Origin of the sequence: Citrobacter sp. Cpo061 (genome assembly GCF_030332845.1) — a bacterium.
In the GTDB taxonomy this organism is placed as follows: domain Bacteria; phylum Pseudomonadota; class Gammaproteobacteria; order Enterobacterales; family Enterobacteriaceae; genus Citrobacter; species Citrobacter portucalensis.
The window spans coordinates 1-115,343 of record NZ_JAOWHB010000043.1 but is presented as its reverse complement, the minus strand read 5'-3'; the positions used below and the strand labels follow the sequence as shown (position 1 = coordinate 115,343).

General features: G+C 53.2%; 100 protein-coding genes and 3 pseudogenes (1 of these 103 running past the window's edge). 62 read left to right on the top strand and 41 right to left on the bottom strand.

All coding sequences use genetic code 11. From position 1 onward, the window contains the following. Positions 1-223, bottom strand: the beginning of a protein-coding gene (gene yhhY, locus OGX97_RS13180) for an N-acetyltransferase (protein ID WP_008786353.1). Its footprint begins 266 nt before the window's first position; only the first 223 of its 489 coding nucleotides appear in the window; the start codon lies at positions 221-223; its stop codon lies beyond the left edge, outside the window. A 470-nt stretch (positions 224-693) separates the two neighbouring features. Between yhhY and OGX97_RS13175 the strand changes: the two genes are divergently transcribed. The 5 genes from OGX97_RS13175 to gntU all read left to right on the top strand — a co-directional run bounded on the left by OGX97_RS13175 (position 694) and on the right by gntU (position 5,855). Beyond that, a complete protein-coding gene (locus OGX97_RS13175) occupies positions 694-1,731 on the top strand; it encodes an oxidoreductase (protein WP_071446689.1) in 1,038 nt (345 codons plus the stop codon). 123 nt (positions 1,732-1,854) lie between these two features. Then, positions 1,855-2,550 (top strand): quercetin 2,3-dioxygenase, encoded by a 696-nt coding sequence (yhhW, locus tag OGX97_RS13170; RefSeq protein WP_003023472.1) that lies wholly within the window; start codon positions 1,855-1,857, stop codon positions 2,548-2,550. Positions 2,551-2,847: 297 nt separating this feature from the next. Continuing rightward, the gene (gntR, locus tag OGX97_RS13165) at positions 2,848-3,843 is read left to right on the top strand and encodes a gluconate operon transcriptional repressor GntR (protein ID WP_008786351.1); all 996 of its coding nucleotides are present in this window, start codon (positions 2,848-2,850) and stop codon (positions 3,841-3,843) included. 141 nt (positions 3,844-3,984) lie between these two features. Beyond that, positions 3,985-4,515 (top strand): gluconokinase, encoded by a 531-nt coding sequence (gene gntK / locus OGX97_RS13160; protein ID WP_003023475.1) that lies wholly within the window; start codon positions 3,985-3,987, stop codon positions 4,513-4,515. Then, positions 4,515-5,855: a gluconate transporter gene (gene gntU / locus OGX97_RS13155; RefSeq protein ID WP_003827609.1), complete on the top strand. Its 1,341-nt coding sequence runs from the start codon at positions 4,515-4,517 to the stop codon at positions 5,853-5,855. The genes gntK and gntU overlap by 1 nt, the downstream gene beginning before the upstream one ends. Here the strand turns inward: gntU and OGX97_RS13150 are convergent. From OGX97_RS13150 to yhgN, 3 genes and pseudogenes are all read right to left on the bottom strand, one after another. Next, positions 5,778-5,957 (bottom strand): annotated as a pseudogene (locus OGX97_RS13150) (MarC family protein); the annotation flags it as partial. The gene gntU and the pseudogene OGX97_RS13150 overlap by 78 nt on opposite strands. Further along, a complete protein-coding gene (locus OGX97_RS13145; RefSeq protein WP_111464609.1) occupies positions 5,951-6,397 on the bottom strand; it encodes a hypothetical protein in 447 nt (148 codons plus the stop codon). The gene OGX97_RS13145 and the pseudogene OGX97_RS13150, both read right to left, overlap by 7 nt. Positions 6,398-7,429: 1,032 nt before the next feature. Further along, positions 7,430-8,023: an NAAT family transporter YhgN gene (gene yhgN / locus OGX97_RS13140; RefSeq protein WP_003023480.1), complete on the bottom strand. Its 594-nt coding sequence runs from the start codon at positions 8,021-8,023 to the stop codon at positions 7,430-7,432. 190 nt (positions 8,024-8,213) lie between these two features. Between yhgN and asd the strand changes: the two genes are divergently transcribed. The 6 genes from asd to glgP all read left to right on the top strand — a co-directional run bounded on the left by asd (position 8,214) and on the right by glgP (position 18,963). Beyond that, positions 8,214-9,320 (top strand): aspartate-semialdehyde dehydrogenase, encoded by a 1,107-nt coding sequence (asd, locus tag OGX97_RS13135; RefSeq protein WP_279850871.1) that lies wholly within the window; start codon positions 8,214-8,216, stop codon positions 9,318-9,320. 273 nt (positions 9,321-9,593) lie between these two features. Further along, entirely contained in the window at positions 9,594-11,777 is a 2,184-nt protein-coding gene (gene glgB / locus OGX97_RS13130) for a 1,4-alpha-glucan branching enzyme (RefSeq protein ID WP_279850872.1), read from the top strand. Next, complete coding sequence (glgX, locus tag OGX97_RS13125) at positions 11,777-13,753, top strand: glycogen debranching protein GlgX (RefSeq protein ID WP_279850873.1); 1,977 nt, start codon at positions 11,777-11,779, stop codon at positions 13,751-13,753. The genes glgB and glgX overlap by 1 nt, the downstream gene beginning before the upstream one ends. Positions 13,754-13,767: 14 nt before the next feature. Further along, positions 13,768-15,063: a glucose-1-phosphate adenylyltransferase gene (glgC, locus tag OGX97_RS13120; RefSeq protein ID WP_003827621.1), complete on the top strand. Its 1,296-nt coding sequence runs from the start codon at positions 13,768-13,770 to the stop codon at positions 15,061-15,063. Continuing rightward, positions 15,063-16,496, top strand: coding sequence for a glycogen synthase GlgA (glgA, locus tag OGX97_RS13115; RefSeq protein ID WP_003827622.1), 1,434 nt, complete (start codon positions 15,063-15,065; stop codon positions 16,494-16,496). The genes glgC and glgA overlap by 1 nt, the downstream gene beginning before the upstream one ends. A gap of 19 nt (positions 16,497-16,515) precedes the next feature. Next, positions 16,516-18,963: a glycogen phosphorylase gene (gene glgP / locus OGX97_RS13110; RefSeq protein WP_003827624.1), complete on the top strand. Its 2,448-nt coding sequence runs from the start codon at positions 16,516-16,518 to the stop codon at positions 18,961-18,963. 90 nt (positions 18,964-19,053) lie between these two features. Here glgP and glpD read toward each other — a convergent pair whose 3' ends face one another. After that, on the bottom strand, positions 19,054-20,562 hold the full coding sequence (glpD, locus tag OGX97_RS13105; RefSeq protein WP_235126323.1) for a glycerol-3-phosphate dehydrogenase: 1,509 nt from the start codon (positions 20,560-20,562) through the stop codon (positions 19,054-19,056). Positions 20,563-20,760: 198 nt separating this feature from the next. On the opposite strand from glpD, the gene glpE reads away from it, so the two are divergent. From glpE to OGX97_RS13090, 3 genes are all read left to right on the top strand, one after another. Next, entirely contained in the window at positions 20,761-21,087 is a 327-nt protein-coding gene (glpE, locus tag OGX97_RS13100; protein WP_003827629.1) for a thiosulfate sulfurtransferase GlpE, read from the top strand. A 75-nt stretch (positions 21,088-21,162) separates the two neighbouring features. Continuing rightward, positions 21,163-21,996, top strand: coding sequence for a rhomboid family intramembrane serine protease GlpG (glpG, locus tag OGX97_RS13095; RefSeq protein ID WP_032945236.1), 834 nt, complete (start codon positions 21,163-21,165; stop codon positions 21,994-21,996). A gap of 45 nt (positions 21,997-22,041) precedes the next feature. Then, positions 22,042-22,800, top strand: a complete 759-nt coding sequence (locus tag OGX97_RS13090; RefSeq protein WP_003023499.1) for a DeoR/GlpR family transcriptional regulator — start codon at positions 22,042-22,044, stop codon at positions 22,798-22,800. Positions 22,801-22,836: 36 nt separating this feature from the next. Here the strand turns inward: OGX97_RS13090 and malT are convergent, their stop codons facing one another. The 4 genes from malT to OGX97_RS13075 all read right to left on the bottom strand — a co-directional run bounded on the left by malT (position 22,837) and on the right by OGX97_RS13075 (position 27,753). Next, positions 22,837-25,542 carry an HTH-type transcriptional regulator MalT gene (malT, locus tag OGX97_RS13085; RefSeq protein ID WP_003827634.1) on the bottom strand — a complete coding sequence of 902 codons (2,706 nt, stop codon included), beginning with the start codon at positions 25,540-25,542 and terminating at the stop codon, positions 22,837-22,839. Positions 25,543-25,936: 394 nt separating this feature from the next. After that, positions 25,937-26,257 carry a DUF1240 domain-containing protein gene (locus OGX97_RS23220; protein WP_353622202.1) on the bottom strand — a complete coding sequence of 107 codons (321 nt, stop codon included), beginning with the start codon at positions 26,255-26,257 and terminating at the stop codon, positions 25,937-25,939. 123 nt (positions 26,258-26,380) lie between these two features. Continuing rightward, a complete protein-coding gene (locus tag OGX97_RS13080; RefSeq protein ID WP_286592477.1) occupies positions 26,381-27,244 on the bottom strand; it encodes a hypothetical protein in 864 nt (287 codons plus the stop codon). Between the two features lie 29 nt (positions 27,245-27,273). Next, positions 27,274-27,753, bottom strand: a complete 480-nt coding sequence (locus OGX97_RS13075; RefSeq protein ID WP_213752615.1) for an Hcp family type VI secretion system effector — start codon at positions 27,751-27,753, stop codon at positions 27,274-27,276. 393 nt (positions 27,754-28,146) lie between these two features. Between OGX97_RS13075 and malP the strand changes: the two genes are divergently transcribed. Then, positions 28,147-30,540, top strand: coding sequence for a maltodextrin phosphorylase (malP, locus tag OGX97_RS13070; RefSeq protein ID WP_136391405.1), 2,394 nt, complete (start codon positions 28,147-28,149; stop codon positions 30,538-30,540). A gap of 9 nt (positions 30,541-30,549) precedes the next feature. Next, complete coding sequence (gene malQ / locus OGX97_RS13065) at positions 30,550-32,637, top strand: 4-alpha-glucanotransferase (protein ID WP_235126336.1); 2,088 nt, start codon at positions 30,550-30,552, stop codon at positions 32,635-32,637. Between the two features lie 87 nt (positions 32,638-32,724). On the opposite strand, the gene gntT is transcribed toward malQ, so the two are convergent. The 3 genes from gntT to gntX all read right to left on the bottom strand — a co-directional run bounded on the left by gntT (position 32,725) and on the right by gntX (position 35,738). Continuing rightward, positions 32,725-34,041 carry a gluconate transporter gene (gene gntT, locus OGX97_RS13060; protein WP_003023507.1) on the bottom strand — a complete coding sequence of 439 codons (1,317 nt, stop codon included), beginning with the start codon at positions 34,039-34,041 and terminating at the stop codon, positions 32,725-32,727. Between the two features lie 379 nt (positions 34,042-34,420). Further along, on the bottom strand, positions 34,421-34,996 hold the full coding sequence (gene nfuA / locus OGX97_RS13055; RefSeq protein ID WP_003023509.1) for a Fe-S biogenesis protein NfuA: 576 nt from the start codon (positions 34,994-34,996) through the stop codon (positions 34,421-34,423). Between the two features lie 58 nt (positions 34,997-35,054). Next, on the bottom strand, positions 35,055-35,738 hold the full coding sequence (gntX, locus tag OGX97_RS13050) for a DNA utilization protein GntX (RefSeq protein ID WP_235126339.1): 684 nt from the start codon (positions 35,736-35,738) through the stop codon (positions 35,055-35,057). 37 nt (positions 35,739-35,775) lie between these two features. On the opposite strand from gntX, the gene bioH reads away from it, so the two are divergent. Further along, on the top strand, positions 35,776-36,546 hold the full coding sequence (gene bioH / locus OGX97_RS13045; RefSeq protein ID WP_279850874.1) for a pimeloyl-ACP methyl ester esterase BioH: 771 nt from the start codon (positions 35,776-35,778) through the stop codon (positions 36,544-36,546). A gap of 44 nt (positions 36,547-36,590) precedes the next feature. On the opposite strand, the pseudogene OGX97_RS13040 reads toward bioH, so the two are convergent. The 6 genes and pseudogenes from OGX97_RS13040 to greB form a co-directional block, all read right to left on the bottom strand. Next, positions 36,591-37,106: pseudogene (locus OGX97_RS13040) on the bottom strand (Rpn family recombination-promoting nuclease/putative transposase); the annotation flags it as partial. A gap of 233 nt (positions 37,107-37,339) precedes the next feature. After that, complete coding sequence (gene feoC / locus OGX97_RS13035; RefSeq protein WP_003023516.1) at positions 37,340-37,576, bottom strand: [Fe-S]-dependent transcriptional repressor FeoC; 237 nt, start codon at positions 37,574-37,576, stop codon at positions 37,340-37,342. A gap of 11 nt (positions 37,577-37,587) precedes the next feature. Then, positions 37,588-39,906, bottom strand: a complete 2,319-nt coding sequence (feoB, locus tag OGX97_RS13030) for a Fe(2+) transporter permease subunit FeoB (RefSeq protein WP_003827652.1) — start codon at positions 39,904-39,906, stop codon at positions 37,588-37,590. A gap of 18 nt (positions 39,907-39,924) precedes the next feature. Further along, the gene (gene feoA / locus OGX97_RS13025; protein ID WP_003023519.1) at positions 39,925-40,152 is read right to left on the bottom strand and encodes a ferrous iron transporter A; all 228 of its coding nucleotides are present in this window, start codon (positions 40,150-40,152) and stop codon (positions 39,925-39,927) included. A gap of 432 nt (positions 40,153-40,584) precedes the next feature. Next, a complete protein-coding gene (locus OGX97_RS13020) occupies positions 40,585-42,918 on the bottom strand; it encodes a Tex family protein (protein WP_060682877.1) in 2,334 nt (777 codons plus the stop codon). 99 nt (positions 42,919-43,017) lie between these two features. Next, on the bottom strand, positions 43,018-43,491 hold the full coding sequence (greB, locus tag OGX97_RS13015; protein WP_003023524.1) for a transcription elongation factor GreB: 474 nt from the start codon (positions 43,489-43,491) through the stop codon (positions 43,018-43,020). A 225-nt stretch (positions 43,492-43,716) separates the two neighbouring features. Here greB and ompR point away from each other — a divergent pair, with 225 nt between their 5' ends. Beyond that, on the top strand, positions 43,717-44,436 hold the full coding sequence (ompR, locus tag OGX97_RS13010) for an osmolarity response regulator transcription factor OmpR (protein ID WP_001157751.1): 720 nt from the start codon (positions 43,717-43,719) through the stop codon (positions 44,434-44,436). Further along, positions 44,433-45,785 (top strand): two-component system sensor histidine kinase EnvZ, encoded by a 1,353-nt coding sequence (gene envZ, locus OGX97_RS13005; protein WP_003827658.1) that lies wholly within the window; start codon positions 44,433-44,435, stop codon positions 45,783-45,785. Before ompR ends, envZ begins: the two co-directional genes overlap by 4 nt. A gap of 58 nt (positions 45,786-45,843) precedes the next feature. Here envZ and nadS read toward each other — a convergent pair whose 3' ends face one another. The 3 genes from nadS to pckA all read right to left on the bottom strand — a co-directional run bounded on the left by nadS (position 45,844) and on the right by pckA (position 48,255). Continuing rightward, the gene (gene nadS / locus OGX97_RS13000; protein ID WP_048236945.1) at positions 45,844-46,140 is read right to left on the bottom strand and encodes a NadS family protein; all 297 of its coding nucleotides are present in this window, start codon (positions 46,138-46,140) and stop codon (positions 45,844-45,846) included. Between the two features lie 52 nt (positions 46,141-46,192). Next, a complete protein-coding gene (locus OGX97_RS12995) occupies positions 46,193-46,510 on the bottom strand; it encodes a type II toxin-antitoxin system RelE/ParE family toxin (protein WP_279850875.1) in 318 nt (105 codons plus the stop codon). A 122-nt stretch (positions 46,511-46,632) separates the two neighbouring features. After that, a complete protein-coding gene (gene pckA, locus OGX97_RS12990) occupies positions 46,633-48,255 on the bottom strand; it encodes a phosphoenolpyruvate carboxykinase (ATP) (protein WP_003023529.1) in 1,623 nt (540 codons plus the stop codon). 378 nt (positions 48,256-48,633) lie between these two features. On the opposite strand from pckA, the gene OGX97_RS12985 reads away from it, so the two are divergent. After that, a complete protein-coding gene (locus OGX97_RS12985) occupies positions 48,634-50,352 on the top strand; it encodes a DUF4153 domain-containing protein (RefSeq protein WP_100271828.1) in 1,719 nt (572 codons plus the stop codon). 109 nt (positions 50,353-50,461) lie between these two features. Here OGX97_RS12985 and hslO read toward each other — a convergent pair whose 3' ends face one another. The 4 genes from hslO to igaA form a co-directional block, all read right to left on the bottom strand. Then, a complete protein-coding gene (gene hslO / locus OGX97_RS12980; protein ID WP_100271829.1) occupies positions 50,462-51,340 on the bottom strand; it encodes an Hsp33 family molecular chaperone HslO in 879 nt (292 codons plus the stop codon). A 24-nt stretch (positions 51,341-51,364) separates the two neighbouring features. Then, positions 51,365-51,766: a ribosome-associated heat shock protein Hsp15 gene (gene hslR, locus OGX97_RS12975; protein ID WP_003837900.1), complete on the bottom strand. Its 402-nt coding sequence runs from the start codon at positions 51,764-51,766 to the stop codon at positions 51,365-51,367. A gap of 10 nt (positions 51,767-51,776) precedes the next feature. Next, complete coding sequence (gene yrfG / locus OGX97_RS12970) at positions 51,777-52,445, bottom strand: GMP/IMP nucleotidase (protein ID WP_016157638.1); 669 nt, start codon at positions 52,443-52,445, stop codon at positions 51,777-51,779. Positions 52,446-52,507: 62 nt separating this feature from the next. Further along, entirely contained in the window at positions 52,508-54,643 is a 2,136-nt protein-coding gene (gene igaA, locus OGX97_RS12965) for an intracellular growth attenuator protein IgaA (protein WP_125362813.1), read from the bottom strand. Positions 54,644-54,965: 322 nt separating this feature from the next. Here igaA and nudE point away from each other — a divergent pair, with 322 nt between their 5' ends. Continuing rightward, positions 54,966-55,526, top strand: coding sequence for an ADP compounds hydrolase NudE (gene nudE / locus OGX97_RS12960; RefSeq protein ID WP_048236942.1), 561 nt, complete (start codon positions 54,966-54,968; stop codon positions 55,524-55,526). Between the two features lie 105 nt (positions 55,527-55,631). On the opposite strand, the gene mrcA is transcribed toward nudE, so the two are convergent. After that, positions 55,632-58,184, bottom strand: coding sequence for a peptidoglycan glycosyltransferase/peptidoglycan DD-transpeptidase MrcA (mrcA, locus tag OGX97_RS12955; protein WP_162623412.1), 2,553 nt, complete (start codon positions 58,182-58,184; stop codon positions 55,632-55,634). A 120-nt stretch (positions 58,185-58,304) separates the two neighbouring features. Between mrcA and OGX97_RS12950 the strand changes: the two genes are divergently transcribed. The 20 genes from OGX97_RS12950 to OGX97_RS12855 all read left to right on the top strand — a co-directional run bounded on the left by OGX97_RS12950 (position 58,305) and on the right by OGX97_RS12855 (position 76,070). After that, complete coding sequence (locus OGX97_RS12950) at positions 58,305-59,087, top strand: DNA utilization protein HofM (RefSeq protein ID WP_100271832.1); 783 nt, start codon at positions 58,305-58,307, stop codon at positions 59,085-59,087. Next, on the top strand, positions 59,084-59,623 hold the full coding sequence (locus OGX97_RS12945) for a PilN domain-containing protein (RefSeq protein ID WP_279850877.1): 540 nt from the start codon (positions 59,084-59,086) through the stop codon (positions 59,621-59,623). Before OGX97_RS12950 ends, OGX97_RS12945 begins: the two co-directional genes overlap by 4 nt. After that, positions 59,607-60,062, top strand: coding sequence for a HofO family protein (locus OGX97_RS12940; protein ID WP_279850878.1), 456 nt, complete (start codon positions 59,607-59,609; stop codon positions 60,060-60,062). Before OGX97_RS12945 ends, OGX97_RS12940 begins: the two co-directional genes overlap by 17 nt. Continuing rightward, positions 60,052-60,465, top strand: a complete 414-nt coding sequence (locus OGX97_RS12935) for a HofP DNA utilization family protein (RefSeq protein ID WP_279850879.1) — start codon at positions 60,052-60,054, stop codon at positions 60,463-60,465. Before OGX97_RS12940 ends, OGX97_RS12935 begins: the two co-directional genes overlap by 11 nt. After that, a complete protein-coding gene (gene hofQ, locus OGX97_RS12930) occupies positions 60,368-61,615 on the top strand; it encodes a DNA uptake porin HofQ (protein ID WP_071845227.1) in 1,248 nt (415 codons plus the stop codon). The genes OGX97_RS12935 and hofQ overlap by 98 nt, the downstream gene beginning before the upstream one ends. Positions 61,616-62,019: 404 nt before the next feature. After that, complete coding sequence (gene aroK, locus OGX97_RS12925; protein WP_003023552.1) at positions 62,020-62,541, top strand: shikimate kinase AroK; 522 nt, start codon at positions 62,020-62,022, stop codon at positions 62,539-62,541. 57 nt (positions 62,542-62,598) lie between these two features. Beyond that, entirely contained in the window at positions 62,599-63,687 is a 1,089-nt protein-coding gene (gene aroB / locus OGX97_RS12920; RefSeq protein ID WP_003827681.1) for a 3-dehydroquinate synthase, read from the top strand. Between the two features lie 96 nt (positions 63,688-63,783). After that, positions 63,784-65,088, top strand: a complete 1,305-nt coding sequence (gene damX / locus OGX97_RS12915; protein ID WP_071446675.1) for a cell division protein DamX — start codon at positions 63,784-63,786, stop codon at positions 65,086-65,088. Positions 65,089-65,205: 117 nt separating this feature from the next. Continuing rightward, complete coding sequence (dam, locus tag OGX97_RS12910) at positions 65,206-66,042, top strand: adenine-specific DNA-methyltransferase (RefSeq protein ID WP_003827684.1); 837 nt, start codon at positions 65,206-65,208, stop codon at positions 66,040-66,042. A 17-nt stretch (positions 66,043-66,059) separates the two neighbouring features. Beyond that, the gene (gene rpe, locus OGX97_RS12905; protein WP_003023561.1) at positions 66,060-66,737 is read left to right on the top strand and encodes a ribulose-phosphate 3-epimerase; all 678 of its coding nucleotides are present in this window, start codon (positions 66,060-66,062) and stop codon (positions 66,735-66,737) included. Beyond that, positions 66,730-67,488: a phosphoglycolate phosphatase gene (gph, locus tag OGX97_RS12900; protein WP_003837920.1), complete on the top strand. Its 759-nt coding sequence runs from the start codon at positions 66,730-66,732 to the stop codon at positions 67,486-67,488. The genes rpe and gph overlap by 8 nt, the downstream gene beginning before the upstream one ends. Further along, positions 67,481-68,485, top strand: coding sequence for a tryptophan--tRNA ligase (gene trpS, locus OGX97_RS12895; protein ID WP_003827687.1), 1,005 nt, complete (start codon positions 67,481-67,483; stop codon positions 68,483-68,485). The genes gph and trpS overlap by 8 nt, the downstream gene beginning before the upstream one ends. A gap of 165 nt (positions 68,486-68,650) precedes the next feature. After that, positions 68,651-69,556, top strand: a complete 906-nt coding sequence (yhfZ, locus tag OGX97_RS12890; RefSeq protein ID WP_008786319.1) for a GntR family transcriptional regulator YhfZ — start codon at positions 68,651-68,653, stop codon at positions 69,554-69,556. A 15-nt stretch (positions 69,557-69,571) separates the two neighbouring features. Beyond that, on the top strand, positions 69,572-69,934 hold the full coding sequence (locus tag OGX97_RS12885) for a hypothetical protein (protein ID WP_020996077.1): 363 nt from the start codon (positions 69,572-69,574) through the stop codon (positions 69,932-69,934). Positions 69,935-70,017: 83 nt separating this feature from the next. Beyond that, positions 70,018-71,181: a YhfX family PLP-dependent enzyme gene (locus OGX97_RS12880; protein ID WP_235126370.1), complete on the top strand. Its 1,164-nt coding sequence runs from the start codon at positions 70,018-70,020 to the stop codon at positions 71,179-71,181. Further along, positions 71,181-72,407, top strand: a complete 1,227-nt coding sequence (locus OGX97_RS12875; RefSeq protein WP_235126373.1) for a phosphopentomutase — start codon at positions 71,181-71,183, stop codon at positions 72,405-72,407. The genes OGX97_RS12880 and OGX97_RS12875 overlap by 1 nt, the downstream gene beginning before the upstream one ends. Next, positions 72,404-73,279 (top strand): phosphotriesterase-related protein, encoded by an 876-nt coding sequence (locus OGX97_RS12870; protein WP_235126375.1) that lies wholly within the window; start codon positions 72,404-72,406, stop codon positions 73,277-73,279. The genes OGX97_RS12875 and OGX97_RS12870 overlap by 4 nt, the downstream gene beginning before the upstream one ends. A 13-nt stretch (positions 73,280-73,292) precedes the next feature. Beyond that, complete coding sequence (locus OGX97_RS12865) at positions 73,293-73,646, top strand: DUF2620 domain-containing protein (protein ID WP_003023576.1); 354 nt, start codon at positions 73,293-73,295, stop codon at positions 73,644-73,646. A gap of 11 nt (positions 73,647-73,657) precedes the next feature. After that, positions 73,658-74,962, top strand: a complete 1,305-nt coding sequence (locus OGX97_RS12860) for a YhfT family protein (RefSeq protein ID WP_235126376.1) — start codon at positions 73,658-73,660, stop codon at positions 74,960-74,962. A gap of 13 nt (positions 74,963-74,975) precedes the next feature. Then, positions 74,976-76,070 carry an aminotransferase class I/II-fold pyridoxal phosphate-dependent enzyme gene (locus tag OGX97_RS12855; RefSeq protein WP_235126378.1) on the top strand — a complete coding sequence of 365 codons (1,095 nt, stop codon included), beginning with the start codon at positions 74,976-74,978 and terminating at the stop codon, positions 76,068-76,070. Positions 76,071-76,137: 67 nt separating this feature from the next. Here the strand turns inward: OGX97_RS12855 and OGX97_RS12850 are convergent, their stop codons facing one another. From OGX97_RS12850 to tsgA, 7 genes are all read right to left on the bottom strand, one after another. Further along, positions 76,138-76,308 (bottom strand): YhfL family protein, encoded by a 171-nt coding sequence (locus tag OGX97_RS12850; RefSeq protein WP_048236937.1) that lies wholly within the window; start codon positions 76,306-76,308, stop codon positions 76,138-76,140. Between the two features lie 196 nt (positions 76,309-76,504). After that, a complete protein-coding gene (locus OGX97_RS12845; protein ID WP_235126388.1) occupies positions 76,505-82,417 on the bottom strand; it encodes an autotransporter adhesin BigA in 5,913 nt (1,970 codons plus the stop codon). A 319-nt stretch (positions 82,418-82,736) separates the two neighbouring features. Further along, positions 82,737-84,110, bottom strand: a complete 1,374-nt coding sequence (gene cysG / locus OGX97_RS12840; RefSeq protein WP_235126396.1) for a siroheme synthase CysG — start codon at positions 84,108-84,110, stop codon at positions 82,737-82,739. A gap of 11 nt (positions 84,111-84,121) precedes the next feature. Continuing rightward, positions 84,122-84,931, bottom strand: coding sequence for a nitrite transporter NirC (nirC, locus tag OGX97_RS12835; RefSeq protein WP_008786308.1), 810 nt, complete (start codon positions 84,929-84,931; stop codon positions 84,122-84,124). Positions 84,932-85,117: 186 nt separating this feature from the next. Continuing rightward, positions 85,118-85,444 (bottom strand): nitrite reductase small subunit NirD, encoded by a 327-nt coding sequence (gene nirD / locus OGX97_RS12830; RefSeq protein ID WP_003023590.1) that lies wholly within the window; start codon positions 85,442-85,444, stop codon positions 85,118-85,120. Then, positions 85,441-87,984 carry an NADPH-nitrite reductase large subunit gene (gene nirB / locus OGX97_RS12825; RefSeq protein ID WP_008786307.1) on the bottom strand — a complete coding sequence of 848 codons (2,544 nt, stop codon included), beginning with the start codon at positions 87,982-87,984 and terminating at the stop codon, positions 85,441-85,443. Before nirB ends, nirD begins: the two co-directional genes overlap by 4 nt. A gap of 271 nt (positions 87,985-88,255) precedes the next feature. Continuing rightward, complete coding sequence (tsgA, locus tag OGX97_RS12820) at positions 88,256-89,437, bottom strand: MFS transporter TsgA (RefSeq protein WP_032945197.1); 1,182 nt, start codon at positions 89,435-89,437, stop codon at positions 88,256-88,258. A gap of 264 nt (positions 89,438-89,701) precedes the next feature. Between tsgA and ppiA the strand changes: the two genes are divergently transcribed. From ppiA to argD, 5 genes are all read left to right on the top strand, one after another. Next, entirely contained in the window at positions 89,702-90,274 is a 573-nt protein-coding gene (ppiA, locus tag OGX97_RS12815) for a peptidylprolyl isomerase A (RefSeq protein WP_003023595.1), read from the top strand. Positions 90,275-90,380: 106 nt separating this feature from the next. Further along, a complete protein-coding gene (locus OGX97_RS12810) occupies positions 90,381-90,548 on the top strand; it encodes a YhfG family protein (RefSeq protein ID WP_008786305.1) in 168 nt (55 codons plus the stop codon). Continuing rightward, the gene (locus OGX97_RS12805) at positions 90,538-91,140 is read left to right on the top strand and encodes a putative adenosine monophosphate-protein transferase Fic (protein ID WP_005121664.1); all 603 of its coding nucleotides are present in this window, start codon (positions 90,538-90,540) and stop codon (positions 91,138-91,140) included. Before OGX97_RS12810 ends, OGX97_RS12805 begins: the two co-directional genes overlap by 11 nt. Positions 91,141-91,171: 31 nt before the next feature. Further along, positions 91,172-91,735: an aminodeoxychorismate synthase component 2 gene (gene pabA, locus OGX97_RS12800; RefSeq protein ID WP_048236932.1), complete on the top strand. Its 564-nt coding sequence runs from the start codon at positions 91,172-91,174 to the stop codon at positions 91,733-91,735. 85 nt (positions 91,736-91,820) lie between these two features. After that, positions 91,821-93,038: a bifunctional acetylornithine/succinyldiaminopimelate transaminase gene (gene argD, locus OGX97_RS12795; RefSeq protein WP_032945195.1), complete on the top strand. Its 1,218-nt coding sequence runs from the start codon at positions 91,821-91,823 to the stop codon at positions 93,036-93,038. Positions 93,039-93,128: 90 nt separating this feature from the next. Here the strand turns inward: argD and OGX97_RS12790 are convergent, their stop codons facing one another. After that, positions 93,129-95,216 (bottom strand): YccS/YhfK family putative transporter, encoded by a 2,088-nt coding sequence (locus tag OGX97_RS12790; protein WP_008786302.1) that lies wholly within the window; start codon positions 95,214-95,216, stop codon positions 93,129-93,131. A 51-nt stretch (positions 95,217-95,267) separates the two neighbouring features. Continuing rightward, on the bottom strand, positions 95,268-95,900 hold the full coding sequence (gene crp / locus OGX97_RS12785; protein ID WP_000242758.1) for a cAMP-activated global transcriptional regulator CRP: 633 nt from the start codon (positions 95,898-95,900) through the stop codon (positions 95,268-95,270). 308 nt (positions 95,901-96,208) lie between these two features. On the opposite strand from crp, the gene OGX97_RS12780 reads away from it, so the two are divergent. Continuing rightward, positions 96,209-96,616, top strand: a complete 408-nt coding sequence (locus OGX97_RS12780; RefSeq protein ID WP_003827750.1) for an OsmC family protein — start codon at positions 96,209-96,211, stop codon at positions 96,614-96,616. 93 nt (positions 96,617-96,709) lie between these two features. Here OGX97_RS12780 and OGX97_RS12775 read toward each other — a convergent pair whose 3' ends face one another. The 4 genes and pseudogenes from OGX97_RS12775 to OGX97_RS12760 form a co-directional block, all read right to left on the bottom strand. After that, positions 96,710-97,579 (bottom strand): phosphoribulokinase, encoded by an 870-nt coding sequence (locus OGX97_RS12775; protein ID WP_008786301.1) that lies wholly within the window; start codon positions 97,577-97,579, stop codon positions 96,710-96,712. A gap of 53 nt (positions 97,580-97,632) precedes the next feature. Then, positions 97,633-97,851: a YheU family protein gene (locus tag OGX97_RS12770; protein ID WP_003023615.1), complete on the bottom strand. Its 219-nt coding sequence runs from the start codon at positions 97,849-97,851 to the stop codon at positions 97,633-97,635. Then, positions 97,848-98,916 (bottom strand): annotated as a pseudogene (locus tag OGX97_RS12765) (hydrolase). Before OGX97_RS12765 ends, OGX97_RS12770 begins: the two are co-directional and overlap by 4 nt. Before the next feature lie 35 nt (positions 98,917-98,951). After that, complete coding sequence (locus OGX97_RS12760) at positions 98,952-99,671, bottom strand: NUDIX domain-containing protein (RefSeq protein ID WP_279850882.1); 720 nt, start codon at positions 99,669-99,671, stop codon at positions 98,952-98,954. Positions 99,672-99,862: 191 nt separating this feature from the next. Here OGX97_RS12760 and prs point away from each other — a divergent pair, with 191 nt between their 5' ends. Together prs and OGX97_RS12750 are read left to right on the top strand one after the other, a co-directional pair. Beyond that, positions 99,863-100,723 carry a ribose-phosphate diphosphokinase gene (gene prs, locus OGX97_RS12755; protein ID WP_279850883.1) on the top strand — a complete coding sequence of 287 codons (861 nt, stop codon included), beginning with the start codon at positions 99,863-99,865 and terminating at the stop codon, positions 100,721-100,723. Positions 100,724-100,737: 14 nt separating this feature from the next. Then, positions 100,738-102,228 carry a nicotinate phosphoribosyltransferase gene (locus tag OGX97_RS12750; protein WP_286592461.1) on the top strand — a complete coding sequence of 497 codons (1,491 nt, stop codon included), beginning with the start codon at positions 100,738-100,740 and terminating at the stop codon, positions 102,226-102,228. Between the two features lie 52 nt (positions 102,229-102,280). Here OGX97_RS12750 and OGX97_RS12745 read toward each other — a convergent pair whose 3' ends face one another. Continuing rightward, the gene (locus tag OGX97_RS12745; protein ID WP_003827754.1) at positions 102,281-104,182 is read right to left on the bottom strand and encodes an ABC transporter ATP-binding protein; all 1,902 of its coding nucleotides are present in this window, start codon (positions 104,180-104,182) and stop codon (positions 102,281-102,283) included. Positions 104,183-104,314: 132 nt separating this feature from the next. Here OGX97_RS12745 and kefG point away from each other — a divergent pair, with 132 nt between their 5' ends. The 4 genes from kefG to slyD all read left to right on the top strand — a co-directional run bounded on the left by kefG (position 104,315) and on the right by slyD (position 107,587). Beyond that, complete coding sequence (gene kefG / locus OGX97_RS12740; protein WP_003023629.1) at positions 104,315-104,866, top strand: glutathione-regulated potassium-efflux system ancillary protein KefG; 552 nt, start codon at positions 104,315-104,317, stop codon at positions 104,864-104,866. Then, a complete protein-coding gene (kefB, locus tag OGX97_RS12735) occupies positions 104,866-106,671 on the top strand; it encodes a glutathione-regulated potassium-efflux system protein KefB (protein WP_003827759.1) in 1,806 nt (601 codons plus the stop codon). Before kefG ends, kefB begins: the two co-directional genes overlap by 1 nt. Before the next feature lie 9 nt (positions 106,672-106,680). After that, positions 106,681-106,881, top strand: a complete 201-nt coding sequence (locus OGX97_RS12730) for a YheV family putative zinc ribbon protein (RefSeq protein WP_003023632.1) — start codon at positions 106,681-106,683, stop codon at positions 106,879-106,881. Between the two features lie 94 nt (positions 106,882-106,975). Continuing rightward, a complete protein-coding gene (slyD, locus tag OGX97_RS12725; protein ID WP_008786294.1) occupies positions 106,976-107,587 on the top strand; it encodes a peptidylprolyl isomerase in 612 nt (203 codons plus the stop codon). Positions 107,588-107,700: 113 nt separating this feature from the next. On the opposite strand, the gene OGX97_RS12720 is transcribed toward slyD, so the two are convergent. Further along, complete coding sequence (locus OGX97_RS12720; protein WP_003023639.1) at positions 107,701-107,919, bottom strand: protein SlyX; 219 nt, start codon at positions 107,917-107,919, stop codon at positions 107,701-107,703. A 232-nt stretch (positions 107,920-108,151) separates the two neighbouring features. On the opposite strand from OGX97_RS12720, the gene fkpA reads away from it, so the two are divergent. From fkpA to tuf, 9 genes are all read left to right on the top strand, one after another. After that, positions 108,152-108,970 carry an FKBP-type peptidyl-prolyl cis-trans isomerase gene (gene fkpA / locus OGX97_RS12715; RefSeq protein WP_003827768.1) on the top strand — a complete coding sequence of 273 codons (819 nt, stop codon included), beginning with the start codon at positions 108,152-108,154 and terminating at the stop codon, positions 108,968-108,970. A gap of 167 nt (positions 108,971-109,137) precedes the next feature. Beyond that, positions 109,138-109,860: a helix-turn-helix transcriptional regulator gene (locus OGX97_RS12710; protein ID WP_003023643.1), complete on the top strand. Its 723-nt coding sequence runs from the start codon at positions 109,138-109,140 to the stop codon at positions 109,858-109,860. Beyond that, complete coding sequence (gene tusD / locus OGX97_RS12705; protein ID WP_057067137.1) at positions 109,860-110,246, top strand: sulfurtransferase complex subunit TusD; 387 nt, start codon at positions 109,860-109,862, stop codon at positions 110,244-110,246. The genes OGX97_RS12710 and tusD overlap by 1 nt, the downstream gene beginning before the upstream one ends. Beyond that, the gene (tusC, locus tag OGX97_RS12700; protein ID WP_003827771.1) at positions 110,246-110,605 is read left to right on the top strand and encodes a sulfurtransferase complex subunit TusC; all 360 of its coding nucleotides are present in this window, start codon (positions 110,246-110,248) and stop codon (positions 110,603-110,605) included. Before tusD ends, tusC begins: the two co-directional genes overlap by 1 nt. A 7-nt stretch (positions 110,606-110,612) precedes the next feature. After that, complete coding sequence (tusB, locus tag OGX97_RS12695; RefSeq protein ID WP_008786292.1) at positions 110,613-110,900, top strand: sulfurtransferase complex subunit TusB; 288 nt, start codon at positions 110,613-110,615, stop codon at positions 110,898-110,900. A 125-nt stretch (positions 110,901-111,025) separates the two neighbouring features. Further along, positions 111,026-111,400 carry a 30S ribosomal protein S12 gene (gene rpsL / locus OGX97_RS12690; protein ID WP_003023654.1) on the top strand — a complete coding sequence of 125 codons (375 nt, stop codon included), beginning with the start codon at positions 111,026-111,028 and terminating at the stop codon, positions 111,398-111,400. Positions 111,401-111,495: 95 nt separating this feature from the next. Beyond that, positions 111,496-111,966 (top strand): 30S ribosomal protein S7, encoded by a 471-nt coding sequence (gene rpsG, locus OGX97_RS12685; protein WP_003023657.1) that lies wholly within the window; start codon positions 111,496-111,498, stop codon positions 111,964-111,966. A 96-nt stretch (positions 111,967-112,062) separates the two neighbouring features. Further along, entirely contained in the window at positions 112,063-114,177 is a 2,115-nt protein-coding gene (gene fusA / locus OGX97_RS12680; protein WP_003023659.1) for an elongation factor G, read from the top strand. 69 nt (positions 114,178-114,246) lie between these two features. Then, positions 114,247-115,343 (top strand): elongation factor Tu (gene tuf / locus OGX97_RS12675; RefSeq protein ID WP_118262821.1); only part of this gene is annotated, 1,097 nt, incomplete at its 3' end.

The following is a 115,343-nucleotide window of genomic DNA, read 5'->3' as shown; positions in this document are numbered from 1 at the left end:
GCGGGCGCTGCGCGACCTCAATACAGAGATGCCCCACGACGATATCGTCAATGCAGGCAACCAGCTGTTTGACACCGGCTTGCTCGGTTAGCCGCGCTTGCCACATTTCGAGAGAAGGATGAGGAACCTGTAGCGTGTTGTGGTACACCTCCGGCTGGGCGTGGATCTGACGAATTGCGTCGTAATCTTTCGGTTCAGCGTGGCGTATCACTATCTCACTCATTCCTTATCTCCTGCAGGGTTAATTGTGCATTTACACTCGCTGAGAAAGAAAAATCCGTCAACTGCATTTTTTTGCAAAAAGAAGTAGACAAGTGCGAATGAGAATGATTATTATTGCTCTGCGTTCAGGGGAACCCCTACGGAGAACCTGAAAGCACGACATTGCTCACATTGCTTCCAGTATTACTTTAGCCAGCTTTTGCTGGCTTTTTTTTTGGCTGGGTTTCGGGCTAGTTTGCTTGCCAGCTTAATCCCGGGCTGTGCTCGCAATCCTCACGTACTCTGTGTACGCTCCGGTTGCTGCGCGCAGGCCGTGAATAATCTGCCTACGCCACTTACGCCCGATCTTTTGGCTGTATAATGCGGTAGGCCGGATAAGGCAACGCCGCATCCGGCACGATGACAGGATGGATTCAGTCTCCAGCCGCTTTGCGCTATGGTGTAGACAATCACCTTCAAAAGGATCGTCTCATGACCTTACACTGCGCATTTATTGGTTTTGGTAAAAGCACCACCCGCTACCATTTGCCGTACGTCCTCAACCGCAAAAATAGCTGGCACGTCGCGCACATTTTCCGCCGCAACGCCAGGCCGGAAGAGCAGGCGCCGCAGTATTCGCATATTCACTTCACCAGCGACCTCGACGAGATCTTAAACGATCCGCAGGTGAAACTGGTGATCGTCTGTACCCATGCTGACAGCCATTTTGAATATGCTAAACGCGCGCTGGAAGCGGGTAAAAATGTGCTGGTTGAGAAACCCTTCACGCCGACGCTTGCGCAAGCAAAAGAGCTGTTCGAACTGGCGCGAAGCAAAGGACTGACCGTTACGCCGTATCAGAATCGCCGTTTTGACTCCTGCTTCCTCACCGCGAAAAAAGCCATTGAGAGCGGCAAGCTCGGCAAGATTGTTGAGGTTGAAAGCCATTTCGATTACTACCGTCCTGAAGCGGAAACCAAGCCGGGACTGCCGCAGGACGGCGCGTTTTATGGTCTGGGCGTACACACCATGGATCAGATTATCTCGCTGTTCGGACGTCCCGATCATGTGGCCTATGACATCCGCAGCCTGCGCAACAAAGCGAACCCGGACGATACCTTTGAAGCGCAGCTGTTTTACGGCGACCTGAAAGCCATTGTTAAAACCAGTCATCTGGTGAAAATCGACTATCCGAAGTTTATCGTCCATGGCACCAAAGGCTCGTTTGTGAAGTACGGCATCGACCAGCAGGAAACCAGCCTGAAGGCTAATATCATGCCGGGTGAGCCAGGTTTCGCTGCTGATGATTCCATTGGGATGCTGGAGTACGTCAACGATGACGGCATCACGGTAAAAGAAGAGGTAAAGCCGGAAGTGGGGGATTACGGTCGCGTGTATGACGCGCTGTACCAGACGCTGACCACCGGTACGCCTAATTACGTCAAGGAATCTGAAGTTCTTACCAACCTGGAGATCCTCGAACGCGCCTTTGAACAGGCAACGCCTGCCACGATAACCCTCGCCAAATAGCCTGCACAGACTCCTCTGGGCTTGTTCATATTTTTTGAACAGAGGAGTCAATTTTCACCCTCTATGATCCCAGGCAGATTGAGTCCACACTTACTCCATCGAAAACATCTGGGGGTGAACACAATGATCTACTTACGCAAAGCTAACGACCGTGGCCACGCTAATCATGGCTGGCTTGATTCCTGGCATACCTTCTCTTTTGCCAACTACTATGACCCGAACTTTATGGGGTTCTCGGCACTGCGCGTGATTAACGATGACGTGATCGATGCAGGTCAGGGATTTGGTACTCATCCCCATAAAGACATGGAAATCCTGACCTACGTGCTGGAAGGCGCGGTAGAGCATCAGGACAGCATGGGCAACAAAGAGCAGGTTCCGGCCGGTGAGTTTCAGATTATGAGCGCCGGGACGGGGATCCGTCACTCGGAGTACAACCCGAGCAATACTGAGAAGCTGCATCTGTATCAGATCTGGATCATGCCGCAGGAGAACGGTATTACTCCGCGCTATGAACAGCGTCGTTTCGATGCCGCTCAGGGTAAACAACTGGTGCTGTCGCCGGATGCCCGTGATGGTTCACTGAAAGTGTACCAGGATATGGAGCTGTACCGTTGGGCGCTGGTCAAAGATGAGCAGTCGGTGCATCAGATTGCCGCGGAACGCCGCGTCTGGATCCAGGTGGTAAAAGGCAACGTGACGATTAACGGCACCAAAGCGACCACCAGCGACGGTCTGGCAATCTGGGATGAACAGGCAATTTCTATTCATGCCGACAGCGACAGTGAAGTGTTACTGTTTGACCTGCCGCCAGTCTAAAAATACACGTCATCCTTCAAGCCGCATCTGTGTTGGCTTTATTACTCGGCCCATCCATAGGCCTCGCCCCTTCGGGGCCGCTGTATGCAGCGTTCAAATCTGCTCCCGGCAGATTTGTCGCTCACCCCGGTCGCGTACTTAATGTACGCTCCCGGGGATTCACTGCGTCGCCGCCTTGATGCAACTCGAATGATTTTGTGTATTTATCACAATAAAAACTCCTTTTTTTCTCTGCAAAGGTTCACGCACGTCCGTGGTAAACTGGGAGAATCTATCCCTTTTTAACGCTTCAGGACGATGAAAAAGAAAAGACCCGTACTTCAGGATGTAGCCGACCGCGTGGGCGTGACCAAAATGACGGTCAGTCGCTTTTTGCGTAACCCGGAGCAGGTCTCCGTGGCGCTGCGGGGCAAAATTGCCGCTGCACTTGATGAGCTGGGTTATATTCCCAATCGCGCTCCTGATATCCTTTCTAACGCTACCAGCCGCGCTATCGGCGTGCTGTTACCGTCTCTCACTAACCAGGTTTTTGCTGAAGTGCTACGCGGCATTGAGGCTGTCACCGACGCCCATGGTTATCAAACGATGCTCGCGCACTACGGCTATAAGCCTGAGATGGAACAAGAGCGCCTGGAATCGATGCTGTCGTGGAATATCGATGGCCTGATCCTCACCGAACGTAGCCACACGCCCCGTACGCTGAAAATGATTGAAGTTGCCGGTATCCCGGTGGTTGAGCTGATGGATAGCCAGTCTCCGTGTCTGGATATCGCCGTCGGTTTCGACAACTTCGAAGCCGCGCGTCAGATGACTGCCGCTATTATCGCCCGCGGGCACCGTCATGTAGCCTATCTTGGCGCTCGTCTTGATGAACGTACTATCATCAAACAGAGAGGCTACGAGCAGGCAATGCGCGATGCCAACCTGGTGCCGTACAGCGTGATGGTGGAACAGTCTTCTTCCTACTCCTCCGGTATTGAACTCATCCGTCAGGCGCGGCGTGAATACCCGCAGCTCGACGGCGTTTTCTGTACCAACGATGACCTGGCGGTAGGGGCGGCCTTCGAATGCCAGCGTTTAGGGCTGAAAATCCCGGATGACATGGCGATTGCCGGATTCCACGGTCACGACATCGGGCAGGTGATGGAGCCGCGTCTGGCGAGTGTGCTCACGCCACGTGAACGGATGGGCAGCATTGGCGCAGAACGCCTGCTGGCGCGCATTCGTGGTGAAGCAGTCACGCCTAAAATGTTAGATTTAGGTTTCACCTTGTCACCGGGCGGATCTATTTAAGCCAACAAGTTTGAAGTAGCTCACACTTATACACTTCGAGCACGAATGGATATTGCTTCTCTATTTATCCGGCTGGACAATGTTACCGATAACAGTTACCCGTAACAATTTCCTGATTCTTGTACCAGTGGGGGCAACGCTTTGAGCACGACTAATCATGATCACCACGTTTACGTTCTGATGGGCGTATCGGGCAGCGGTAAATCTGCTGTCGCCAGCGAAGTGGCGCATCAACTGCAGGCCGCGTTTCTTGATGGCGATTTTCTCCATCCGCGCAGCAACATCATGAAAATGGCTTCCGGTGAGCCACTCAACGATGACGACCGTAAACCGTGGCTACAGGCGCTGAATGACGCCGCTTTTGCGATGCAGCGTACCAACAAGGTTTCGCTGATCGTCTGTTCTGCCTTGAAAAAAGTCTACCGCGACCAGTTGCGCGACGGTAACCCGAACCTCTCTTTCATTTATCTGAAAGGGGATTTTGACGTTATCGAAAGCCGTCTGAAGGCGCGTAAAGGCCACTTCTTCAAAACGCAGATGCTGGTTACCCAGTTTGAAGCGCTGGAAGAACCGGGTGCGAATGAAAACGATGTACTGGTGGTCGATATCGATCAACCACTGGACGGTGTGGTCGCCAGCACCATTGAGGTTATTAACCAAGGCAGTAAGTAGTGAGCACATTAACGCTTGTTTTAACAGCAGTAGGGTCCGTTTTATTACTGCTGTTTTTAGTGATGAAGGCGCGTATGCACGCCTTCGTTGCTTTGATGGTGGTATCCATTGGTGCAGGTCTCTTTTCCGGTATGCCGCTCGATAAAATCGCGGCGACCATGGAAAAAGGGATGGGAGGCACGCTCGGTTTCCTGGCGATTGTGGTGGCGCTGGGGGCGATGTTCGGCAAGATTTTGCATGAGACCGGCGCGGTCGATCAGATTGCCGTCAAAATGCTGAAATCCTTCGGTCATAGCCGCGCACATTACGCGATTGGCCTGGCCGGTCTGATTTGCGCGCTGCCGCTGTTCTTTGAGGTGGCGATTGTGCTGCTGATTAGCGTAGCGTTCTCAATGGCGCGCCATACCGGTACTAACCTGGTTAAGTTGGTCATTCCGCTGTTTGCGGGCGTGGCGGCTGCCGCAGCGTTCCTGCTGCCGGGGCCTGCGCCGATGCTGCTGGCCTCTCAGATGCACGCCGACTTTGGCTGGATGATCCTGATTGGCCTGTGCGCCGCGATCCCGGGCATGATTATCGCCGGGCCGCTGTGGGGTAACTTCATCAGCCGTTACGTTGAGCTGCACGTACCGGAAGACATTACCGAGCCGCATCTGGGCGAAGGCAAAATGCCCTCCTTTGGCTTCAGCTTATCGCTGATCCTGCTGCCGCTGGTGCTGGTTGGTCTGAAAACCATCGCCGCACGCTTTGTTCCGGTCGGTTCTTCAACCTACGAATGGTTCGAGTTTATCGGTCATCCGTTTACCGCGATTCTGGTTGCCTGTCTGGTGGCGATTTACGGTCTGGCGGTGCGCCAGGGCATGCCAAAAGACCGCGTGATGGAAATCTGCGGCCATGCACTGCAGCCAGCGGGGATTATTCTGCTGGTGATTGGTGCTGGCGGCGTGTTCAAACAGGTACTGGTAGATTCCGGCGTTGGTCCTGCACTGGGCGAAGCGTTAACCGGTATGGGCTTGCCGATCGCTATCACCTGCTTCGTGCTGGCGGCGGCGGTGCGTATCATTCAGGGGTCCGCGACAGTGGCCTGCTTAACGGCGGTCGGTCTGGTGATGCCGGTGATTGAGCAACTGAACTACTCCGGTGCCCAGATGGCGGCGCTGTCTATCTGTATCGCGGGCGGCTCTATCGTGGTCAGCCACGTTAACGACGCTGGTTTTTGGTTGTTCGGTAAATTTACCGGCGCGACTGAAGCGCAAACGCTGAAGACCTGGACGATGATGGAAACCATCCTCGGTACGGTCGGCGCGATTGTCGGTATGATTGCTTTTCAGCTGTTGAGCTGATGGCATTGCCCGGTGGCGCTAGCGCTTACCGGGCCTGGAAACGAGCACATATCGACACCGTAGGCCGGGTAAGGCGAAGCCGCCACCCGGCTTTTTTACAGCACCATCACCCCATCCTCGGTTTTCAACCATCGCGGCGCTTTTAGCGTATCGGCGAAATAATCCACCAAATCCTGCAGCAAATCACCCGCCACCCGCTCCATATCATCAGAAAGCGTTTTGCTCATCAGCAAATGCGTTAAAAGCTGGCAGTAACGCCCCATCTGATCTGGTTCGGGTTCAAAGAGGGGAGAGCGGGTCGGTAAGGTTTCTACCGTCAGGCTGGCCTGCAGATGCTGCGGTACAGGTTCCGTTAAGGTTGGTTGCAGTAGTGCCAGACAGGCCGACAGGCGCGCACAAATCGCCAGTTTTTCAACAGGGTCATGACATTCAACAAGCCCTTCGACAAAACGCTCACAGTTATCCGCCAGTTCGGTGAAGTCCGTGGCATGGCTAAAGGGAAGGGTAAATAAAGAGTATGAAAAGAGAGGGGTAGTAGCCATAGGGCAGCCTCCAATGAGTGAAATTTACCGCCACCGAAGGGACCAACCTTTGGGTGGCGGGCTGAACGGAGTTGGTCCTACCGGCCTCATTGGATACCGGTGCGTCTTGTGACGCCACCGTCCAGCCCACCATTGAGGTGTAGCTGGTCGCACGACAAAAGTGAATTTAATCGCGAATGAGGTAATCAGGGGACCAATCCTGGCACCTGATTTTGCAGGTGCAGCGAGAAGATAATGCTAATCTGCGATGCTGACAAGAGGGTATTCCGGAAGGCGCTTCGCAGAAATGAAAATACGTTTTCTCAGCGGTTTAAAAGCATAAGGAATACCTGGTATTACAGTGCAATGCCGTTCAGTTAAGCATGTAGGGTGAACATGTGATTATTGCTCAGGGTTCCGTTCACCTCAGTGGTGTCATTTCTCTGAAGCGCTGATGCCCGTGAACGTGCAAGGGAGGCTCACCGCCGCCTCCCTTGCAACCCAGGCTCCCGGCGGGAAAATCGTCGCTGCGCGAGTTATTCGTCTTATTCCGTCTGCCTGTCGGGCCGGGGCCGAGCCTGCATCCATGCAGGCCGTCCCCTCTGCCCGCATCCCTGCGGGCAGACCCGGTCAGCCGTCAACACCTCATCGATTTTCAGCCGGACCAGGGTGTCGCTTCAGCGCTCTGGCTTTCAGCTATATCCGTTTTGCTGTTCACAGGTATTCAAGTAAAAGCTCAGGTGGTCAGGTGGTCAGGTGTGGGCTGGTCCGGCTGAAAATTGCCGACGCCTTTCCGTAAGGCCGGGAGAACCCGCAGGGATGCGGGTTCAGGGCGCGTTTTGCATGGACGCTGCCTCGCGCCCGGCCCGGAAGCCTGGAGGAATAAGTGGAGGGAACCACGAAGTGGCAATTTTCCTGCCGGGAGCCGGGATTGTTAAGGGGGCTGCGTAGCCCCCTTAACACGTTCACTGGTGACGAGATCTCAGAGAAGCAATGAACATAACGTGAACGGAATCGTTCTCTGAAATGCCATGCTCTCCAGCTTCAAAACGGTTACCCCTTCATCCACATCCGCACGCCGTCGAGGAACATCTGGGTTGCCATCATCACCAGAATCAGCCCCATCAGGCGCTCCAGCGCGTTAACCCCTTTCTCTCCCAGCAGACGTAAAAACAGCGAAGACTGCAGCAAAATCACGAATGTACCGCCCCAGGCGATCAGCAGCGCAATCACCAGATGCCCCATCTGGTTTGGATACTGATGCGACAACAGCATTAATGAGGCCAGGATTGTCGGACCGGCGACCAGCGGAATCGCCAGCGGTACGATAAATGGCTCTTCACCAGCCGGAAGCCCGGTGCTATTCCCGGTGGCGCTGGGGAAAATCATCTTAATGGCGATCAGGAACAGAATGATGCCCCCGGAGATCGATACGGTTTCTGCACGCAGGTTAAGAAATGCCAGAATTTTCTCGCCCGCAAACAGGAATATCAGCATCACCAACAGCGCAATAAACAGCTCGCGAATCATAATCGCGCGGCGACGTTTTGGTTCGGTATGTTTCAATACGGACATGAAAATGGGCAGGTTTCCGAGTGGATCCATAATCAGGATCAATAAAACTGCCGCTGAAATGATTTCATTCATAACTCAAATTCCCTGATAATTACCGCGGACTTTCTGCTTGCTTGCGCAGCGGGATAAGTCGCATTACTGATGGCTTCGCTATCATTGATTAATTTCACTTGCGACTTTGGCTGCTTTTTGTATGGTGAAGGATAGGCCAGTAGGATACTGGTTAGCATACACAGCACACATCTCTGCAGGAAAAAACGCTATGAAAAATGTTGGTTTTATCGGCTGGCGCGGTATGGTCGGCTCTGTTCTCATGCAACGCATGGTTGAGGAGCGTGACTTCGACGCCATTCGCCCTGTTTTCTTTTCTACTTCCCAGCTTGGGCAGGCGGCACCGACGTTCGGTGGCACCGCGACCGGCACACTTCAGGACGCTTTTGATCTGGATGCGCTGAAGGCGCTCGATATCATCGTGACCTGTCAGGGCGGCGATTATACCAACGAAATCTATCCAAAGCTTCGTGAAAGCGGTTGGCAGGGTTACTGGATTGACGCAGCCTCTTCGCTGCGTATGAAAGACGATGCCATCATTATTCTCGATCCGGTTAACCAGGATGTCATCACCGACGGCCTGAACAAAGGCATTAAGACCTTTGTCGGCGGCAACTGTACCGTTAGCCTGATGCTGATGTCCCTCGGTGGCCTGTTTGCCAATGACCTGATTGACTGGGTTTCCGTAGCGACCTATCAGGCGGCTTCCGGCGGCGGCGCGCGCCATATGCGTGAACTGCTGTCTCAGATGGGTCATCTGTATGGCCATGTGGCCGAGGAACTGGCGACCCCTTCCTCTGCTATTCTCGACATCGAACGTAAAGTAACGACCCTGTCCCGCAGCGGCGAACTGCCGGTTGATAACTTTGGCGTACCGCTGGCCGGTAGCCTGATTCCGTGGATCGACAAACAGCTCGATAACGGTCAGAGCCGCGAAGAGTGGAAGGGACAGGCGGAAACCAACAAAATTCTCAACACGTCTTCCGTGATCCCGGTTGATGGTCTGTGCGTGCGCGTCGGCGCGCTGCGCTGCCACAGCCAGGCGTTCACCATTAAACTGAAAAAAGATGTGTCTATTCCGACCGTGGAAGAACTGCTGGCGGCGCACAATCCGTGGGCCAAAGTTGTACCAAACGATCGGGATATCACCATGCGTGAGTTAACCCCGGCGGCCGTTACCGGCACGCTGACCACGCCAGTAGGCCGTCTGCGTAAGCTGAACATGGGACCGGAGTTCCTGTCAGCCTTTACTGTGGGCGACCAGTTGCTGTGGGGGGCTGCGGAGCCATTGCGCCGTATGCTGCGCCAATTGGCGTAATAGTTTGTTAACGATCAAGGGGTGAGGAATCACCCCTTTTTTTGCGTAATACAGGAGTAAGCGCAGATGTTTCATTTTTTACCAGGAGTAAGATAAAGCATTGGCTATTCTTTAAGGGTGACTTAGTACCGGAGGTATTAAGTTGTTGCCTGAAGGTGGGACGACGCAGAGAGGATGCACAATTGTGCTGCGCCGTTCAGGTCAAAAAAAGTGTCACTACCTGATGTCGAAAATCAGTTGGAAGGGGTGACGCCATAAAACAGGATGACAACCATGTCCGTTCGTATCGATAGAGACGTGATTAATGCGCTAATTGCAGGCCATTTTGCGGATCCTTTTTCCGTACTCGGTATGCACCAAACTGATGCTGGACTTGAAGTCCGCGCCCTATTACCTGACGCCACCGAAGTGTGGGTAATCGAACCCAAAACCGGACGCAAAGTCGGCAAGCTGGATTGCCTCGACTCTCGCGGTTTTTTCTGTGCAGTACTTCCCCGCCGTAAAAATTTCTTTCGCTATCAGTTGGCCGTTGTCTGGCATGGACAGCAGAATCTGATTGATGACCCTTATCGTTTTGGCCCGCTGATCCAGGATATGGATGCCTGGCTGTTATCTGAAGGTACGCATCTGCGACCTTACGAAACGCTGGGTGCGCATGCGGATACCATGGATGGCGTAACCGGTACGCGCTTCTCAGTCTGGGCGCCTAACGCTCAACGCGTGTCAGTGGTTGGGCAGTTCAACTACTGGGATGGTCGTCGCCACCCAATGCGCCTGCGCAAAGAAAGCGGTATCTGGGAGCTGTTTATCCCCGGCGCGCAGCATGGTCAGCTGTATAAATACGAGATGATCGATGCCAACGGTAAGCTGCGAATCAAAGCGGACCCTTACGCCTTCGAAGCGCAAATGCGTCCGGAAACCGCGTCGCTTATCTGTGGTCTGCCGGAAAAAGTAGTGCAAAGCGAGGCGCGCAAAAAAGCCAACCAGTTTGATGCACCGATCTCTATCTATGAAGTGCACCTGGGCTCATGGCGTCGTCATACCGATAACAACTTCTGGCTGAGCTACCGCGAACTGGCGGATCAGTTAGTGCCGTACGCTAAGTGGATGGGCTTTACTCATCTCGAACTGTTGCCGATTAACGAGCATCCGTTCGACGGTAGCTGGGGCTACCAGCCTACCGGTATGTATGCGCCGACCCGTCGCTTCGGGACGCGCGATGATTTCCGCTATTTCGTGAATGCCGCGCATCAGGCGGGGCTGAACGTCATTCTCGACTGGGTGCCGGGTCATTTCCCGTCGGACGACTTTGGTTTGGCAGAGTTTGATGGCACCAACCTGTATGAGCACAGCGACCCGCGCGAAGGGTATCACCAGGACTGGAACACGCTGATCTACAACTATGGTCGCCGTGAAGTCAGCAACTACCTGGTGGGCAACGCCCTGTACTGGATTGAACGCTTTGGTATTGACGCGTTGCGCGTGGATGCCGTGGCGTCGATGATTTATCGCGACTACAGCCGCAAAGAAGGGGAATGGATCCCAAACGAATTTGGTGGTCGTGAAAACCTCGAAGCCATTGAATTTTTGCGCAATACCAACCGCATTCTTGGCGAGCAGGTGCCTGGTGCGGTGAGTATGGCGGAAGAGTCCACCGACTTTGCCGGCGTTTCAAGACCACAGGATATGGGCGGTTTAGGGTTCTGGTATAAGTGGAACCTCGGCTGGATGCACGACACGCTGGACTACATGAAGCTGGACCCGATTCATCGTCAGTACCATCACGACAAGCTGACCTTCGGCATGCTGTACAACTACACCGAAAACTTTGTCCTGCCGCTGTCGCATGATGAAGTGGTACACGGTAAAAAATCCATTCTCGACCGCATGCCGGGAGACACATGGCAGAAGTTTGCCAACCTGCGCGCCTATTACGGCTGGATGTGGGCCTTCCCGGGCAAAAAGCTGCTGTTTATGGGCAACGAGTTTGCGCAGGGACGTGAATGGAACCATGACGCCAGCCTCGACTGGCACCTGCTGGAAGGTGGCGATAACTGGCACCACGGCGTACAGCGTCTGGTGCGCGATCTGAACCACACCTACCGTCATCACAAAGCGCTGCACGAGCTCGACTTTGACGCCTATGGCTTTGAGTGGCTGGTGGTAGATGACAACGAACGTTCGGTGCTGGCTTTCGTGCGTCGTGACAAGGTCGGCAATGAAATCATCGTGGTCAGTAACTTTACGCCTGTGCCCCGCCACGGCTATCGCTTCGGTATCAATCAGCCAGGCAAATGGCGTGAGATCCTCAATACCGACTCGATGCATTACCACGGTAGCAATACCGGCAACGGCGGTGCGGTGCACAGCGATGAAATCGCCAGCCATGGTCGTCAGCACTCACTGAGCCTCACGTTACCGCCGTTGGCAACGATTTGGCTGGTCCGGGAGGGGTAATGACGCAACTGGCAACCGGCAACGCCACCCCCCATGGTGCAACGTATGACGGCCATGGTGTCAATTTCACACTCTTCTCTGCCCACGCTGAACGCGTTGAATTATGCGTATTCGATGAGCAAGGGTGCGAACTTCGCTATGACCTGCCGGGGCGTAGCGGTGATGTCTGGCACGGCTATCTGGCCAACGCCCGGCCCGGTCTGCGCTATGGCTATCGTGTTCATGGCCCATGGCAACCGCAGCAGGGCCACCGGTTTAATGCGGCCAAGCTGCTGCTTGACCCTTGCGCCCGTCGGGTGGATGGCGAGTTAAAAGATAACCCGCTGCTGCACGGTGGGCTAAATGAACCGGATCATCATGATAATGCCACCATCGCGCTGAAGGGCGTGGTGGTGTCCGATCAATATGACTGGGAGGATGATACCCCGCCGCGCACGCCGTGGGGCAATACCGTGATTTACGAAGCGCATGTCAAAGGGTTGACGTTTTTGCATCCAGACCTGCCGGAAGAGATTCGCGGAACCTACAAAGCGCTGGGCCATCCGGTGATGATCGATTACTTCAAGCGCCTCGGCATTACCGCGCTGGAGCTGCTGCCGGTGGCGCATTTTGCCAGCGAACCACGGCTTCAGCGGCTGGGGCTGTCGAACTATTGGGGCTACAACCCGGTAGCGATGTTTGCACTGCATTCGGCTTACGCCTGCTCGCCGGAGAGCGCGTTGGATGAGTTTCGCGACGCGGTAAAAACGCTGCACAAAGCGGGGATTGAGGTCATTCTCGATATCGTTTTGAACCACAGCGCCGAGCTGGATCTCGAAGGCCCCGTCTTCTCGCTGCGCGGAATTGATAACCGTAGCTATTATTGGATCAGGGACGATGGTGATTACTACAACTGGACCGGTTGTGGGAACACCCTCAATCTGAGCCATCCGGGCGTTGTGGAATACGCATGTGAATGCCTGCGCTACTGGGTTGAAACCTGCCATGTGGATGGTTTTCGTTTTGATTTGGCTTCCGTCATGGGGCGTACACCTGCGTTTCGTCAGGATGCGCCACTGTTTACCGCGATCCAAAACTGTCCGCTGCTCTCACGCGTTAAGCTGATTGCGGAACCGTGGGATATTGGTGAAGGCGGGTATCAGGTGGGGAATTTCCCCCCGCCGTTTGCCGAGTGGAATGACCATTTCCGCGATGCGACCCGACGCTTCTGGCTCAAGCGTAATCTCTCGTTGGGTGAGTTTGCCGGGCGTTTTGCCGCATCAAGCGACGTGTTTAAACGCGATGGTCGCAAACCCAGCGCGACGGTCAATCTGGTGACTGCGCACGACGGTTTTACGCTACGCGACTGTGTGTGCTTCACAAATAAGCACAATGAAGCGAATGGTGAGGAAAATCGCGACGGCACTAGCAATAACTACAGCGACAATCATGGTAAAGAAGGATTAGGCGGCACGCTGGACCTGATTGAGCGGCGGCGCGACAGCATTCATGCGCTGTTATCCACGCTGTTGCTCTCCCAGGGGACGCCGATGTTGCTGGCGGGCGATGAGCATGGTCATAGCCAGCACGGCAACAATAACGCTTACTGCCAGGATAACGCCCTGACCTGGCTGGACTGGCAGCAGGCAAACAGCGGACTAACCACATTTACCGCTGCCCTGATCCATCTTCGCCAGCAAATTCCTGCACTAACGGGTGATCGCTGGTGGGAAGAGGGCGATGGCAATGTTCGTTGGCTGAATAAGTACGCACAACCCTTAAGTGCGGATGAGTGGCAAAACGGCCCGAGGCAGATGCAAATCCTGCTTTCAGACCGTTTTTTGATTGCAATAAATGCCACGCTTGAGGTGACAGATATCGTTTTACCTGAAGGGGAATGGTGCGCCGTTCCCCCATTTGCCGGAGAGGATAATCCGGTGCTTACGGCTGTCTGGCAGGGACCTGCGCACGGACTGTGTGTGTTCCAGAGAAGATAAAAAAGGAGTTAGTCATGGTGAGTTTAGAGAAGAACGATCGTGTAATGTTGGCGCGCCAGCTGCCATTAAAATCTGTTGCCCTGATCCTGGCCGGTGGCCGCGGTACCCGCTTAAAAGATTTAACCAACAAACGTGCCAAACCTGCTGTGCACTTTGGCGGTAAGTTCCGCATTATCGATTTTGCCTTATCCAACTGTATTAACTCCGGGATCCGCCGTATTGGCGTGATCACCCAGTACCAGTCCCACACGCTGGTGCAGCATATTCAGCGCGGCTGGTCGTTCTTTAGCGAAGAGATGAACGAGTTTGTCGATCTGCTGCCTGCCCAGCAGAGAATGCAGGGTGAAAACTGGTATCGCGGTACGGCGGATGCGGTGACCCAAAACCTGGACATCATTCGACGCTATAAAGCGGAATATGTGGTGATCCTCGCGGGCGATCATATCTACAAGCAGGACTACTCACGCATGCTGATCGACCACGTCGAGAAAGGCGCGCGTTGCACCGTGGCCTGTATGCCAGTGCCTATTGAAGAGGCCAGCGCGTTTGGCGTAATGGACGTGGACGACACCGATAAAATTATCGAGTTCGTTGAAAAACCCGCCAACCCGCCAGCCATGCCAGGTGACCCGACCAAATCTCTTGCCAGTATGGGGATCTACGTTTTCAACGCCGATTACCTGTATGAATTGCTGGCGGAAGATGACCTCGATGAAAACTCCAGTCACGATTTCGGTAAAGACATTATCCCGAAAATCACCGAAGCTGGCATGGCGTATGCACACCCATTCCCGTTGTCCTGCGTGCAGTCTGACCCGGAATCCGAGCCGTACTGGCGTGACGTGGGTACGCTGGAAGCCTACTGGAAGGCGAACCTCGATCTGGCTTCGGTGACGCCTGAACTGGACATGTACGACCAGGATTGGCCAATCCGTACGCACATGGAATCGCTGCCACCGGCGAAATTTGTTCAGGACCGTTCCGGCAGCCACGGAATGACGCTGAACTCGCTGGTTTCTGGCGGATGCATAATTTCAGGTTCGGTGGTGGTGCAGTCCGTTCTGTTCCCGCGAGTGCGGGTGAATTCATTCTGTAACATTGATTCGGCAGTGTTGTTACCTGAAGTGTGGGTGGGACGTTCGTGCCGCTTACGTCGTTGCATTATCGACCGCGCCTGCGTTATTCCCGAAGGCATGGTGATTGGTGAAAACGCGGAAGAAGATGCGCGTCGTTTCTACCGTTCAGAGGAAGGTATTGTGCTGGTCACGCGTGAAATGCTACGCAAACTGCAGATCAAACAGGAGCGATAATGCAGGTTTTACACGTTTGTTCAGAGATGTTCCCCCTGTTAAAAACCGGGGGACTGGCGGATGTTATTGGGGCGTTACCCGCAGCGCAAATAGCGGACGGCGTGGATGCCCGCGTGCTGCTCCCGGCGTTTCCTGATATTCGTCGCGGCATTCCCGATGCGCAGGTTGTAACGCGTCGGGATACCTTCGCCGGACGTATCACGCTGCTGTTCGGGCATTTCAACGGCGTGGGTATTTACCTGATTGACGCGCCGCATCTCTATGACCGCCCCGGTAGCCCGTATCACGACACTAACCTGTTTGCGTATACCGATAACGTGCAGCGTTTTGCATTGCTGGGCTGGGTTGGCTGTGAAATGGCCTGTGGCCTTGACCCATTCTGGCGCCCGGATGTGGTGCATGCGCACGACTGGCATGCGGGTCTGGCCCCGGCGTATCTGGCGGCGCGCGGCCATCCGGCGAAATCGGTGTTCACCGTCCACAACCTGGCGTATCAAGGCATGTTTTATGCAAAGCATATGGATGACATCCAATTGCCATGGTCGTTCTTTAATGTGCACGGACTGGAGTTTAACGGGCAGATTTCGTTTTTGAAGGCAGGATTGTACTACGCCGACCACATTACGGCGGTCAGTCCGACCTACGCGCGGGAAATTACCGAGCCGCAGTTTGCCTACGGCATGGAAGGTCTGTTGCAGCAGCGTCATCGTGAAGGCCGTCTTTCCGGCGTGCTGAACGGCGTTGATGAAAAAATCTGGAGCCCGGAAACCGATCTCCTGCTGGCATCGCGATATACGCGCGACACGCTGGAGGAGAAGGCAGAAAACAAACGTCAGCTTCAGATAGCGATGGGACTTAAGGTCAACGATAAAGTACCGTTGTTTGCCGTGGTGAGCCGTCTGACCAGTCAAAAAGGGCTGGATCTGGTGCTGGAAGCGCTGCCGGGGTTGTTAGAGCAGGGTGGACAGCTGGCATTGCTAGGCGCGGGCGATCCGGTATTACAGGAAGGATTCCTCGCCGCAGCGGCGGAACATCCAGGGCAGGTGGGTGTGCAGATCGGCTATCACGAAGCCTTCTCGCACCGCATCATGGGTGGGGCCGATGTGATATTGGTCCCCAGCCGTTTTGAGCCGTGTGGCTTAACGCAGTTGTATGGACTGAAGTACGGCACGCTGCCGCTGGTGCGGCGCACCGGTGGGCTGGCTGATACAGTCTCTGACAGTTCGCTGGAAAACCTGGCGGACGGTATCGCCAGTGGGTTTGTATTTGAAGATAGTAATGCCTGGTCGCTGTTACGCGCGATCCGGCGTGCTTTCGTATTGTGGTCCCGGCCTTCGCTTTGGCGGTTTGTACAACGTCAGGCCATGACCATGGATTTTAGCTGGCAAGTCGCGGCGAAGTCATACCGTGAGCTTTACTATCGCTTGAAATAGATATCCAGGAATCACCTATATGAATGCTCCATTTACTTATGCATCGCCCACACTCAGCGTAGAGGCACTTAAGCATTCTATTGCCTATAAGCTGATGTTCACGATTGGTAAGGACCCGGTCATTGCCAATAAACATGAGTGGCTGAACGCCACGTTGTTCGCGGTGCGCGACCGTCTCGTGGAGCGCTGGCTGCGTTCTAACCGTGCGCAATTATCTCAGGAAACTCGTCAGGTCTATTACTTGTCTATGGAGTTTCTGATTGGCCGCACGCTTTCCAATGCACTGTTATCGCTGGGCATTTATGACGATGTCAAAAATGCGCTGGAAGGTATGGGGTTGGATCTTGAAGATCTGATCGACGAAGAAAACGACCCGGGTCTTGGCAATGGCGGTCTCGGGCGTCTGGCGGCCTGCTTCCTGGACTCTCTGGCAACGCTGGGATTGCCGGGACGCGGTTACGGTATTCGTTATGACTACGGCATGTTCAAGCAGAACATTGTTGATGGCCGCCAGAAAGAGTCGCCTGACTACTGGCTGGAATACGGTAACCCGTGGGAATTCAAACGCCACAACACGCGCTACAAAGTGCGTTTTGGCGGGCGCATTCAGCAGGAAGGTAAGAAAACGCGCTGGATAGAAACCGAAGAGATCCTCGCAGTCGCCTACGACCAGATTATCCCCGGCTACGACACCGACGCCACCAACACGCTGCGCCTGTGGAATGCCCAGGCCAGTAGCGAGATTAATCTCGGTAAATTTAACCAGGGCGACTACTTTGCGGCGGTGGAAGATAAAAACCACTCCGAGAACGTCTCCCGCGTACTGTACCCGGACGACTCCACCTATTCAGGACGCGAACTGCGGTTGCGCCAGGAGTATTTCCTGGTCTCCTCCACGGTGCAGGACATTCTGAGTCGTCATTACCAGCTGCACAAAACCTACGACAACCTGGCGGATAAAATCGCCATTCACCTCAACGACACCCATCCGGTGCTGTCGATCCCTGAGCTGATGCGACTGCTGATCGATGAGCATAAGTTCAGCTGGGATGATGCGTTTGAGGTCTGCTGTCAGGTCTTCTCGTATACCAACCACACTTTGATGAGCGAAGCGCTGGAGACTTGGCCCGTCGATATGCTGGGCAAAATTTTGCCGCGCCATCTGCAAATCATCTTTGAGATCAACGACTACTTCCTGAAGACGTTGCAGGAACAGTATCCGAACGATACCGCTCTGCTGGGGCGGACGTCGATTATCGATGAGTCTAACGGCCGTCGCGTGCGTATGGCATGGCTGGCGGTGGTGGTGAGCCACAAGGTAAACGGCGTTTCTGAATTGCACTCCAACCTGATGGTGCAGTCGCTGTTTGCTGATTTTGCGAAGATTTTCCCGACTCGCTTCTGCAACGTCACCAACGGCGTGACGCCGCGTCGCTGGCTGGCGCTGGCCAACCCGTCGCTCTCTGAAGTGCTGGATGAGAACATTGGCCGCACCTGGCGAACCGATCTCAGCCAGCTCAGTGAGCTTGAACAGCACTGCGATTACCCACTGGTAAATCAGGCGGTGCGCCGCGCGAAGCTGGAGAACAAAAAGCGTCTGGCCACGCTCATTGCCCAGCAGCTGAACGTGGTGGTGAACCCGAAATCGCTGTTTGATGTGCAGATCAAGCGTATTCACGAATACAAACGCCAGTTGATGAACGTGCTGCATGTGATCACCCGCTACAATCGCATTAAGGCCGATCCTGATGCTGAGTGGGTACCGCGTGTGAATATCTTCGCCGGTAAAGCGGCTTCGGCTTATTACATGGCGAAACACATCATTCACCTGATCAACGACGTCGCCAAAGTGATCAACAACGATCCGCAAATTGGCGACAAGCTGAAAGTGGTGTTTATCCCCAACTACAGCGTCAGCCTGGCGCAGGTGATTATTCCTGCCGCCGACCTTTCTGAACAGATTTCTCTGGCCGGGACCGAAGCCTCCGGTACCAGTAATATGAAATTTGCTCTTAACGGTGCGCTGACCATCGGGACGCTGGACGGTGCCAACGTTGAGATGCTGGAGCATGTGGGCGCAGAAAATATCTTTATCTTTGGTAATACGGCGGAAGAGGTCGAGGCTTTACGCAGCCAGGGCTACAAGCCGCGTGAGTATTACGAGAAAGACGAAGAGCTGCACCAGGTGCTGACGCAGATCGGCAGCGGCGTATTCAGCCCTGAGGAGCCGGGACGCTATCGCGACCTGGTGGATTCGCTGATTAACTTTGGCGACCACTATCAGGTTCTGGCGGATTATCGCAGCTACGTTGATTGCCAGGATAAGGTTGATGAACTGTATCGTCACCCGGAAGAGTGGACCACCAAGTCGATGATTAATATCGCCAACATGGGGTACTTCTCGTCGGACAGGACGATCAAAGAGTACGCCGAAAACATCTGGCATATCGATTCGGTGCGGTTGTAACACACGATGCCGGGGGCGCTTCGCTTGCCCGGCCTACGTTTATGCACTCTTGTAGGCCGGATAAGGCGCTAGCCGCATCCGGCATTTTTATCAGGACGCCAGCGACAGCTGGTGTTTTTCAATGTACTCCGCCAGCCACTGGGTCATACGCGACTGCTGCTCAGCATTCAGCCACATACCTTCTTTCGTGCGACGCCACAACGCATCTTCCGCACGACGAACCCATTCATGATCGACCAGATATTTCAGCTCGGCCTCATAAAACTCATGGCCAAAGTCTTCACCTAACTCGGCAAGCGAGGTGGCTTCGCCGATAACCCATTCGGTGTTGCTGCCGTATGTGCGAGAATAATGGCGTGCCAGCGACTCGGTCAGAAACGGGTAGCGACGGCGCAGTTTGGCCGCGTAATCTTCGCGATCGCCGCCAATGTCACCGCCTGGCAGAATGCACTCTTTCGTCCATGCCGGACCAATTCCCTGGTAGTACGATGCCAGTTTTTCCATCGCGTGCTCAGCCAGCTTACGATAGGTGGTCAGCTTACCGCCAAAGACCGACAGCAACGGCGCTTTGCCGTTTTCGTCGTGGATATCCAGCGTGTAATCACGGGTGATCGCCTGCGGTGAGTCAGACTCGTCATCGCACAGCGGACGCACGCCTGAGTAAGTCCAGACGATATCATCACGGCCCAGCGGCTTCTTAAAGTGCGCGTTGTAGACCTTCAGCAGATAATTGATCTCGCTTTCATCAATTTTCACTGCTTTCGGATCGCCTTTGTATTCAACGTCTGTCGTCCCGATGATCGAGAATTCGTCCATCCATGGGATAACAAACACAATACGCTTATCTTCGTTTTGCAGAATATAAGCTTGCTTCTGGGTATGTACGCGCGGCACTACGATGTGGCTGCCTTTAATCAGGCGAATGCCGTACGGTGATGGCAGGTGCATACCGTCGTCGAAGAACTCTTTTACCCACGGACCGGTGGCGTTGACCAGGCCACGCGCCTGCCAGGTGTATTTTTTGCCGGTATCGATATCTTCAGCTTCAACAATCCACAAACCGTTTTCACGGCGAGCAGAAGTGGCGCGAGTGCGGGTTAATACTTCTCCGCCTTTACGTACAACCATTTGGGCGTTTGCCAAAACCAGTCGCGCATCGTCTACCCAGCAGTCAGAATATTCGAAACCGCGCACAATCTCAGGTTTCATTACGGAATCCGCGCCAAAACGCAAACCGGTAGAGCTTGGCAAACTGGTGCGTTTGCCCAGATGATCGTACATAAACAAACCAATGCGGATCATCCACGCCGGACGCAGGTGCGGGCGATGGGGCAGGCGAAAGCGCATCGGGAAGGCGATATGCGGTGCCATTTTCAACAGCACTTCACGTTCGGCCAGCGCTTCGCTTACCAGACGAAATTCGTAGTGTTCCAGGTAGCGCAGGCCACCGTGGATGAGTTTGGAGCTAGCGGAAGAGGTGGCGCAGGCTAAATCCTGCGCTTCCAGCATCAGCACGGATAAACCGCGTCCAGCGGCATCTGCCGCGATACCGGCACCGTTGATGCCTCCACCTATCACAATCAGATCTTTGGTTTCCATGCTGGCCTCTCGCACTTTCGTTATAGCTCATTAATGTTCGTTATCGAGCATAATAGCAAAGAATCGCGCCATTGGTAACATCGGATAAACAATTTACAGTGATACATATAACATTATGGCGTTTAACTGCCGTCGGGACGTACACTAAGCAGTAACATGTCTGAAAAGCGTCACCTGCCATATAAAGAAGAGAGAGCAATGGATCAGTTTGAATGTATTAATGTCGAAGAAGCGCATCAGAAGCTGCATCAGGGGAGCGCGGTGTTAGTGGATATCCGTGATCCGCAAAGCTATGCCATGGGTCATGCCCCGCAGGCGTTTCATCTGACGAACGACACGCTGGGGTCATTTATGCGCGAGCATGATTTCGACACCGCCGTGTTGGTGATGTGTTATCACGGCAACAGCAGTAAAGGTGCGGCGCAATATCTTCTTCAGCAGGGTTATGACGCGGTTTACAGCGTTGACGGCGGCTTCGACGCCTGGCATCGACATTTTCCGGCAGAAGTGGCATACGGTTCGTAAGCTAACAAAGATGCAGCCTGAAACGGGTAGGATATATATACTGTCCTCTTTTGTGTGGATGAAGCGACAGCAACCATGTTGATGATTACCTCTTTTGCTAACCCCCGCGTGGCGCAGGCATTTGTTGATTATATGGCGACACAGGGCGTTATCCTGACGATTCAACAACATCAGCAAACGGATGTCTGGCTGGCGGATGAGTCCCAGGCCGAGCGCGTGCATGCTGAACTGGCGAGATTTCTGGAGAATCCGGGCGATCCGCGCTACCTCGCGGCAAGCTGGCAGTCGGGTCAGACCGACAGCGGTCTGCACTACCAGCGTTATCCGTTCCTGGCCACATTGCGCGAACGCGCAGGCCCGGTAACCTGGTTGGTGATGGCCGCGTGTGTGCTGGTGTTTATCGCGATGAACGTGCTGGGCGACCAGGCGGTGATGCTCTGGCTGGCATGGCCGTTTGACCCTTCGCTGAAATTTGAATTCTGGCGTTATTTCACCCACGCTTTTATGCACTTCTCGCTGATGCATATTCTGTTCAACCTGTTGTGGTGGTGGTATCTCGGCGGTGCGGTTGAAAAGCGTCTGGGCAGTGGAAAACTGATTGTTATTACCGTGATCAGCGCCCTGTTGAGCGGCTATGTTCAGCAGAAATTTAGCGGCCCGTGGTTTGGTGGACTGTCTGGCGTGGTATATGCGCTGATGGGCTACGTGTGGTTGCGTGGCGAGCGCGATCCGCAAAGCGGTATTTTCCTGCAGCGTGGTTTGATTATCTTTGCTTTGATCTGGATTGTTGCCGGCTGGTTTGATCTATTCGGCATGTCGATGGCGAATGGTGCTCATATCGCCGGATTGGCCGTGGGTCTGGCAATGGCGTTTGCCGATACGATGAATGTGCGGAAACGAACTTTGTAGGCCGGATAAGCGTTAGCGCATCCGGCAAAATTTCAGGGAACACTAATGAAGCAAACACAACGACATGACGCGATCATCGAGCTGGTAAAAAAACAGGGATACGTCAGTACTGAAGAGCTGGTGGAGCATTTCTCCGTCAGCCCGCAGACGATTCGCCGCGATCTTAACGATCTGGCCGATCAGAACATGATTTTGCGCCATCACGGCGGCGCGGCGCTGCCATCCAGCTCGGTCAACACCCCGTGGCATGACCGTAAAGCGACGCAGACGGCGGAAAAAGAGCGCATTGCCCGCAAAGTTGCCACGCAAATCCCGAACGGCTCTACGCTGTTTATTGATATCGGAACCACGCCGGAAGCGGTGGCTCACGCGCTGCTTAATCACAGCAATTTACGCATTGTGACCAACAACCTCAATGTGGCGAACACGCTGATGGCGAAAGAGGATTTCCGCATAATCCTCGCCGGTGGTGAACTGCGTAGCCGCGACGGCGGTATTATGGGCGAAGCGACCCTCGACTTTATTTCTCAGTTCCGTCTGGACTTCGGCATCTTAGGGATCAGCGGCATCGACAGCGATGGTTCTCTGCTGGAGTTTGATTATCACGAAGTTCGTACCAAGCGCGCGATCATTGAGAATTCACGGCATGTGATGCTGGTGGTGGACCACTCGAAGTTTGGGCGTAACGCGATGGTGAATATGGGCAGCATCAGTATGGTGGATGCGGTGTATACCGACACGCTGCCGCCTGCTGGTGTGATGCAGGTTATCGCGGACCATCATATTCAGTTAGAGCTGTGCTAAGTTAATGCCTGATAAGCGTTGCGTATCAGGCATTAACTAAACGCCATACCCCATCATCTTCAGCAGCTTCTGCGCATGTTGTACCGCATCCTGGCGATGTGCGACGCCGAGCTTTTGGTACAAATTGCGGATGTGCGTCTTGATGGTCGTTGCCGCGACGGCCAGCTCTCCGGCGATCTGCTCGTTGCTGTAGCCCGAATAAATCAGTCCCAGAACCTGCCATTCGCGCTGGGTCAGCGGGCTGGTGCGGATAAGCTCTGGCACTTCCGGGTGAGTAAGTAGACGCTCAACGAACCCTTCATCGAAGTGGGCAAATTTATGGCGGTGGTGCTGGTTAATCTCACGCAAAATGCGCTGGGCGCGGTGCTGATCGAGTTCCGGTAAGGTATTGAGCTGAATCAGCTGACGCAGTTGTTGCGCCATGGCCTCGCCTTCGATAACAAAGTGGCTGATAAACCCGGTACGGTTCGCCAGCTGTAGGGCGTCGAGTAACACACGCTGGGCGTCATTTTTGCGCCCTGCCTGCCAGTAGAGCTGATTAAGCAGCAACAGGTTGCGGTTCAGATCGCTCATCAGGCGCAGGTTGCGCGCATTTTCATTCAACTCTTCCAGCACAATCTCAGCCGGTTCAAACTCGCCGAGCAGGATTTGTGCACGAGCGATGTTGCGCCACTGGCTTTGCAGGAAGTGGTTATTGGCGAATTCTGGTTTCGGCGTGTGGCGCAGCCAGTTGGCGGCCGAGTTTTTGTCGCCCACCATTTGCCAGTAAATCACCCGCACCTTATCGGCGTTGGAGATCCAGTCGCTGTGATAGTGACCGTTACCCAGCAGGTTTTCCAGGCGGTTGAGCAGGCTGCGAGCGTTATCGAGATCGCCCCGTGCCAGTGAACACTGAACCAGCAGCGCCAGACACTGTAGCTGTTGCTGCGGCTGGAAGGTGGAAAGCAGTTCAATACCGCTACGGGCAGAGGCTTCTGATTCGTCCAGACGCGCCCATGCCCACAGTAGCTGCGCGCGAATACGTACCAGGAATTCGTGCATCGGCAGCTGTTCCAGGTGCTGTTCTTTGATCAGCTGGAACGCTTTTTCCTGAGTTTCCCAGGCGGCCTGTAAAAAGCCCTGGGCAAACAAAATTTCGCTTTGCTGGATAAGACTCCACAGTGCGTAATGCCAGACGTCATGATGGCGGGCCATTTGCTCGGTTTGCTGCATCAACGCCAGAGAGCGCGTGAGATCGCCCTTACAGTGCAGGACTTCGCCGTGCACCGAGGTGGCGACGATCCGGCTATAGAACCAGGCGATGGGTAACTCATCCAGCGCCAGTTTCGCCAGACGCTCGGCTTCGTCAGGGTTGCCGTCGTTAATCGCTACCTGCGCCCGTAAAGCGTTGAATTCGGCGTGCAGTGTTGGCTCCATGTCGCCTTTCATTTCCTGCTCTGCGCGCGCCAGCAAGGTGTTAACCTCTCCGTAGCGGTGCTGGCTTTGCATCAGCCAGGCTTGCAACAGAACCAGACGCGGATTTTCCAGCAGGCTTTCCCACGGCAGGGCTTTCAGCGACTCTTCCAGTAACGTCAGCTCGCTATGGTTAAACAGTCCCCACGCATGATTAAGCAGGATATCACGTAGCATATGGGCGTCGCCGGCCGCCAGCGCGTGGTGGATAGCTTCGCTGGGGAAGCCTTGCGCCATCCAGCTTTCAGCTGCGGCGCGGTGTATTTCGGGCAGTTCGTTCGCCAGCTCCCATTGGCAGCGCTGGCGTAAAAAGCTGCCAAACAGCGGGTGATAGCTGAACCACTCGCCAACGTCATCCATTCGCTGCAGGAATAACCCCTGGCGCTCAATTTCTTCCAGCCGCATCTGGCCGTTTTCTTCCCCGGTAACGCGGACGATTAGCGCATCGTTCATGGAACGCAGAATGGCGCTTTTCAGCAGGAAGTGACGGGTGCCGAGGTCGACGCTGTCCAGCACTTCATCAACCAGATAATCGGACAAATGGCTGGCGTTGATCCCCGCGAGGCGTCGTGCTGACTGGTGCGCGGAATGATTGTTCTGGCGGGCGGAAAGAGCGATCAGTTGTAACGCCGTGGCCCAGCCAGCAACGTCATCGCACATCCGGCTGCTTTCTGCCGCTTCAATGGGAGAGGACAAACGTCGGTCGAAAAATTGTTTGGCTTCCTGATGGTTAAAGGCCAGCTGTTGGCTGCCTATCTCCAGCAGTTGATCGCGTACCCGCAGGTTGGCAATACCCAGTTGCGGCAGATTGCGCGACAGCACGACCAGCGTGAGGTTCTCAGGCTGGTGACGCAGGAAGAAACGCATCGCTTCGTGAATGGCCGGGTTAGAGATCAGATGATAATCATCCACCACCAGGTAGAGCGGGCGGTGCCACTCGGCCAGTTCGATAAATAGCTGGGCAAACAGTGACGTCAGGCTGGCGTACTGACGTTTTTGCACCATTGCTTCACTGGTGGTGCAGTGTCCACCTGTTGCCTGTTGGATAGCGGCGATCAGATAACTGGCAAAGCGCTCTTGCTGATTATCGCCCTCATCCAGAGAATACCAGCCTAAATCATTTTTCCCTGCCGCCCATTGTGAAACCAGCGTCGTTTTTCCATAACCAGCAGGACTTGTTATCAGGGCAAGCCTGAAATTGTTCGCGCCGGAAAGTTTAGCCAACAGGCGCTCACGAACCACCGTATGGTCGAGTCGAACCGGACGACTTAATTTAGACGGAATCAACATAAGTTAGTCACTTCACTGTGTGAAAATAGGGAAGAATGATTTTTTTTGCGCTTCGTAATTAATAGATATAAGGTCGGCCAGATTAAGATTTATTGCAAGTTATGTCCGGGATTGGACTGTCTTATTTTGCGCTATGTCACAAATTCTTAAGATGATAGACACCTACTGAAACCGGTGTCAGGATGCGCGGCTGTTGAAGTGTTTGACCAAGGGCGGCGATTGAACCCCTTCTGACGAAGCATGATTTGCTGTTATAGAATTATCTTAATTGTTACTGTTGGTGATAATTTCCAATGTAAATCATTGGTGACTATAGATTTTGCAGAGTTCTATACTCATTTTCTTTGAAAATAACGATTCAATTCCTTAAATTAATAAAAGTATGATGAATCCGTTACCACAAGCCACGTTTATCTACGATAGTTTTACACAGTTCGATATCTGTAACGTAGAAATCATGAAGCTTCTTCTGGGGGCAGGATGTGTATGATAATCCAAGCAATAAAAAGGGAATAAGACAGTTAGCAATAATGCCTATGAGAAAGGAAATTACTACAATCATTGTCATCCATAACTCTATAGTAGTGGGCAGTTTTTTCAAACGGCCTTCCTTACTAAATAAGACGAAAACAGAAAGCATTGAAAATATAAGTATTGTTGGTATTCCTCCTACTATTGCGCATGTATTTTTGTTATAGGAAATTACATCACCCATTCTAATTAGTGAAAGAAAATTTTCCATTATGCTCCCAGTGAATATCATATAAAGGAGACTACAGAAAAAAATAGTAAGAGAGAAAGATATCAGGCGCAAATGGAGCTTAGTCATTCGCTTTCCTTAAAAAGAGTAAAAATAAGGGCTATTAAAACCATAATTTTCATGTTTACTATGGTGAAGATAGTCGCGAAGTTTGTTCTTTAATGAAACTGATAGCCCTATTTTATCGTCCAGGTCATTTAATTCATAGTTGAAAAATAACCCTACGATAATAATACCAAGAGTCGTGATTACTACAGGAACACTAAATATTGCCAATACTCCAGTAACCATCACTCCAATCACTACTCCCGATACCACCGCTTTTGCTGCATCCATTGAGATATCTACCAAAAAATCTACCATGTCATAATCGGACTTAAAGATCAGTTCGATTGCCCGCCAGGCAAGTGAGAAGTAAATGCAATATTTGACGCCATTTCTAAGGCTGTTATAAAGCCCACGTTTACCCAATGCCATTTCCAGCATCTGTGGATGGCTTGCTTCGTAGCGGGTTCCGTTAAGAATCCGGCGCAGGGCGGGATACCCGGTAATTTTGATATAGGTTTTCCCACCGACTTTGTATTCAATGGCTTTAATGCGGATTGCCCTGAAATTAAAGACCAGCTCCTGTGCGGAATTGTAATAGGTAGTAAGCTTAGAGAGACTGCGGAAGCCATCCAGGCCATCTTTGAAGTTGCCGGGTGCAGCGCGGTAAGAAAAAAATTTATCTACTCCGCCCATTAAATCGTCCGCCACCTGCTGTGTTTCTTCGAGAGTGAGCAGAAGGATGTGATGACTTTGCGTGATAAATGAGCCATCCATAAAGGCCATATCGCGCTGCACAGGGTTCATGGTATGCCAGCTATTAAAATCTCTTGCCTGCGGTCGTTCGTCCTGAAACCTGAGTGAGTTGCCATTTAATGCGTTGTTGCGTTTACGCATGATTTTTCCTTATCAAGAGATGTTTGGCGTCAGAAAATTCGTTCACTCCACAAACTATAAGCGCTGGTACTAGCCATGCAGTGTTCCCAACTAATCGATTCAAAAATAAAGGAAACGCGTTCTTGTGCTTCGTTTCCGTTTTCAATGATATTGTGAGGGACTATTAATTTAATGTTTGATATATGTGCTTTGAATAATTTAATTTTATAATAGACTTCTTGCATTCCTGTAGGTGTGGTTCGATAGAGGGATATTTCGCATTCCAGCGTTTCGTTATCGTTGATCGCTTTGTTCAACAAAGGGGACGAACGATCAACAGGTTTGATAATCTGGAGTTCGTGGTGATTAACGTTCTGCTGACGCGTTGTTTCATGCTCAAGTCCATAAATCATAATTTGGTTGAGATGATTTGTCTGAGACTTATTTCCTATAGAGTACCTGGAGCCGCAGTTTTCGGAAATATTACCCTGTAATTCACCTTTCAGAGTAATCCAAGATAAGTTTGCCATATATATCCTTGGATAGTATTTGTTTGTTTTATTTTTATGTCGAAGATTTATCTCAGTGTGCTCTTGAATTATTTTGATTTCAACCGTCTTGTTATTTTTAAAATAGCGGCTGTAGTAATTGTTGTAAAAGTTATAATTATTAATTTGTCATCTCGTCTTGCAAGGTATTATGCTGATTCTTGTCAAATCAGGCGAGGCGTCTCTGGTACAGTGCACTGCGAAGTCAGTCGATTTATTGGCGTAGTTGGTAATAATAAAGTGGCAGCGATCACACTTTTATGCTCATCCCCGCTCCTCCTCCCTCCCTAATCCGTGCCAGGATGAGGAATGTCAACAACGAGCCAGGCAAACTAGCGATAACGTTGTTTTATTACCTAAGGATCTGGAACCCCTATGTCACAGCCTACTTTCAACAAAGATCAATTTCAGGCTGCCCTGACGCGTCAGTGGCAGCGCTTCGGTTTACTGTCGGCTCAAGAAATGACGTCGCGCCAGTGGTGGCAGGCAGTGAGTGGGGCGTTGGCTGAGTTACTCAGCGCCCAGCCTGCGGCGAAACCGGCAAAAAATCAGCGTCACGTTAACTACATCTCAATGGAGTTTTTGATTGGTCGCCTGACCGGCAACAATTTACTCAACCTCGGCTGGTATCAGGCGGTGAGCGATGAGCTGAAAGCGCATGACGTCAACCTGACTGATCTGCTGGAAGAAGAGATCGATCCGGCGTTGGGTAACGGTGGATTGGGACGCCTGGCGGCCTGCTTCCTTGATTCGATGGCGACAGTCGGCCAGTCGGCGACGGGCTACGGTCTCAACTACCAGTACGGCCTGTTCCGTCAGTCATTTGCCGATGGCCAACAGATGGAAGCCCCGGATGACTGGCATCGTGGCAGCTACCCGTGGTTCCGTCACAACGAGGCGCTGGATGTGCAGGTTGGGATTGGCGGCAAGGTCACCAAAGAAGGGCACTGGGAGCCTGCGTTTACTATCACCGGCCAGGCCTGGGATCTGCCGGTTCTCGGTTACCGTAACGGCGTAGCGCAACCGCTGCGTCTGTGGCAGGCCAGCCATGCGCACCCGTTTAACCTGACCAAATTTAATGACGGCGATTTCCTGCGCGCAGAGCAGCAGGGCATCGACGCTGAAAAACTGACGAAAGTGCTGTACCCGAACGATAACCACACCGCGGGTAAAAAGCTGCGCCTTATGCAGCAGTACTTCCAGTGCGCCTGCTCCGTAGCCGACATTCTGCGCCGCCATCATCTGGCAGGGCGTAAGCTGCACGAACTGGCTGATTACGAAGTCATTCAACTTAACGATACTCACCCGACTATCGCGATCCCTGAACTGCTGCGCGTGCTGATTGATGAGCACCAGATGAGCTGGGACGATGCGTGGGCGATTACCAGCAAGACCTTCGCTTACACCAACCACACCCTGATGCCGGAAGCGTTAGAGTGCTGGGATGAGAAACTGGTGAAAGCACTCCTGCCGCGCCACATGCAAATCATCAAAGAGATTAACGACCGCTTTAAGACGTTGGTTGATAAAACCTGGCCGGGTGATGCTGAAGTCTGGGCGAAGCTGGCAGTGGTGCACAATAAACAGGTGCGTATGGCCAACATGTGCGTGGTCAGCGGTTTTGCGGTCAACGGTGTGGCGGCGCTGCACTCCGATCTGGTGGTGAAAGATCTGTTCCCGGAATATCACCAGCTCTGGCCGAACAAATTCCATAACGTCACTAACGGGATTACTCCGCGTCGCTGGATTAAGCAATGCAACCCGGCGCTTGCCGCACTGCTGGATAAATCGCTGAAAAAAGAGTGGGCTAACGACCTCGACCAGCTGATTAACCTGGAAAAATACGCGGACGATGCGAAATTCCGTCAGCAGTATCGTGACATCAAGCTGGCGAACAAAGAGCGTCTGGTGAAGTTTATTAAAGCGCGTACCGGTATTGAAATAACGACTAACGCTATCTTTGATATTCAGATTAAACGTCTTCATGAGTACAAGCGCCAGCACCTGAATCTGCTGCATATTCTGGCGTTGTACAAAGAAATCCGTGAGAACCCGCAGGCAGATCGCGTGCCGCGCGTATTCTTGTTTGGCGCAAAAGCTGCTCCGGGTTACTACCTGGCGAAAAATATCATCTTCGCCATCAACCAGGTTGCACAAACCATCAATAACGACCCGAAAGTCGGTGACAAGCTGAAGGTTGTCTTCCTGCCGGATTATTGTGTTTCAGCGGCGGAAATGCTGATCCCGGCGGCGGATATCTCTGAGCAGATTTCAACCGCAGGGAAAGAGGCTTCCGGCACCGGTAACATGAAGCTGGCGCTGAACGGTGCGTTAACCGTAGGTACGCTGGATGGCGCAAACGTCGAAATCGCCGAGAAGGTGGGTGACGAGAATATCTTTATCTTTGGTCATACCGTGGAAGAGGTGAAGGCGCTCAAAGCCAAAGGCTACGACCCGGTGAAATGGCGTAAAAAAGACAAAGTGCTGGATGCTGTCCTGAAAGAGCTGGAAAGCGGGAAATACAGTGATGGCGACAAGCATGCCTTTGACCAGATGCTGCACAGTATCGGCAAGCAGGGCGGCGATCCGTATCTGGTGATGGCGGACTTCGCGGCCTACGTTGAAGCTCAGAAGCAGGTTGACGTGTTGTATCGTGACCAGGACGCCTGGACCCGGGCGGCGATTCTGAATACCGCGCGTTGCGGCATGTTCAGCTCGGATCGCTCCATCCGCGATTATCAGGCTCGTATCTGGCAGGCGAAACGTTAAGGAATCGCGATGGAAAGCAAACGTCTGGATAATGCCGCGCTGGCGGCGGGGATCAGCCCCAATTACATTAATGCCCACGGTAAACCGCAGTCTATTGGCGCCGAAACCAAACGGCGTTTGCTTGACGCCATGCATCGCACCACCGCTGCCACTCAGGTGGCGGTAACCCCGGTGCCGAATGTCATGGTCTATACCGCTGGCAAGAAAATGCCGCTGGTGGTTGAGGGAAGTGGAGAGTTTAACTGGCTGCTGACCACCGAAGAGGGCGTGCAGCACAAAGGGCATGCCGTCGGCGGTAAATCTTTTAACCTTCCGGCGAAGCTGCCGGAGGGGTATCACACGTTGACCCTGACCCAGGGCGAGCTGCGTTCCCATTGTCGTATCATCGTGGCACCAAAGCGCTGCTATGAACCGCAGGCGTTGTTAGCCGGGCAGAAGCTGTGGGGCGCATGTGTTCAGCTCTACACCTTGCGATCGGAAAAGAACTGGGGGATTGGCGACTTCGGCGATCTCCGCACCATGCTGGTGGATGTGGCGCAACGCGGCGGCGCGTTTATCGGGCTTAATCCGATTCACGCGCTGTATCCGGCGAATCCGGAGAGTGCCAGCCCGTACAGCCCGTCGTCACGCCGCTGGTTGAACGTTATTTATATTGATGTAAACGCCGTAGATGATTTCCGTCTGAGTAAAGAGGCGCAGGCGTGGTGGAAGAAACCCGCGACTCAGCAAGCTCTGCAACGCGCGCGCGATACCGAGTGGGTTGATTATTCTGCCGTTACCGCACTGAAGATGACGGCGCTACGTATGGCGTGGAAAAGCTTCTCTGTGCGTGATGATGAGCAGATGGCGGCATTTCGCCAGTTTGTGGCTCAGGAAGGGGATAGCCTCTACTGGCAGGCGGCCTTTGATGCGCTGCATGCGCATCAGGTGAAAGAGGACGCATTGCGCTGGGGCTGGCCGGTGTGGCCAGAAGTTTTCCAGTCAGTGGACTCGCCAGAGGTAAAACGCTTCTGCGAAGAACATCGTGATGACGTAGATTTCTACCTGTGGTTACAGTGGCTGGCGTATACCCAGTTTGCTGACTGCTGGAAAACCAGCCAGGGCTTTGCAATGCCAATAGGGCTGTATCGCGACCTGGCCGTTGGCGTGGCCGAAGGCGGGGCGGAAACCTGGTGCGACCGCGAGTTGTATTGCCTGAAAGCTTCAGTTGGCGCACCGCCGGATATTCTCGGTCCGCTTGGGCAAAACTGGGGACTGCCGCCGATGGATCCGCACATCATCACGGCACGTGCTTACGAACCGTTTATTGAACTGCTGCGCGCCAATATGCAGAATTGCGGCGCGTTGCGTATCGACCATGTCATGTCGATGCTGCGTCTGTGGTGGATCCCTTACGGTGAAACTGCCGATCACGGTGCCTACGTGCATTATCCGGTCGATGATTTGCTTTCAATTCTGGCGCTGGAAAGTAAACGTCACCACTGCATGGTGATTGGTGAAGATCTGGGTACCGTGCCGGTGGAGATCGTCAGCAAGCTGCGTGACAGTGGCGTCTACTCCTACAAAGTGCTTTATTTTGAGAATGACCATGAGAAAAACTTCCGTGCGCCGAAAGCGTTCCCGGAACAATCAATGGCAGTCGCGGCGACGCATGACCTTCCTACGCTTAAAGGTTATTGGGATAGCGGCGATCTGACGCTGGGTAAAGCACTGGGCCTGTATCCGGATGAAGTCGTGCTGCGCGGGTTGTATCAGGACCGGGAACTGGCGAAACAGGGGCTGCTGGACGCGCTGCACAAATACGGCTGCCTGCCAAAACGTGCCGGTCACAAGGCGTCCCTAATGTCGATGACGCCGATTCTGAATCGCGGCATGCAACGCTACATCGCTGACAGCAACAGTGCGCTACTGGGCCTGCAACCGGAAGACTGGCTGGATATGGCTGAGCCGGTCAACATTCCGGGGACCAGCGACCAGTACAAAAACTGGCGGCGTAAGCTCACCGCCACGCTGGAGCAGATGTTTGCCGATGAGGGCGTGAATAAGCTGATTAAGGATTTGGATAAGCGGCGAAAAGCGGCCGCGAAGAAGAAGTAAGAAAGCCGGGGATTTCCCCGGCTTTTTTATGGTGATGGCTCGTAGCACATAGGCCTGATAAGCGTAGCGCCATCAGGCTCAGTTTTATCAGACCACCATACCCAGCAGCAGACACCCTACCAGACCGCAGACGGAGATAATGGTTTCCAACATTGACCATGACTTGATGGTTTCACCGATGGTCAGGTTGAAGTACTCCTTGAACAGCCAGAACCCAGGATCGTTCACGTGGGAGAAGATGACGGAACCGGAACCAACCGCAATAACCATCAGCTCAGGGCTTACGCCGGTCGTTGCAATCAGCGGTGCCACAATCCCACCTGCAGTAATCGCTGCAACGGTTGCGGAACCCAGTGCGATACGCAGTACTGCAGCGATAGACCATGCCATCAGCAGCGGAGAAACGTTAGAGCCGTGCATCATTGAAGCGATGTATTTGTCTACGCCGCTATCAACCAGAACCTGTTTGAAGGCACCGCCACCACCGATGATCAACAGCATCATCGCGATGATTTTGATTGAGGACACCAGCGTGTCGTTAATCTGATCCATCGAACGTCCGCGGTTCAGACCAAAAGTGAACATCGCAATCAGCACCGCAATCAGCGTTGCCATGACCGGGTCACCGAGGAATTCTGCAACCGTCAGGAAAGCATGGCCTTTCGGCAGAATCATCTCCGCCACGGCGCGCATTGCCATCAGGATAACCGGGACCAGAGAGGTCCAGACGCTGACGCCAAAGCCTGGCATCTCTTCTTCAGTGAAGGTTTTTGCGCTGTACAGACCTTCCGGGATTGGCTTATCGATGCCTTTCAGGAAACGCGCGTATACCGGACCGGCGAGAATAACGGTCGGGATTGCCAGAATCGTACCAAACAGCAGAGTTTTACCCATATCTGCGTGGAAAATGGTGGCAATAGCGGTTGGACCCGGGTGCGGCGGCAGGAAGCCGTGAGTAACGGACAGCGCAGCCGCCATCGGCACACCAACGTACAGCAGCGGGATGTTAGCAGCGGCAGCAATGGTGAATACCAGCGGCAGCATCAGCACGAAGCCGACTTCGTAGAACAGGGCAAAACCGACGGTGAAGCCGGTTAATACCACCGCCCACTGAATGTGTTTTTTGCCGAATTTAGCAATCAGCGTGGTTGCGATGCGCTGTGCGCCGCCGCAGTCCGCCAGCATTTTGCCCAGCATGGCGCCAAAACCCATAATCAGGGCGAGGCTGCCAAGGGTTCCGCCGACGCCGGCTTTAATCGAACCGATGACTTTATCCAGTGGCATCCCTTGCATCAATCCGACAGCAAGCGCCACCAGGACGAGAGCGATGAAGCCGTTCATTTTGAAACGGATCATCAGGAGGAGTAACAAGATTACACCGATAGCAACGATGACTAATGGCATGATTTACCTGGCCTTTACTTTGTTATGGGTAACGTCAGTGTTTAGATGACAAATTCCGATTGTCCCGACCGGGAACAGAGTATTCTCAGCACCAATGCTGGTTGCCTTCAAAACTAATCAGTTTAACTGGCTATTATGTGTGTGTTAGGTGCTGACACGAATGATACGGGTAACATGCTACGCTTGAAAATCACCTGGACAGGCAAAATTTAAAATATGAGAAGCTGGTCAAATTATGCGGGGGATTGTTGCAGGATAAATGCGAAGAAATGTTGGGGTGTAAGCCGGAGACCGCGATTACGCTACCACCCAGCATTAATGCCCGATAGCGACGCGGGTGCGTCTTATCGGGCCTACGGATACTCTACAGGTTCGGGCGTTAGTAGTAAGAGTGCTCGCCGCGCTGGTGTTCGGTTAAATCGCGAACGCCTTTCAGTTCAGGGAATTCAGCCAGCAGCTGTTTCTCGATACCTTCTTTCAGCGTTACATCTACCATTGAACAGCCGTTACAGCCGCCGCCAAACTGCAGAATGGCGTAGCCTTCATCGGTGATTTCCATCAGAGAGACACGACCACCGTGGCCAGCCAGCTGTGGGTTGATCTGCGATTGCAGCATGTACTCCACGCGTTCCATCAGCGGCGCATCATCGGCAACTTTACGCATTTTGGCGTTTGGTGCTTTCAGGGTCAGCTGGGAGCCTAACTGGTCGGTAACGAAATCGATTTCTGCATCTTCCAGATACGGTGCGCTCAGTTCATCAACATATGCGGTCAGCAGGTCAAATTTAATGGCGGTGTCGGTTGCTTCCACGGCGTCCGGCGGACAATAAGAAACGCCGCATTCAGCGTTAGGCGTGCCGGGATTAATCACAAATACGCGGATTTGTGTCCCTTCTTCCTGATTTGCCAGCAGTTTGGCAAAGTGCGCTTGTGCAGCATCGGAAATATGGATCATAGTAATGGCCTAATAGTTGACTATTTTACTTGGTTATAATACGCCCATCATCGAGGCTCTACAAGGTTCGACACAGGCACCATACCTGGACAGTCGCCGCGCCATTGCGTAAAAGCAGCTGCGCGATTTCCGCGACGGTACTTCCGGTAGTGACGACATCATCCACAATAACCATATGGAGTCCCTGCACCGGCAATTCAAGGCGAAAGGCATTTTTCAGGTTACGTTTACGTAATCGGGCGCTGAGATGGTGCTGTGTGGCGGTTGCCCGAACCCGCGAGATGGTCCGGCTGTCCCAGTCGCAACCCAGCCAGCGCGCCAGCGGACGGCACAGTAAATCGCTCTGATTAAACCCCCTGCGCCAGTGTCGGCGTTGCCAGAGCGGGACGCTGACCAGCCTGTCCGGTAGAAGAAGGCCGCTGGCGCGCCGGGTCTGTAGTACCTCCAGTAATAGCAAACGTGAAAGAGCTGAGGCTGTTTCGCTGCGTCGTGAAAACTTGAGCTGGTGGATAAGCCCGCTCAACGGCGGAACATAGTCGCTGACGGTAACCAGTCTCTGCCACGGCGGCGGTTTTTGCAGGCAGCGCCCACAGGGAATGACGGTATGAGCGGCAGGGAGTCCACATTGAGGGCACAGGCTGGCGTGTTGACGCGTTGCCCGCGTACAGACTGAGCAGATCCCCCAATGCCCTAACGTCAGGGGCATTTGGCATAGCCAGCACAATCCCGGTACTGTTAGCATAGATGCATCCTTTCAGGCTAAAAGAGAACAATAACTGATGAATGACATCTGGTGGCAGACCCAGGGTTCGGGAAATTGCCATCTTGTGCTGCTGCACGGATGGGGACTGAATGCGCAAGTGTGGCATTGCATAAGCGAGGAACTGAGCTCGCATTTTACGCTGCATCTTGTCGACTTACCGGGATTTGGTCGTAGCCAGGGTTTCGGTGCAATGTCGCTGGAAGAGATGGCTGAGCGGGTATTGAAACAGGCACCGGAGAAAGCTATCTGGCTCGGCTGGAGTCTGGGCGGGCTGGTCGCGAGTCAGGTGGCGTTAACGCATCCTGAGCGTGTTCAGGCGCTGGTGACCGTCGCGTCTTCTCCTTGCTTTAGCGCGCGGGATGAGTGGCCGGGAATCAAGCCAGAGGTGTTGGCAGGCTTCCAGCAGCAGCTGAGCGAAGATTTCCAGCGTACGGTGGAGCGTTTTCTGGCATTGCAAACGATGGGCACAGAAACTGCGCGTCAGGATGCGCGAGCGCTGAAGAAAACGGTACTGGCTTTACCCATGCCGGACGTCGAGGTGCTCAATGGTGGACTTGATATCCTGAAAACGGTCAATCTGCGCGAACCGCTGTGCGCGGTGGAAATGCCTTTCCTGCGGTTGTACGGCTATCTTGACGGGCTGGTGCCGCGCAAAGTCGTCCCAATGCTGGATGCACTGTGGCCGCAGAGCGAGTCTTTGGTGTTTGCCAAAGCGGCGCATGCGCCGTTTATCTCGCATCCCGCCGAATTCTGTGCAGCGCTTGTGGCGTTAAAACAGAAACTATAAATTTGATGTGTTGCCCGGTGGTGCCATGCTCGCCGGGCCTAAGATTAATGGCTGCGCGTAGCCAGATCCTCAGCGGTCAGGCCAGTAATTCTGAAGATGGTTAGTGGGTCTATACCATCAGCCTGCATAGTTGATGCAATACGTAATGCTTCCTCTCGTTTGCCTTGTTGCAGACCCGTTTGTAACCCCTCCTGTAGCCCTTCTTGCAACCCTTTCCTATGGCCTTCCTGAAGACCATTAAGGTGCCCTTCCTGTCGTAATCTTTCGGCGATAGTCATCAACTTGTCCTTATGTTGGGGTAAACGTTCGGCGACTTCATGAAGAAACTCGCCAAAGTGTGTGGTGTTACCAGCCTGCATTAAATAATTAAACAAGGCTTTCAACTGGTTGTCATTAGCGTGTCCTTTAACAAGCAGGATGGCCAGTTTTTCTACCAGCCCCATCAAATCGCGTTTACGAATATGCTTTTGGATGAGCTCCAACAGCGCCATCCGGCGATGCTGCATAATCTTGTCATCGGGCACAACAGTGATATCGATCAGTGGAAACGCGGTGCTATACCTGAGAAAAAAGATGACGAGACTCTACTTCCCAGGTTACCAGTAATCATCCACGGATTAATAATGATGCGTGGCTGGCTGGAAGATAGATCTTTTTTGCTGAAATAATGAAATCTGTGTGGAATCCATTACGCAAAAAAGCCGGATATCAGCGTAAACGCGCTATCCGGCCGGGACGTTTGCATCATTTGTAGGCCGGATAAGCGTAGCGCCATCCGGCAAAGAGCATCTGATTAGCGTAAAGCCCACCACTCGCGCAGGCAGGCTTTACCTTCCGGGCAACTTTTGCAGCTTCCGGAAAGACACCCGTCGGCATCTTCCTGAATCCGCACCGCTTTGCCCATCTTTTCTAACTGATTCAGCATGGCGTCAATCATGGGCTGCGGGGTATGCAGCGTGTGGCTAATTTGTGTCGCCTCCATGCGCCCCCGCAAAGCCAGTAAATCACGAACCTGAATAAGCGATGCCATTGTCGATAACCTTAGTGGCAATCGCCAGTCGTGCTGGAACAGCAGGAACTCGCCGTTCTGTTGGTTGCCAGCAGTGCGAGGTCCACGCGGCTGCGAGCTCGACGCAGCAGGCCCAGCAACACGATGTTAAACAGGATGACCGCTAAAATGCACACCAGGCTGTAGGTCGGGTGCTCTTTGTAGCTGACCGTCTGATAAAACAGCGTCGACAGAGAGTAGGCGATATTCAGGCCCCACAGAATCGAGAAGCTCATCCAGCCACGGCTGGATTCACGTGCGATAGCGCCCATCACTGAAATGCACGGTACATACAGCAGAACAAAGATCAGGTAGCTGTACGCGGCGGCGGCGCTGCCAAATTTCTCGCCCATCACGCCCATTGCACCGGTAGCCATTTCACCGTCGCCCTTGCTGGCTTCGATAGGGTTAGCCAGCACGCTCAGGCTGAAAGTGTCTTTCAGGCTTTGCCAGGTTTCATCTACCGCGCCGAGCAGCTCATCACCGAGATGGAAATCTGCCGGGTTGAACTCTTCTTCCTGAATGTTTTCTGCGGTATAGAGCGTGTTCAGCGTACCGACAACCACTTCTTTCGCCATCGCGCCGGTGAACAGACCTACGGTTGCCTGCCAGTTATCTTCGTGAACACCAATCGGTTTGAAGACTGGGGTAATGACGCGGCTAACGGAAGCCAGAGCAGAGTCGTTGATGTTGTCGACGATTTTCCCGCTCAGTGAGAAGCTGTTAAACGCGCTGAGGAAAATGCTGACGATGATGATGACTTTACCTGCACGCAGAACGAAGCCTTTCAGACGTTGCCAGGTTTGAATGATCAGACTCTTAATGTGCGGTACGTGATATACCGGCAGCTCCATCACGAACGGCGTTGCTTCGCCACGCATGATGGTGTGTTTGAGCATCAGGCCGGTCAACACCGCCATGACGATACCCAGTACGTACAGCGAGAAGACCGCCAGCGCGCCGTTCTGACCAAAGAACGCGGCGGCAAAGACGGCGAAAATCGCCAGACGTGCACCACAGGACATAAACGGCGCCATCATGATGGTCATCAGACGCTCACGCGGGGCATCCAGCGTACGTGCGCCCATCACTGACGGTACGTTACAGCCAAAGCCGACGATCAGCGGGACGAACGATTTGCCCGGAAGTCCCAGCGCCTGCATCAGACGGTCCATCACAAATGCAGCGCGCGCCATGTAGCCGGAGTCTTCAAGGAAGGAGAGGAACAGATACATCATGCCGATTTGCGGTACCAGCGGCAGCACGGTGTTAATCCCGCCGCCAAGGCCCTGGGCCAGGAAGATGGTCAGCCAGTCCGGGAAATGCAGCGTATAGCCAATCCACTGAATACCATGGATAAAGAGTGCCACGGAGCCAACATCAAACAACGGCTGCAGCGCGCCGCCAATGTTGATGGCAAGCAGGAACATCAGGTACATCACGAACAGGAAAATCGGCAGACCGAGGAAGCGGTTGAGGATAATTTTATCTACCGCGGTGGTGAAACGGCTCGGCTCTGCCGTCAGGGTATTACTGACGGTATCGCAGATAGCGGCAATGCACTGGTAACGTGCATCGGCAATATGTAGCGCCGGGTCGTCCATTGTCTCGCTCAGGCGAGCAACAGCGGCATCAAGGTTTTGTGCTGCATCACCGGCGTAAGCACGGCTGTAGATATCGCCTTCGAGCATCTGTAGGCCCAGCCAGCGGCGCTGTTTAAGCGGCATATCTTTGGCCATTGCGTCGGCGAGGGAATCAGCTTCTTGCAGCAGCGGCTGGGCATAATGGACCAGCTCAACGGTGTCGTTTTCTTTGTAGCGATCGATCGCCAGCTTCAGTGCTTCAATGCCGCGGGCGCGGGTGGAAACCAGTGGAACCACCGGACAGCCAAGACGAGCGGAGAGGGCGTCGATATCGATACGGATTTGCTGTTTCTCAGCAATATCTAACATGTTCAGTGCGACGATACAGGGAATACCCAGCTCAAGCAGTTGCAACGTCAGGTAGAGGTTGCGTTCAAGGTTTGAAGCATCGACCACGTTGATCAAGAGATCCGCGTCGCCGCTTAAAATATAGTGACAGGCAATCTGCTCATCGAGAGAGGTTTGGGATGAGATTGTCGTCAGAGAATAGGTGCCGGGTAAATCGACCAGCGTGACCTGGTGGTCCGTCGTGGCGAAATGGCCTTCTTTACGCTCAACGGTAACGCCAGCCCAGTTGCCTACACGCTGGCGCGCGCCGGTGAGCTGGTTGAATAAGGTTGTCTTGCCGGAATTAGGATTACCAATTAAACCAATGGTTAGTTTTTTCATTTTTATAGACTCACTGTATTAACAGGAAACCGCTTCCACTTCTAATAACGCCAGATCCTTCTTACGCAATACCAGACTTACGCGACGCGTTTCGATATGGATAGGATCGCCGAGCGGGGCGACGCGTACCACGTTGAAGGATGAGCCGGGTAGCATGCCAAGTGACAACAGTTTCTGACGATAAGCCGGGCTGATTTCACGGGCAAAACCGGTAATTTTCCACGCACTGTCAGGAGTGAATTGCATAGGGACCTACTTATATCTCGCTAACTGGATGATAACCTCATGGGGCGACAGGGCGGCATGAGACCAGATGATTAGCCAACGTAAGGAAAGAGTAAATAATCAACAAATCAATGATAATGAGAATGGTTTCTATCATCAATAGAATAAGTGTGACGGAATGTACAATTAGATAATAATTTGAGCCAATTTTGATATTCCTCAATATTTATTCTGGTTGGAAACGAGTGATTCGAGGAAGTAATTATTGGGGATCTTAATGTTTAATTAAGGTTTCATCTGTTAATGAAGTGATAAATATATTGTGGTGCAAAGCGGGGCATGGATTAAATATGCCGGATGGCGACGCTCATGCGTCTTATCCGGCCTGCAAATTAATGGCGATAACCTGGCCGGACAGGGCGTTTACACCACCATCCGGCACAGGGTTTAAACTTAGCGTTTTTTACCCATCGCCGCCGCCAGCGCATCCATCATGGCGCTGTTGCCCGCAGGCTGTGCGTCACGGCCACGTGGTTTCGCGGCTTTTGGCGTCGGGCGATTACCCTGAGTGCGATCGTTATTCCCGCCGCCGCGACGCGCATTGGTTTCACCCGGCTGCTCGTCCAGACGCATGGTCAGCGCGATACGCTTACGCTGCAGGTCCACTTCCAGCACTTTCACCTTCACAATGTCGCCTGCTTTCACCACGGTGTGCGGATCTTCGACGAACTTATTCGACAGCGAAGAGATATGCACCAGACCATCCTGATGAACGCCGATATCAACAAATGCGCCGAAGTTGGTGACGTTGGTGACTGCCCCTTCCAGAATCATTCCCGGCAGCAGATCGTTCATGGTTTCTACACCATCGGCAAACTGCGCGGTTTTAAATTCAGGACGCGGATCGCGGCCCGGTTTTTCCAGCTCTTTGATGATGTCGGTGACGGTCGGCACCCCGAAGCGTTCGTCGGTAAAATCAGCGGCTTTCAGATTACGCAGTTCGCTGCTGTTACCCATCAGGTCACGCAACGATTGCTCGGTGGCGGCCAGAATGCGTTCCACAACCGGATAAGCTTCCGGGTGAACGGTAGAGGCATCCAGTGGGTTATCGCCATGGTTGATACGCAGGAAGCCCGCGCACTGTTCAAAGGCTTTAGGCCCAAGACGGCTGACTTTTAACAGTTGCTGACGGTTCTGGAATTGACCGTTCTCATCGCGCCAGGCAACGATATTCTGCGCCATCATGCGCGTCAGACCAGCAACACGGGTCAGCAGCGGTACGGAGGCGGTATTCAGATCGACGCCGACGGCGTTCACGCAGTCTTCCACCACCGCATCCAGCTTACGCGCCAACTGAGTCTGGCTTACGTCGTGCTGATACTGGCCCACGCCGATAGATTTCGGATCGATTTTCACCAGCTCAGCCAGCGGATCCTGCAGACGACGGGCGATAGACACCGCGCCACGCAGAGATACGTCGAGGTCCGGGAACTCCAGCGCCGCCAGTTCGGATGCGGAGTAAACCGACGCGCCGGCTTCACTGACGATCACTTTCTGCGCGGTCACTTGCGGGAACTGCTTTTGCACGTCGAGGAAGAAACGCTCGGTTTCGCGCGACGCCGTACCGTTACCAATCGCCACCAGTTCAACGTTGTGTTTTTCACACAGCGCCGCAACGGCAACGGCGGCTTTGGCGGCCTGACCGGTATGCGGATAAATGGTGTCGGTCGCGACCAGCTTGCCGGTACCGTCAACCACTGCCACTTTTACACCGGTACGCAGACCTGGATCGAGGCCCATGGTGGCGCGCAGCCCGGCCGGAGCGGCCATCAGCAGGTCATGCAGGTTACGTGCAAAGACGTTGATAGCTTCATCTTCCGCACGTTCGCGCACGGTACCCATCAGCTCCGTTTCGAGGTGCATCAGCACTTTGATGCGCCAGGTCCAGCTAACCACGCCTTTACGCCAGCTGTCTGCTGGGGCGTTGTTCAGGCGTAGTCCCAGGTGATCCCGGATAATCTGCTCGCCGTGGCTCTCTTTTGGTGGCTCATCGAATTGCGGATCGGCATTCAGTGAAAGTTGCAACACGCCTTCGTTACGGCCACGGAACATGGCCAGCGCACGGTGGGATGGCACGGTAGAAATCGGTTCGTGGTGATCGAAGTAGTCGCGGAACTTAGCGCCTTCCTCTTCTTTACCGCTTACCACGGTGGCGACCAGGTGGGCGTTTTTCCACAGATAATCACGTACTTTCGCCAGCAGAGCAGCATCTTCAGCGAAGCGCTCCATTAGAATGTAGCGCGCGCCGTCGAGGGCGGCTTTGGTATCCGCCACGCCGTTTTCGGCGTTGAGATATTTTGCGGCTTCCGTTTCCGGGTCGTGAGACGGTTCGTTCCACAACAGGTCTGCCAGCGGCTCCAGTCCGGCCTCAATGGCGATCTGCCCACGGGTGCGGCGCTTAGGTTTGTACGGCAGATAGAGGTCTTCGAGTTCGGTCTTACTTAACGTGCCGTTGATCGCTTTCGCCAGATCGTCGGTCAGTTTGCCTTGCTCGCCGATAGATTTCAGGATTGCCTGACGGCGGTCTTCCAGTTCACGCAGATATCCCAGACGGGTTTCCAGATTACGCAGTTGCGTATCGTCCAGACCGCCGGTGATTTCCTTACGATATCGTGCGATAAACGGCACGGTGTTCCCTTCGTCAAGCAGGCGAACGGCAGCTTCTACCTGTTCAGCACGAGCCTGAATTTCACCTGCGATAATGCGGCAGAAAGAATCATTCATCATGGATAGCTTCGTCTATAGGATAAAAAAATCAGGGGATAGTTATACGGATTGACTGGCAAAAATGCCAGCCATCTGCCGGGGCTTCGGATTGTTCCGGTCTCACTTCACGTATTCAATCTCATTCACGTACCAGCTGGCTTCGCCACCTGGGGTGTTTACTACTGCGAGATCGCCGACCTCTTTTTTCAATAGCGCCCGCGCCATTGGTGAGTCGATTGAGATGTAATCCTTACGACCGAAGATCTCATCGTAGCCAACAATACGGAATTTGCGGATGTCGCCATCGTCATTTTCAATCTCAACCCATGCGCCAAAGAAGACTTTGCCTTCCTGCTGTGGGGAGTAATCGACGATTTTTAGATTCTCCATGCACTTGGTCAAATAACGGACGCGGCGGTCGATCTCACGCAGGCGCTTTTTATTATACTGGTAGTCGGCATTTTCGCTGCGGTCACCCAGACTTGCGGCCCAGGTAACTTTTTTGGTGACTTCCGGGCGCTCTTCACGCCAGAGATAATTCAGCTCTTGTTTAAGTTTTTCATACCCTTCACGGGTTATCAGGGGCGTTTTCATCTTATTGTTTTACCTTCGACTCTGTGATGATGCGCACAATTAGTATTACGTGAGCATATCAACAGAATAAATAATGTATTGCGAGAAACATTGTATACTTAAGCTGCTGTTTAATATGCTTTGTAACAATTTAGCCTGGAATTCATACCAGAATTCGCTGGTGACTCACGTTAGCTTTCTTAAGAATATACACTTAATTGTTGCGAACCTTTGGGAGTAATAACAATGCAAGAGAACTATAAGATTCTGGTGGTCGATGACGACATGCGCTTGCGTGCGCTTCTGGAGCGTTATCTGACCGAGCAGGGCTTCCAGGTTCGAAGCGTCGCAAACGCTGAGCAGATGGATCGTCTGCTGACCCGTGAGTCCTTTCACCTGATGGTGCTGGATTTAATGCTGCCGGGAGAAGATGGCCTGTCTATTTGCCGTCGCCTGCGCAGCCAGAGCAACCCGATGCCGATCATTATGGTCACAGCGAAGGGTGAAGAAGTTGACCGTATCGTAGGGCTGGAAATCGGTGCCGACGATTACATCCCGAAACCGTTTAACCCGCGTGAGCTGCTGGCACGTATTCGCGCAGTTCTGCGTCGTCAGGCGAATGAACTGCCGGGCGCACCTTCTCAGGAAGAAGCGGTTATCGCTTTTGGTAAGTTCAAGCTGAACCTCGGTACGCGTGAAATGTTCCGCGAAGATGAGCCGATGCCGCTCACCAGCGGGGAGTTTGCGGTACTGAAAGCGCTGGTAAGCCACCCGCGCGAGCCGCTGTCCCGCGACAAGCTGATGAACCTCGCCCGTGGTCGTGAATATTCTGCGATGGAACGTTCTATCGACGTCCAGATCTCCCGTCTGCGCCGCATGGTGGAAGAAGATCCGGCTCATCCACGCTACATTCAGACCGTATGGGGTTTGGGCTACGTCTTTGTTCCGGACGGTTCTAAAGCATGAGGCGAATGCGCTTCTCACCACGAAGTTCGTTTGCCCGCACGTTATTGCTCATCGTCACCTTGCTGTTTGCCAGCCTGGTGACGACATACCTGGTAGTGCTGAACTTCGCGATTCTGCCGAGCCTCCAGCAGTTTAATAAGGTCCTGGCGTACGAAGTTCGTATGCTGATGACCGATAAACTGCAGCTGGAGGACGGTACGCAACTGGTGGTGCCGCCCGCATTCCGCCGGGAAATTTATCGTGAGCTGGGTATTTCTCTCTATTCCAACGAGGCTGCTGAAGAGGCCGGACTGCGTTGGGCGCAACACTATGAATTCTTAAGCCATCAGATGGCGCAGCAGCTGGGTGGCCCAACGGAAGTCCGCGTTGAGGTAAACAAAAGCTCGCCGGTCGTGTGGCTGAAAACCTGGCTGTCGCCCAATATCTGGGTACGCGTGCCGCTTACAGAAATTCATCAGGGTGACTTCTCGCCGCTGTTCCGCTATACGCTAGCGATTATGCTGCTGGCTATCGGTGGGGCGTGGCTGTTTATCCGTATCCAGAACCGGCCATTGGTGGATCTTGAACATGCGGCGCTGCAGGTGGGGAAAGGTATCATTCCGCCGCCGTTGCGTGAGTATGGCGCTTCAGAGGTGCGCTCCGTAACCCGAGCCTTTAACCATATGGCCGCGGGCGTGAAGCAGCTGGCCGATGACCGTACGCTGTTAATGGCGGGCGTGAGCCACGATTTACGTACCCCGCTGACGCGTATTCGTCTGGCGACGGAAATGATGGGCGAAGAGGACGGTTATCTTGCGGAGTCCATCAATAAGGACATCGAAGAGTGTAACGCCATCATCGAGCAGTTCATCGATTACCTGCGTACCGGTCAGGAGATGCCAATGGAGATGGCAGATCTGAACTCGGTGCTGGGTGAAGTGGTGGCGGCAGAAAGCGGCTACGAACGTGAAATCGAAACTGCGCTGCTGCCGGGCAGCATTCAGGTGAAGATGCACCCGCTGTCGATCAAGCGTGCGGTTGCCAATATGGTGGTTAACGCCGCCCGCTACGGCAACGGCTGGATTAAGGTCAGTAGCGGAATGGAGCAGCATCGCGCCTGGTTCCAGGTAGAAGATGATGGTCCGGGCATCAAGCCGGAGCAGCGTAAGCACCTGTTCCAGCCGTTTGTCCGCGGCGACAGCGCGCGCAGTACCAGCGGCACGGGCCTGGGTCTGGCGATTGTGCAGCGTATTATTGATAACCATAACGGTATGCTGGAGATTGGTACCAGTGAACGCGGTGGGTTGTCGATTCGTGCATGGCTTCCGGTTCCCTTCACTCGCGCGCCGGGCAACACGAAAGACGCATAACAAAGGGAGGCAAAATGCCTCCCTTTTTGTTTGCGGGATAGGCCGTAAAATAACGGACTTAAATTGCTTTTAATTGATTAATTATAAAAGGATTTCTTTGAATTAATAAAAGCAGTTTTCTGGGTGCTCCTGTGGGCTGGCGTCGTTTCGTTTCCCAGCTTTTAACCAGGTCATAACTCACGCCAACGGCGATGGCAAAATCCTGTTGGCGTAACCCTGTTGCTTCGCGGATGGCTTTAACATCAATTTCGCTAAAGGTATGTACATGTTCAGGCTTAGGTGTTTCTTCACCTTTCTCTATACGCACCATTTCTTCTGCACTGGCCAGCAAATCGGCAAATAATTCGTCTTTCATTTTGGCCTCACCACACCGGATAGCGGTGTCCTGATGATTAAAATTCCCATGATTAAATCAGCTTATTGGATAAGTGCATTAAAACTCTTTTTTGCTCTTCGGTTAAATCATCCTGTTCATTTTTAGGATAGAGCAAAGCGAGATAGATTCGACCTTTGCGCGTCACGTTGTAATAGATAACCCTAATACCGCTGCGTTTGCCCATACCAGAGCGGCTCCAGCGAATTTTTCTGAATCCACCTGTACCAGCGATAGTATCTCCAGCCTCAGGGTTCTCTATAAGCGTCTCTTGAAAGGCGCGAAACTCATCGTCAGGCAAAAGTAACGGACGGCGTTTACTAAATCCTTGTAGCTCAATAAATGTGAACATAGCGCGTCCTGCGCATGGGGTTGATAGTACAGATTATAGGTGTACGGAGTACATTTTAAAAGATAAACACAATAAAAAACCCCTTATCCTTTCGGATAAGGGGCTATATAACGAATCAAAAATTACAGCTTCGGTCCGGCGCTAACCAGCGCTTCACCTGCAGGGGTGTCGGTATATTTCTCGAAGTTCTCGATAAACAGTTTCGCCAGTGCATTGGCTTTTTCCTGCCACTGCTCCGGAGATGCGTAGGTATTACGCGGATCGAGAATGCGAGTGTCCACACCCGGCAGCTCGGTCGGGATAGCCAGGTCAAACATCGGCAGACGGAACGTTTCTGCGTCATCCAGCGAACCGTTCAGGATGGCGTCGATAATCGCACGGGTATCTTTGATAGAGATACGCTTGCCGGTACCGTTCCAGCCTGTGTTAACCAGATACGCCTGTGCACCTGCCGCCTGCATACGTTTCACCAGCACTTCTGCGTACTGCGTTGGGTGCAGAGACAGGAATGCTGCGCCGAAGCAGGCAGAGAAGGTTGGGGTCGGTTCGGTGACGCCGCGTTCGGTACCGGCCAGTTTGGCGGTGAAGCCAGACAGGAAGTGGTACTGCGTTTGGTCTGCCGTCAGGCGAGAAACCGGCGGCAGCACGCCAAATGCGTCGGCGGTCAGGAAGATTACTTTGGTAGCATGGCCCGCTTTTGACACCGGCTTAACGATATTATCGATGTGATAAATCGGGTAGGAAACGCGGGTGTTCTCAGTTTTTGAACCATCATCGAAATCGATGGAACCATCTTCGCGCACGGTGACGTTTTCCAGCAGCGCGTCACGACGGATCGCGTTGTAGATTTCCGGCTCGGCATCTTTAGACAGTTTGATGGTCTTCGCGTAGCAACCGCCTTCGAAGTTAAACACACCGTCGTCATCCCAGCCGTGTTCGTCATCGCCAATCAGGCGACGTTTCGGGTCGGTGGACAGCGTGGTTTTACCGGTGCCGGACAGGCCAAAGAAGACTGCCACATCACCTTTTTCCCCGACGTTAGCCGAGCAGTGCATGGAGGCAATGCCTTTCAGCGGCAGCAGGTAGTTCATTACGGAGAACATACCTTTCTTCATTTCGCCGCCGTACCAGGTGCCACCAATCAACTGGATACGCTCAGTCAGGTTGAAAGCCACGAAGTTTTCGGAGTTCAGCCCCTGCTCTTTCCACTGCGGGTTGGTGCATTTAGCGCCGTTCATCACGATGAAATCAGGTTTGAAATCAACCAGCTCTTCGTCGCTTGGGCGGATGAACATGTTTTTGACAAAATGCGCCTGCCAGGCAACTTCGGTAATGAAGCGCACGGAAAGACGGGTATCGGCGTTAGCGCCGCAGAAAGCATCAATGATAAACAGGCGCTTGCCGGAAAGTTGCTGGGTGACTAATCCTTTCAGATGCTGCCAGGTTTCCGGGGAGAGCGGTTTGTTGTCGTTCTTACCTTTACCTTTGTCGGACCACCACAGCGTGTCGCGCGTGGTGTCGTCACGGACAATGTACTTATCCTTTGGCGAACGTCCGGTAAAGATACCGGTATCAACGGCAACGGCGCCCAGATTCGTTAACACGCCACGTTCATAACCTTCCAGGTTTGGATCAAGTTCTTCCTGGAAAAGCGTGTCGTAGTCTGGATTGTAAACGATATCCTGAACGTCATTGATACCATAAGCCTTGAGATCTTGCGGGGTTAAACTGTTGTTCACACGCATTTCACTGCTCCTTAGCCAATATGTATTACCTGGAATAGTAAGGTTTTTTAGGGATTGTTAACCGCGACAAGGCTCATAGATTTACGCATCCGGGAAAATCACGGGCGACCGAATGCGCTGCGACTCCTGTCACAAAGAGGCAGATATTATGGCAGGAAACCCTTTTTTGTTGTGGAAAATGTTCTTAAAACGTTAATGGAGAGTGTTTTTGGCGGGAATCTTGTGAGTGTAATCGCATTCACGCAAGAAATGAGCGTTGGTTATACATAAACAATATCGATTCACTTCCCGTCGTCGTGGTCTGAAATCGCTCTATCAATGCTCAAAATTGTGAAGTTGATGCGATAATTAGCTTTTCCCTTCATTCTGGATACTGACATGGATAGTGCTGAAATTTCACGTACGACGCGTTGGGGCATGATATTCATCGGCCTGTTGCAGGGGACATTATGCTATCTGCTGATGACATATCTGGCGCCCCATAATGACGGCTGGCTGTTTTATGGCATGCCTGCGACGATTGCGATCACCTCGGCACTTTTGCTTACTGTTGTTTCTTTCAAACAACGCGCGCTGTGGTACTGGATGGCGCTGATCTTTGTTGTGGTGCTGGCGATGAGCGTCTGGCTAAAGTGGCAAGTCGAGGACAGTGATAAGTGGCGGCAACATGAAGTTTTTATGTTCTACGGTTGGCGCTTACTGCTGATGGCGATGCTTGCTTTGCCCTGGATTCAGTACTCGCTTCATGTCTCTCGTGAGCAGGCGCGCTACCCGCATTTTTATCGGCAATTGTGGCTTAATGCGTTGACGTTGCTGATTGTCTTTGTCGCCAACGGTTTGTTCTGGCTGGTGCTCCTGCTATGGAGCGAGATGTTTAAGCTGGTCGGTATTCCCTTCTTCAGCACGCTCTTCTTTGATACCGACTGGTTTGGCTATGTGGCCTTTGGTCTGATTACCGCACTGGCAGTAGTACTGGCCCGCACACAGTCGCGTCTGGTCACGGCGGTACAAAAATTACTGACGTTTATCGCCACCGGTCTGTTACCTCTGGTCGCGCTGTTGGCGCTGATGTTCATACTGACCTTACCCTTCACCGGGCTGGAGGCTATTTCGCAACGCGTGTCTGCGGCTGGGTTGATGTCAACGCTGACGCTGCTCCTGTTGCTGTTGATGGCTATCGTGCGTGAACCGCAAAAAGAGGCGTTACCCTATCCTGGCGCGTTACGCTATCTGATCAAATGCTCTCTGATTGTCGCGCCCATCTATATGCTGATTGCAGGTTGGTCACTGTGGGTGCGAATACAACAGTACGGTTGGACGCCTGAGCGTTTGTATGGCGTGCTGGTGGTCGTGGTACTGCTGGTATGGTCGTTTGGCTATCTGGCCAGCATTTTGCGCCGCGGACGCAATCCGCTTGAGCTTCAGGGGCTGGTCATTCTTGGCGTTTCGTTGCTGGCGTTGGGGCTGTTGGTTCTGCTGTCATCGCCGGTTATTGATGCCTGGCGCATCAGCGTTAACAGCCATATGAGGCTGTATCACAGCGGAAAAATTAAACCGGATCAAGTCAGCCTGTATATGTTGGATCACAGTGGAAAACCGGGGCGCGCAGCGTTGGAAGCATTACAAAAAGATGTGGCGTTTAATCAAGACAGTAAACGCAGACGCGACTTGAATTCTCTGCTGCAAGGGCGCCGGGATCCGGTTAAAGAGCTAACCGCAACACAGTTAGTATCGAAGGTTGCGATTGCTCCGGGGAGCCAGAAGCCAGACGATGCGTTCTGGGCGTTTGTCAAAACACAGGGGTATCGCATCACCTCTTGTGCTGAGCAGAATGCGTGCGTACTGGTAAGTCAGGACCTCAATGCGGATGGTCATCCTGAGCAGGTGTTATATGCCTTTGGCGATGGGGAGAGTCTGGTCTTCGGCGTGCAAAAAAACAAATGGGATTTGTTAGCTGTTGCCAGGCTACCTGAAGGATTCAATAAGGATAAATTGCTGCAGGCGGTGGCGAATCAGCAACTGGGCTCAGCCCCCAGAATCTGGCGGGATATCACTATTGATGGCAAAAGACTGCCGATGACTTATTACACCGAGTGAGTGTGTTGCCGACATCGTTTTTGCCGGATGGCAGCGCGAACGCCTTATCCGGCCTACGACAGTTTTTCCGTAGGCCTGATAAGCGCCGTGCCATCAGGCAAGACAGTGATTAATGCACCTGGGGATCGGCAGGGGAGGCATTGCTGCGGATCTCAGCAATATCCATGGCGTTAAACAGATAGTGACTACCGCAGTAATCGCAGTGCATATCGATCTCGCCTTCTTCCGCCAGAATGCTGTCCACTTCTTCGTCCGGCAACGTTTTTAGTGCGCCTGCGCAGCGTTCGCGTGAACAGGTGCATTTGAACTCAACGTCCTGTGGATCGTAGAGAGTAACCTCTTCTTCGTGGTACAGGCGCCACAGCACTTCGTTGGCAGGCAGCGTCAGCAGCTCTTCGGCTTTGATGGTTTCGGTCAGGGCTGTCAGGTGATCGAAATCATCTGCCTGCGCGTTTTGCGCTGGCATTACCTGCAGCAGCATTCCGCCAGCAGCGGGTTTGCCATCAACGTCGCCAGTGCGGATGAACAGGCGTGTCGGCAGCTGTTCAGAACGCATGAAGTAATCTTCCAGACACGCTGCCAGCGTGTCACCTTCCAGGCCGACCACGCCTTGATAACGCTCGCCTTCTTCCGGGGTGATGGTGATCACCAGGTAACCGTTGCCCACCAGCGTTTTCAGATCGGCATCTGCAGGAATATCACCCTGCATGCGGGCCACGCCGCGCATCTGCTGATTGTTGTTGCCGTTGATGACGGCCAGGCTCAGCGGACCATCACCCTGCAACTGCACAGTGATATCACCGGCAAATTTCAGCGTGGCGGTGAGCAGGCTGGTGGCAACCAGCAGCTCAGCCAGTACGTTTTTGACCGGCTGCGGGTAAGTATGATTTTCGAGGATCTGTTGCAGGGTTTCCGATACGGTCACCAGCTCGCCGCGCACGGCAAAGTTTTCAAACAGATAACGATGTAATTGGTCATGTTGCGGCATAATCATCTCTCTTGCAGGTGACAGTCACTCGCTGTCGCCGTGTTTAAATCGTAACAGGTCGCGGCGCTCTTTCTTGTCCGGTCGTCTGTCCGGGTGCGGCATGGTTAACGCGTTAAGTTTACGCGCCAGCGCCATTTTTTCGCGTTTTTCCACGCTTTCCGCGGTTTCTTCATACAGCGTAACGGCTTCCGTTGCCGGGCGACGCTGCTCGGTAATGGCCTTGATAATGACTGTTCGTTCGTCATTTCCCTGGCGAAGGGTGAGGGTGGCGTTCAGCTCGACAATCTTGCTTGGCTTACTGCGCTGGCCGTTGTAGTGCACCTTACCGCCTTCAACCATTTCGCGGGCTAGCGCACGCGTTTTGTAAAAGCGTGCAGCCCACAGCCATTTATCCAGCCTGACTTCAGCAGAGGGCTTTTCTTTCATGGCGTCTCCTTCACATCAGTGAGGGGATCAGTCGGCGGTAGTCATTCAGTGACGGATGGCGTGCGTACTGTTTTTCGGCGATGCCGGAGTCGGGATTGGTCACGCCGAGGCAGTAACGAATACCGTACAGAGCAGCGGCGTCGAGAATGGGTTCGCTGTCGTCAATAAACAGCGTCTTCTCTGCACTCATTCCCGTTTCTTCAGCCACAGCGTGCCATAACCGCTGATCCTCTTTGGGATAACCAAATGTGTGGGTGGAAAGTAATAAATCAAGGTGTGAGGCCAGACCGGTATGCTCAAGCTTCACCGCCAGATTATGCGGATGCGCGTTGGTGAGCAAAATGCGGCGCTTGCCGCTGGCTTTTAAGGCATCAAGAAACGGTACGGTATCTTCGCGCAAAACGGCGCGCGGTCCCTGTTCCGTGGTCATGGCGCAAATATCCAGATCCAGGCACTCGCTCCAGTAATCCAGGCAATACCAGTTTAGCGTATGCTGCACGGCATGATACTGCTGACGAATATAGTCCTGAGCTTCCTGAGGAGAGATACCCTGCTTCGCGCCATAGGTTTCCGGCACCAGTTTTTGCCAGAAATAGTTATCGAATGCCAGGTCGAGCAGCGTGCCGTCCATATCTAACAACACGGTGTCGACATCCTGCCAGGCAATATTGATCTGCATGGAAACTCCCCAGAAGAAAACATGATGCGCGACAGGGTAGCATATCCTGTCGCGCGAGCGTGTTATCGAATCAGGCTTTCCGGGTTGTCAATCAGTGTTGGATTGAGGCAACTTTCGTAGTAGCTCTGAATTTCCGCGATGCGGGTGCGGTGACGCTGGTAGCGTCTGAATGCCTGTATGCTGTTGTAGATAGCGCATCCGAGCATGGAGAACATCAGCAGCGTCGTGCCAAGGTAGCGCCATAAACCTGAGCGGTCCGGGATACGGTGCAGTCCAATGTGCTGGGTGCCATTGGCGTCAGTCGAAATATTGGTGACGATCCCTTCCGCGCGAAACGGCGTCTGCATTAGCATCTGTGCCAGGCGCTGGAAGGCGTTCCACTGTTCCTGGGGAGGATAGTCATATAGCGAGGTCGTCGGCCACGGCTGATCGACCAGATCGCTGCCTTCATCACTGATAATCAGGAAACCGCCAGGGGCAGGGCTATTCAGCGCCTGGGCAGCTCGCGCAGTCTCGCGTGAAATAAACGGTGCCGTAGAGGTATTTACCAGATTATCCAGTGACTCTGCGCTTACCGGACGCAGCAGCACGTTCACGCCATCCAGTTTGCCTGCGTTCGCTCGCTTCACCAGCGCGGCCCAGTCTTTACTGTTACCGAGGTTAACCAGCGCATTTTTTAAGCGCACACATTCATCTTTGGCTGCACACAGATCGGCCGTTTTCAGGACAATCTCACCAAAATCGTCCAGTAATACCATGCCGGACTTTTGGATTGCTGAGCGTAGCGATGCGCTGACGCGAGAGTCATCGTCAGGTTTGGGATGCAGCTGACGGCTCACGGCCTGCGTGAGCGCGGTAGCCTTATTCACTAGGTCAGACTCAGGCAGCGGCAATGCGCGCGCGTCATTCCAGATAATTTGCGAGCAATCGAAAGGCATAAACGGCGTGGCAGGCTGCGCATTCCAGCTTCCTTGGGTATGAATGTTACACATACCCGTACCACTCAGGTGCAGTGTGTCACCCACGCGAACGCCCGCGTTTTCGAGCTGTTTAACGCTGGTGGCTTCGATAGTTTGCGCGCCCTTCATCCAGGAGAGCGTGACCTTTAATGGCATATCCAGCGGGATCCAAAACAGCAGCATCAGCAGTACCAGCAACGAGCCGCCTGCGATGACGGCGTTGCGCAGCCAGTGCTGTAACGGGAAGTTTTTCACTTCATCGTGCAGAGATAAAAAACGCCCCTGGCGGGCAACGTGGCGATCGAGATAAATATCGATATCCGTTTGCTGGCCAAGGTCTTGGGCAATGTAGGGTTGCCAGTGAGGTGGGTAGATCAGATCAATAATACCCAGTGAGATATTATTAATTTGTTCCTGGTCGTTTTCGCCAAACAACCCCCAGCGACGCGGCGTACCGCGCAGACAATGAATTTCCCGCAGAGCGCTTTTAGACGGCGGGGCGAACAATCCCCACAGACCCGCAGCTAACAGCAATACCGCGCCACCAACTGCCCACGGAACAAACGTGTTCGGGATAACCAAACAGAAAAAGAACAGCAGGAATGAGGCGGTTATCAGCAACGCCTCGCGCAATCCCGAAGGGCGGCTGAGCGCATATTCTTCATGGGTTTCCTGGCGAATATTCAGCAGTTCAATCTGCTCACTTTCTTCACCACGAATGGACGCCTGGGTAGAAGCGGTGTGCTGTAACGCATAACCACGCGCTTCCTGCATATATTCCTGCAGCGTATGGCCGTTCAACGAGATAACCAGCGGTATCGTATTGGTGTGGATTATCTCAACGCTGTTTTCGTCGTTGATGTATTGTTCCCAGAAAGGGGGAAGATGTACCTCAACGGAATCAAGATAGTAGCGCCATTTGTTAGGATCGTCGGTGGTAATGCCGTAACGTGTAATCGAACGAGTAAGCACGATGACGCTATTACTTTGGGCATTCAACGTTAATGAGACCGGTGCAGCACTGGCTCCCGTTGGACCAGGTACTTGCTGAATTTGACTAAGGCTTTCGAGATAGTTTTCGACTGCGCTGCGTTCTTCAGGTGTGAGTTTACGTTTCGAGGCGTCTGAGAAGACGCTGCTCAAGGGTAAATTTTTCTGCCTGGATTTTGATTTGAGTAGCCATCCTGCAAGCAATGAGCAGGCCAGCAAAGCAGCTAAAAAAATCAGAATGGTGCTCATGCTTTCCCCATCTTACTTAGTCTGTCAGGCGTGGTCAGTCGCACCCTGTTCAATATTCGTGATTCTGTGGTTGGCTATCGGCAAGTGTGGAGTCGAACTTGAGCATCTTTAAGTACAGCCCAGTAAATGCGAATCATAGCAAAATCACCAAAAATGGAATATCAGCAAATTCCTGGAGTTATTTCAACCTATTGACTTTTAATTTGAAATAGGGATTAACTTTTAGTACGTTACATAAATGTAAATAAACGGCAATTCACATTGCCGAAACCGTGCGGTATATCGCACAATAACCCCAGATTTCACAGCAAAGATCCTCACAATGAGCAAATCATTACAGAAACCCACGATTTTGAAAGTGGAAACCATCGCCCAATCCCGGCTGTTTAAGGTCGAAAGCGTGGACCTTGAGTTCAGCAATGGCGTACGCCGCGTTTATGAACGTATGCGTCCATCCACGCGTGAAGCGGTAATGATTGTGCCGATTGTTGACGACCATCTGATCCTTATTCGCGAATACGCGGTCGGGACCGAGTCCTACGAACTGGGTTTTTCCAAGGGATTAATCGATCCTGGCGAAAGCGTGTTTGAGGCGGCGAATCGGGAGCTGAAAGAAGAGGTGGGGTTTGGCGCAAAAGATCTGACGTTTTTAAAGAAACTCAGCATGGCGCCATCTTATTTCTCCAGCAAGATGAACATCGTGGTGGCAGAGGACTTATATCCTGAATCGCTGGAGGGTGATGAACCCGAGCCATTACCGCAGGTGCGCTGGCCGCTGGCGCATTTGATGGACCTGCTGGAAGATCCTGATTTTCATGAAGCACGTAATGTCAGTGCGCTGTTCCTCGTCCGTGAATGGCTGAAAGGGCAGGGACGGCTTTAATTACGATTGCCAACTGATACCTTATCCAGCCTACAAAATTCCGGAAGATCAAATAATTGTACCGAAATTGTAGGCCGGATAAGCGAAGCGCCATCCGGCAATCGATCAGAACAGTTCGTGTGTCTCACCATTATCGATAATGGTTGTCCCCACCTCATGCACCGCCTGTTGCGTCGGCTGAGTGCCTTCAATGAAGTACTCAGCGCGGCTATTGCCACCGTTCGCCAGTTGTCCTGTGCTGCGATCGATATTAACCGTCACGATACCCGGCGGTGGCGTCAGCGGCTGTTCAGGCACACCTTCCAGTACGGATTTCATGTAAGCATCCCATGCAGGCTGCGCACTCTTCGCACCGCCTTCGTAGCCGGAGATTTGGTCTTTGATCGCGCCGGAAGCCGTTGTATGACCAAGGTTGCGGCGATGGTCATCAAAGCCGATCCATACCGACGTTACTACCCCTGGTCCGTAACCGGAGAACCACGCATCTTTAGAGCTGTTGGTAGTCCCGGTTTTCCCGCCGATATCATGACGCTGTAAATCGCGACCTGCGCGCCAACCGGTTCCCATCCAGCCTGGTTCACCAAAGATATTGGTGTTCAGCGCGCTTTTTATCAGGAAGGCCAGCGGCGTGTTGATCACGTGCGGAGCGTACTCTTGTGTTCCGCTTTGCGCGACCAGTGCCTGGTTCGCCTGCTCAAGCTGCGGCATAGGCACGGCGGCATTCTGCTGTTCCTGCGAGACGGCGACATCTTCTACGTTACTGTTTTCCAGCACATTAGATTTCTGGGTATCGCCATAAATCACCGGAATATCGCATTCCGGGCAGGCAATTTTCGGCTTCGCTTCGAAGATAACGCCGCCCATATCGCTTTCGATCTTACTGATGAAATACGGATCGACCAGGAAGCCTCCGTTAGACATCACCGCGTAACCGCGCGCCACCTGCAACGGCGTGAACGAAGCCGAACCCAGCGCCAGTGATTCGGTATGCACAATGTTCTGTGCCGGGAAACCGAAACGTTGCAGATACTCTGCCGCGTAATCCACGCCCATGGCGCGCATGGCGCGTACCATCACCACGTTTTTCGACTGACCCAGCCCCTGACGTAAGCGGATAGGACCGGCGTACTGCGGCGGGGAGTTCTTCGGCTGCCAGTCGGAACCAGCACCGGCATCCCAGCGGGAGATTGGCACGTCGTTGAGCATGCTCGCCAGCGTCAGACCTTTATCCATTGCGGCGGTATACAGGAATGGCTTGATGTTGGAGCCCACCTGGCGTAACGCCTGGGTTGCACGGTTAAACTTGCTCTGGTTGAAGTCAAAACCACCAACCAGCGCCAGCACCGCGCCGTTTTGCGGATTGATGGAGACCAGGGCGGAGTTGACGTCCGGCACTTGCGCCAGCCACCAGGCATCTCCTACCTGGCGTACCCAGATTTGCTGGCCAGTCTGTACTACGTCGGTCACTTTACGCGGCGTTGGGCCTTGTTGAGTATCCGAACGGTAAGGACGCGCCCAGCGCATACCATCCATCCGTAATGACACTGATGTACCATCCGCCAGCGCGGCAATGGCTTCCTGTGGATTGGCGCTGGTAACAACCGCCGGCAGCAGGGGGCCATAAGTCGGCAGCGCTTTCAGCGTATCGGTAATTTTCTTGCTGTCCCAACTGCTTTCGCCCACTTTCCACAGCACGTTCGACGGGCCGCGGTAGCCGTGGCGCATGTCGTAATCCATCACGTTGTTACGTACTGCCTGCTGAGCTGCCTGCTGTACTTTGCGCGTAATGGTGGTGGTGATGCGATACCCGTCTTCATAGGCTTTCTCGCCATAACGGTTATACATCTCCTGGCGCACCATTTCAGACAGATACGGTGCAGAGAAAGCGATTTCCGGCGCGTGGTAGTTAGCGTCAATGGCCTCGCCGCGCGCCTGATCGTACTGGGCTTGCGTGATGTAGTTTTCGCTCAACATACGCGACAGTACAACGTTACGTCGCGCGGTTGCACGGTCCATCGAATAGAGCGGGTTGAAGGTTGACGGCGCTTTTGGCAGACCGGCAATCACCGCAATTTCACTTAAGCTGAGTTGATCCACCGTCTTACCGAAATAGACCTGAGCGGCAGCACCCACGCCATAGGCGCGATACCCCAGATAGATCTTGTTCAGATACAGTTCGAGGATCTCATCTTTACTCAGCAGTTGTTCAATGCGGATCGCCAGGAACACTTCTTTGATCTTACGCATCAGCGTACGTTCCGGGCTCAGGAAGAAGTTTCTCGCCAACTGTTGGGTAATGGTACTCGCCCCTTGCGACGCGTGACCAGAGAACAATGCGACGCTGGCCGCACGGAAGATCCCCACCGGGTCTACCCCATGGTGCTCATAAAAGCGGCTGTCTTCTGTGGCGATAAAGGCTTTAACCATTACCGGCGGCATCTGATCCAGCGTGACCGGGATTCGACGTTTCTCGCCATATTGCGCGATTAGCTCGCCGTCAGCGCTGTAAACCTGCATCGGGATCTGTAAACGCACATCTTTGAGCGTCGCGACGTCAGGTAATTGCGGCTCGATATAGCGATAAAGGCCATAAATCGAGCCTGCTCCCAGCAGGATGCAACATACTGCAAGGATTAATAAATACTTTACGAACTTCACTGGAGATTTCCCATTTAGTGGCATTTGGGCAGTTTATAAACAAACGCGCGGTAGTATAAAGGCAAGCCAGACGCATTGATATACCCGTTAAAGCGACGGGTGATAAGGAGATCATCAGCAATGGCTTTCAATATCTGGAAAATTGGTCTGCATATTCAGCAACATGAAGCGCTGGCTGTCGCTATCGTTCGCGAAGCATCAGGTTGGTATCTGCAACGCTGGTGGCGTATACCGCTGACGCCTCAGGCTATCGTCGATGGCCACATTCGCGAGCCTGAACAGCTGGTCTCCGCGCTGCTGCCGTGGAGCCGGGAGCTTCCTCGCCGACACCATATTCATCTCTCTTTTCCCGCCAACAGGACGTTACAAAAAAAGTTTCCTCGTCCGACAATGACGTTACGCGAGCCAGAGCAAACCGCATGGTTGTCTGGTTCGATGGCGCGTGAACTGGATATGGCGCCGGATGCGCTGCATTTTGATTATAGCGAAGACACGTTGAGCCCGGCGTTTAACGTCACTGCTGCGCAAAGCAAAGAGATTTCAGCGCTTCTGACGCTTATCCAAACCCTGAAGGTGCAGGTTACGGCGATTACACCGGATGCCAGCGCGTTACAGCGATTTATTCCCTTCTTGCCAGAACATCAGCAGTGTCTGGTATGGCGTGATGACGCCCAGTGGTTATGGGCGACCCGTTCGGTATGGGGACGTAAATCAACGGGCGATATTGGCAGTATCGATGAGCTTGCCACGACATTATCTCTTCCCCCGACAGCCATTGCGCAATGCTCCCCTGGCGGCTTCGATCCTTTGAGCGCCGTGTCTGTACGCCAGCCGCCCATTCCAACGCAAAGCCATCACTTCGCCATTGCGCTGGGACTCGCTATGGGAGGCTCGTACCGATGATAGCGACCATTAATCTTCTGCCCTGGCGTCAGACTCGGCGTTACGCTTGCCTGCGCTTCTGGGGCATCTTATTTAGCGCTTCGCTACTGCTTAGTATTGGCGTGTTGTTGCGCAATTACAGCGTGTTGAGTGTAGAAAATCGGGCTGAATTGTTGCTGGCAGATGCCGAAAAGACGCGTGTCGAGGCCTTAATGGCGCTAAAGCCGCGTATGCAGCAGCGCCAGCAACGATGGCAACAGGTGCAGGCACGGAACAAACAGCGTGAGCAGACCCGAAGCTGGCAGTCGGTTTTGCAAGAGCTGGCGGAATTACTGCCTGAGCAGGCGTGGTTAACAAAAATGACCTGGCAACAGGACACGCTGGAACTGACGGGAAACACGCTGAACTTTGCCGCGCTGAAGACTCTGGAAACGCAATTACGCCAGCGGCCATTATTTCAGTTGAGCTGCCCCGGTGAAACGCAGCAGGATGCGCAGGGACGCTGGCAATTCCACTATCGACTGACACGGAGCGGTGCGCATGATAACGCTCTGTGATGTCTGGTTAGCGCAGTCGCCGCGCTTTCGACTCATCTGCTGGTGCGGCTGGATGTTGGGGCTACTCATACTGGTGACGTTATGTCTTTATCCCGTAGCGCGGGAGCGGACGATGCAACGCGAGACGCTGGTCCAGCAACGTGCAGCTATTCAGATGCAATGGCGAGATGTCTATCTGCTGGCGGCATCACCAGCAGAGCCGGAAGAGAAACTGACCCTGTTCTCTCCACTACTGTTTCAGACTTCACTTACTCGTCTTATCCACTGGCAACCCTCCGCGCAAGGCGGAGAGATGGCGCTGATATCGGCCTGGGATGCTATCCCGCAGACGTTTGTCCAGTTGGCGGATCTGGGGATGAGCGTCAGCCGATTTTCGCTTAGCGCAGAAGACACAGAGCTGCTGCTAACGCTACAGCTGGAGCGTCTGAATGACGGTTGAACGCTGGTTGTTGATATGCGTAAGCGTACTGATGCTCACCGGTATGCGTAATCCCTTCCTGCCGCCGGAGGACCGCTGCCAAATTGCTGAGCTGTCGACATGGCGTTTTCAGGGCATGGTGAGCCAGGGCTCGCGACCCATCGGCATCGTTCAGGATAGCCAGAAAAAATGGCGGCGGGTTAAGCCAAATGACGTCCTGAAAAACGGTTGGACGATTACGCAGATAACGGCCCAGAACATAACCCTCGACACAGAAAGAAACTGCGAACCGCCGCGGTGGCAGTGGCAACGACAAGGAGCGGTAAATGAAGCGATGGATAGCGTGGATAGTAATAGCGCTGGCGGTCGGGATAACGAGCGCACTGGCGACGAAACCGCAAAACGTGACGCTGGTGGTCGATGATGTGCCGGTTACTCAGGTATTGCAGGCGCTGGCTGAACAGGAACAGAAAAACCTGGTGGTTTCGCCAGATGTCAGCGGTGTGCTGTCGCTGCATTTGACGGATGTCCCCTGGAAGCAGGCATTGCAGACGGTGGTAAAAAGTGCCGGACTGGTATTACGCCAGGAGGGAAACATCCTGCATGTACATTCTGTTCAATGGCAGAGTGAAAATGCGGCCCGGCAGGACAATGAACAGGCGCGGATTCAGGCCAGTATGCCGCTGGAGCAGCGCAGCATTATTTTGCACTATGCCGATGCTGCCGAGCTGGCAAAAGCAGGAGAAAAGCTGCTCAGTGCCAAGGGAAGCATGACGGTGGATAAACGGACCAACCGCTTACTGCTGCGTGATAATAGCGTTGCGCTTAACACCCTGGAAAAGTGGGTATCGCAAATGGATTTGCCGGTGGCCCAGGTCGAACTGGCGGCGCATATCGTCACCATAAATGAAAAAAGTTTGCGCGAGCTGGGGGTGAAGTGGTCGCTGGCTGACGCACAACAATCGGGGGCGGTTGGGAATGTCACGACGCTCGCCAGCGACCTTTCTGTAGCCACCGCCACATCCCGTGTGGGATTTAATATTGGCCGCATTAACGGTCGTTTACTGGAACTGGAGTTGTCTGCGCTGGAGCAAAAACAGCAGTTGGATATCATCGCCAGCCCACGATTACTGGCATCTCACCTGCAACCTGCCAGTATTAAGCAGGGCAGTGAGATCCCTTATCAGGTCTCCAGCGGTGAAAGCGGTGCGACATCCGTCGAGTTCAAGGAAGCGGTACTGGGGATGGAGGTAACACCAACGGTGTTGCAGAAAGGGAGAATCAGGCTGAAACTGCATATCAGCCAGAATGTTCCCGGACAGGTTCTACAGCAGGCAGATGGCGAAGTGCTGGCTATCGACAAGCAGGAGATTGAAACTCAGGTCGAGGTAAAAAGCGGCGAGACGATTGCGCTTGGCGGGATTTTTTCACATAAGAATAAATCCGCAGCCGACAGCGTGCCGCTATTAGGCGACATTCCCTGGCTTGGCTCTCTTTTTCGCCATGATGGTAAAGAAGACGAACGGCGCGAATTAGTGGTCTTTATTACGCCCAGACTGGTTTCAACGGAATAACTTATGCATGAAAAGCCGTTGTTTTTGCACTGAACACGTTTCAGGGATTTGACGTGAGGGTGTATTTAGCATACAAGGAGTACCGATTTGAGCGTCGGTACTTTTCTTTACTTATGCGGCAGTGAATAAGCTTTGCCTTTCCGGTGGTGTGCCATAGGCTTATTGGGTGTCATTTGACTGCGCGATACGTCGCCAGGTCTGATGTTTGCAGGGTAGCATGCCTGCCACGACCAGAAATGCGTTAGGTTTGGTGATTTATTCAGTTGCCAAACCCGCTTGAGTATTGAGATAATTTTCAGTCTGACTCTCGCAATATCTTATGAGGTTTCAGTTCATGTCCTGCTGCGCTGGGTGTCTGCGAAGCGGGTTTACCATTAACGAATAGTCTTAGTAGTACCGAAAAAATGGCAGAGAAACGCAATATCTTTCTGGTTGGGCCTATGGGTGCCGGAAAAAGCACTATTGGGCGCCAGTTAGCTCAACAACTCAATATGGAATTTTACGATTCTGATCAAGAGATTGAGAAACGAACCGGAGCTGATGTGGGCTGGGTCTTCGATGTAGAAGGTGAAGACGGCTTCCGTGATCGCGAAGAAAAAGTCATCAACGAGTTGACGGAAAAACAGGGTATTGTGCTGGCAACTGGCGGTGGCTCTGTAAAATCACGTGAAACACGTAACCGTCTTTCCGCGCGTGGCGTCGTGGTCTATCTTGAAACGACAATTGAAAAACAACTTGCACGTACTCAACGTGACAAGAAACGCCCGCTGCTGCAGGTAGAATCACCGCCTCGTGAAGTTCTGGAAGCGTTGGCTGACGAACGCAATCCTCTGTACGAAGAGATTGCTGACGTGACCATTCGCACCGACGATCAGAGCGCAAAAGTCGTAGCAAACCAGATTATTCATATGTTGGAAAGCAACTAATTCTGGCTGAATACACACTCGTCTGCGGGTACAAGTAACTAAGGTGGATGTCGCGTAATGGAGAGGATCACAGTCACTCTCGGGGAACGTAGTTACCCTATCACCATCGCGGCTGGTTTGTTCAATGAGCCAGCTTCATTCTTACCGCTGAAATCGGGCGATCAGGTTATGTTGGTGACCAACGAAACCCTGGCTCCCCTTTATCTCGATAAGGTTCGCGGCGTACTTGAACAGGCGGGTGTTAACGTTGATAGCGTTATCCTTCCCGATGGCGAGCAGTATAAAAGCCTGACGGTTCTGGATACGGTTTTCACCGCGTTACTGCAAAAACCGCATGGTCGTGATACCACGTTAGTTGCCCTTGGCGGCGGCGTGATTGGCGATCTGACCGGTTTTGCGGCAGCCAGCTATCAACGTGGTGTTCGTTTTATTCAAGTCCCGACAACTCTGTTGTCGCAGGTCGACTCCTCCGTTGGCGGCAAAACCGCCGTAAACCATCCCCTCGGTAAAAACATGATTGGCGCGTTTTACCAACCGGCCTCCGTGGTGGTGGATCTCGATTGTCTGAAAACGCTTCCTGCGCGTGAGCTGGCATCGGGGCTGGCGGAAGTGATCAAATACGGCATCATTCTTGACGGTGAATTTTTCAGCTGGCTGGAAGACAATCTGGATGCGTTACTGCGTTTGGATGGTCCGGCAATGGCGTACTGTATCCGTCGTTGTTGTGAGCTGAAAGCAGAAGTTGTCGCAGCAGACGAGCGTGAAATGGGCTTACGTGCTTTACTGAATCTGGGACACACGTTTGGTCATGCGATCGAAGCTGAAATGGGTTATGGCAATTGGTTACATGGTGAAGCAGTCGCAGCAGGTATGGTAATGGCTGCCCGTACGTCAGAACGTTTGGGTCAGTTCACCTCCGCTGATACGCAGCGCATCATTACGCTGTTACAGCGAGCTGGCTTACCGGTGAATGGGCCGCGTGAAATGTCCACCGAGGCTTATCTGCCGCACATGCTGCGAGATAAAAAAGTGTTAGCGGGAGAGATTCGTTTGGTGCTTCCGCGAGCGATAGGGAAGAGTGAAGTGCGCGGCGGAGTGTCGCACGAGGTGGTTCTTAACGCTATTGCTGATTGCCAGCAGGCGTAACAACAAGAAAGGTCAGGCTTACGTTGCGAAACGTAGGTCTTTTAGCTTCAGGTTATGTGCAAAGTCGTAAGCATTAACCTTTGAGTGGGGTGTTAAATGGATGAATTCAAACCAGAAGACGAGCTGAAACCCGATCCCAGCGATCGTCGTACTGGTCGTTCTCGTCAATCGTCTGAACGCGATAATGAGCCGCAAATCAATTTTGATGATGTTGATCTGGATGCTGACGATCGCCGTCCTGCACGTGCACGCAAAGAGCGTGAAGAAGAGCAGGACATTGAAGAAGAGTATGAATCTGATGACGATGCCGTGGATGAAGAGCGTGTAGAACGTCGTCCGCGCAAGCGTAAGAAAGCCGCCAGCAAACCTGCTTCCCGCCAATATATGATGATGGGTGTGGGTGTTCTGGTACTGCTGCTGCTGATTATCGGCATTGGTTCTGCGCTGAAAGCCCCCTCATCTTCTTCCAATGAGCAGGCAGCATCTGGTGAGAAGAGCATCGATCTTTCTGGCAGCAATGCAACGGATCAGGCGAGCGCAACGGCTCCTGCAACGGGCACTGAGCAGACCGCTGGCAATACCCAGCAGGATGTTTCCCTGCCACCGATTTCCTCTACCCCGACTCAAGGTCAGGCACCTGCGGCAACCGAAGGCCAGCAGCGTGTTGAAGTGCAGGGTGATTTGAACAATGCTCTGACACAACCGCAGGGTCAGGAGCAGGTTAACAACGCCGTGGTTAACTCTACGCTGCCGACCGAACCTGCGACCGTTGCGCCGATGCGTAATGGTAATGCTGCGCGCCAGACGGCGAAAACGGAAACGACTGAGCGTCCTGCTGCTACGCGCCAGGAACGTAAACAGGCCGTTATTGAGCCGAAGAGCAAACCGCAAACTACGGTGAAAGCGACGCCGACAGAGCCGAAACCTGTTGCTCAGGCAAAACCAACCGTAACTGCTACCGCGCCGACCACCACAACTAAAGCACCTGTGGTAACCGCTACGCCGAAAGCGACCGCTGAGCCGAAAGCAACTGCGACGCCAACGCAGACCGCAACGCCTGCGCCAACGGCGACAGCAACAACGACAACGCCTGTTGCTGGCGGAGCGAAAAGCGCAGGTAATGTTGGAGCGTTAAAATCTGCGCCGTCCAGCCATTACACGCTGCAACTCAGCAGTTCTTCTAACTACGACAACCTGAACGGTTGGGCGAAGAAAGAAAACCTGAAGAACTACGTGGTGTACCAGACGACGCGTAACGGTCAACCGTGGTATGTTCTGGTGACAGGCGTGTATGCGTCTAAAGAAGACGCGAAACGTGCAGTGTCTACGTTACCCGCTGATATTCAGGCGAAAAACCCGTGGGCAAAACCGCTGCATCAGGTTCAGGCCGATTTGAAGTAAGATAGGATATGTTCTGCAATGGTTTGATGTTTCGCCCAATTGCGGGACAAAGACTAAAGCGCAGGATGCTGTCGGAGCTTTCTCCACAGCCGGAGAAGGTGTAATTAGTTAGTCAGCATGAAAAAAAATCGCGCTTTTTTGAAATGGGCAGGGGGGAAATACCCCCTGCTTGATGATATCAAACGGCATTTACCTCAGGGTGAGTGCCTGATTGAACCTTTCGTGGGTGCCGGGTCGGTGTTTCTCAACACCGACTTTTCTCGTTATATTCTTGCCGATATCAACAGCGACCTTATCAGTCTCTATAACATCGTGAAGACGCGTACCGATGAGTATGTGCAGGCTTCGCGTGAGCTGTTTATGCCTGAAACCAATCAGGCTGAGGTGTACTATCGGTTCAGAGAAGAATTTAATGCCAGCGAGGATCCGTTCCGCAGAGCAGTGCTGTTCTTGTATCTGAACCGCTTTGGTTACAACGGATTGTGCCGTTATAACCTGCGCGGCGAGTTTAACGTCCCGTTTGGGCGTTATAAAAAACCTTACTTCCCGGAAGCCGAGTTGTACCATTTTGCTGAGAAAGCGCAGAATGCGGAGTTCCATTGCCTCTCCTATGAAGAGTGCATGAACCGTGCGGATAGCAACTCTGTGGTCTATTGTGACCCGCCTTATGCACCGCTTTCGGCGACGGCAAATTTCACTGCGTATCACACCAACAGCTTTAGCCCGAAAGAGCAGGCGCATTTGGCCGAGATGGCAGAAAAGCTGGTCAGTAAGCAGATCCCGGTGTTAATTTCGAACCACGATACGCCCGATACCCGTGAATGGTACCGAGCGGCGAAACATTTTCAGGTCAAAGTGCGGCGCAGCATAAGCAGCAATGGCGGCACGCGTAAAAAGGTGAACGAACTGCTGGCACTGTATAAACCAGGAGTCGTAACGCCTGCGAAGAAATAAATCTCAAGGAGAAGCGGATGAAACAGTATTTGATCGCCCCCTCAATTCTGTCGGCTGATTTTGCCCGCCTGGGTGAGGACACCGCGAGAGCGCTGACTGCCGGTGCCGATGTCGTGCACTTCGACGTCATGGACAATCACTACGTACCGAACCTGACCATCGGACCGATGGTACTGAAATCGCTGCGTAAATATGGCATCACCGCCCCGATTGATGTTCACCTGATGGTGAAACCAGTCGATCGGATTGTCCCGGACTTCGCCGCCGCTGGCGCCAGCATCATTACTTTTCATCCGGAAGCCTCCGAGCATGTCGATCGCACTTTACAGCTGATCAAAGAGCATGGCTGTAAAGCGGGCCTGGTGTTCAACCCGGCAACACCGCTGAGCTATCTGGACTACGTCATGGATAAGCTCGATGTGATCCTGCTGATGTCCGTAAACCCAGGCTTTGGCGGACAGTCCTTCATCCCACAAACGCTGGATAAGCTGCGCGAAGTGCGTCGTCGTATTGATGAATCTGGCTACGATATCCGCCTCGAAGTGGATGGTGGCGTCAAAGTGAATAACATTGGTGAAATTGCCGCGGCAGGCGCAGATATGTTTGTTGCAGGCTCCGCCATTTTCGACCAACCAGACTACAAAAAAGTCATTGATGAAATGCGCAATGAACTGGCGAAGGTAAGTCATGGATAAGTTTCAGGATATTCGGGGCGCTGCATTTGACCTCGACGGCACGCTGGTCGACAGCGCGCCGGGATTAGCCGCAGCGGTGGACATGGCGCTGTATGCGCTGGAACTGCCGGTTGCCGGAGAAGAACGCGTTATCACCTGGATTGGTAACGGTGCAGATGTACTGATGGAGCGCGCGCTGGCGTGGTCCCGTCAGGAGCGCGCAACATTACGTAAAACGATGGGTAAACCGCCCGTTGATGATGATATTCCCGCCGAGGAGCAGGTACGTATTTTGCGTAAACTGTTCGACAGATACTACGGCGATGTCGCAGAAGAGGGGACATTCCTGTTCCCTGATGTTGCCGACACGCTGGGCGCGCTGCATGCGAAAGGATTGCCGCTGGGTCTGGTGACCAACAAACCGACCCCGTTTGTCGCGCCATTGCTCGAAGCATTAGATATCGCCAAGTACTTTAGCGTGGTCATCGGTGGTGACGACGTGCAGAATAAAAAACCGCATCCGGATCCGCTGCTGCTGGTGGCAAGTAAGCTTGGCATCAAGCCTGAGCAAATGCTCTTCGTAGGGGATTCACGCAATGATATTCAGGCGGCAAAAGCTGCTGGCTGTCCGTCCGTTGGCCTGACCTATGGCTACAACTACGGCGAGTCGATCGCGCTGAGCCAGCCCGACGTTATTTACGACCGTATTAATGAACTACTGCCCGCTCTCGGGCTTCCGCATAGCGAAAATCAGGAATCAAAAAATGACTAAGCCCATCGTTTTTAGTGGCGCACAGCCCTCAGGTGAATTGACCATTGGCAACTATATGGGTGCGCTGCGTCAGTGGGTGAGCATGCAGGATGACTACCATTGCATCTACTGCATCGTTGACCAACATGCCATCACCGTTCGTCAGGATGCTCAGCAGCTGCGTAAAGCAACGCTCGATACGCTGGCGCTGTATCTGGCATGCGGTATCGATCCTGAAAAAAGCACCATTTTCGTGCAGTCTCACGTACCGGAGCATGCACAGTTAGGTTGGGCGCTGAACTGCTACACCTACTTCGGCGAACTGAGCCGTATGACCCAGTTCAAAGACAAATCCGCGCGCTATGCGGAGAACATCAACGCCGGTCTGTTTGATTATCCGGTACTGATGGCGGCAGACATCCTGCTGTATCAGACCAACCAGGTACCGGTTGGTGAAGATCAGAAACAGCATCTGGAACTGAGCCGCGATATCGCCCAGCGCTTTAATGCCCTGTATGGCGACATCTTTAAAGTGCCTGAGCCGTTCATTCCTAAATCCGGCGCGCGCGTGATGTCGCTGCTGGAGCCGACGAAGAAAATGTCCAAGTCGGATGACAACCGCAACAACGTGATCGGCCTGCTGGAAGATCCGAAATCTGTGGTTAAAAAAATCAAACGTGCGATGACCGACTCCGAAGAGCCGCCGGTTGTACGCTACGACGTGCAGAACAAAGCGGGTGTTTCCAACCTGCTGGATATTCTCTCCGCCGTCACCGGTAAGAGCATTCCGGAGCTGGAACAGCACTTCGAAGGCAAAATGTATGGTCATCTGAAAGGTGAAGTCGCAGAGGCCGTTTCCGGTATGCTGACCGAGCTTCAGGAACGCTATCACCGTTTCCGTAACGATGAAGCTTTCCTGCAGAAAGTGATGAAAGAAGGTGCGGAAAAAGCCAGCGCCCGCGCATCTGTTACGCTGAAAGCCGTTTACGAAGCGATTGGTTTTGTCGCCAAGCCGTAATGCGCTCTGCGATACTGAAGAAACCGGGTTATGCCCGGTTTTTTTTCGCCTGCTCGTTTGTGAACCTCAAAAAATGTGAAGCGCCTCGCCGTTTACATATTTCCTCATTGCGTTATATCTTCACTTTAATGAAGATATAAATATTCAATTTACTGAAAATATAAAATGCGTCGGACATTTATCAAGAAAGAGGGGGTTGTGCTGACAACCCTGGCCCGTTACCTGCTCGGTGAGAAGTGTGGTAACAGACTGAAAACTATTGATGAACTGGCAGCCGAGTGTCACTCATCGGTAGGGTTAACCCAGGCCGCGTTGAAAACGCTGGAATCCTCAGGGGCAATCCGTATTGAGCGTCGCGGGCGTAACGGTAGCTATCTGGTGGAGATGGATAACCGTACGCTGCTAAAGCATGTAGATATTAATAACGTAGTTTGTGCGATGCCGCTGCCCTACACCCGTTTATATGAAGGGCTGGCGAGTGGGCTGAAGGCGCAGTTCGATGGGATCCCATTTTATTACGCACACATGCGTGGGGCTGATATTCGCGTGGAATGCCTGCTAAACGGCGTCTACGACATGGCGGTGGTTTCTCGTCTGGCGGCGGAAAGTTACCTTGCCCAGGACAGATTGCGTATCACGTTGGCGCTGGGGCCGCATACCTACGTTGGCGAGCACCAGCTGATTTGTCGCAAGGGCGAATCTGCAACAGTAAAACGTGTCGGTCTGGATAACCGTTCGGCGGATCAGAAAATCATGACCGAGGCCTGTTTTGGCGACCGTGACGTTGAATTGATCGATATGCCCTATCACGAGAGCTTACAGCGCATCGCGAAAGGGGACGTGGACGCGGTTATCTGGAACGTGGTTGCGGAGGCCGAGCTGGCAGTTTTGGGATTAGAAGCCACGCCGCTTACCAACGATCCGCGGTTTCTTCAGGCCACGGAGGCCGTGGTACTGACCCGGGCAGAGGATTATCCGATGCAACAGCTACTGCGAGCCGTTGTTAATAAAGAGGCGCTGCTTGCCCACCAGCAACGTGTGGCGAACGGTGAACAGGAACCCAGTTATTAAGTGAAGGCGAACGACATGGAAAACAGGCTTAACCTGCTGTGCGAAGCAGGCGTTATCGACAAGGATATTTGCAGCGGCATGCTGCAAGTAGTCAGGAGGTTGGATGAAGAGTGGTGTTTGCCGATTCACAATGAGCAAGGAACCATGGCGATGACCCATATGGCGAGCGCGTTAATGCGTAGCCGCAAGGGCGAAGTGATTGAAGCACTGGATGGTGAGCTGTTAGAGGAGCTGACGCAATCTCATCTCTGGCCAACTATTTTGCTGGTACATCAGGCGTTGCTGAAAGAGTTCACGGTGACGCTGCACGCGAATGAAGAAGGCTACATGTTGGCGAACTTGTATGGATTGTGGATGGCTGCGAACGAAGGCGTCTAAAACCCATGGAGAATTAGCCTATTGCACCCTAAATATTCAAAAAAATGAATATTTAGCTGAAGGATTAGAAACGAGGCAGAGAAATGTTTATAGAGGCATTGAAACGCCAGAACCCCGCGCTTATCTCAGCTGCTATCGCGTTGTGGCAGCAGGGAAAGATCGCACCTGACAGTTGGGTTATTGATGTTGACCAGGTTATCGAGAATGGTAAACGCCTGCTGGATGTCGCGAGGCAACATGGCATTTCGCTATATCTGATGACCAAACAGGTAGGACGTAACCCGTGGCTGGCGGACAGGCTGTTGCAGCTTGGCTATGAAGGCATCGTGGTTGTCGATTACAAGGAGAGTCGCGTGATGCGTCGTGCCGGGTTACCGGTTGCGCATCAGGGACATCTGGTGCAGATCCCGTCGCGACTGGTCAATGACGCAGTGGCGCAGGGCACTGAGGTCATCACGTTGTTCTCGCTGGAGAAAGCGCGCGAAGTTTCAGCTGCAGCGGTGAAGGCTGGCTGTGAACAGAACGTGATGCTGAAAGTGTACGACAAGGATGATTTTCTCTATCCGGGGCAGGAAAGCGGATTTCCTCTTATGTATCTGACGGATGTGGTCAATGAAATTCGCAGGCTGCCGGGCTTACGCCTGAGCGGGTTGACCCATTTCCCCTGCCTGTTATGGGATGAAAACTCAGCGCAGACGATGCCGACGCCTAATCTGCACACGCTGGTGAATGCACGACGTCAGTTGGCGGAAGCCGGGATTGCCATTGAGCAACTTAATGCGCCGTCAGCCAGTAGCTGTTCGTCACTCCCTCTGCTGGCGGAATATGGCGTCACCCACGCCGAGCCGGGTCATGCACTGACAGGCACTATTCCTTCCAATCAAAAAGGCGACCAGCCGGAACGAATCGCGATGCTGTGGCTGAGCGAGGTATCGCACAATTTTCGCGGGGACAGTTATTGCTACGGTGGGGGTTATTACCGTCGCGGCCATGCGCAAAATGCGCTGGTCTTTACGCCAGAAAGTGACTCGCCGATCGCAGCGAAGCTAAAACCCGTAGATGACAGCAGTATTGACTACTACCTGCCTGTTGCCGGGGAGTTTCCGGTGAGCAGCGCGGTGATCTTCTGTTTTCGCACCCAGATCTTCGTGACGCGTAGCGACGTGGTGCTGGTGTCGGGTATTCAGCACGGTGCAGCTGAAATCGTCGCGCGTTACGACAGTCTCGGCAATATTCTGGAGGACTAATGGCCCGATTCGTGGTGTTAGTAATCGACAGTTTTGGCGTTGGTGCAATGAAAGACGTCGCGCGTGTCAGGCCGCAGGATGCCGGAGCGAATACCTGTGGTCATATCCTGGGCGAACTCCCGCAGTTACGGCTGCCAACGCTGGAAAAGTTGGGGCTGATTAACGCTCTGGGCTTTGCCCCAGGCGTGATGAAACCCTCTGCATCAGCAGTCTGGGGCGTTGCGGAACTGCAGCATGAAGGGGGAGATACCTTTATGGGCCATCAGGAGATTTTAGGCACGCGGCCTCAGGCCCCGCTGCGGATGCCATTTAGCGACGTCATCGATGGAGTTGAACAGGCGCTGAAAGCCGCGGGCTGGCATGTAGAACGCCGCGGCGATGACCTGGCGTTTCTTTGGGTCAACGATGCGGTTGCGGTGGGCGATAACCTCGAAGCGGATTTAGGTCAGGTCTACAACATTACCGCCAATCTTGCCGTTATCCCGTTTGATGAGGTGCTAAAGATAGGCCAGGTGGTGCGTGAGCAGGTTCAGGTTGGGCGCGTGATCGCGTTTGGCGGTCAGCTTGCAGACAGCCAGCGCATTCTGGATGCAGCCGAGACCAAAGAGGGACGCTTTATCGGTATTAACGCCCCACGCTCCGGCGCCTATGAAAATGGCTTCCAGGTCAGGCATATGGGTTTTGGTGTAGATGAGCAGGTACAGGTACCGCAAAAACTGCATGACGCCGGAATCCCTACCGTGCTGGTCGGTAAAGTGGCGGACATCGTTGGCAATCCGCACGGGCGCAGCTGGCAAAACCTGGTGGATAGCCAGCAGATCATGGATATCACGCTTAACGAATTTAACGCTGAGTCGACGGTATTTATCTGTACCAACATTCAGGAGACCGACCTCGCCGGGCACGCGGAAGACGTGGCACGTTATGCGGAGCGGTTGCAGCTTGTCGATCTTAATCTTTCGCGCCTTCTGGCCGCTATGGATCTAAATGACTGCCTGGTGGTTATGGCCGATCACGGTAACGATCCGACCATTGGTCACAGCCATCATACCCGGGAAGTTGTGCCGGTATTGGTATATCAACAGGGGCTGGAGCCTGCGCAATTAGGCATCCGGGCGACGTTATCTGACGTTGGCGCTACGGTGTGTGAATTTTTCGGCGCGGCGGCACCACAAAATGGCTGTTCTTTTCTCTCGGCATTGCGCCTTACAGGAGACACTTTATGAACTTTGATCCGACGGGCTACACCTGGGTCCACGAACATCTGCATATCGATCTCTCCGGGTTCAAGAATAACCTCGACTGCCGGTTAGATCAGTACGATCTCATTTGTCAGGAAATGAAGGATCTCCGGGCGTTAGGCGTCAGCAACATTATTGAGATGACCAACCGCTATATGGGGCGTAATCCGCAATTCATGCTCGACCTGATGCGCGAGACCGGAATCAACGTCGTGGCCTGCACAGGCTATTACCAGGATGCGTTCTTCCCTGAACATGTTGCGGCCCGCAGCGTGGAACAGCTCGCGCAGGAGATGGTCGATGAGATAGTTATCGGTATTGATGGTACTGAATTGAAGGCCGGAATTATCGCGGAAATTGGCTCTAGTGAAGGTGTGATTACGCCGCTTGAAGAGAAGGTGTTTATCGCCGCGGCGCGGGCACACATCGAAACCGGACGCCCCATCTCAACCCATACCTCTTTTAGCACGATGGGGGTGGAACAACTGGTGTTGCTACAGGCGCACGGCGTCGACCTTTCCCGCGTAACCGTTGGTCACTGCGACCTGAAAGATAATCTCGACAATATCTTACGCATGATCGATCTCGGTGCGTATGTGCAATTCGATACCATCGGTAAAAACAACTATTACCCGGACGAGAAGCGCATTGGCATGCTGCATGAACTACGTAATCGCGGGTTGTTGAATCGCGTGATGCTCTCCATGGATATTACCCGCCGCTCGCATTTAAAAGCCAATGGCGGCAATGGCTATGACTATCTGTTAACCACTTTTATCCCACAGTTGCGCCAGTCAGGATTCAGCCAGGCCGATGTGGACACGATGTTGCGTGATAACCCCTCACAATTTTTCTAATAAGGACAGAATCATGAAAAAGATTGGCGTTGCTGGCTTACAGCGTGAGCAGATTAAAAAGACCATCGAAACCGCAGCACCGGGCTGCTTTGAAGTCTCCATTCATAACGATATGGAAGCGGCGATGAAGGTGAAATCCGGACAACTGGATTACTACATCGGCGCTTGTAACACCGGCGCGGGTGCAGCGCTGTCGATTGCTATCGCGGTGATTGGCTACAACAAAAGCTGCACTATCGCCAAGCCGGGTATTAAGGCGAAAGATGAACATATCGCAAAAATGGTTGCGGAAGGGAAAGTGGCTTTTGGTCTCTCCGTCGAACATGTTGAACATGCGATTCCGATGCTGGTTAACCACCTGAAATAAAAGGCATGACTATGGATCTGTATATTCAGATTGTGGTGGTGGCCTGCCTGACCGGCATGACGTCACTTCTGGCTCACCGCTCGGCGGCCGTCTTTCATGACGGCATCCGCCCGATTCTGCCGCAGCTGATCGAGGGGTACATGAATCGCCGTGAGGCGGGAAGTATCGCGTTTGGTCTGAGTATCGGCTTTGTGGCATCGGTGGGGATCTCCTTTACCCTGAAAACCGGCTTGCTCAACGCCTGGCTGCTGTTCCTGCCGACGGATATTCTCGGCGTGCTGGCGATGAACAGCCTGCTGGCGTTCGGTCTGGGCGCTATCTGGGGCGTATTGATTCTGACCTGCCTGCTGCCGGTGAACCATCTGCTCACGGCGCTGCCGGTTGATGTGCTGGGTAGCCTCGGTGAACTGAGTTCTCCAGTGGTGTCCGCATTCGCACTCTTCCCGCTGGTGGCGATTTTCTACCAGTTTGGCTGGAAGTACAGCATTATCGCGGCGGTGGTCGTACTGATGACCCGCGTGGTGGTGGTGCGTTACTTCCCGCATCTGAACCCAGAATCAATTGAGATTTTTGTGGGGATGATGATGCTGCTGGCGATCGCCATTACGCATGATATTCGCCACCGCGGTGATGAGGAGATGGATGCCAGCGGGCTATCGGTCTTTGAAGAACGAACTTCGCGGATTATTAAAAACCTGCCGTATATTGCCATCGTCGGCGCGCTGATTGCCGCCGTTGCCAGTATGAAAATTTTTGCAGGTAGCGAGGTCTCAATTTTTACGCTGGAAAAAGCCTATTCGGCAGGGATTACGCCGGAGCAGTCGCAGACGTTGGTTAACCAGGCGGCGTTGGCGGAGTTTATGCGCGGGCTGGGCTTTGTACCGATGATTGCGACAACCGCGCTGGCGACGGGCGTTTACGCGGTAGCGGGTTTCACCTTCGTTTATTCCGTTGGCTACCTGGCACCGAATCCGTGGATTGCGGCAATCCTTGGCGCTATCGTGATTTCAGCGGAAGTGCTGCTGCTGCGCTCTATTGGCAAATGGCTGGGGCGTTATCCATCAGTACGTAACGCATCGGACAATATTCGTAATGCGATGAATATGCTGATGGAAATGGCACTGTTGATCGGTTCGATTTTTGCCGCCATCAAGATGGCAGGCTACACCGGTTTCTCAATTGCGGTAGCGATCTACTTCCTCAATGAATCGATTGGACGTCCGGTACAGAAGATGGCCGCGCCGGTAGTGGCGGTGATGATCACGGGTATCGTACTGAATATTCTCTACTGGTTTGGTCTGTTTGTTCCGGCCTGAGGAGGCGTAAAACATGAAGACGTTTCCTCTGCAAAGCCTGACGCTCACGCAAGCACAGCAAAAGCAGTTTGCGCTGGTAGATACGATTTGCCGTCACTTTCCTGGCGCTGATTTTCTGGCCGGAGGTGATTTGGGATTGGCTCCGGGGCTAAATCAGCCTCGGGTGACGCAACGTGTGGAAAAGGTGCTGGCCGAGGCATTTCATGCTGAGGCCGCAGCGCTGGTTCAGGGGGCGGGCACCGGGGCTATTCGCGCCGGGCTGGCTGCGCTGCTCAAACCCGGCCAGCGTCTGCTGGTTCATGATGCGCCGGTGTATCCCACAACGCAGGTACTCGTTGAGCAGATGGGTATTACCCTGGTCAGGGCGGATTTTAACTGCCTCCCGGCAATCACGCAGGCAATTACGCAGCATCGTCCCGACGCCGCACTGGTGCAGCATACGCGTCAGCAACCGCAGGATCGTTACGTGTTAGCCGAGGTGTTGGCGGAAATAACAAAGTGCGGCGTGCCGACGTTAACCGACGATAACTACGCGGTGATGAAGGTTGACGGTATCGGCTGTGAATGTGGGGCGACGCTGTCTACCTTTTCCTGCTTCAAGCTCTTTGGTCCGGAGGGAGTAGGGGCGGTGGTCGGCAAGGCGGAGGCTATCGCTAAAATCCGTGCGACGCTTTATTCCGGTGGTAGCCAGATTCAGGGAGCGCAGGCGCTGGAGGTGCTCCGCGGCCTGGTTTTCGCTCCGGTGATGCATGCGGTACAGGCTGGCGTTTCCGAACGATTGCTGACGATGCTCAATAGCGGAGTGCTGCCCGAGGTGAAAAAAGCCGTCATCGCCAATGCTCAGTCGAAGGTGCTGATCGTGGAGTTTCACCAGCCGATTGCCGCTCGTGTGCTGAAAGCGGCACAAGAGAGAGGTGCGCTGCCATACCCGGTGGGAGCAGAGTCAAAGTATGAGATCCCTCCACTATTCTATCGTCTTTCGGGGACGTTTCGCGAAGCAAATCCGTCGCTGGGCGATTATGCGATTCGAATCAATCCAAACCGAAGTGGAGAAGAAACGGTGCTGCGTATTTTGCGCGAGAGCGTGAGTGCGATAACATGTGAATGAGCACCTAATCTATAAATGCAAAAACCGGGAAGTTCCCGGTTTTTTTGTATCTGCGCAATCGCTTCTATTACTGATTCGCAGCCGGGCCACAGCCACCAATAATTTTAGAAATCGAAATTGCTGGATGCAGGAAATAATCGTAGCTGCAGTTATTTTTTGTGTTTTCGATATGACCAGTACACGCGGTCAGCGTAGCCAGAACACCAGCAACGATGGTGATTTTTGCAAATTTAAACATGTCAAAATCCTTGTTAGATATCTATTTCTAAATGGATGAAGTCCATTTTTCGCCGGATAAGATATCAACTAACATAAACTTTAAGTAGTCCAGAAAAGGACATGTCGCTTTATATATAAAACATACGATTAGTGAATTGAATTTAAATAAAAAAGCCTGGTATTAATAAATAATACCAGGCTGCGGGTTTAATTAATTAGCGAAATGTTTTTCTGAAATTCAACATAAAGCCTTTATCGCTGATGTTGTCCTCTTTCCACTGGTAAGCGTCCAGCTTCAGGCTGGCGTCTTTGGCGCTGTATTTCACACCGACCGTCGCCAGGCCGTTGATGCCTCCGCCTTTTTGGTCGTCGTCTACGCCAAAGGACTGGCCTGCGGCACCTTGCAGTGACGCAGTACGCTGGCTCTTGCTGTAGCTCAGGTTCGGACCGCCTTCCAGTGTGGCGCTGGCGCTCCAGCCATTTTCACCGGTATAGTCGAACTTCATTCCGACAATGGAATCCACAGCGGTTTCGCTGCCAGCGTTCATCGACAGGTTGAAATCACCCGCACTACGCTCTTTATAGCTGCCTTCCAGCGTATGACGGAATTTCACCCCGGCGTACGGCGTGACTTTCAACGTATCGTTGAGCATGGTGAAGGTTTTCGCCCCTTCGCTGCGGAACTCAAGATACTGCTGACGTGCGTTGGAATCCGCCACCTTGTTGGTGTCGCCATAAGAGACAGAACGGCTACTGTCGAGGTTGTGTACGTCATAACGCAGGCTGTTCTTCCACGCCAGACCTTCATTAAACGCCATGCTGTGCTTCAGACCAAAGAACTGGCTGTAGCCGCCGGTCAGGCCGTTGTCGCCCGCGGTCTTCGAACCGTCACCGTCCAGGCGCGCGATGCCGTACTCCAGCGTCAGATTCTGGCTGGCGGTGAGATCCAACGACTGACGTAATGCCAGCATGTCGTACTGGGTATCGTTGCCCAACTCAGCGCGTGGGTCGCCTTTCGCTACGACGTTGAACGCCAGGCCATCTTTAATTTGCGGCGCGGCATCGGCCAGCATGGTAAAGCGGTTGCTTAGCACGCGGGCTTCACGGAACGCGGTGATAGCCTGACTGCCGCTCACCTGCTTAAGCGCGTTGTTCAGTTCAGCGGTGGAGCCAACGTTGAGGCTGGTGTACAGCTCGTTGTTGGTGTAACCGGCGTCGAGCGCCTGCGCCACGTCACTGACGGAACTATCGGTTGCTACATCGGCATAGGCGTTTTTGGTCATGGTGACGTCAACGTTGCCGCTGGCATCGGTGCTGCCCTGTGCATTCCACACCACGGAGGTGGACTGAATGGCACCTGCGTCGGACAGGTTGCTGCCCTCGACCACGTTGTCAAAGCTGACGGTGGTGTCGGCAGTACCTGCGGTAAAACCGGTGTTAATCTCCACGCCGTTCATGCTGGCATTGCTGACCATCAACTTACCGGCGCTGCCATCAGCGCTGGTGCCGACCACATAGCCCGACAGGTTGTTGGTGGCCGTTGAATCTGCACTGTCGCTGGTGGTAACGGTTGTCATGCCATCGGTAATAGCAGGTTCCGTGGGGGCCGTGAAGCCAACATAATGCACTTCCGTACCGTCACCTTTTTTGCCGCTGCCTTCAATGGTTTTACCATCCTGCTTGATAAAGCCGGAGCCAGTCACGTTGTCATCAATGTAGACCGTGCCGTTGTTGACGATATGGCCGTTACTGCCCAACTGGCTGAAGGCGTAGGAGTTGCTGGCGTAAATATTGATGGTGCCGTTATTTTCGATCACCGCATCGGATTTGGCATCTGATTCCAGCTGCATCCCGACCATACCGGTTTGTGTGGTACCTTCGGTTCCCACATTGATGGTGCCGTTATTGACCATCTTCGCGCTGCCGTGCGCGGACATCGCCACATTGTTGGTTTTATCAATGTTGATGGTGCCGTCGTTAATGGCTTTACTGCCGCCATTATTTTTCGAGGTAGTGACCTGTCCGTTAATGACGCCAGTGCTGCCGTTGTACAGCGTGTGCCCGCTCCCGCCAGTGGCGATATCGGCATCGCTGTTCACTGTCCCCCAGTTATTGAAGGCGCCGGACCACAGGGCGTTATCTGCCAGCGTCATCACGCCGCCTTCAAGATTATTGAGCGTACCGTTTTTATCGACGGTACCGTTATTAATGACACCCGCGTTATTGACGGTTGCGGCAGCGGTAAATTTGAGTTTATCGACTTCGCCGCCAGCGTTGTTGTTCAGTACCGCACCACCCGATGCGCCGGTCCAGTCCGTCACGATGCCGGTATTGTTCATGGTGCTGGACCATTGCTCAACCGTGTTCATGGACCCGCTGTTGTTGATAATGGAACCTGCGACGGTGGTGCCGGTTTTCCCGGTCACGGTGCCTGTATTGTTGAAGACACCGCCGTCAACGGAGACTGCCGCTGTTGTACCTTCGTTGGTATAGGTGCCGCCTGTTGCAATACTGACGCTGCTGATGCTGCCGGTGTCGGCATTGGTTAAATCGCCGTAATTTTTAACGATGACCTTGCCGCCGCTGACGGTGCCCGCGTTGCTAATGTGTACGGTTTCCGTTGCGACCGGATTGGTAATGATGGTTTCGCCGGTAAGCGTTTCGCCTGCGGCGGTAATGACATCGCCATCAGCAAAAGTATGGGAAACGTTGCTGTCGGTTGGGTTGTAGTCGTCGCTGCCCTGGCAGTTGCTGTCATAACAGACCGTACCGTAGTTAACCACGGTACTTTTGCTGTCAGTCAGGAAAGGCTTGCCGTAATTGGCATCAATATTGATGGTCCCTGTGGTGTCGTTAATCACGATGCCACCATTCAGCGCCGCCATGCCCACCAGTTGGTTATCATCGGTTTTGGTGACGCCTGCATCGGCGGTCAGGTTAATAGTGCCCTGGTTAATGGCTGTGCCGCCGTTAAGTGCCATCATACCGAAGCCCGCATTATTGACGGTAATGGTGCCTGTATTGGTGGCGGTTGCATCGCCATAACCACCGTCGGTGGTGCCTGCCACCATTGCCGAGCTGGTCAGATAGAGTTGTGATGGTGACCAGTAACTTTTGCTGGCGACGGTATTATCGTCGTTCAGCGTCGGGACAAAGCCGTCCAGGTAAATATCTCCGGCATTGAGGGCCGTCCCTTTACTGGCGGATACACCATAGACCCCCGCCCCCTGGAGATTTATTGTGGCGCCTGCCTCGTTGCGCACTTCGCCGTAGTTTTCCGCCAGCATGGCATACAGCGTATTGCTGTACCAAATCAACGGGAAGGTTCCTATTCCTCCATCGCTGCCTGGGGTTAGTGACGATACCAGCGTGATTGATCCTCCCGCTGCGTTGCTAACTATCGATCCTTGATCGGTAGCCGCAGTGATTGCATTACGGTTGTCATGACCGCTTGTGGCATAGGCGCTAATATCACCACTGTTTTTTGCCTGTGCGCCGCTGCGGGCGAATAATAGGGCGACAGCGCCGTCATCAACGATGGCTCCCTGATTATCGATCGATGAACCCTGGCCTTTTGCGGTTAGTATTGCGTTGTAGGTGTAATGCTCACTGGGCAAAACTGTTTCTGTGATTTTAATTACAGAGTTTTGGTCTAACGTTAAGCTGCCGCCGTTTTGTACATTGGCCAGTGTCACTGAGCCGCCGGGGAGGGTGGTGATATTCAATGTGGACTCACCGCTTAATGTGACACTGCTAGCTCCGTCTATATTTATGCCTGTAACAGACGATACTTCGCCATCGCCATTTTCGGCGTAGTTGATATCAATACCGCCCATCAGATTGACGGTATTGCCATCACCTTTGACCGTGAGGCCGTATGTATCCAGCCACTGTCCACTTACCGTGCTCACATCGCTAACATTGATGTTAAGCGAGCCGGTTAGATCCACCTGATTGTTCGTGCCGCTGACGGTGATTCCCTGGAGGGTATCGCTGTTGCTGGCCATCTGGCTATCTGCGTCATAGTCACCGCTGATTGTGACGTTGCCGGTAATATTCAGCGTATTGTTATCACCCGCCATATCGAGGCCCTGTGCACCACGGTATAGGCCGTTGCTGTCCTCGACAGCGGTCACATTGATATCACCATCCAGCGTTGCCTGTGACGAGTCGCCACTCATTTTTGCGCCAGTACCATTCAGGCTGACGTCGATATTCCCTTTATTATTAAAGACATTTCTTTCACCATCGATCACAAAACCCACGGAGTTTGCATCGCGCACGGTCGCGTTGCCGGTGTTTTTGATTTCGTTACCCGCCCCGTCAGTGACGATACCCGTCGCGCCGTTGGTGACCAGCATGTCACCTGCCTGAGTCAGGCTATTATCATTTCCATCAATGACTGCAGCGATAGAGCCCGCGCCATCCACGGTGATATCACCCGTATTCGCGATTCGGGAATTATCGCCCGCAATGACGGTACCCGTTGCGCCCTGCGCAATGGTTTGATCTCCTTCGCCAATAACCAGCGCCTTATTTCCCGCGATGTACAGCCCGGTTGACCCCGCGCCGGTGACCGTTGAGTCGCCGGTGTTATCAATCACCGCACCGTCACCGGTCATTTTGGCTCCGGTCGCGCCGTCGGTAACGTTTAGTTCGCCATCGTTAGTAATGCGCGTTTTGTCGCCGGTGATGCTGATACCGATAGAGCCTGCGCCGCTGACATCGGTGGTGCCGATATTATCGAAGGTGGCGCTGTTGCCGTTAATCAGGATGCCCGTTGCGCCGCCGGAAATATCCTGCTTCCCTTCGCTGTTAATGGTTGCGTTGTCGCCGTCAATATATAGCCCGGTAGAACCTGCGCCGCTGGCGGTGGTATCGCCTTTATTGTCGATGAGGACATCATCACCGGTAATCTTTGCCCCGGTAGCGCCGTCGGCCACATAGAGTTCGCCATCGTTGATAACGTGCGAGTTGTCGCCATTGACGATGGAGCCGGTTGAACCTTGACCGCTGATGTTAGAGGTGCCGGTATTCGCCACCGTGGTTTCGTTGCCATCGATCACCATGCCGGTGCCGCCACCTGTGACGTCAATGCCACCGGAAATGCGGGTGGTGGTGCCGTTACCTGAAATCAGCGCGCCGGTTGCGCTGTCGACGTTGCTTTGTCCTGAAATCGTATTGGTGGTGTTGTCACCGGTAATGACGATGCCGACCGCACCATCGCTGACGGAGGAATCACCGCTTAACGCGTTGTTTGTCCGATCGCCGGAGATGATGACGCCAGTTTTACCTTCACCACGGGTATCAACCCCGCGATCGGCAGTATTTGAAGCGTCATCGCCAGCGACGACGGTTGTCTGGTCATCGGCAACGATCAGGTATCCCTGGTTGTCATATTTCCAGTACAGGCCGCTTCCTTGTACCGTACCTTCAATGACGGCGGCATTCTCGTCTGTCACTTTCCAGTCGGAAACCAGCAGCGTTTTACCGTCTTGTAATGCGATCTGCCACCGATCGTCCTGTTCGACGTAATTCCATACGGCGCCGCCGAGGTCCGTGCCGCTATCCAGCTTGATACCGTCAAATGTCAGTGTGTTCAGGCCTTTATCGATGGTGACGCCGTTACTGAAGGTAATAACAGAGGTATCATCAGGAGGTGTAGGTGTTACATCGCCGCCATCGTCATCGGGAGGCGTGGGGGTTACATCGCCGCCATCGTCGTCGGGAGGCGTGGGGGTTACATCGCCGCCATCGTCATCGGGAGGCGTGGGCGTTACATCGCCGCTATCGTCGTCAGGAGGTGTGGGCGTTACATCGCCATTATCTGATGGGGTTGCCGGAGTATCATTATGGTGGGAATGGCCGCCGCCATTGTTATCGATACCTATCGCTACACCAGCTGTTAGCGCAGCGACACCACCTGCGACCCATCCCCAGTGATTGTCTTGTTCTGTATAATCTGCCAGGCAGCGTGGGGAGAGTTTGTCACGTTCGGCTTTTGATAATACGGATATATCAGTAGGGCAATCATTGTCATCGTCGCTACTATCTGCGGCTATCGCCGGGAGATAGTAAGTTTGCAACGCAAGAGCAATACCCACAGCAATGAGTTTTTTCCTTTGCATAATCGACATCCTTAAATAAATACGCACAAAATATGCCATTGAAGGCATAAATTTATTTCGAGGTAATTTATTATTTTGCCACTGAATGACCGTGCTTCGTCAAATTACTCAATGGTCATGTATTATTTAGGATATGAATTGAATTTATGGGTTATACGGCTATAAATAGATTTTTTACGCGATTTTTATAAATTAGAGCGCAAATTTATTTTGTTGGTGAATGAGTTTAGTCTTTCTTAATTCAGGTTTGAGAATAAATCATGAATAATAAACGAGAAAAATAAATGCCCTGATAGTCAGGGCATTTATTTGCATTCAATTAATGGTTTGAGAACCAGTTCAGCTTATCGCGAAGGCCTACCACACGACCAACAATAATTAACGCTGGGCTTTCAACCTGTTGCGCCAACTCTCCTAGCTGAGTCAGCTCGCCATTGACGACACGCTGTTTCACGGAGGTACCGTTTTCTACCAGGGCGACGGGCATATCGGGCTGCATGCCAAATTCGATCAATTTTTCCTGAATCGTGGCCGCCTGGTTCAGCCCCATGTAGAACACCAGCGTTTGTTTCTCTGCTGCCAGGTTTTCCCAGTCCAGCTCACCGCCGGTTTTCAGGTGTCCGGTAACCAGACGCACGCTCTGAGCGTAATCACGATGGGTCAGTGGAATGCCGGAATAGGCAGAACAACCGGAGGCTGCGGTAATACCCGGCACTACAGAGAATGGGATACCGGCATGGCACAGCGTTTCCAGCTCTTCGCCACCGCGGCCAAAGATGAACGGGTCGCCACCTTTCAGTCGTACCACGCGCTTGCCCTGTTGTGCTTCACGCAGCAGGATCTGGTTGATCTCTTCCTGCGGTACGCAGTGATAGCCCGCACGTTTACCGACGAACACTCGGTCTGCATCGCGGCGTACAAGGTTCATGATGTCGTCGGAAACCAGACGGTCATAGACCACGACATCCGCTTGCTGGATCTGCTGTAGCCCTTTCAGCGTCAGCAGGCCGGCATCGCCAGGGCCGGCGCCAACCAGCACCACTTCACCACGGTGATCCAGCGGTTCGCTGAGCATTTGCTCAGTGGTTTCCTCGACGGCTTTCAGGTCATTGTTCGCCAACGACTGCGCCAGGCGGTCATTCACGAACAATTTTTCCCAGAAGCGGCGACGTTCACCCATGCTGCCAAACTGTTGCTTCACTCGGGAACGCAACTTGCCGGCATACTGCGCGACCTGGCCCAGATGCTGAGGCAGTACGGATTCAAGCCTTTCACGCAGCAGACGGGCAAGCACTGGCGATGTCCCGCCGGAGGAGACCGCCACCATCAGCGGTGAGCGGTCGATAATGGAGGGCATGATAAAACTGGCTGCTTTTGGCGCATCGACCACGTTGCAGAAGATACGACGTGATTCTGCGGCGGTGCTGACGCTTTGATTGACGGCATCGTCATCGGTGGCGGCAATAGCCAACCAGCAGGTGTCGAGCAGGGACTCATCGAACGGCCCCTCAACCAGCGTCAGCATGTTTTCATCTGCCCATACTTTGAACTGCGGAATAAACGCCAGCGCATTAACCGTTAAACGGGCGCCCGCTTCCAGCAGTAACCGCGCTTTGCGTTCTGCGACATCACCACCGCCGACGATCAAGCAGTCGCGGTCACGTAGTTGACAAAATATAGGCAAATGATCCACGACATTACCCCTTAATTATTGGCAGCAGCCTCTGGCTGATTGATTTTTGCCGGAGCCGGACGCTCCGATTTTGGCGTAGCATACCAATAACCCAATCCCATGAATACGACACCGGACAAAGTATTACCGAGTGTCACCCACAGCAGGTTATGACCAATTCCTGACAGGGTATAGGCTTCGCTGTGGTGGCCGAACCAGGAGAGGGCAAACAGCGTCATGTTGGCAACGGAGTGCTCGTAGCCGGAAGCGATAAACGCCAGCAGACACCACCAGATAGCGAGGAATTTTGCCGCGCCTTCGGTACGGATTGCCATCCAGATTGCCAGACAAACCAACCAGTTACACAGTGCGCCTTTAAAGAACAAAACCATTGCAGGCGCGGTCGTTTTCGCCAGAGCAACCGAATGGACGATGCTGGTATCGACCGGCAGCAGGCTACCGCCACCCCAGCTGTAAAGCAGGGCGACAAACACGGAACCGACCAGGTTACCCAGCCATGTTTTTGGCAGGATTGCCCACATCTGACCGTGGCTGATGGTGCCTGCTTTGACGCCGAGTGTCAGAAACATGGTGTGACCGGTAAACAGTTCCGAACCGGCAATAATGACCAGCGTTAAGGCGATACCAAAGGTTGCACCCATCACCAGAGGACGAACGGACGGGTCGAGCAGATTACCGAGGGTGAAAATAAGAATGATGCCGAGACCCACATAGGCTCCCGCCATTGCCGAACTGATCCAGAATCCAAGCGGGTTATTAGCCGACAGGCGTGCGATGCGCGCAGCGTTAGCCGCACACTTATTAATAGTGTCTGTGAACATGTGTTGATTATCCTTGAAGTACAAACAATAAAAAGAAATCGTAACCGTAGGCCGGACAAGGCATTTATGCCGCCATCCGGCAATGTGCCTGTGCAATTGCCTGATGGCGCTACGCTTATCAGGCCTACCATTAAAAGACCTACAAATACGTCAAAAAAGGGGAGGCGTTGCGCCTCCCAAAATTAATTAACCGCGCAGTTGCACCGTGCCGTCTTTCACTCGCGCTTCGTAATGTTTCACGGAGAACTGTTCGTCTTCCATGCACAGACCGTCGCTTAAGCGAAAACGCTGTTTTTTCAGCGGGCTAGCAACCCACAATTCGCCCTGATGTTCAGCAATCAGCCCACGAGAAAGCACGCTGGACTCAAAGAACGGGTCGATGTTGCTGATCGCAAACACCTGGTCGCTGTGATACGGGCGGAAAATCGCAACCTGCTCGTTACCTAACAGGGCGCAGACGCCTGTTGCAGGCAGAATGTCATCGATTTTGCAGATGTTTTTCCACTGGCTCATGCGTTTTCCTCCACCAGAGTCACCGGGATACGCTCATAAGGCGTGGCCGGACGATGTTGTTCACGTTCAGGCACAACCTGGACATTCGGATCGCGTTTTTCGCTGTTGATAAAGTGTTTGAAGCGAACCTGCGCGGATGGGGTGTTAACGGTTTCTGTCCACTCACACACCACAGCTTCACGCAGACGGGCCATCTCTTCTTCAAGATGTTGGTTCAGGCCCAACTTGTCGTCGATGATGACGGACTTCAGATACTCGATACCGCCTTCCAGATTGTCTAACCACGGTGCGGTACGGGTCAGTTTGTCGGCAGTACGGATGTAGAACATCATGAAACGGTCAAGGTACTTGAGCAGCGTTTCGCGATCGATATCCGCTGCCAGCAGGTCTGCATGACGAGGTTTCATCCCGCCGTTACCGCAAACGTACAGGTTCCAGCCTTTCTCAGTGGCGATGATACCCACGTCTTTACCCTGAGCTTCCGCACATTCACGGGTACAGCCGGAGACGCCGAATTTCATTTTGTGCGGGGTACGAATGCCTTTGTAGCGATTTTCCAGCTCCACGCCGAAGCCCACGCTATCGCCGACGCCGTAACGGCACCAGGTGCTGCCTACGCAGGTTTTTGCCATACGCAGCGCTTTGGCATACGCGTGACCGGTTTCAAAACCGGCTTCAATCAGCTGACGCCAGATTTCCGGCAGGTCATCTTTCTGCGCGCCGAACAGGCCGATACGCTGAGAACCGGTAATTTTGGTGTACAGGTTAAATTCACGCGCGATACGGCCCACAGCTACCAGGCCTTCAGGGGTAATTTCGCCACCCGCAGAGCGCGGGATCACGGAATAAGTACCGTCTTTCTGGATGTTCGCCAGGAAGTTGTCGTTGGTGTCCTGCAACGGCGTGTGCTGCGGTTTGAGGATGTACTCATTCCAGCAGGAAGCCAGCAGGGAACCTACGGTAGGTTTACACACTTCGCAGCCGTAACCTTTCCCGTGTTTTGCCAGCAGCTCTTCGAAGGTTTTGATGCCTTCTACGCGGATGAGATGGAACAGTTCCTGACGTGAGTACGGGAAGTGTTCACACAGGTTGTTGTTAACTTCGATACCCTGTTTCGCCAGTTCGGCGTTCAGGACCTGCGTTACCAGCGGGATACACCCGCCGCAGCCGGTACCGGCTTTGGTTTCCGCTTTCAGCGCCGCAACGGTATGGCAGCCCTTGTTGATAGCGGCAACCAGCATGCCTTTGGTGACGTCAAAACAGGAGCAAATCTGCGCGCTGTCCGGCAGTTTATCGACACCGATAGACGGCTTACCGCTGCCTGCGTGTGCTGGCAGAATCAGTGAATCCGGGTTTTCCGGCAGTTCGATGGCGTTCAGCACCAGTTGCAGCAGATTGCCGTAATCGCTGGTGTCGCCCACCAGAACCGCGCCGAGCAGGGTTTTGTTATCTTCGCTAACGATCAGGCGTTTGTAGACTTCTTTGCTTTCGTCGAGATAGACGTAGCTACGTGCGCCCGGCGTGCGCGCATGCGCGTCGCCAATACCGCCGACGTCAACGCCGAGCAGCTTCAGCTTGGCGCTCAGGTCTGCGCCTTCAAAGGCGTTTTCAGTTTCGAGAATATGGTCAACGGCAACCTGCGCCATTTTATAGCCTGGAGCGACCAGACCATACACGCGGTTGTTCCAGCTGGCGCATTCGCCGATGGCATAGATGTCCGGGTCAGATGTCTGGCAAGTGTCGTTAATGACGATCCCGCCGCGTGGCGCGACGTCCAGGCCGCACTGGGTGGCCAGTTTGTCGCGTGGACGAATACCGGTAGAGAAGACGATGAAATCGACTTCCAGTTCGCTACCGTCGGCAAAACGCATGGTTTTGCGCGCTTCGGTGCCTTCCTGAACGATCTCTTTGGTGTTTTTGCTGGTGTGCACACGCACGCCCATGCTTTCAATTTTGCGACGTAACTGCTCGCCACCCATATGATCCAGCTGTTCAGCCATCAGCATTGGGGCGAATTCAATCACGTGGGTTTCAACGCCGAGGCTTTTCAGCGCACCGGCGGCTTCCAGGCCCAGTAGACCACCGCCGACAACAGCACCGCGTTTGCTGCGGCGCGCGCAAGACTCAATCGCGTTGAGGTCTTCGATGGTGCGGTAAACGAAGCAGTCCTGGGTTTCCGAACCTTTAATCGGTGGGATCCACGGGTAAGAGCCCGTCGCCATGATCAGCTTATCGTAGTAAACCGTACGACCTGCGCTGGAGTGGATTACCTTCTCCTGGCGGTTAATGGTAATTGCGCGCTCGCCCACTAACACCTTAACGCCGTGCTTCTCGTAGAATCCTTCACGCACCAGAGAAAGCTCTTCGGCGGTGTGGTGGGAGAAGTAGGAAGACAGGTGTACGCGGTCGTACGCTTTGCGGGGTTCTTCACAGAAGACGGTAATATCAAAATTGGCAGCGTCGGATTTATCAAGAAGATCCTCAATAAAGCGATGGCCGACCATACCATTACCGATAATAGCGAGTCTGACTTTGCTCATTTTTGCCTCGATTTCTTTTCTATTACTGCCTACCTTAACGATTCAGCAACCGCGCTTATTGATGCAAATCAAATTCGCCCTTATATACTCCTTAAGAGGTATATAACTGATTTGTCAGCATTTTTATAAGTGACGGAATTATTTGGGTTTTCGTGTTTGTATAAATAGCGTACAAATTAAGGGGTTTTTGTAAGAATTGGCCTACATGACCAGTGAAAGAAGAGGAGGGCGAGAATGTGCCGGATGATGTGGGTACCATCCGGCAGTGAGATTAATGCGTTGCTGGGGCGTTATGCTGGCGATGGCGCGTGACAAACCCAAGAATAAAGCACATCACGAATACAACCGCATACAAGCCGTTAGCTGTTTGCAATGCCGCCTGCGGGCCGCTGTGTGCCACGATAGGGCCGGTGACGACGAAAGTGAGCATGGTGCCGATGGTGCCGCAGGTCAGAACGAAGTTAACCAGTTTGGGTGAGGCGACCTTAGTCTGCTGGGAGCCAAGGGTAATGATGGTGGTATAAATCGCACTGGAGAAGAAGCCCAGCGTCATAATAAACCACGGCATATGCTCTGGCGTACCGGTGATAAACAGATACATCAGGACGGTAGCCAGACCCGCCAGTACGGTCAGGATACGCTGCAAATCGAAGAAACGCAGAATAAAGCTAAATGCCCACATGCCAACCATGTAAGACATCCAGAAGTCGCTGACCAGTTTACCCGCATCGTTCAGGCTCATGCCCAGACTTTTGGCGTACTCCGGGACCCAGGAGATAAAACCCAACTGACCGAGGATGTAGCACAGCGCGGCGATCGCCAGAAACAGCACGCCAATCCCCCATTTTTCTTTTACTACCGGCGCGTCTGACTGCTGAGCGTGTTTACCCAGTGCCGGGAATTCACAACCGAAGGTCAGCAGGAAAATGGCGACGTATACGAGGCCGATGCAGGCATAGACCCAATACCATTCGATGCTGCGCGCTAACAGGAACGCGGCAACCATCGGGAAAATCATGCCGGCCATGCTGAAGAAGGAGTCAGTAAACAGCAGGCGGGAACCGCGCTGGCGACCTTCGTACATTTGAGTTACCAGGAACGTACCAATCGACATGGTAATACCGCTCACCAGGCCCAAAACAAACATGGCGGCGGAGAACAAGGCCAGGCTATGGCTGAACATCAGTCCGGCAACGGCCAGTACCATCAGGATAAAGCCGAAGCGCAACTGGGTTTTCAGTGGCACGATTTCCATTAACCATGCATTCAGAAAGATAGAGATCAGAATGCCGGCATTCAGGAAGGTGAAGGTGTTACTCATGCTGGAAACGGGCAAATGGAAGTAATCTGCGATGTTTCCCATCACCATCCCGGTGACAATTACCAACGCACCTGTCAGGGCGTAGGAGAGAAAGCTAATCCATGTGAGCTTGATGCGATTGCTGTTAGTCATGACTGGCCTGTATAGAAGTGTAAGGCGCATTGACTGCGCCGTGAGCGGGCAGATTTTAGGCGCTTTAGTGACGCATTTAAATATTTATTGGTAATAACTTGGCGCGTTACATTTTTCTATGTGATCTTGATCACATTGATACTTGCAGCCATGAGGTTACATTTGTTTCAGGTACGTAAAATTAAGTAAAGGGATGGCCTTGTCCTTGAAGGCTCTTTAGAATCAATTCACTTGCTTCATTTCTGCTCTTGTTAAGGAATTCTCATGCTCAAATCGACTCTGGCGGCTGTTGCAGCTGTTCTCGCTCTTTCTGCTCTCTCCCCCGCAGCACTGGCAGCAAAAGGTGATCCACATGTTCTGCTGACAACCTCTGCTGGTAACATTGAGCTGGAGCTGAACAGTCAGAAAGCCCCGGTTTCAGTGCAAAACTTTGTCGATTATGTCAACAGTGGTTTCTATAACAACACCACGTTCCACCGTGTGATCCCAGGCTTCATGGTGCAGGGCGGCGGTTTTACCGAGCAGATGCAGCAGAAGAAACCTAACCCGCCAATCAAGAATGAAGCCGATAACGGACTGCGTAACACTCGCGGCACGATTGCTATGGCGCGTACAGCGGATAAAGACAGCGCGACCAGCCAGTTCTTTATCAACATTGCAGATAACGCTTTCCTCGATCACGGCCAGCGCGACTTTGGCTACGCTGTTTTCGGTAAAGTTGTGAAAGGTATGGATGTCGCGGATAAGATCTCTCAGGTACAGACCCATGATGTCGGTCCATACCAGAATGTCCCGTCAAAACCGATTGTTATCCTTTCTGCTAAAGTCCTGCCGTAATCGTATCTTGCGCGGGTAGTTCTTGCCCGCGTTCCCCCCTCTCTCTGCGTAACCCGAAATTGCTGCTTATACTTGTGGCAAGTGTCGGCTCATTCAGGGAGGTCACGTGAAAAAACTCACCGATAAACAAAAGTCCAGGCTGTGGGAACAACGGCGAAACACCAATTTCCAGGCCAGCCGACGGCTGGAAGGCGTAGATATTCCACGGGTTACTCTGAGTGCTGAAGACGCCCAGGCGCGTCTTGAAGAGCTGAGGAGGCACTATGAGCGATAAATTCGGTGATGGTCGCGACCCGTATTTATATCCGGGCCTGAATGTCATGCGTAACCGTCTGGGGATTCATCAGGCGCAGCGTTTAGCGCAGGCGGCTTATGAACTGACAGCGCTGCGTGCGGCGACTATCGAATTGGGGCCGCTTAAACGGGGCTTACCGCACCTGTGCGCCATTCATCGCCAGCTGTATCGGGATATTTTTGACTGGGCGGGACACCTGCGTGAAGTCGATATTTACCAGGGCGATACTCGCTTTTGCCACTTCGCCTATATCGAGAAAGAGGGCAATGCGCTGATGCAGGACCTGGAAGATGAGTCCTGGCTGGTGGGATTACCGGAAGACAAGTTTGTCGATCGTCTTGCGCACTATTATTGCGAAATCAATGTGCTGCATCCGTTTCGCATTGGCAGTGGCCTGGCGCAGCGTATTTTCTTCGAACAGTTAGCGATTCATGCCGGGTATATGCTGAGCTGGGATGGCATTCCGGTTGAGGAGTGGAATCAGGCTAATCAGAGCGGGGCGATGGGTGACCTGTCTGCACTGCGGGCGATATTTCGTAAAGTGGTAAGCGAAGCCCCGGAAACTGAGTAGAATAGCGCGGTTCTTATGTACCGGAGCCGCCATGATCCTGCTTATTGATAACTATGATTCTTTTACCTGGAACCTGTACCAATACTTCTGCGAACTGGGCGCTGATGTCCTTGTCCGGCGCAACGACGAGCTGACGCTGGCGCAAATCGACGCGCTGAACCCGCAAAAAATCGTGATTTCCCCTGGGCCATGCACGCCGGATGACGCCGGTATCTCACTGGACGTTATTCGTCATTTCGCCGGTAAGCTTCCCTTGTTGGGTGTTTGTCTTGGCCACCAGGCGATGGCGCAGGCCTTTGGCGCGAGCGTAGTTCGGGCGGCTAAAGTGATGCACGGTAAAACCTCGCCGATTACCCATACCGGGCAGGGTGTTTTTCAGGGACTCGCTAACCCATTAACGGTGACGCGCTACCACTCTCTGGTGGTTGCCCCTGAGACGCTTCCCGAGTGCTTTGAGGTAACAGCCTGGAGTGAAACGCAGGAGATTATGGGCATTCGTCACCGCGAGTGGGATATGGAAGGGGTACAGTTTCACCCGGAGAGTATTCTCAGCGAACAGGGGCATCAGCTGCTGGCTAATTTTCTCAATCGCTGATTTGTAGTTGCTATTCAGTGATTTTTTATTCATATTTTGTGATTATAATTTCACTGGCGTTTCTGCTTAACAGGGTGGTAATGACATGGCAACTGAACAAACTGCAATTACGCGCGCGACATTCGATGAAGTGATTCTGCCGATTTATGCACCGGCTGAGTTTATCCCGGTAAAAGGAAAAGGGAGTCGAGTGTGGGATCAACAGGGCAAAGAGTATGTTGATTTCGCGGGCGGCATTGCAGTGACCGCGTTAGGGCATTGCCATCCGGCATTGGTTGAGGCGTTAAAAACCCAGGGCGAAACCCTGTGGCATACCAGCAACGTTTTTACCAACGAACCGGCGTTGCGCTTAGGCCGTAAAATCATTGATGCGACCTTTGCCGAGCGCGTGCTGTTCATGAACTCCGGTACTGAAGCCAACGAAACCGCCTTTAAGCTGGCGCGCCACTATGCCTGCGTGCGTCATAGCCCGTTCAAAACCAAAATTATTGCCTTCCATAATGCGTTTCACGGCCGTTCGCTGTTTACCGTATCCGTTGGTGGGCAGCCGAAATACTCCGACGGCTTTGGGCCAAAACCGGCGGATATCATCCATGTCCCGTTTAACGATCTGCATGCGGTCAAAGCGGTGATGGACGATCATACCTGCGCGGTGGTGGTTGAGCCTATTCAGGGAGAGGGCGGCGTCACTGCGGCAACGCCGGAATTCCTGCAAGGTTTGCGTGAACTTTGTGACCAGCACCAGGCGCTGTTGGTATTTGATGAAGTGCAGAGCGGGATGGGGCGTACCGGCGATTTGTTTGCCTATATGCACTACGGCGTGACGCCGGATATCCTCACCAGCGCGAAGGCGCTCGGTGGCGGCTTCCCGGTAAGCGCGGTGTTGACCACTCAGGAGATTGCCTCCGCGTTCCACGTGGGTTCGCACGGCTCCACCTACGGCGGTAACCCGCTGGCCTGCGCGGTAGCGGGGGCAGCGTTTGATATCATCAACACGCCGGAGGTGCTGGGAGGCATTCAGGCCCGGCGTCAGGCGTTTGTCCAGCATTTGCACAAGATTGATCAACAGTTCGACATTTTCAGCGATATTCGCGGGATGGGGCTGCTGATTGGCGCCGAGCTGAAGCCGCAGTTTAAAGGCCGGGCGCGCGATTTCCTCTATGCCGCCGCACACGAAGGGGTGATGGTGCTGAACGCCGGGCCGGACGTGATGCGTTTCGCGCCGTCGCTGGTGGTGGAGCAGGCGGATATCGATGAAGGGATGCAGCGTTTCGCGCAGGCGGTAGCGAAGGTGGTGGGCTGATTGCCGGATGGCGGCGCGCGCGCCTTATCCGGCCTACAGGGTAAGGTGTGATTCGTTGGCCGGATAAGCGTAGCGCATCCGGCAAATCTCTTAACCCTTCATGTCCCGTAGTCGGCGGCTCAGCCAGATCCCGTGGTGCGGTCGCTGACGCCATGCTACCGACGAAATGGTATGCATGGTGTTCAGATGCCCAAGAACCCGCTGCAGATGCTGCTCAAGGGTGCTTAACGGACCATGGGACAGCATCTCTGGCGCTTCGAGAATATTCACATCTCCCGAGCTTCCCGGCCCATCATATTCCAGCCGCTGCTGACAGCGCTGGAGTGCAATTTCACAGGACTCCAGATACCGCTGCGCCAAATCCGGCGTCAGCATCGTATGTTCCCTTGCCAGCGTGGTCATCGCGTTGATGTGTTCAACGATGAACTGGCTGTGCGTGACCCACAGTTTCATATCTGCAAGGTAGTGCGAGTTAAATCCTGGCTCCTGCATTGCCTGGTTCAGCGAGTTGAACAGCGTGTTTTGCGTCTGGTTGACGCGCATGCGTTGATACGCCAGCGGCGTGGCCTGTGGATCGTTGCTGAGGATCAGACGAATGGCCTCCTGGTCGGCTTCTAGCGCATCGTGGGCGTTCTTACGCAGCAGACCGCTCTGCCACTGTGGCCACAGCCAGAGCGTGCCGCCAAAGGCGATTAAGCAGCCAATCACCGTATCGACAAACCGCGGCACGATAAACTCTTCCCCGTTCAGCGTCAGCAGTTGCAGGGTGTATACCGCCGTTACCGTAAAACCGACGGTAGCCCAGCCGTAGTTTTTACGGATGATCAGATAACTCACCAGAGTGATCAGCAGCATGGCCGCCAGCGTGAAACCTTCGGGAATATGAAAGTGCAACGTGACGCCGGCAATAACCAGTCCAACGAGCGTACCTACGGAACGGTGTAAGATGCGCACCCGGGTCGCCCCGTAGCCATTTTGCGTAACAAACAGGACTGTCATCAAAATCCAGTAAGGCTTTGGCAGGTGTAAGGCGCTGCCCATCAGGCTGGCGATACTCAACATAACGCTGATGCGTCCGGCATTGCGCAGCGCTGGGGATTTCAACGACAGGTAGTTTTTCAGGGCAGGGATCAGCGGCAACCGACGCTGCTTGTCAGCCATTAAGTCACGGGCATACAGCGGGCGCTGGGTCCGTAGCACGCGGGCAATACGGCTGAAGTGCCAGTAGCAAAATTGCCCCACCGGATTGTCCGGATGCTGCCTGGCGATTTTCTCCAGCGTGCCAATCTGCTTTTCCATCGAGAAACGGGTCGGCAAGCGGTGATACAAAATATCATCGGCCAGTACCCGAAGGCGTTCGGCGACGGTTCGCGCGTTCCAGCGAATTACCTGCTCCGCGTGGCTACGCTCAACCAGTTTTTGCACTTCTTCTGGCTGGTGGAGGCTAACGGAAATATGCTCCTGTAAATCCAGCGCCTCCTGAAAGGCACGCAGCAGGCGTTTGTATTCGTTGTTGTGATGTGCCGACAGCATATGCATTTGCTGATAGCACTGAGTAATCAGATCCACCGCCTTTTGTTGGCGAACCAGCAGGGGAGGCAGCGCTTTTTCTGGGTCGGCATGCTGGGTCAGCATGCTGTACTTGGCTTCACAGTAATCGGCTAATTCACGGTACAGCAAGCTGAGCGATTCGCGGAGCGGTTGCTCGCGCCACATCCAGAACCAGAACCAGTTGAACAGGCCATACCATAACGTGCCCAGCGCGTAGATCAGCAGCGGCTCCCAGACGGGCATATTCCCGGCCAGGCTGAGCGTGAAAATCGCCGCGATAAGCGAGGCTGGCAGTAATCGCGCATGCAAGGGGCTTAGCTCGGCGGTTACGCCAAGAATGAGCGTCAGGCCGGTGAGGATCAATGGTAGCGGTATAGTTTGCGCAAGCAGTAGCTGCATGATCAAGCTGCACCCGGCAAACAGCGATGCACCAATGACTAAGCGTTTGAAAAAGCGCTTGTGCGGGGTATCAAGACCGGCAATGTTGCAGCAGGCAGGGACGAGGGAAAAGAGAAGCCCCAAATGAAGCTGACCGATGATCAGACCAACAGCCACAGGTAAACATAGCACCAGCGTTTGTCGTAGTGCGTAGTTGATCTCTGGGTGGTATATCAGTCTTCGCCACATCGGAGTAAACAAAAGTGGCGCATTACTGGGTAACGCGCCACTTCGATGGGGTTAACGCGTGCCGTAGACGACGATGGTCTTACCGTGTGCGGAGATCAGGTTCTGATCTTCCAGCATCTTCAGAATACGACCGACGGTCTCACGGGAGCAGCCAACGATCTGGCCGATTTCCTGACGGGTGATTTTAATCTGCATGCCGTCCGGGTGGGTCATCGCATCAGGCTGTTTCGCCAGATTCAGCAGAGTCTGCGCGATACGACCGGTTACGTCGAGGAAGGCAAGGTTGCCCACTTTTTCAGACGTGACCTGCAGACGACGAGCCATCTGAGAAGACAGGCGCATCAGAATATCCGGGTTGACCTGGATTAATTGGCGAAATTTTTTGTAGGAAATTTCAGCGACTTCACATGCGGTTTTGGCACGTACCCAGGCGCTACGTTCCTGACCTTCTTCGAAGAGGCCTAATTCACCAATAAAATCGCCCTGATTCAGATAAGAAAGGATCATTTCTTTCCCTTCTTCATCTTTGATCAGCACTGCCACGGAGCCTTTAACGATGTAATACAACGTTTCCGCTTTTTCACCCTGGTGAATCAGCGTGCTCTTCGATGGGTACTTATGAATATGGCAATGAGACAAGAACCATTCGAGAGTCGGGTCTGTTTGCGGTTTGCCAAGCACCATGCGCGGTTATCCTCTGTTATAAGCTGTCTCCAGAGCCAGAAAACGACGCTGCCTCTGGGTTTGCAAAAATATGCTTCCCGCTACCTGGGAAAGGGGCTGTCAAAAATATACTGCAGCCTGTAATGTGATGTCCTCTGCATACATGCAGTACGTCAATGTATTACTGTAGCATCCCGTCTGTTTTAGCATAGCTTTCGCCGTGTGTCTCCTGGTGTCTCGCTTCAGCATGACGCAGGTCGCCTTCCGTTGCGAGAATTGTTATGTGCGCGTAATCTGTCAGGAAAATTGAAACATTGGAGTTACGAAATATGCAAGCGCGTGTAAAGTGGGTTGAGGGGTTAACCTTCCTCGGTGAGTCCGCCTCTGGCCACCAAATTTTGATGGACGGTAACTCCGGTGATAAAGCGCCGAGCCCGATGGAAATGGTATTAATGGCTGCTGGCGGTTGTAGCGCAATTGATGTGGTATCGATCCTGCAAAAGGGTCGTCAGGATGTGACCAACTGTGAAGTGAAGCTGACTTCAGAGCGTCGTGATGAAGCGCCGCGCCTGTTTACCCACATCAACCTGCATTTCATCGTAACGGGTAACGATCTGAAAGATGCGTCTGTCTCCCGCGCCGTCGATCTTTCCGCGGAAAAATACTGCTCCGTGGCGTTGATGCTGGAAAAGGCAGTGAATATTACCCATTCCTATGAAGTGGTTGCTGCTGCGTGATGCCATGCCTGATGGCGTTACACTTATCAGGCCTACAGGATATAAACGCGTAGGCCGGATAAGGCATCAACCACCATCCGGCAAAAGACTACATCACTCGATCTTCTTACCTTCCATCAGTCGCTGTACCAGCGGCAGCATAATCAATTCCATCGCCAGACCCATCTTGCCGCCAGGTACGACTAACGTATTGATATGGGAAATGAATGAGCCCTGCAGCATGGCCAGTAACCAGGGATAATCGATCCCTTCCAGGTTACGAAAATGAATCACGACAAAGCTTTCATCCAGTGATGGAATGCTCTTAGCGGCAAAGGGGTTGGAGGTATCGACGGTCGGTACGCGCTGGAAGTTAATATGCGTCCGGGAAAACTGCGGCGTGATGTAATTGATGTAATCGTCCATTGAACGTACCACCGAGTCCATCACCGCTTCACGCGAATGTCCACGCTCGCTGGTATCGCGGGTCAGCTTCTGGATCCATTCCAGGTTTACGATCGGCACCACGCCAACCAGCAGATCGACATGCCGGGCCACGTTTTGCTGTGGGGTGACGACACCGCCGTGCAGCCCTTCGTAGAACAGTACATCCGTCGGTTCAGGCAGCGGCTGCCAGGGCGTGAATGTCCCCGGAACCTGGTTCCACGGTACGGCCTCATCGTAAGTGTGCAGATATTTTCGCGACTGGCCTTTGCCCGTCTGACCGTATTCGATGAAAGTTTGTTCCAGCAGACCGAAGTCATTCGCTTCGGGGCCAAAATAGCTGATATGCCGCCCGGCATCGCGCGCTTTGCGAATCGCCATGTCCATTTCCGGACGGGTATAGCGATGAAAACTGTCACCTTCCACCTCGGCGGCGCGCAGATTTAACTGCGCGAAAATTTTACGAAACGCGAGGCTGGTGGTGGTGGTCCCCGCGCCGCTGGATCCTGTTACCGCAATCACCGGATGTTTGGCAGACATAACAACTCCATGAAATGGTTGTAATTATAGTAAAGTCGGCCGGCGGCTACGGATTACTCGTGAATCTGCTTCCTCGGCATAATGTTGACCGTTTCATGCAGTTCAGACCACACCAGCACGGCTTCACCTGATTGTAGTTGGCGTTTGACGTCGGCGACTTTTTGTTCGAGCGAGCGTTCATGTTCACCATAATCGGTGCCTTCGCGCAAGACAAAGCTTTCAATCAAATTGTCCAGCGCGTCCGGGGAGATATCTTGCCAGGGGATAATCATGATGATGCCTCCAGATACGTTGTCAGCCAGTCCGGGATTCTTGATTCCAGCCACATCACAGGACGGCGCACCGTGCCACCTATAAATCCGACGTGGCCGCCGTGTTCAGTAAGCTGGTACTCCACCTGTGAGGGCAGATTTTCCGGTTTCGGGATCACATGATGATCCATAAACGGATCGTCTTTCGCATGGATAATCAGCGTTGGTTTGGCGATCCGATTGAGCAACGGCATGGCGCTGCACTGGCGGTAATAGTCTATAGCATCGGCGAAACCGTGAATTTTGGCGGTGATTAGATCGTCAAAATCGCGAATGCGGCGCAAAGATTTCAACTGGGCCAGACTCACCGGCAGCGAACCTGGATAAGCTTCAAGCTTCCGTGAGGCATTGGCTTTCAACAGATTGAGCAGGTAGCGCTGGTAGACCCGGGAGAAGCCCTTGTCCATATGGTAACTACAGGCTTCCAGCACGAAAGGCGCAGAAACGATAACCGCCGCATCTATCGGAATATCGTTGCCTTCTTTTGCCAGCAGGCAAGCCAGCATATTTCCACCGAGTGAATAACCTACCGCCGCGGTCGGTACGCGACCGAACTCACGCTCCAGCCAGTGTAAAAACCAGGTGCCATCTTCTGTTTCACCGGAGTGATAAATACGGTTCAGACGATTGGGTTCGCCGCTGCAACCGCGAAAATGCATTACCACGCCCAGCCAGCCGCGCTTTTGTGCTGCTTCAATCAGGCCATGTGCGTAGGGGCTGTTCAGACTGCCTTCCAGACCGTGAAAAACCACCAGGCGCGGTTTGTGTTTCGCCTGTTGCGGATCTTCGCTCCACGCCAGATCGACGAAATCACCGTCGGGCAATTCCAGACGCTGCCAGTGGGCGTCGAACTTCACCTTGCGGCGAATTAAACGCGGCAGCATCGTCTGCAGATGGCGGTTACTGATACCGCGCATCGGGCGGAATTCTCGCGAATCGTCGGTAGGTGGGGTCATTTCTGTGGACGTGATTTCAACCATAACACCGGAGCAATTAATAATCGGAAAGAATAACTATACCGCGCACAGCGCGTGCGGGTTAGCCAATATGTGATTTTGTCGCTAGTCAGTCAGCAGGTTACGCGAGAAAAGATGAAAATCGACGTTGGGTTTACGTCGCCACAGGCGGGCTTTACGCGTCCCTGTCGCCACGCTTTCTCCGGTATCTTCAAACATTCCTGACGCTTCAAAGCGACGAATCAGACTTTTACGCTGGATCGACTGGCCGAGGATCACCTCAGTGGCTTCGAGCAGTTGCCCATGGGTAAATGTTTCCGGCAAGCAGTATACGGGCAGGAGCGAGTACATCGTTTTTTGCCGTAAGCGGTGTAGCGCCGCGGTAATAATTTTCTCGTGATCAAACGCGAGTGAATAGTTTTTCAGTTCATCAACCGGCACCCAACGGGCATTGCTGACGCTGGCGATATGGGGCGCGCAGTCTACCCAGGCGATTAGTGCAAACCAGGTGACCGTCAGGCTCCAGCCGCGCGGGTCACGATCAGGGCCGGAAAAGGTATCCAGTTGTTCCAGCCACGAAGGCGAAACGCCTGTTTTTTCGGTGAGTTTGCGCAGCGCGGTGGCGCGGGTTGAATCATCGTTTTTGATATCAATAAAGCCGCCGGGTAATCCCCAACGCCCTTTTTGCGGCTGGTTTGCCCGCTCGACCAGTAATACGCACAGCGCCTGCTGATGCAGGGTAAATAACACGCTATCTACCGTCACCAGAGGTGAAGGGAAGCGGCTGGCATCGTACTGATTCAGGTAGTCGGCTTCGGTGGTCATAAGGTACTCACGATGATTTGTAACGCTGACAAGTGTACCAGCCCGACACCCGGGGGCAAGGTTCGTTTTTTCTCATTGCTTATCAGTGGATTAGCTCACGGCTTAAAAATAATTCATTTTATGCTTGCTTAATATGTGTCATAGGGACATTATTAATTGTGTCGAAGGGACACAATTAAGGGGGGAGCGCGATGAACATAAAATTGACACTAACTTTGGACGACCAGACCTATGCCGTTGCCAGCGGTGTTTTTCCTGATGGTGCTGTCTGGTTAAAAGTCACCGATGCGTTGCCAACCTTTGCTCGCCTGATGCGAATCCGTGCCACGGCTATGCGCGATATGAACGATTTTATGCTGCTGGCGCAACTGGTTGAGGCGGTATGTCATCAGACCGATGTACTGGTCAGCCATCTCGACCTCCCCTGGCTGCCGTGGGCGCGTCAGGACAGACATATGGTCTCGGGTGACAGCTTTGCGCTGAAAGTCTTCGCCAGTCAGCTTAATACGTTGAAATTTGACAAGGTTAACGTGCTCGACCCGCACAGCGATGCGGCGGCGGCTGCAATCGACAACTTTGTGGCGATCCCCCAGGAGGTCTGCCTGATGCAAAGCGCGTCATTATCGCGGCTGTTTCAGCAAAACGCGCTGATGCTGGTTGCTCCCGATGCGGGATCGCTGAAGAAGATTGATGCCGTAGCCAGAGTGGCCGGTGTGGAGCAGTACGCCATCCTGAGTAAAAAACGTGATGTGGCAAGCGGCAGCCTGACGGGATTTGCGTTATTGGCCGGAGACGTCAGGGGTAGGGATCTGCTGATTGTTGACGATCTGTGTGACGCAGGCGGTACGTTTATAGGCTCTGCACAGGTGTTACGTAATGCTGGCGCCCGCAGTGTCAGCCTGTATGTCACCCACGGTATCTTTTCTAAAGGCGTTGATCACCTGTTTGCAAACGGTATTGACGCTATCTACACCACCACCTCTTTAGCTGCCCCAGCGTTGGTACATCCGCAGCTTGAGCTTATCGATATTGACGCGATTTACCGCGCCTGAGGGAGAGACTGATTATGAAAATGAACCCGATTCTGGCTATCGACGGCTACAAAGTTTCTCATCGCGTACAGTATCCGCAGGGTACCCATCGCGTGTATTCCAACTTTACCCCGCGCAGCGATCGCTTTTTCTCCTCGCCGTTGGCGGATGGCAAACTGGTATTCTTCGGCCTGCAGGGTTTTATGCAGTGGTTTTTAGTCGACCTGTTTAATGAGGCGTTCTTTGCCCGCCCGGAAGACGAGGTGGTCAGCGAATACAAACAGGTCATGGACAGCTATCTGGGCAAAGATGCGGTGGCGGTGGACCATATTCGTGCACTGCATCAGTTGGGCTATCTGCCGCTGCACATCAAGGCGCTGGACGAAGGCAGCAAAATCCCGATGGCGGTACCGGTTTTAACTATCATCAACACCCAACCCGAGTTTTTCTGGCTGGTGAATTACCTGGAGACCGTGCTGTCGGCGGAGCTGTGGAAGGCGTCAACCAACGCCACGATAGCTCACCACTACCGCAAAATCTGCGCACGCTGGGCAGAGAAAACCTGTAGCGACCTGACGCACCTTGACTTCCAGTGCCATGACTTTTCCTTTCGCGGTATGTCCGGATTACAGGACACCATGCAGGCGGGCAGTGGGCATTTGTTGAGCTTTAAAGGGACCGACAGTATTCCATCTCTGCTGTACGTCCGCGATTACTACACCGACGGCGAGCCCTATTTTATCGGCGCCAGCATTCCGGCTACCGAACACAGCGTGATGTGTATGGGTGAGCGCGAGCATGAGATTGAAACCTTCCGCCGCCTGATTGCCGATCTCTACCCGCAAGGATTTGTATCGATAGTCTCTGATACCTGGGACTACTGGCAGGTGCTGACGGAATATACCCGCGAACTGAAGAACATCATTCTGGCGCGTGAAGGTCGGGTGGTATTCCGTCCGGATAGCGGCAACCCGGTTGAGATCCTGTGTGGTACTGGCGAAGATGAGGATACCCGCAGCGATCGTACCGCTCAGGAGAAAGGGTCCGTGGAAGTGCTGTGGGAGATTTTTGGCGGCACGATTAACGCCAAAGGTTACAAGGTGCTCGACCCGCATGTCGGACTGATTTATGGCGACTCCATCACCCTTGAGCGAGCGAATGAGATCCTGCGTCGTCTGGAAGCGAAAGGATTTGCCAGTTCAAACGTCGTGTTTGGCGTTGGTTCTTTTACTTATCAATACAACACACGTGACACCTTTGGTTTTGCGATGAAAGCGACGTGGGGAGAAGTCGACGGCAAAGGCCGGACGATTTTTAAAGAACCGAAAACTGATAATGGTCTGAAACGTTCAGCCCGTGGTCTGCTTCGCGTCACACGTGATGAGCAAGGGGAACTGCGTCTGCATGACGAACAGACCTGGGAGCAAGAGCAGGAAGGGGAGCTGAAAACTCGTTTTCTCAACGGCAAGCTGTTTAACCGTGAGCATTTCGACGAAATTCGCCAGCGTCTGGCGACACAGGGATAATTCAACATAATTGCCGGATGAGACGTGTTGGCGTCGGATCCGGCAATGATGACTACTCGGCCAGCATCTGCTCAAGCTGTTCCTGAGCCTCCAGCCAGGCCATTTCACACTCTTCCAGCCCGGATTTCGCACTGGCCTGCTGCTGCAAACAGGCGGTAAGTTCGGCTTTGCGACTTTGGTCGTACAGTTCGCTGTCGCCGAGTTTTTCTTCCGCCTGCGCCAGCTGTGCGTGCAGTTTCTCCATCTCTTTTTCCAGACGGGTAATCTCTTTACGCAGCGGCTGCGTCAGGGAGCGCAGTTCCGCTTCGCGGCGCTTCTGGTCTTTACGCGCCTGGGCGCTGTTAACGCTCTCTTTCGCCGGTTCGTCGCCCTGGTTTTCCTGTTTCTGGACATCGCTCAGCCACTGCTGATAATCCTCTAAATCGCCATCAAACGGCTCGACTTTCTTGTCGTGTACCAGATAGAGGTCGTCGGTGGTGGAGCGGATCAGGTGACGGTCGTGCGAGACGACAACCAGCGCGCCTTCAAAATCGATCAGCGCCTCGGTCAGCGCCTGACGCATATCCAAGTCCAGGTGGTTGGTTGGTTCATCGAGCAGCAGCAGGTTAGGGCGCTGCCAGACGATCAATGCCAGTACCAGACGCGCTTTTTCGCCACCGGAGAAGCGGCGTGTCTCTTCGCTGACTTTGTCGCCCTGGAAGCCGAATCCACCCAGGTAGTCACGCAGTTTCTGCTCCAGTTCCTGCGGCGCCATGCGTGCCAGATGCTGAATGGGTGATTCATCGGCGCGTAAAAACTCCAGCTGGTGCTGCGCGAAGTAGCCCAGTTTGATGCCTTTCGCCAGGCCAATCTCACCGCTGATTGGGGCCAGTTCGCCGGCCAGCAGCTTAATCAGTGTCGATTTACCCGCGCCGTTGCGACCGAGCAGGCCGATGCGGGAACCCGGCACCAGATTCAGTTTGATCGAATCGAGAATGACGCGATCGCCGTAGCCAGCGCTAACCTTTTCCATCTTCAGCAGCGGGTTTGGCAGGCTTTCCGGCTCACGGAAGCTGAAGTGGAACGGGTTATCCACGTGCGCTGGGGCAATCAGCTCCATGCGTTCCAGCATTTTGATACGGCTCTGTGCCTGCTTCGCTTTCGTTGCTTTAGCGCGGAAACGATCGATATAGCTTTGCAGATGCGCCACGCGCTCCTGCTGGCTTTCGTACATTGCCTGTTGCTGTGCGAGGCGGGTCGCACGCTGGATTTCAAACGCACTGTAGTTGCCGGTGTACTCGAACATGGTTTGCTGTTCGATATGAATAATTTTATCCACCACCGGATCGAGGAAGTCGCGATCGTGGGAGATCAAAATCAGCGTGCCCTGATAGCTTTTCAGCCATCTTTCCAGCCAGATCACCGCGTCGAGATCGAGGTGGTTGGTGGGTTCATCGAGCAGCAGTAGGTCTGAACGGCAAATCAGCGCCTGGGCCAGGTTGAGACGCATACGCCAGCCACCGGAGAAGTCGCTGACTGGGCGCTCAAGCTGTTCGTTGGAGAAGCCGAGGCCATGCAGCAGGCTGGCGGCGCGTGAGCGCACGGTCCATGCGTCGATGGCATCCAGCTTGCCATGGACGGTGGCAATGGCATGTCCATCGTTACGTTCGTTGGCGTCGTTCAACTGCGCTTCCAGTTGACGATACTCGCGGTCGCCGTCAATGACGTACTCCAGCGCGGGCTGTGGTAAAGCAGGCGTTTCCTGATTCACCCACGCGAGCTGCCAGTTTCCCGGATAGGTAAATCCTCCAGCGTCGGCGCTGAGTTCATTTTTCAGCAATGCCAGCAGGGTAGATTTACCGCAGCCATTTTTACCCACCAGGCCAACCTTCTGCCCAGGATTAATGGTGGCCGTGGCATTGTCCAGCAAGACGCGCACGCCGCGACGAATTTGTAACGATGAGAAAACAATCATAAGGCGCCGTATGTTCAGACTATGTTAATTTATCATTATGATAATGTAATGCGTGGGCCGTTTGCCGCACCGAGGCGCAATGGTAGCCCAAAACGTCGAAAATAGACAAAAGACAAAACCGGGAGGGGGATGATGTTCCAGCCAGCGAAAGTCTTGCTGCTGTATGCCCATCCGGAATCTCAGGACTCGGTCGCGAACCGTGTTCTGCTTAAACCGGCCATGCAGCTCAGCAATGTTACCGTGCACGACCTTTACGCGCACTATCCTGATTTTTTTATCGATATTCCGCATGAACAGGCGCTGCTGCGTGAGCATGATGTGATTGTTTTTCAGCACCCACTCTATACCTATAGCTGTCCGGCGCTGTTAAAGGAATGGCTTGACCGCGTACTGAGCCGCGGATTTGCCAGCGGTCCCGGAGGGAATCAACTGGCGGGAAAGTACTGGCGTAGTGTTATCACTACCGGAGAACCGGAAAGTGCCTACCGCTATGACGCGCTAAACCGTTATCCAATGAGCGATGTGCTGCGTCCTTTCGAGCTAACGGCCGGTATGTGCCGCATGCACTGGATGAGCCCAATTATCGTTTACTGGGCCAGACGGCAAACGAAGCAGGAGCTGGACAGCCATGCGAAAGCGTATGGTGACTGGCTGGCGAATCCGATCCCTGTGGGAGGCCGCTGATGGAAGGTTCTGATTTATTGACAGCGGGAGTGTTGTTCCTCTTCGCGGCAGTGGCTGCAGTTCCCCTGGCCTCAAAGCTGGGTATTGGTCCGGTGCTGGGTTACTTGCTAGCGGGTATTGCTATCGGCCCGTGGGGATTAGGATTTATCAGCGATGTGGATGAAATCCTGCACTTTTCTGAGCTGGGCGTAGTCTTTCTGATGTTCATCATTGGGCTGGAACTTAATCCCGCCAAACTGTGGCAACTGCGGCGTTCAATTTTTGGCGTCGGTGCCGCGCAGGTGATGCTGAGCGCGGTGGTGCTGGCCGGATTATTGATGCTCACTGCGTTCTCCTGGCAGGCGGCAGTGGTTGGCGGCATTGGTCTGGCGATGTCATCGACCGCTATGGCGCTACAGTTAATGCGCGAAAAAGGCATGAACCGCAGTGAATCCGGACAACTGGGTTTTTCGGTGCTGCTGTTTCAGGATCTGGCGGTGATCCCCGCGCTGGCACTGGTTCCGCTGCTGGCGGGTTCTGCTGACGAACATTTTGACTGGATCAAAGTGGGAATGAAGGTGCTGGCCTTTGCCGGCATGCTGATTGGCGGTCGCTATTTGCTGCGTCCGGTTTTCCGCTTTATTGCGGATTCTGGCGTGCGGGAAGTGTTCACCGCTGCCACGCTGCTGTTGGTGCTGGGTTCTGCTTTATTTATGGATGCGCTGGGGCTGTCAATGGCGCTGGGAACGTTTATCGCGGGCGTGCTGCTGGCGGAAAGCGAATACCGACATGAGCTGGAAACGGCAATCGATCCGTTTAAAGGCCTGTTGCTCGGGCTGTTTTTTATCTCCGTTGGCATGTCGCTCAACCTCGGCGTGCTCTACACCCATATTCTGTGGGTGGCAGCGAGCGTGATCGTGCTGGTGGTCGTAAAAATGCTGGTGCTGTATGTGCTGGCACGTCTTAACGGCATGAGAAGCTCTGAACGGATGCAATTTGCCGGGGTTTTAAGTCAGGGTGGTGAATTCGCTTTCGTGCTGTTTTCAACGGCATCCTCGCAACGGCTGTTTCAGGGCGACCAAATGGCGTTGTTGCTGGTGACCGTCACGCTGTCGATGATGACCACGCCGCTGGTGATGAAGCTGATCGACAAATGGCTCTCCCGCCAGTTTAACGGCACGGATGAGGAAGATGAAAAACCCTGGGTGGAAGATGATAAACCGCAGGTGATTGTGGTGGGGTTTGGGCGTTTTGGTCAGGTTATTGGTCGCCTGTTGATGGCCAATAAAATGCGCATTACCGTTTTGGAGCGGGATATCAGCGCGGTGAATCTGATGCGTAAATATGGCTATAAGGTTTATTACGGTGATGCCACGCAGGTGGAACTGTTGCGCTCCGCAGGGGCAGAGGCGGCTCAGTCTATTGTTATTACCTGTAATGAGCCTGAAGACACCATGAAACTGGTGGAACTGTGCCAACAGTATTTTCCGCATTTGCATATTCTTGCGCGAGCGCGCGGACGTGTAGAGGCGCATGAGTTATTACAGGCTGGTGTGACGCAGTTTTCCCGCGAAACGTTCTCCAGTGCGCTGGAGTTGGGGCGTAAGACGCTGGTTACACTGGGAATGCATCCACACCAGGCTCAGCGCGCTCAGCTGCATTTTCGGCGGCTGGATATGCGCATGCTGCGGGAGCTGATCCCCATGCATACAGATACGGTACAAATCTCTCGAGCCAGGGAAGCCCGGCGCGAGCTGGAGGAAATTTTCCAACGAGAGATGCAGCAAGAGCGACGTCAGCTGGATGGCTGGGATGAATTTGAGTAGAGGATAACCATGGCAATTCGTAAACGTTTTATCGCAGGTGCAAAATGTCCGTCCTGCCAGTCGCAGGATACGCTGGCGATGTGGCGCGAAAATAATATCGATATTGTTGAGTGTGTTAAGTGCGGTCATCAGATGCGGGAAGCAGATAAAGAGGCGCGCGAGCACGTTCGCAAAGAAGAGCAAGTGATCGGGATTTTTCATCCGGACTAGCGATATGGCGCAGCTTTTTTTAAGCTAGAGGGTACACGGGTGCAGAATTCCGCTACAATCTGCGCCACTATTCTTTCCATGCTCAGGAGATATCATGAAAGTAGCAAAGGACCTGGTGGTCAGCCTGGCCTATCAGGTACGTACAGAAGACGGTGTGTTGGTTGATGAGTCTCCGGTGAGTGCACCGCTGGACTACCTGCATGGTCACGGTTCCCTGATTTCTGGCCTGGAAACAGCGCTGGACGGTCATGAAGTTGGCGACAAATTCGATGTTGCTGTTGGCGCAAACGACGCATACGGTCAGTACGACGAAAACCTGGTGCAGCGCGTTCCTAAAGACGTCTTCATGGGCGTTGACGAACTGCAGGTTGGCATGCGTTTCCTGGCTGAAACTGACCAGGGTCCAGTACCGGTAGAAATTACCGAAGTGGAAGACGACCACGTTGTGGTTGACGGTAACCACATGCTGGCTGGCCAGAATCTGAAATTCAACGTAGAAGTTGTTGCTATCCGCGAAGCGACCGAAGAAGAACTGGCTCACGGCCACGTTCACGGTGCGCACGGTCACGACCACGATCATGACCACGGTCATGACGGTTGCTGCGGTGGTCACGGCCACGGTCACGACCATGGTCACGAGCACGGCGGCGAAGGCTGCTGCGGCGGTGGCGGTAAAGGTAACGGCGGCGGCTGCGGTTGCCACTGATCGGTATGATTGCCTGATGGCGCTACGCTTATCAGGCCTACCGTAGGCCGGATAAGACGTTTACGTCGTCATCCGGCACAAAAAAGCGGGGATATCCCCGCTTTTTTTACGTCTCAATAATGTGGCGGCGGGGTCTCTTCAGACTGCGACGCAATGTGGGACGGCTGCGTTGCTTTGAGCTTTTCCGTCAGCAGACGCAGATGGTCGCGCAGTTTGGCCATTTCCAGTTCATGCGCGGTCACCGTCACGTTGAGCTCTTCAATGGTGATCTCCTGAAATGCCAGGCGACTTTCCAGTTCAGCCAGGCGAGTTTCCATTGTTGTATCCTGCATGATTCACCTCTTTCTTTTTTCTCCGGCAGATCGCGGACTGCGGCGAATTCTACTTAACTTTGCCTGTTTGCACAGCACTCAATCTTCGGTAACGAAACTAATTTAAACAAAAAGAGTCTGAAAAGTGGTGATAATAGGGCGTGCCTGTATGTTGATTTGTTCTGCAACGCTTTATAGTACATTTTTATGTTAGCTAACCTTGGGGTGAGATGCCCCGGCCCTGGAGATATGGATGAAATCACTGTTTAAAGTAACGCTGCTGGCGACCACAATGGCTGTTGCTCTGCATGCCCCGATCACCTTCGCTGCTGATGCTGCGAAACCAGCCGCTACTGCTGACAGCAAAGCAGCATTCAAGAATGACGACCAAAAAGCCGCTTACGCGCTGGGCGCGTCCCTGGGTCGTTATATGGAAAACTCTCTGAAAGAGCAGGAAAAACTGGGCATCAAACTGGATAAAGATCAGCTGATCGCTGGTGTTCAGGATGCGTTTGCAGACAAGAGCAAACTGTCTGACCAGGAAATCGAACAAACTCTGCAGGCGTTTGAAGCGCGCGTGAAGAGCTCCGCTCAGGCGAAAATGGAAAAAGACGCGGCTGACAACGAAGCCAAAGGTAAAGTTTACCGCGAGAAATTTGCTAAAGAGAAAGGCGTTAAAACCTCTTCTACTGGCCTGGTCTACAAAGTAGAGAAAGAAGGTACTGGCGCTGCACCGAAAGACAGCGATACCGTGGTAGTCAACTACAAAGGTACGCTGATCGATGGTAAAGAGTTTGATAACTCCTACACCCGTGGTGAGCCGCTGTCTTTCCGTCTTGACGGTGTCATCCCAGGCTGGACTGAAGGCCTGAAAAACATCAAGAAAGGCGGCAAAATCCAGCTGGTTATCCCACCGGATCTGGCTTACGGCAAAACGGGCGTCCCGGGTATTCCAGCCAACTCTACGCTGGTCTTTGATGTTGAACTGTTAGACATCAAACCGGCACCGAAAGCTGACGCGCAGCCAGATGCTGCACCGGCAGATAAAGCTGCCGACAGCAGCAAAAAATAAGCTAACAGAAACCGCCGCCCACAGGGCGGCGGTTTTTTATTATCGACAGGATATAATTAATACTGGAAAGCGCCTTGTGCGCTGTATTACTTTAGATGCCCCTATAATAGTGATGAGCCTGCCCTGACAACATAACGACAGGCTCCTGAAAAGGAGTGCTTTTTTTCATGTCCAGGTCGCTTTTAACCAACGAAACCAGTGAGCTAGATTTGCTGGATCAACGTCCTTTCGATCAAACCGACTTCGATATCCTCAAATCCTACGAAGCGGTAGTGGACGGGTTGGCGATGCTCATTGGTTCCCATTGTGAAATCGTATTGCACTCTTTGCAGGATTTGAAATGCTCGGCCATCCGCATTGCTAACGGTGAACACACGGGCCGTAAAATTGGCTCACCGATTACTGACCTTGCGTTGCGTATGCTGCATGATATGACGGGTGCGGATAGCAGCGTGTCGAAGTGTTACTTCACACGTGCGAAAAGCGGTGTCTTGATGAAGTCGGTGACGATTGCCATTCGCAACCGTGAGCATCGCGTGATTGGTCTGCTGTGCATCAACATGAACCTTGATGTTCCTTTCTCGCAGATAATGAATACCTTTATCCCACCGGAAACCCCGGAAGTGGGCTCTGCCGTCAACTTCGCTTCTTCGGTGGAAGATCTGGTTACCCAGACGCTGGAATTCACGATCGAAGAAGTGAATGCCGATCGCAATGTTTCCAACAACGCGAAGAACCGCCAGATCGTCCTGAATTTATATGAGAAAGGCATCTTCGATATTAAAGATGCCATCAATCAGGTCGCCGATCGGCTGAACATCTCCAAACATACGGTCTACCTCTATATTCGTCAGTTCAAAAGCGGCGATTTCCAGGGGCAAGACAAGTAATGCGTTTTGCCATCATGGTGACAGGGCCTGCTTATGGCACGCAGCAGGCGAGCAGCGCGTTGCAATTTGCTCATGCGCTTCTCGAAGAAGGGCATGAGTTATGCAGCGTCTTTTTCTATCGAGAAGGTGTATATAACGCCAACTTACTGACTTCACCCGCCAGTGATGAATATGATCTGGTGCGGGCCTGGCAACAGCTGAACCAACAGCATGGTGTAACGCTGAATATCTGCGTGGCGGCGGCGTTGCGTCGCGGCATTGTTGATGAAACTGAGGCAAAGCGGCTGGGACTGGCAGGGGCTAATTTACAATCAGGTTTTAACCTCAGCGGACTTGGATCGCTGGCTGAGGCATCCCTGACCTGCGATCGCGTGGTGCAGTTCTGATGAAACGTGTTGCTTTTGTTTTTTCTACCGTGCCGCACGGCAGCGCATCTGGCCGTGAAGGGTTAGATGCATTGCTGGCGACATCTGCATTAACGGAAGACCTCGGCGTGTTTTTTATCGGCGATGGAGTCTTTCAAATCCTCCAGGGACAACAACCGGATGCCGTGCTGGCGCGAGACTATATCGCAACCTTCAAGCTGTTAGGGTTGTACGATATCGATCAATGTTGGCTGTGCGCCGCTTCATTACGCGAGCGGGGCCTTCAGCAGGGGGTTAATTTTGTGGTCGATGCGACAGCGCTTGAACCGGAAGATTTACGCCGTGAGTTAGGCAACTTTGACGTCATTTTAAGGTTTTGAGACTCTCATGCTGCACACACTACATCGCTCCGCGTGGCTTACCGATTTCTCCTCTCTTCTTCGCCTGGTAGATAAAGACGATGAGCTTTTATTGCTCCAGGATGGTGTGACGGCGGCAATCGAAGGCAGCCGTTTCCTTGAAAGTCTGCAAAATGCCTCCATTAAGGTCTATGTACTGGAAGAAGACATTAAGGCTCGCGGTTTGAGTGGTCAAATTTCAGACAGTGTCGTCAGGGTTAGCTATACTGACTTCGTCAGACTTACGGTGAAGCATCCCAGCCAGATGTCCTGGTAATTGTGGGATCGTTGTATATTTCTTGACACCTTTTCGACACCGACCTAAAATTCTGCGTCCTCATATTGTATGAGGTCGTTTTATTACGTGTTTACGAAGCAAAAGCTAAAACCAGGAGCTATTTAATGGCAACAGTTAACCAGCTGGTACGCAAACCACGTGCACGCAAAGTTGCAAAAAGCAACGTGCCTGCGCTGGAAGCATGCCCGCAGAAACGTGGCGTATGTACTCGTGTATATACTACCACTCCTAAAAAACCGAACTCCGCACTGCGTAAAGTTTGCCGTGTTCGTCTGACTAACGGTTTTGAAGTGACTTCCTACATCGGTGGTGAAGGTCACAACCTGCAGGAGCACTCCGTGATCCTGATCCGTGGCGGTCGTGTAAAAGACCTCCCGGGTGTTCGTTACCACACCGTTCGTGGTGCGCTTGACTGCTCCGGCGTTAAAGACCGTAAGCAATCACGCTCCAAGTATGGCGTGAAACGTCCTAAGGCTTAATGGTTCTCCGTTAAGTAAGGCCAAACGTTTTATATTAATGTCAAACTAAACTCTTAGAGTTTTGGACAATCCTGAATTAACAACGGAGTATTTCCATGCCACGTCGTCGCGTCATTGGTCAGCGTAAAATTCTGCCGGATCCGAAGTTCGGATCAGAACTGCTGGCTAAATTTGTAAATATCCTGATGGTAGATGGTAAAAAATCTACTGCCGAAACTATCGTATACAGCGCGCTGGAGACCCTGGCTCAGCGTTCTGGTAAAAACGAACTGGAAGCTTTCGAAGTAGCTCTCGAAAACGTGCGCCCGACTGTCGAAGTTAAGTCTCGCCGCGTTGGTGGTTCTACTTATCAGGTACCAGTTGAAGTCCGTCCGGTCCGTCGTAATGCTCTGGCAATGCGTTGGATCGTTGAAGCTGCTCGTAAACGCGGTGATAAATCCATGGCTCTGCGCCTGGCGAACGAACTTTCTGATGCTGCAGAAAACAAAGGTACTGCAGTTAAGAAACGTGAAGACGTTCACCGTATGGCAGAAGCCAACAAGGCGTTCGCACACTACCGTTGGTAATCCCTTCGGAGTTTTAGTCACCAGGCGGGCGCTTCTAGTAAGCAGCCCGCTTTGGGCTACTTAAATTGAACGCCTAAAAGATAAACGAGGAATCAAATGGCTCGTACAACACCCATCGCGCGCTACCGTAACATCGGTATCAGTGCGCACATCGACGCCGGTAAAACCACTACTACCGAACGTATTCTGTTCTACACCGGTGTAAACCATAAAATCGGTGAAGTTCATGACGGCGCAGCCACCATGGACTGGATGGAGCAGGAGCAGGAACGTGGTATTACTATCACCTCCGCAGCGACTACTGCATTCTGGTCTGGTATGGCTAAGCAGTATGAACCGCATCGCGTAAACATCATCGACACCCCGGGGCACGTTGACTTCACTATCGAAGTAGAACGTTCCATGCGTGTGCTTGATGGTGCAGTAATGGTTTACTGCGCAGTTGGTGGTGTTCAGCCTCAGTCTGAAACCGTATGGCGTCAGGCAAACAAATATAAAGTTCCGCGCATTGCGTTCGTTAACAAAATGGACCGTATGGGTGCGAACTTCCTGAAAGTTGTTGGTCAGATCAAAACCCGTCTGGGCGCGAACCCTGTTCCGCTGCAGCTGGCAATTGGCGCTGAAGAAGCGTTCACCGGTGTTGTTGACCTGGTGAAAATGAAAGCCATCAACTGGAACGAAGAAGATGCAGGCGTAACCTTCACTTATGAAGATATCCCGGCTGACATGCAGGAACTGGCTGAAGAATGGCACCAGAACCTGATCGAGTCCGCTGCAGAAGCTTCAGAAGAGCTGATGGAGAAATACCTGGGTGGTGAAGAACTGACTGAAGAAGAGATCAAAAAAGCTCTGCGTCAGCGTGTTCTGAACAACGAAATCATCCTGGTAACCTGTGGTTCTGCGTTCAAGAACAAAGGTGTTCAGGCGATGCTGGATGCGGTAATTGATTACCTGCCATCCCCAGTAGACGTACCTGCGATCAACGGTATTCTGGACGACGGTAAAGATACTCCTGCTGAGCGTCATGCTAGCGATGACGAGCCGTTTGCTGCTCTGGCATTCAAAATCGCTACTGACCCGTTCGTGGGTAACCTGACCTTCTTCCGCGTGTACTCTGGTGTGGTTAACTCCGGTGACACCATCCTGAACTCCGTGAAAACTGCACGTGAACGTTTCGGCCGTATCGTACAGATGCACGCTAACAAACGTGAAGAGATCAAAGAAGTTCGCGCGGGCGATATCGCTGCTGCAATCGGTCTGAAAGACGTGACCACTGGTGACACTCTGTGTGACCCGGATCACCCGATCATTCTGGAACGTATGGAATTCCCTGAGCCGGTAATTTCCATCGCGGTAGAACCGAAAACCAAAGCTGACCAGGAAAAAATGGGTCTGGCTCTGGGCCGTCTGGCTAAAGAAGACCCGTCATTCCGCGTATGGACTGACGAAGAATCTAACCAGACCATTATCGCTGGTATGGGTGAGCTGCACCTCGACATCATCGTTGACCGTATGAAGCGTGAATTCAACGTTGAAGCGAACGTCGGTAAACCTCAGGTTGCTTACCGCGAAGCGATTCGCGCGAAAGTTACCGATATCGAAGGTAAACACGCTAAGCAGTCTGGTGGTCGCGGTCAGTACGGTCATGTTGTTATCGACATGTACCCGCTGGAGCCGGGTTCAAACCCGAAAGGCTACGAGTTCATCAACGACATCAAAGGTGGTGTAATTCCTGGCGAATACATCCCGGCCGTTGATAAAGGCATCCAGGAACAGCTGAAATCTGGCCCGCTGGCTGGTTACCCGGTTGTTGATCTGGGCGTGCGTCTGCACTTCGGTTCTTACCATGACGTTGACTCCTCTGAGCTGGCGTTTAAACTGGCCGCTTCTATCGCCTTCAAAGATGGCTTTAAGAAAGCGAAACCAGTTCTGCTTGAGCCTATCATGAAGGTTGAAGTAGAGACTCCGGAAGAGAACACCGGTGACGTAATCGGTGACTTGAGCCGCCGTCGTGGTATGCTTCGTGGTCAGGAATCCAACGTCACTGGCGTTGTTATCCATGCTGAAGTTCCGCTGTCTGAAATGTTCGGATATGCAACCCAGCTGCGTTCTCTGACCAAAGGCCGTGCTTCTTACTCCATGGAGTTCCTGAAGTACGACGATGCGCCGAACAACGTTGCTCAGGCCGTTATTGAAGCCCGTGGTAAATAATCCACAGGATTAAAACCTAAGTCCCGTGCTCTCTCCATAGGGGAGAGCACTATAGTAAGGAATATAGCCGTGTCTAAAGAAAAATTTGAACGTACAAAACCGCACGTTAACGTCGGCACCATCGGCCACGTTGACCACGGTAAAACTACCCTGACCGCTGCAATCACTACCGTACTGGCTAAAACCTACGGCGGTGCTGCTCGTGCATTCGACCAGATCGATAACGCGCCGGAAGAAAAAGCTCGTGGTATCACCATCAACACTTCTCACGTTGAATATGACACCCCGACTCGCCACTACGCACACGTAGACTGCCCGGGCCACGCCGACTATGTTAAAAACATGATCACCGGTGCTGCGCAGATGGACGGCGCGATCCTGGTTGTTGCTGCGACTGACGGCCCGATGCCGCAGACTCGTGAGCACATCCTGCTGGGTCGTCAGGTAGGCGTTCCGTACATCATCGTGTTCCTGAACAAATGCGACATGGTTGATGACGAAGAGCTGCTGGAACTGGTAGAAATGGAAGTTCGTGAACTTCTGTCTCAGTACGATTTCCCGGGCGACGACACTCCGATCGTTCGTGGTTCTGCTCTGAAAGCGCTGGAAGGCGAAGCAGAGTGGGAAGCGAAAATCATCGAACTGGCTGGCTTCCTGGATTCTTACATCCCAGAACCAGAGCGTGCGATTGACAAGCCGTTCCTGCTGCCTATCGAAGACGTATTCTCCATCTCCGGTCGTGGTACCGTTGTTACCGGTCGTGTAGAACGCGGTATCATCAAAGTTGGTGAAGAAGTTGAAATCGTTGGTATCAAAGAGACTGCTAAGTCTACCTGTACTGGCGTTGAAATGTTCCGCAAACTGCTGGACGAAGGCCGTGCTGGTGAGAACGTTGGTGTTCTGCTGCGTGGTATCAAACGTGAAGAAATCGAACGTGGTCAGGTACTGGCTAAGCCGGGCTCTATCAAGCCGCACACCAAGTTCGAATCTGAAGTGTACATTCTGTCCAAAGACGAAGGCGGCCGTCATACTCCGTTCTTCAAAGGCTACCGTCCGCAGTTCTACTTCCGTACTACTGACGTGACTGGTACCATCGAACTGCCGGAAGGCGTAGAGATGGTAATGCCGGGCGACAACATCAAAATGGTTGTTACCCTGATCCACCC

Excerpts from the sequence above, each read along its gene's own strand:
- tusC (WP_003827771.1), top strand. The coding sequence starts at position 110,246 with ATGAAACGTGTTGCTTTTGTTTTTTCTACCGTGCCGCACGGCAGCGCA.
- OGX97_RS12875 (WP_235126373.1), top strand. The coding sequence starts at position 71,181 with ATGGCCCGATTCGTGGTGTTAGTAATCGACAGTTTTGGCGTTGGTGCA.
- OGX97_RS12995 (WP_279850875.1), bottom strand. The coding sequence starts at position 46,510 with ATGTTCACATTTATTGAGCTACAAGGATTTAGTAAACGCCGTCCGTTA.
- glgC (WP_003827621.1), top strand. The coding sequence starts at position 13,768 with ATGGTGAGTTTAGAGAAGAACGATCGTGTAATGTTGGCGCGCCAGCTG.
- OGX97_RS13145 (WP_111464609.1), bottom strand. The coding sequence starts at position 6,397 with ATGGCTACTACCCCTCTCTTTTCATACTCTTTATTTACCCTTCCCTTT.
- yhhW (WP_003023472.1), top strand. The coding sequence starts at position 1,855 with ATGATCTACTTACGCAAAGCTAACGACCGTGGCCACGCTAATCATGGC.
- nudE (WP_048236942.1), top strand. The coding sequence starts at position 54,966 with ATGAGCAAATCATTACAGAAACCCACGATTTTGAAAGTGGAAACCATC.
- OGX97_RS13080 (WP_286592477.1), bottom strand. The coding sequence starts at position 27,244 with ATGCGTAAACGCAACAACGCATTAAATGGCAACTCACTCAGGTTTCAG.
- bioH (WP_279850874.1), top strand. The coding sequence starts at position 35,776 with ATGAATGACATCTGGTGGCAGACCCAGGGTTCGGGAAATTGCCATCTT.
- damX (WP_071446675.1), top strand. The coding sequence starts at position 63,784 with ATGGATGAATTCAAACCAGAAGACGAGCTGAAACCCGATCCCAGCGAT.
- OGX97_RS13090 (WP_003023499.1), top strand. The coding sequence starts at position 22,042 with ATGAAGCAAACACAACGACATGACGCGATCATCGAGCTGGTAAAAAAA.
- OGX97_RS12780 (WP_003827750.1), top strand. The coding sequence starts at position 96,209 with ATGCAAGCGCGTGTAAAGTGGGTTGAGGGGTTAACCTTCCTCGGTGAG.
- rpsG (WP_003023657.1), top strand. The coding sequence starts at position 111,496 with ATGCCACGTCGTCGCGTCATTGGTCAGCGTAAAATTCTGCCGGATCCG.
- glpD (WP_235126323.1), bottom strand. The coding sequence starts at position 20,562 with ATGGAAACCAAAGATCTGATTGTGATAGGTGGAGGCATCAACGGTGCC.
- malQ (WP_235126336.1), top strand. The coding sequence starts at position 30,550 with ATGGAAAGCAAACGTCTGGATAATGCCGCGCTGGCGGCGGGGATCAGC.
- OGX97_RS12790 (WP_008786302.1), bottom strand. The coding sequence starts at position 95,216 with ATGTGGCGAAGACTGATATACCACCCAGAGATCAACTACGCACTACGA.
- greB (WP_003023524.1), bottom strand. The coding sequence starts at position 43,491 with ATGAAAACGCCCCTGATAACCCGTGAAGGGTATGAAAAACTTAAACAA.
- malT (WP_003827634.1), bottom strand. The coding sequence starts at position 25,542 with ATGTTGATTCCGTCTAAATTAAGTCGTCCGGTTCGACTCGACCATACG.
- OGX97_RS12805 (WP_005121664.1), top strand. The coding sequence starts at position 90,538 with ATGAGCGATAAATTCGGTGATGGTCGCGACCCGTATTTATATCCGGGC.
- OGX97_RS13075 (WP_213752615.1), bottom strand. The coding sequence starts at position 27,753 with ATGGCAAACTTATCTTGGATTACTCTGAAAGGTGAATTACAGGGTAAT.
- OGX97_RS12775 (WP_008786301.1), bottom strand. The coding sequence starts at position 97,579 with ATGTCTGCCAAACATCCGGTGATTGCGGTAACAGGATCCAGCGGCGCG.
- slyD (WP_008786294.1), top strand. The coding sequence starts at position 106,976 with ATGAAAGTAGCAAAGGACCTGGTGGTCAGCCTGGCCTATCAGGTACGT.
- glgA (WP_003827622.1), top strand. The coding sequence starts at position 15,063 with ATGCAGGTTTTACACGTTTGTTCAGAGATGTTCCCCCTGTTAAAAACC.
- OGX97_RS12710 (WP_003023643.1), top strand. The coding sequence starts at position 109,138 with ATGTCCAGGTCGCTTTTAACCAACGAAACCAGTGAGCTAGATTTGCTG.
- fkpA (WP_003827768.1), top strand. The coding sequence starts at position 108,152 with ATGAAATCACTGTTTAAAGTAACGCTGCTGGCGACCACAATGGCTGTT.
- pckA (WP_003023529.1), bottom strand. The coding sequence starts at position 48,255 with ATGCGTGTGAACAACAGTTTAACCCCGCAAGATCTCAAGGCTTATGGT.
- glgB (WP_279850872.1), top strand. The coding sequence starts at position 9,594 with ATGTCCGTTCGTATCGATAGAGACGTGATTAATGCGCTAATTGCAGGC.
- gntR (WP_008786351.1), top strand. The coding sequence starts at position 2,848 with ATGAAAAAGAAAAGACCCGTACTTCAGGATGTAGCCGACCGCGTGGGC.
- yhgN (WP_003023480.1), bottom strand. The coding sequence starts at position 8,023 with ATGAATGAAATCATTTCAGCGGCAGTTTTATTGATCCTGATTATGGAT.
- rpe (WP_003023561.1), top strand. The coding sequence starts at position 66,060 with ATGAAACAGTATTTGATCGCCCCCTCAATTCTGTCGGCTGATTTTGCC.
- OGX97_RS13175 (WP_071446689.1), top strand. The coding sequence starts at position 694 with ATGACCTTACACTGCGCATTTATTGGTTTTGGTAAAAGCACCACCCGC.
- dam (WP_003827684.1), top strand. The coding sequence starts at position 65,206 with ATGAAAAAAAATCGCGCTTTTTTGAAATGGGCAGGGGGGAAATACCCC.
- aroB (WP_003827681.1), top strand. The coding sequence starts at position 62,599 with ATGGAGAGGATCACAGTCACTCTCGGGGAACGTAGTTACCCTATCACC.
- feoA (WP_003023519.1), bottom strand. The coding sequence starts at position 40,152 with ATGCAATTCACTCCTGACAGTGCGTGGAAAATTACCGGTTTTGCCCGT.
- asd (WP_279850871.1), top strand. The coding sequence starts at position 8,214 with ATGAAAAATGTTGGTTTTATCGGCTGGCGCGGTATGGTCGGCTCTGTT.
- glpE (WP_003827629.1), top strand. The coding sequence starts at position 20,761 with ATGGATCAGTTTGAATGTATTAATGTCGAAGAAGCGCATCAGAAGCTG.
- hofQ (WP_071845227.1), top strand. The coding sequence starts at position 60,368 with ATGAAGCGATGGATAGCGTGGATAGTAATAGCGCTGGCGGTCGGGATA.
- glpG (WP_032945236.1), top strand. The coding sequence starts at position 21,163 with ATGTTGATGATTACCTCTTTTGCTAACCCCCGCGTGGCGCAGGCATTT.
- feoC (WP_003023516.1), bottom strand. The coding sequence starts at position 37,576 with ATGGCATCGCTTATTCAGGTTCGTGATTTACTGGCTTTGCGGGGGCGC.
- nirB (WP_008786307.1), bottom strand. The coding sequence starts at position 87,984 with ATGAGCAAAGTCAGACTCGCTATTATCGGTAATGGTATGGTCGGCCAT.
- ppiA (WP_003023595.1), top strand. The coding sequence starts at position 89,702 with ATGCTCAAATCGACTCTGGCGGCTGTTGCAGCTGTTCTCGCTCTTTCT.
- OGX97_RS13020 (WP_060682877.1), bottom strand. The coding sequence starts at position 42,918 with ATGATGAATGATTCTTTCTGCCGCATTATCGCAGGTGAAATTCAGGCT.
- OGX97_RS12880 (WP_235126370.1), top strand. The coding sequence starts at position 70,018 with ATGTTTATAGAGGCATTGAAACGCCAGAACCCCGCGCTTATCTCAGCT.
- hslO (WP_100271829.1), bottom strand. The coding sequence starts at position 51,340 with ATGCCGCAACATGACCAATTACATCGTTATCTGTTTGAAAACTTTGCC.
- OGX97_RS23220 (WP_353622202.1), bottom strand. The coding sequence starts at position 26,257 with ATGGGTGATGTAATTTCCTATAACAAAAATACATGCGCAATAGTAGGA.
- OGX97_RS12760 (WP_279850882.1), bottom strand. The coding sequence starts at position 99,671 with ATGACCACCGAAGCCGACTACCTGAATCAGTACGATGCCAGCCGCTTC.
- hslR (WP_003837900.1), bottom strand. The coding sequence starts at position 51,766 with ATGAAAGAAAAGCCCTCTGCTGAAGTCAGGCTGGATAAATGGCTGTGG.
- nadS (WP_048236945.1), bottom strand. The coding sequence starts at position 46,140 with ATGAAAGACGAATTATTTGCCGATTTGCTGGCCAGTGCAGAAGAAATG.
- envZ (WP_003827658.1), top strand. The coding sequence starts at position 44,433 with ATGAGGCGAATGCGCTTCTCACCACGAAGTTCGTTTGCCCGCACGTTA.
- aroK (WP_003023552.1), top strand. The coding sequence starts at position 62,020 with ATGGCAGAGAAACGCAATATCTTTCTGGTTGGGCCTATGGGTGCCGGA.
- OGX97_RS12730 (WP_003023632.1), top strand. The coding sequence starts at position 106,681 with ATGGCAATTCGTAAACGTTTTATCGCAGGTGCAAAATGTCCGTCCTGC.
- tusD (WP_057067137.1), top strand. The coding sequence starts at position 109,860 with ATGCGTTTTGCCATCATGGTGACAGGGCCTGCTTATGGCACGCAGCAG.
- OGX97_RS12845 (WP_235126388.1), bottom strand. The coding sequence starts at position 82,417 with ATGCAAAGGAAAAAACTCATTGCTGTGGGTATTGCTCTTGCGTTGCAA.
- OGX97_RS12865 (WP_003023576.1), top strand. The coding sequence starts at position 73,293 with ATGAAAAAGATTGGCGTTGCTGGCTTACAGCGTGAGCAGATTAAAAAG.
- nfuA (WP_003023509.1), bottom strand. The coding sequence starts at position 34,996 with ATGATCCATATTTCCGATGCTGCACAAGCGCACTTTGCCAAACTGCTG.
- argD (WP_032945195.1), top strand. The coding sequence starts at position 91,821 with ATGGCAACTGAACAAACTGCAATTACGCGCGCGACATTCGATGAAGTG.
- OGX97_RS12855 (WP_235126378.1), top strand. The coding sequence starts at position 74,976 with ATGAAGACGTTTCCTCTGCAAAGCCTGACGCTCACGCAAGCACAGCAA.
- fusA (WP_003023659.1), top strand. The coding sequence starts at position 112,063 with ATGGCTCGTACAACACCCATCGCGCGCTACCGTAACATCGGTATCAGT.
- OGX97_RS12720 (WP_003023639.1), bottom strand. The coding sequence starts at position 107,919 with ATGCAGGATACAACAATGGAAACTCGCCTGGCTGAACTGGAAAGTCGC.
- pabA (WP_048236932.1), top strand. The coding sequence starts at position 91,172 with ATGATCCTGCTTATTGATAACTATGATTCTTTTACCTGGAACCTGTAC.
- OGX97_RS12860 (WP_235126376.1), top strand. The coding sequence starts at position 73,658 with ATGGATCTGTATATTCAGATTGTGGTGGTGGCCTGCCTGACCGGCATG.
- rpsL (WP_003023654.1), top strand. The coding sequence starts at position 111,026 with ATGGCAACAGTTAACCAGCTGGTACGCAAACCACGTGCACGCAAAGTT.
- OGX97_RS12750 (WP_286592461.1), top strand. The coding sequence starts at position 100,738 with ATGAAAATGAACCCGATTCTGGCTATCGACGGCTACAAAGTTTCTCAT.
- OGX97_RS12770 (WP_003023615.1), bottom strand. The coding sequence starts at position 97,851 with ATGATTATCCCCTGGCAAGATATCTCCCCGGACGCGCTGGACAATTTG.
- gntX (WP_235126339.1), bottom strand. The coding sequence starts at position 35,738 with ATGCTAACAGTACCGGGATTGTGCTGGCTATGCCAAATGCCCCTGACG.
- OGX97_RS12870 (WP_235126375.1), top strand. The coding sequence starts at position 72,404 with ATGAACTTTGATCCGACGGGCTACACCTGGGTCCACGAACATCTGCAT.
- gph (WP_003837920.1), top strand. The coding sequence starts at position 66,730 with ATGGATAAGTTTCAGGATATTCGGGGCGCTGCATTTGACCTCGACGGC.
- crp (WP_000242758.1), bottom strand. The coding sequence starts at position 95,900 with ATGGTGCTTGGCAAACCGCAAACAGACCCGACTCTCGAATGGTTCTTG.
- glgP (WP_003827624.1), top strand. The coding sequence starts at position 16,516 with ATGAATGCTCCATTTACTTATGCATCGCCCACACTCAGCGTAGAGGCA.
- tusB (WP_008786292.1), top strand. The coding sequence starts at position 110,613 with ATGCTGCACACACTACATCGCTCCGCGTGGCTTACCGATTTCTCCTCT.
- prs (WP_279850883.1), top strand. The coding sequence starts at position 99,863 with ATGAACATAAAATTGACACTAACTTTGGACGACCAGACCTATGCCGTT.
- OGX97_RS12850 (WP_048236937.1), bottom strand. The coding sequence starts at position 76,308 with ATGTTTAAATTTGCAAAAATCACCATCGTTGCTGGTGTTCTGGCTACG.
- kefG (WP_003023629.1), top strand. The coding sequence starts at position 104,315 with ATGTTCCAGCCAGCGAAAGTCTTGCTGCTGTATGCCCATCCGGAATCT.
- OGX97_RS12885 (WP_020996077.1), top strand. The coding sequence starts at position 69,572 with ATGGAAAACAGGCTTAACCTGCTGTGCGAAGCAGGCGTTATCGACAAG.
- nirC (WP_008786308.1), bottom strand. The coding sequence starts at position 84,931 with ATGTTCACAGACACTATTAATAAGTGTGCGGCTAACGCTGCGCGCATC.
- malP (WP_136391405.1), top strand. The coding sequence starts at position 28,147 with ATGTCACAGCCTACTTTCAACAAAGATCAATTTCAGGCTGCCCTGACG.
- yrfG (WP_016157638.1), bottom strand. The coding sequence starts at position 52,445 with ATGCAGATCAATATTGCCTGGCAGGATGTCGACACCGTGTTGTTAGAT.
- glgX (WP_279850873.1), top strand. The coding sequence starts at position 11,777 with ATGACGCAACTGGCAACCGGCAACGCCACCCCCCATGGTGCAACGTAT.
- OGX97_RS12985 (WP_100271828.1), top strand. The coding sequence starts at position 48,634 with ATGGATAGTGCTGAAATTTCACGTACGACGCGTTGGGGCATGATATTC.
- nirD (WP_003023590.1), bottom strand. The coding sequence starts at position 85,444 with ATGAGCCAGTGGAAAAACATCTGCAAAATCGATGACATTCTGCCTGCA.
- tsgA (WP_032945197.1), bottom strand. The coding sequence starts at position 89,437 with ATGACTAACAGCAATCGCATCAAGCTCACATGGATTAGCTTTCTCTCC.
- OGX97_RS12950 (WP_100271832.1), top strand. The coding sequence starts at position 58,305 with ATGGCTTTCAATATCTGGAAAATTGGTCTGCATATTCAGCAACATGAA.
- gntT (WP_003023507.1), bottom strand. The coding sequence starts at position 34,041 with ATGCCATTAGTCATCGTTGCTATCGGTGTAATCTTGTTACTCCTCCTG.
- OGX97_RS12935 (WP_279850879.1), top strand. The coding sequence starts at position 60,052 with ATGACGGTTGAACGCTGGTTGTTGATATGCGTAAGCGTACTGATGCTC.
- kefB (WP_003827759.1), top strand. The coding sequence starts at position 104,866 with ATGGAAGGTTCTGATTTATTGACAGCGGGAGTGTTGTTCCTCTTCGCG.
- yhfZ (WP_008786319.1), top strand. The coding sequence starts at position 68,651 with ATGCGTCGGACATTTATCAAGAAAGAGGGGGTTGTGCTGACAACCCTG.
- trpS (WP_003827687.1), top strand. The coding sequence starts at position 67,481 with ATGACTAAGCCCATCGTTTTTAGTGGCGCACAGCCCTCAGGTGAATTG.
- OGX97_RS12745 (WP_003827754.1), bottom strand. The coding sequence starts at position 104,182 with ATGATTGTTTTCTCATCGTTACAAATTCGTCGCGGCGTGCGCGTCTTG.
- OGX97_RS12940 (WP_279850878.1), top strand. The coding sequence starts at position 59,607 with ATGATAACGCTCTGTGATGTCTGGTTAGCGCAGTCGCCGCGCTTTCGA.
- ompR (WP_001157751.1), top strand. The coding sequence starts at position 43,717 with ATGCAAGAGAACTATAAGATTCTGGTGGTCGATGACGACATGCGCTTG.
- OGX97_RS12945 (WP_279850877.1), top strand. The coding sequence starts at position 59,084 with ATGATAGCGACCATTAATCTTCTGCCCTGGCGTCAGACTCGGCGTTAC.
- feoB (WP_003827652.1), bottom strand. The coding sequence starts at position 39,906 with ATGAAAAAACTAACCATTGGTTTAATTGGTAATCCTAATTCCGGCAAG.
- igaA (WP_125362813.1), bottom strand. The coding sequence starts at position 54,643 with ATGAGCACCATTCTGATTTTTTTAGCTGCTTTGCTGGCCTGCTCATTG.